Annotated in this window: 83 protein-coding genes; 41 read left to right on the top strand and 42 right to left on the bottom strand. The window is 74.3% G+C overall.

Annotated elements, in window-relative coordinates:
* Window positions 1–443: 443 nt before the first annotated feature.
* Window positions 444–2,408: an endo-1,3-alpha-glucanase family glycosylhydrolase gene (locus tag ACIBQ8_RS49330; RefSeq protein ID WP_397195676.1), complete on the bottom strand. Its 1,965-nt coding sequence runs from the start codon at window positions 2,406–2,408 to the stop codon at window positions 444–446.
* A gap of 314 nt (window positions 2,409–2,722) precedes the next feature.
* On the opposite strand from ACIBQ8_RS49330, the gene ACIBQ8_RS49325 reads away from it, so the two are divergent.
* Window positions 2,723–3,142, top strand: a complete 420-nt coding sequence (locus ACIBQ8_RS49325) for an ATP-binding protein (RefSeq protein ID WP_397195675.1) — start codon at window positions 2,723–2,725, stop codon at window positions 3,140–3,142.
* 97 nt (window positions 3,143–3,239) lie between these two features.
* On the opposite strand, the gene ACIBQ8_RS49320 is transcribed toward ACIBQ8_RS49325, so the two are convergent.
* The gene (locus ACIBQ8_RS49320) at window positions 3,240–3,761 is read right to left on the bottom strand and encodes a hypothetical protein (RefSeq protein WP_397195674.1); all 522 of its coding nucleotides are present in this window, start codon (window positions 3,759–3,761) and stop codon (window positions 3,240–3,242) included.
* 40 nt (window positions 3,762–3,801) lie between these two features.
* On the opposite strand from ACIBQ8_RS49320, the gene ACIBQ8_RS49315 reads away from it, so the two are divergent.
* Window positions 3,802–4,794 carry a YbgA family protein gene (locus ACIBQ8_RS49315; RefSeq protein WP_397195673.1) on the top strand — a complete coding sequence of 331 codons (993 nt, stop codon included), beginning with the start codon at window positions 3,802–3,804 and terminating at the stop codon, window positions 4,792–4,794.
* A 39-nt stretch (window positions 4,795–4,833) separates the two neighbouring features.
* Here ACIBQ8_RS49315 and ACIBQ8_RS49310 read toward each other — a convergent pair whose 3' ends face one another.
* The 4 genes from ACIBQ8_RS49310 to ACIBQ8_RS49295 all read right to left on the bottom strand — a co-directional run bounded on the left by ACIBQ8_RS49310 (window position 4,834) and on the right by ACIBQ8_RS49295 (window position 9,310).
* Window positions 4,834–7,008: a SulP family inorganic anion transporter gene (locus tag ACIBQ8_RS49310; protein ID WP_397195672.1), complete on the bottom strand. Its 2,175-nt coding sequence runs from the start codon at window positions 7,006–7,008 to the stop codon at window positions 4,834–4,836.
* A 144-nt stretch (window positions 7,009–7,152) separates the two neighbouring features.
* Entirely contained in the window at window positions 7,153–7,512 is a 360-nt protein-coding gene (locus ACIBQ8_RS49305) for a hypothetical protein (protein ID WP_397195671.1), read from the bottom strand.
* 74 nt (window positions 7,513–7,586) lie between these two features.
* Window positions 7,587–8,060, bottom strand: a complete 474-nt coding sequence (locus ACIBQ8_RS49300) for a hemerythrin domain-containing protein (protein WP_397195670.1) — start codon at window positions 8,058–8,060, stop codon at window positions 7,587–7,589.
* Window positions 8,061–8,161: 101 nt separating this feature from the next.
* Entirely contained in the window at window positions 8,162–9,310 is a 1,149-nt protein-coding gene (locus ACIBQ8_RS49295; protein WP_397179129.1) for an AI-2E family transporter, read from the bottom strand.
* 258 nt (window positions 9,311–9,568) lie between these two features.
* Between ACIBQ8_RS49295 and ACIBQ8_RS49290 the strand changes: the two genes are divergently transcribed.
* The 3 genes from ACIBQ8_RS49290 to ACIBQ8_RS49280 all read left to right on the top strand — a co-directional run bounded on the left by ACIBQ8_RS49290 (window position 9,569) and on the right by ACIBQ8_RS49280 (window position 11,052).
* Window positions 9,569–9,883: a hypothetical protein gene (locus ACIBQ8_RS49290; RefSeq protein WP_397179128.1), complete on the top strand. Its 315-nt coding sequence runs from the start codon at window positions 9,569–9,571 to the stop codon at window positions 9,881–9,883.
* A 129-nt stretch (window positions 9,884–10,012) separates the two neighbouring features.
* A complete protein-coding gene (locus tag ACIBQ8_RS49285) occupies window positions 10,013–10,561 on the top strand; it encodes a copper chaperone PCu(A)C (RefSeq protein ID WP_397179127.1) in 549 nt (182 codons plus the stop codon).
* Between the two features lie 77 nt (window positions 10,562–10,638).
* On the top strand, window positions 10,639–11,052 hold the full coding sequence (locus tag ACIBQ8_RS49280; protein WP_397179126.1) for a VOC family protein: 414 nt from the start codon (window positions 10,639–10,641) through the stop codon (window positions 11,050–11,052).
* Window positions 11,053–11,086: 34 nt separating this feature from the next.
* Here ACIBQ8_RS49280 and ACIBQ8_RS49275 read toward each other — a convergent pair whose 3' ends face one another.
* The 3 genes from ACIBQ8_RS49275 to ACIBQ8_RS49265 form a co-directional block, all read right to left on the bottom strand.
* Window positions 11,087–11,917 carry a sugar nucleotide-binding protein gene (locus ACIBQ8_RS49275; protein WP_397195669.1) on the bottom strand — a complete coding sequence of 277 codons (831 nt, stop codon included), beginning with the start codon at window positions 11,915–11,917 and terminating at the stop codon, window positions 11,087–11,089.
* Window positions 11,914–14,301 (bottom strand): ATP-binding cassette domain-containing protein, encoded by a 2,388-nt coding sequence (locus ACIBQ8_RS49270; RefSeq protein WP_397195668.1) that lies wholly within the window; start codon window positions 14,299–14,301, stop codon window positions 11,914–11,916. The genes ACIBQ8_RS49275 and ACIBQ8_RS49270 overlap by 4 nt, the downstream gene beginning before the upstream one ends.
* A gap of 147 nt (window positions 14,302–14,448) precedes the next feature.
* Window positions 14,449–15,066, bottom strand: coding sequence for a TetR/AcrR family transcriptional regulator (locus tag ACIBQ8_RS49265; protein ID WP_397179123.1), 618 nt, complete (start codon window positions 15,064–15,066; stop codon window positions 14,449–14,451).
* A 47-nt stretch (window positions 15,067–15,113) separates the two neighbouring features.
* Between ACIBQ8_RS49265 and ACIBQ8_RS49260 the strand changes: the two genes are divergently transcribed.
* A complete protein-coding gene (locus ACIBQ8_RS49260; RefSeq protein WP_397179122.1) occupies window positions 15,114–16,604 on the top strand; it encodes an FAD-dependent oxidoreductase in 1,491 nt (496 codons plus the stop codon).
* Between the two features lie 7 nt (window positions 16,605–16,611).
* Here ACIBQ8_RS49260 and ACIBQ8_RS49255 read toward each other — a convergent pair whose 3' ends face one another.
* From ACIBQ8_RS49255 to ACIBQ8_RS49225, 7 genes are all read right to left on the bottom strand, one after another.
* Window positions 16,612–17,355, bottom strand: a complete 744-nt coding sequence (locus ACIBQ8_RS49255; RefSeq protein WP_397179121.1) for an SDR family oxidoreductase — start codon at window positions 17,353–17,355, stop codon at window positions 16,612–16,614.
* 304 nt (window positions 17,356–17,659) lie between these two features.
* Window positions 17,660–18,331 carry a response regulator gene (locus tag ACIBQ8_RS49250; RefSeq protein ID WP_397179120.1) on the bottom strand — a complete coding sequence of 224 codons (672 nt, stop codon included), beginning with the start codon at window positions 18,329–18,331 and terminating at the stop codon, window positions 17,660–17,662.
* A complete protein-coding gene (locus tag ACIBQ8_RS49245; RefSeq protein ID WP_397195667.1) occupies window positions 18,328–19,629 on the bottom strand; it encodes a sensor histidine kinase in 1,302 nt (433 codons plus the stop codon). The genes ACIBQ8_RS49250 and ACIBQ8_RS49245 overlap by 4 nt, the downstream gene beginning before the upstream one ends.
* Complete coding sequence (locus ACIBQ8_RS49240) at window positions 19,626–20,585, bottom strand: alpha/beta hydrolase (RefSeq protein ID WP_397195666.1); 960 nt, start codon at window positions 20,583–20,585, stop codon at window positions 19,626–19,628. The genes ACIBQ8_RS49245 and ACIBQ8_RS49240 overlap by 4 nt, the downstream gene beginning before the upstream one ends.
* Before the next feature lie 115 nt (window positions 20,586–20,700).
* Window positions 20,701–22,377 carry an ABC-F family ATP-binding cassette domain-containing protein gene (locus tag ACIBQ8_RS49235; protein ID WP_397195665.1) on the bottom strand — a complete coding sequence of 559 codons (1,677 nt, stop codon included), beginning with the start codon at window positions 22,375–22,377 and terminating at the stop codon, window positions 20,701–20,703.
* Between the two features lie 201 nt (window positions 22,378–22,578).
* Window positions 22,579–22,866, bottom strand: coding sequence for a hypothetical protein (locus ACIBQ8_RS49230; RefSeq protein ID WP_397195664.1), 288 nt, complete (start codon window positions 22,864–22,866; stop codon window positions 22,579–22,581).
* 28 nt (window positions 22,867–22,894) lie between these two features.
* Window positions 22,895–23,812, bottom strand: a complete 918-nt coding sequence (locus tag ACIBQ8_RS49225; RefSeq protein WP_397195663.1) for an NADP-dependent oxidoreductase — start codon at window positions 23,810–23,812, stop codon at window positions 22,895–22,897.
* Between the two features lie 157 nt (window positions 23,813–23,969).
* On the opposite strand from ACIBQ8_RS49225, the gene ACIBQ8_RS49220 reads away from it, so the two are divergent.
* Window positions 23,970–24,740, top strand: a complete 771-nt coding sequence (locus tag ACIBQ8_RS49220) for a methyltransferase domain-containing protein (protein ID WP_397179114.1) — start codon at window positions 23,970–23,972, stop codon at window positions 24,738–24,740.
* A gap of 22 nt (window positions 24,741–24,762) precedes the next feature.
* On the opposite strand, the gene ACIBQ8_RS49215 is transcribed toward ACIBQ8_RS49220, so the two are convergent.
* The gene (locus ACIBQ8_RS49215; protein WP_397195662.1) at window positions 24,763–25,911 is read right to left on the bottom strand and encodes an FAD-dependent oxidoreductase; all 1,149 of its coding nucleotides are present in this window, start codon (window positions 25,909–25,911) and stop codon (window positions 24,763–24,765) included.
* Between the two features lie 129 nt (window positions 25,912–26,040).
* On the opposite strand from ACIBQ8_RS49215, the gene ACIBQ8_RS49210 reads away from it, so the two are divergent.
* Entirely contained in the window at window positions 26,041–26,622 is a 582-nt protein-coding gene (locus ACIBQ8_RS49210) for a TetR/AcrR family transcriptional regulator (RefSeq protein ID WP_397195661.1), read from the top strand.
* 22 nt (window positions 26,623–26,644) lie between these two features.
* On the opposite strand, the gene ACIBQ8_RS49205 is transcribed toward ACIBQ8_RS49210, so the two are convergent.
* Entirely contained in the window at window positions 26,645–27,034 is a 390-nt protein-coding gene (locus ACIBQ8_RS49205) for a PPOX class F420-dependent oxidoreductase (protein ID WP_397179111.1), read from the bottom strand.
* A 66-nt stretch (window positions 27,035–27,100) separates the two neighbouring features.
* Here ACIBQ8_RS49205 and ACIBQ8_RS49200 point away from each other — a divergent pair, with 66 nt between their 5' ends.
* Window positions 27,101–27,916, top strand: coding sequence for a M20/M25/M40 family metallo-hydrolase (locus ACIBQ8_RS49200; protein WP_397179110.1), 816 nt, complete (start codon window positions 27,101–27,103; stop codon window positions 27,914–27,916).
* Window positions 27,917–27,988: 72 nt separating this feature from the next.
* Here the strand turns inward: ACIBQ8_RS49200 and ACIBQ8_RS49195 are convergent, their stop codons facing one another.
* Window positions 27,989–29,788 (bottom strand): CocE/NonD family hydrolase, encoded by a 1,800-nt coding sequence (locus ACIBQ8_RS49195; protein ID WP_397195660.1) that lies wholly within the window; start codon window positions 29,786–29,788, stop codon window positions 27,989–27,991.
* 108 nt (window positions 29,789–29,896) lie between these two features.
* Window positions 29,897–31,180: a cytochrome P450 gene (locus ACIBQ8_RS49190; protein WP_397195659.1), complete on the bottom strand. Its 1,284-nt coding sequence runs from the start codon at window positions 31,178–31,180 to the stop codon at window positions 29,897–29,899.
* 136 nt (window positions 31,181–31,316) lie between these two features.
* Between ACIBQ8_RS49190 and ACIBQ8_RS49185 the strand changes: the two genes are divergently transcribed.
* A complete protein-coding gene (locus ACIBQ8_RS49185; RefSeq protein ID WP_397195658.1) occupies window positions 31,317–32,213 on the top strand; it encodes a sigma-70 family RNA polymerase sigma factor in 897 nt (298 codons plus the stop codon).
* A gap of 92 nt (window positions 32,214–32,305) precedes the next feature.
* The gene (locus ACIBQ8_RS49180) at window positions 32,306–33,202 is read left to right on the top strand and encodes a polysaccharide deacetylase family protein (protein ID WP_397179106.1); all 897 of its coding nucleotides are present in this window, start codon (window positions 32,306–32,308) and stop codon (window positions 33,200–33,202) included.
* Between the two features lie 36 nt (window positions 33,203–33,238).
* Here ACIBQ8_RS49180 and ACIBQ8_RS49175 read toward each other — a convergent pair whose 3' ends face one another.
* Window positions 33,239–34,570, bottom strand: a complete 1,332-nt coding sequence (locus ACIBQ8_RS49175) for an FtsX-like permease family protein (RefSeq protein ID WP_397195657.1) — start codon at window positions 34,568–34,570, stop codon at window positions 33,239–33,241.
* Window positions 34,567–35,346 (bottom strand): ABC transporter ATP-binding protein, encoded by a 780-nt coding sequence (locus tag ACIBQ8_RS49170; protein ID WP_397195656.1) that lies wholly within the window; start codon window positions 35,344–35,346, stop codon window positions 34,567–34,569. Before ACIBQ8_RS49170 ends, ACIBQ8_RS49175 begins: the two co-directional genes overlap by 4 nt.
* Window positions 35,347–35,441: 95 nt before the next feature.
* Here ACIBQ8_RS49170 and ACIBQ8_RS49165 point away from each other — a divergent pair, with 95 nt between their 5' ends.
* Window positions 35,442–36,311 carry a TetR/AcrR family transcriptional regulator gene (locus ACIBQ8_RS49165; protein WP_397195655.1) on the top strand — a complete coding sequence of 290 codons (870 nt, stop codon included), beginning with the start codon at window positions 35,442–35,444 and terminating at the stop codon, window positions 36,309–36,311.
* On the opposite strand, the gene ACIBQ8_RS49160 is transcribed toward ACIBQ8_RS49165, so the two are convergent.
* From ACIBQ8_RS49160 to ACIBQ8_RS49150, 3 genes are read right to left on the bottom strand one after another with little or no spacing between them, the layout of a single operon-like run.
* Window positions 36,284–36,811, bottom strand: a complete 528-nt coding sequence (locus ACIBQ8_RS49160; RefSeq protein ID WP_397179102.1) for a GNAT family N-acetyltransferase — start codon at window positions 36,809–36,811, stop codon at window positions 36,284–36,286. The genes ACIBQ8_RS49165 and ACIBQ8_RS49160 overlap by 28 nt on opposite strands.
* 25 nt (window positions 36,812–36,836) lie before the next feature.
* The gene (locus tag ACIBQ8_RS49155; RefSeq protein WP_397195654.1) at window positions 36,837–37,433 is read right to left on the bottom strand and encodes a TetR/AcrR family transcriptional regulator; all 597 of its coding nucleotides are present in this window, start codon (window positions 37,431–37,433) and stop codon (window positions 36,837–36,839) included.
* Window position 37,434: 1 nt separating this feature from the next.
* Entirely contained in the window at window positions 37,435–37,824 is a 390-nt protein-coding gene (locus tag ACIBQ8_RS49150) for a hypothetical protein (RefSeq protein ID WP_352330754.1), read from the bottom strand.
* Between the two features lie 88 nt (window positions 37,825–37,912).
* Here ACIBQ8_RS49150 and ACIBQ8_RS49145 point away from each other — a divergent pair, with 88 nt between their 5' ends.
* Entirely contained in the window at window positions 37,913–38,701 is a 789-nt protein-coding gene (locus ACIBQ8_RS49145) for a class I SAM-dependent methyltransferase (protein WP_397179100.1), read from the top strand.
* 7 nt (window positions 38,702–38,708) lie between these two features.
* Here ACIBQ8_RS49145 and ACIBQ8_RS49140 read toward each other — a convergent pair whose 3' ends face one another.
* Window positions 38,709–39,473: an NAD(P)-binding domain-containing protein gene (locus tag ACIBQ8_RS49140; protein WP_397195653.1), complete on the bottom strand. Its 765-nt coding sequence runs from the start codon at window positions 39,471–39,473 to the stop codon at window positions 38,709–38,711.
* Window positions 39,474–39,580: 107 nt separating this feature from the next.
* On the opposite strand from ACIBQ8_RS49140, the gene ACIBQ8_RS49135 reads away from it, so the two are divergent.
* Genes ACIBQ8_RS49135 through ACIBQ8_RS49115 form a run of 5 tightly spaced genes read left to right on the top strand, consistent with a single transcriptional unit; the run spans window position 39,581 to window position 44,837 of the window.
* Window positions 39,581–39,835 (top strand): hypothetical protein, encoded by a 255-nt coding sequence (locus tag ACIBQ8_RS49135; protein WP_397195652.1) that lies wholly within the window; start codon window positions 39,581–39,583, stop codon window positions 39,833–39,835.
* Window positions 39,836–39,855: 20 nt separating this feature from the next.
* Window positions 39,856–40,581 (top strand): ABC transporter ATP-binding protein, encoded by a 726-nt coding sequence (locus tag ACIBQ8_RS49130; protein WP_352363770.1) that lies wholly within the window; start codon window positions 39,856–39,858, stop codon window positions 40,579–40,581.
* Window positions 40,578–42,977 (top strand): FtsX-like permease family protein, encoded by a 2,400-nt coding sequence (locus tag ACIBQ8_RS49125; protein ID WP_397195651.1) that lies wholly within the window; start codon window positions 40,578–40,580, stop codon window positions 42,975–42,977. The genes ACIBQ8_RS49130 and ACIBQ8_RS49125 overlap by 4 nt, the downstream gene beginning before the upstream one ends.
* 40 nt (window positions 42,978–43,017) lie before the next feature.
* Window positions 43,018–44,208 carry a sensor domain-containing protein gene (locus ACIBQ8_RS49120; RefSeq protein WP_397195650.1) on the top strand — a complete coding sequence of 397 codons (1,191 nt, stop codon included), beginning with the start codon at window positions 43,018–43,020 and terminating at the stop codon, window positions 44,206–44,208.
* The gene (locus ACIBQ8_RS49115; protein WP_397195649.1) at window positions 44,196–44,837 is read left to right on the top strand and encodes a response regulator; all 642 of its coding nucleotides are present in this window, start codon (window positions 44,196–44,198) and stop codon (window positions 44,835–44,837) included. The genes ACIBQ8_RS49120 and ACIBQ8_RS49115 overlap by 13 nt, the downstream gene beginning before the upstream one ends.
* Here the strand turns inward: ACIBQ8_RS49115 and ACIBQ8_RS49110 are convergent.
* Window positions 44,815–45,750 carry an aldo/keto reductase gene (locus ACIBQ8_RS49110; RefSeq protein ID WP_397195648.1) on the bottom strand — a complete coding sequence of 312 codons (936 nt, stop codon included), beginning with the start codon at window positions 45,748–45,750 and terminating at the stop codon, window positions 44,815–44,817. The two genes, ACIBQ8_RS49115 and ACIBQ8_RS49110, sit on opposite strands and share 23 nt — an antisense overlap.
* A 1-nt stretch (window position 45,751) precedes the next feature.
* On the bottom strand, window positions 45,752–46,777 hold the full coding sequence (locus tag ACIBQ8_RS49105; RefSeq protein WP_397179093.1) for a hypothetical protein: 1,026 nt from the start codon (window positions 46,775–46,777) through the stop codon (window positions 45,752–45,754).
* 85 nt (window positions 46,778–46,862) lie between these two features.
* Between ACIBQ8_RS49105 and ACIBQ8_RS49100 the strand changes: the two genes are divergently transcribed.
* Entirely contained in the window at window positions 46,863–47,459 is a 597-nt protein-coding gene (locus tag ACIBQ8_RS49100; RefSeq protein ID WP_397179092.1) for a TetR/AcrR family transcriptional regulator, read from the top strand.
* A 7-nt stretch (window positions 47,460–47,466) separates the two neighbouring features.
* Here the strand turns inward: ACIBQ8_RS49100 and ACIBQ8_RS49095 are convergent, their stop codons facing one another.
* Together ACIBQ8_RS49095 and ACIBQ8_RS49090 are read right to left on the bottom strand one after the other, a co-directional pair.
* Window positions 47,467–48,048, bottom strand: coding sequence for a GNAT family N-acetyltransferase (locus ACIBQ8_RS49095; protein ID WP_397195647.1), 582 nt, complete (start codon window positions 48,046–48,048; stop codon window positions 47,467–47,469).
* Between the two features lie 68 nt (window positions 48,049–48,116).
* On the bottom strand, window positions 48,117–49,325 hold the full coding sequence (locus ACIBQ8_RS49090; protein ID WP_397179090.1) for an aromatic acid exporter family protein: 1,209 nt from the start codon (window positions 49,323–49,325) through the stop codon (window positions 48,117–48,119).
* A gap of 88 nt (window positions 49,326–49,413) precedes the next feature.
* Here ACIBQ8_RS49090 and ACIBQ8_RS49085 point away from each other — a divergent pair, with 88 nt between their 5' ends.
* Window positions 49,414–49,743 carry a cupin domain-containing protein gene (locus ACIBQ8_RS49085; protein ID WP_397179089.1) on the top strand — a complete coding sequence of 110 codons (330 nt, stop codon included), beginning with the start codon at window positions 49,414–49,416 and terminating at the stop codon, window positions 49,741–49,743.
* Window positions 49,744–49,889: 146 nt separating this feature from the next.
* Window positions 49,890–50,366 carry a hypothetical protein gene (locus ACIBQ8_RS49080; RefSeq protein WP_352363651.1) on the top strand — a complete coding sequence of 159 codons (477 nt, stop codon included), beginning with the start codon at window positions 49,890–49,892 and terminating at the stop codon, window positions 50,364–50,366.
* Here ACIBQ8_RS49080 and ACIBQ8_RS49075 read toward each other — a convergent pair.
* Together ACIBQ8_RS49075 and ACIBQ8_RS49070 are read right to left on the bottom strand one after the other, a co-directional pair.
* Complete coding sequence (locus ACIBQ8_RS49075) at window positions 50,332–52,128, bottom strand: glycoside hydrolase family 15 protein (RefSeq protein ID WP_397195646.1); 1,797 nt, start codon at window positions 52,126–52,128, stop codon at window positions 50,332–50,334. The two genes, ACIBQ8_RS49080 and ACIBQ8_RS49075, sit on opposite strands and share 35 nt — an antisense overlap.
* An 18-nt stretch (window positions 52,129–52,146) precedes the next feature.
* Window positions 52,147–53,244: an enolase C-terminal domain-like protein gene (locus ACIBQ8_RS49070; protein WP_397195645.1), complete on the bottom strand. Its 1,098-nt coding sequence runs from the start codon at window positions 53,242–53,244 to the stop codon at window positions 52,147–52,149.
* Window positions 53,245–53,346: 102 nt separating this feature from the next.
* Between ACIBQ8_RS49070 and ACIBQ8_RS49065 the strand changes: the two genes are divergently transcribed.
* The 3 genes from ACIBQ8_RS49065 (at window position 53,347) to ACIBQ8_RS49055 (ending at window position 54,939) form a co-directional block, all read left to right on the top strand.
* A complete protein-coding gene (locus ACIBQ8_RS49065; RefSeq protein ID WP_352324434.1) occupies window positions 53,347–53,562 on the top strand; it encodes a hypothetical protein in 216 nt (71 codons plus the stop codon).
* Window positions 53,559–54,023, top strand: coding sequence for a Clp protease N-terminal domain-containing protein (locus ACIBQ8_RS49060; RefSeq protein ID WP_397195644.1), 465 nt, complete (start codon window positions 53,559–53,561; stop codon window positions 54,021–54,023). The genes ACIBQ8_RS49065 and ACIBQ8_RS49060 overlap by 4 nt, the downstream gene beginning before the upstream one ends.
* 79 nt (window positions 54,024–54,102) lie before the next feature.
* Window positions 54,103–54,939, top strand: a complete 837-nt coding sequence (locus ACIBQ8_RS49055) for an SMP-30/gluconolactonase/LRE family protein (protein WP_397195643.1) — start codon at window positions 54,103–54,105, stop codon at window positions 54,937–54,939.
* A gap of 51 nt (window positions 54,940–54,990) precedes the next feature.
* On the opposite strand, the gene ACIBQ8_RS49050 is transcribed toward ACIBQ8_RS49055, so the two are convergent.
* Both ACIBQ8_RS49050 and ACIBQ8_RS49045 read right to left on the bottom strand, forming a co-directional pair.
* Window positions 54,991–55,992, bottom strand: a complete 1,002-nt coding sequence (locus ACIBQ8_RS49050; RefSeq protein WP_397195642.1) for a serine hydrolase domain-containing protein — start codon at window positions 55,990–55,992, stop codon at window positions 54,991–54,993.
* Window positions 55,993–56,183: 191 nt separating this feature from the next.
* On the bottom strand, window positions 56,184–56,636 hold the full coding sequence (locus ACIBQ8_RS49045) for a MarR family winged helix-turn-helix transcriptional regulator (RefSeq protein WP_397179083.1): 453 nt from the start codon (window positions 56,634–56,636) through the stop codon (window positions 56,184–56,186).
* A 114-nt stretch (window positions 56,637–56,750) separates the two neighbouring features.
* Here ACIBQ8_RS49045 and ACIBQ8_RS49040 point away from each other — a divergent pair, with 114 nt between their 5' ends.
* A complete protein-coding gene (locus tag ACIBQ8_RS49040; RefSeq protein WP_189650423.1) occupies window positions 56,751–56,927 on the top strand; it encodes a hypothetical protein in 177 nt (58 codons plus the stop codon).
* A 220-nt stretch (window positions 56,928–57,147) separates the two neighbouring features.
* Here ACIBQ8_RS49040 and ACIBQ8_RS49035 read toward each other — a convergent pair whose 3' ends face one another.
* Window positions 57,148–57,567 carry a MarR family winged helix-turn-helix transcriptional regulator gene (locus ACIBQ8_RS49035; RefSeq protein WP_397195641.1) on the bottom strand — a complete coding sequence of 140 codons (420 nt, stop codon included), beginning with the start codon at window positions 57,565–57,567 and terminating at the stop codon, window positions 57,148–57,150.
* Window positions 57,568–57,665: 98 nt separating this feature from the next.
* On the opposite strand from ACIBQ8_RS49035, the gene ACIBQ8_RS49030 reads away from it, so the two are divergent.
* Window positions 57,666–59,129 carry an MFS transporter gene (locus ACIBQ8_RS49030; RefSeq protein ID WP_397195640.1) on the top strand — a complete coding sequence of 488 codons (1,464 nt, stop codon included), beginning with the start codon at window positions 57,666–57,668 and terminating at the stop codon, window positions 59,127–59,129.
* A gap of 80 nt (window positions 59,130–59,209) precedes the next feature.
* Window positions 59,210–60,160 (top strand): sulfotransferase family protein, encoded by a 951-nt coding sequence (locus tag ACIBQ8_RS49025; protein WP_397179081.1) that lies wholly within the window; start codon window positions 59,210–59,212, stop codon window positions 60,158–60,160.
* A gap of 128 nt (window positions 60,161–60,288) precedes the next feature.
* On the opposite strand, the gene ACIBQ8_RS49020 is transcribed toward ACIBQ8_RS49025, so the two are convergent.
* Window positions 60,289–61,194 (bottom strand): hypothetical protein, encoded by a 906-nt coding sequence (locus ACIBQ8_RS49020; RefSeq protein ID WP_397179080.1) that lies wholly within the window; start codon window positions 61,192–61,194, stop codon window positions 60,289–60,291.
* A 197-nt stretch (window positions 61,195–61,391) separates the two neighbouring features.
* Between ACIBQ8_RS49020 and ACIBQ8_RS49015 the strand changes: the two genes are divergently transcribed.
* The 5 genes from ACIBQ8_RS49015 to ACIBQ8_RS48995 all read left to right on the top strand — a co-directional run bounded on the left by ACIBQ8_RS49015 (window position 61,392) and on the right by ACIBQ8_RS48995 (window position 65,669).
* Window positions 61,392–61,868 carry an NUDIX hydrolase gene (locus ACIBQ8_RS49015; protein ID WP_397195639.1) on the top strand — a complete coding sequence of 159 codons (477 nt, stop codon included), beginning with the start codon at window positions 61,392–61,394 and terminating at the stop codon, window positions 61,866–61,868.
* A gap of 117 nt (window positions 61,869–61,985) precedes the next feature.
* On the top strand, window positions 61,986–62,807 hold the full coding sequence (locus ACIBQ8_RS49010; RefSeq protein WP_397195638.1) for an SDR family NAD(P)-dependent oxidoreductase: 822 nt from the start codon (window positions 61,986–61,988) through the stop codon (window positions 62,805–62,807).
* 93 nt (window positions 62,808–62,900) lie between these two features.
* The gene (locus ACIBQ8_RS49005; protein WP_397195637.1) at window positions 62,901–64,052 is read left to right on the top strand and encodes a sensor histidine kinase; all 1,152 of its coding nucleotides are present in this window, start codon (window positions 62,901–62,903) and stop codon (window positions 64,050–64,052) included.
* Entirely contained in the window at window positions 64,049–64,705 is a 657-nt protein-coding gene (locus ACIBQ8_RS49000) for a response regulator transcription factor (protein WP_397179076.1), read from the top strand. Before ACIBQ8_RS49005 ends, ACIBQ8_RS49000 begins: the two co-directional genes overlap by 4 nt.
* A 175-nt stretch (window positions 64,706–64,880) precedes the next feature.
* Window positions 64,881–65,669, top strand: a complete 789-nt coding sequence (locus tag ACIBQ8_RS48995) for an alpha/beta fold hydrolase (RefSeq protein ID WP_397195636.1) — start codon at window positions 64,881–64,883, stop codon at window positions 65,667–65,669.
* 11 nt (window positions 65,670–65,680) lie between these two features.
* Here the strand turns inward: ACIBQ8_RS48995 and ACIBQ8_RS48990 are convergent, their stop codons facing one another.
* Window positions 65,681–66,064 carry a VOC family protein gene (locus ACIBQ8_RS48990; protein ID WP_397195635.1) on the bottom strand — a complete coding sequence of 128 codons (384 nt, stop codon included), beginning with the start codon at window positions 66,062–66,064 and terminating at the stop codon, window positions 65,681–65,683.
* A gap of 477 nt (window positions 66,065–66,541) precedes the next feature.
* On the opposite strand from ACIBQ8_RS48990, the gene ACIBQ8_RS48985 reads away from it, so the two are divergent.
* On the top strand, window positions 66,542–67,186 hold the full coding sequence (locus tag ACIBQ8_RS48985; protein WP_397195634.1) for a TetR/AcrR family transcriptional regulator: 645 nt from the start codon (window positions 66,542–66,544) through the stop codon (window positions 67,184–67,186).
* A gap of 141 nt (window positions 67,187–67,327) precedes the next feature.
* Here ACIBQ8_RS48985 and ACIBQ8_RS48980 read toward each other — a convergent pair whose 3' ends face one another.
* Both ACIBQ8_RS48980 and ACIBQ8_RS48975 read right to left on the bottom strand, forming a co-directional pair.
* Window positions 67,328–68,380 carry a Glu/Leu/Phe/Val dehydrogenase dimerization domain-containing protein gene (locus ACIBQ8_RS48980; protein ID WP_397195633.1) on the bottom strand — a complete coding sequence of 351 codons (1,053 nt, stop codon included), beginning with the start codon at window positions 68,378–68,380 and terminating at the stop codon, window positions 67,328–67,330.
* Between the two features lie 344 nt (window positions 68,381–68,724).
* The gene (locus ACIBQ8_RS48975; RefSeq protein ID WP_397195632.1) at window positions 68,725–70,602 is read right to left on the bottom strand and encodes a trypsin-like serine peptidase; all 1,878 of its coding nucleotides are present in this window, start codon (window positions 70,600–70,602) and stop codon (window positions 68,725–68,727) included.
* Between the two features lie 344 nt (window positions 70,603–70,946).
* Here ACIBQ8_RS48975 and ACIBQ8_RS48970 point away from each other — a divergent pair, with 344 nt between their 5' ends.
* On the top strand, window positions 70,947–71,918 hold the full coding sequence (locus ACIBQ8_RS48970; protein WP_397195631.1) for an NAD(P)-dependent alcohol dehydrogenase: 972 nt from the start codon (window positions 70,947–70,949) through the stop codon (window positions 71,916–71,918).
* Between the two features lies 1 nt (window position 71,919).
* Here ACIBQ8_RS48970 and ACIBQ8_RS48965 read toward each other — a convergent pair whose 3' ends face one another.
* Entirely contained in the window at window positions 71,920–72,648 is a 729-nt protein-coding gene (locus ACIBQ8_RS48965) for a ThuA domain-containing protein (protein WP_397179069.1), read from the bottom strand.
* A 144-nt stretch (window positions 72,649–72,792) separates the two neighbouring features.
* Here ACIBQ8_RS48965 and ACIBQ8_RS48960 point away from each other — a divergent pair, with 144 nt between their 5' ends.
* The 3 genes from ACIBQ8_RS48960 to ACIBQ8_RS48950 all read left to right on the top strand — a co-directional run bounded on the left by ACIBQ8_RS48960 (window position 72,793) and on the right by ACIBQ8_RS48950 (window position 75,886).
* Window positions 72,793–73,863 carry a hypothetical protein gene (locus ACIBQ8_RS48960; RefSeq protein WP_397195630.1) on the top strand — a complete coding sequence of 357 codons (1,071 nt, stop codon included), beginning with the start codon at window positions 72,793–72,795 and terminating at the stop codon, window positions 73,861–73,863.
* Between the two features lie 161 nt (window positions 73,864–74,024).
* Window positions 74,025–75,206: a mannose-6-phosphate isomerase, class I gene (manA, locus tag ACIBQ8_RS48955; RefSeq protein WP_397195629.1), complete on the top strand. Its 1,182-nt coding sequence runs from the start codon at window positions 74,025–74,027 to the stop codon at window positions 75,204–75,206.
* A gap of 59 nt (window positions 75,207–75,265) precedes the next feature.
* Entirely contained in the window at window positions 75,266–75,886 is a 621-nt protein-coding gene (locus ACIBQ8_RS48950; protein ID WP_397179066.1) for a flavin reductase family protein, read from the top strand.
* A 13-nt stretch (window positions 75,887–75,899) separates the two neighbouring features.
* Here ACIBQ8_RS48950 and ACIBQ8_RS48945 read toward each other — a convergent pair whose 3' ends face one another.
* Window positions 75,900–76,595 carry a hypothetical protein gene (locus tag ACIBQ8_RS48945; RefSeq protein WP_397179065.1) on the bottom strand — a complete coding sequence of 232 codons (696 nt, stop codon included), beginning with the start codon at window positions 76,593–76,595 and terminating at the stop codon, window positions 75,900–75,902.
* A gap of 248 nt (window positions 76,596–76,843) precedes the next feature.
* Here ACIBQ8_RS48945 and ACIBQ8_RS48940 point away from each other — a divergent pair, with 248 nt between their 5' ends.
* The 4 genes from ACIBQ8_RS48940 to ACIBQ8_RS48925 all read left to right on the top strand — a co-directional run bounded on the left by ACIBQ8_RS48940 (window position 76,844) and on the right by ACIBQ8_RS48925 (window position 80,184).
* Window positions 76,844–77,353 carry a GNAT family N-acetyltransferase gene (locus tag ACIBQ8_RS48940; RefSeq protein ID WP_397195628.1) on the top strand — a complete coding sequence of 170 codons (510 nt, stop codon included), beginning with the start codon at window positions 76,844–76,846 and terminating at the stop codon, window positions 77,351–77,353.
* A 171-nt stretch (window positions 77,354–77,524) separates the two neighbouring features.
* On the top strand, window positions 77,525–78,421 hold the full coding sequence (locus ACIBQ8_RS48935; protein WP_352363708.1) for an alpha/beta hydrolase: 897 nt from the start codon (window positions 77,525–77,527) through the stop codon (window positions 78,419–78,421).
* A gap of 69 nt (window positions 78,422–78,490) precedes the next feature.
* Complete coding sequence (locus tag ACIBQ8_RS48930; RefSeq protein WP_397195627.1) at window positions 78,491–78,952, top strand: nuclear transport factor 2 family protein; 462 nt, start codon at window positions 78,491–78,493, stop codon at window positions 78,950–78,952.
* Between the two features lie 146 nt (window positions 78,953–79,098).
* Entirely contained in the window at window positions 79,099–80,184 is a 1,086-nt protein-coding gene (locus tag ACIBQ8_RS48925) for a hypothetical protein (RefSeq protein WP_397179062.1), read from the top strand.
* A 51-nt stretch (window positions 80,185–80,235) separates the two neighbouring features.
* On the opposite strand, the gene ACIBQ8_RS48920 is transcribed toward ACIBQ8_RS48925, so the two are convergent.
* Window positions 80,236–81,379 (bottom strand): MFS transporter (locus ACIBQ8_RS48920; protein ID WP_397195626.1); only part of this gene is annotated, 1,144 nt, incomplete at its 5' end.

Genomic DNA, 81,379 nt, shown 5'->3' with positions numbered 1-81,379 from the left:
TTCCACTTCTCGTTGCCCAGCAACCAGTCGAACGACTCGGTCTGCAGAGCGAGAAGATCAGGAACTTCGAGGGGCTCCTGGATGCGCGCGAAAGACACGCGATGAGGACCAGCGGGAACGACGGCGGGAACACTCTGCGAGGCTGCCAACAGTTGACCTTCCGGAGGGCACGGATGGAATCGAACTGCGCGCACGCCAAACGCCCGGACCGGAATCCGGGGCGTCGAAGGGCGGCGCGAGGCAGCAGCATAACTCAACTGAGAAACGAATGTCCACACTTACTATAAGTGTCAACCTCGGTGCCGCCTTCAGCTTTTCACGCCAGGGCGCATGTGTCAACTCCTCCGCCATGAGACGTCCGACCGGCCATGGAGAGTTCCACGCGGCCGAGGCGGCGGACGTGGCCGGGCCCGCGCGGTCGGCGCGGGCCCGGTCCCGGACGGTCAGCGTTCGCTGGAGGCCGCGCGGTAGTGCAGGTCCTGCACGTACGGCGTCGCGGTGATCGAGTACGGCGAGACCACCTTGGCCGCCGTCGCCGACCCCCTGGTGACGGTCGCCGACGCGGTGCCCGTCTTCAGCGGGAACGTCCTGGCCGACACGCCGGCGGGCGCGTCGTAGCTCTGCGTCGTGCCGCCGACGGTCACCGACACCTTGGCCGCCGCCGTCAGCATGGTGAGCACCTCGACCGTGTCCCGCGCGGCCGTGCTGCCGCCGCGCAGCTTCATGAGCTTGGTCTGCGCGAAGGAGGGCTGGGCCGCGACCGGCTGCACCCGGTGGGTCAGGTACGCCGCGTCGTTCGTGATCTTCGGGCAGCCGAGCTTGTGGCAGGTCAGGTAGTAGGCGTTGATGTCCAGGTACGTCCAGCCGGCGTTCCTGGACGGCGCGAACTGGGTGTTCTCGGAGTAGTCGTTCCAGGTGGTGAGCTGGACCCAGTCGGCCTCGCCGTCGATCGCGCCCTTCCATGTCGCCCGCAGGTTCTCGGTGTTGCCCGCCTCGTCGAAGACGCCCTGGTTGGGGCGTTCGTCCTGGACCGACACCGGCTGCATCCAGATCTTGCCCATGCCGTGCGCGCGGTCGATGTTGCCGCCCAGGGAGGCGTTGGCGGCGGGGTTGCGGTTGCCCCAGTTGGAGAAGCCGTAGCTGATCGAGGCGAAGGCGTCCCGGTACTTGTTGAAGTCGAGGAAGCAGGGCACCAGCGCCACCTTGACGCCGTGCTCGGTCTCCATCGTCTTCATCCAGGCCGCCCACCAGGCGGGGGTGCGTCCCTCGGCCTTGAACGGCGCCACCACCAGGCGGTCGTCGGCGAGCCGGTAGACCGACTTCGAGGCGGCCAGCTTCGCCATCGCGGTGGCGAACGCGGCGCTGTCCACCGAGGCCAGGCCGTTCGTGTCCGGCATCAGCACGATCTTGAAGCCCGGGTCCACGGCCTCGGCGGCCTTGATCAGGTTCTGCACCCGCGTCCAGTGGGCGCTGGTGATCGACAGGATGTCGACGGTGAAACCGTCCAGGCCGGCCGCGATGGCCTGCTTGACCTCGGTCTTGAAGTCGGCCAGCGCGTAGTCGCCGCTGATGGGGTCGCGCCCCGTCGGCCGGTCGCGCAGCAGCCCGCCGTAGGCGGCGTGCTTGCCGCTCTCGCCGTCCGGCTTGAGGTAGTTCCTGGCGTAGTAGTCATTGGCCGGGGCCTGGTTGTCCAGCGACACCGGATACGGCGTGAAGTAGTGCGCGAACACCTTCTTGGCCGACCCGCGCAGGGCCGCCTTCCCCGGCAGCACGAACGGCAGCGGCCCGTCGGTCTGGCCGCCGGCCTCGGTGTAGGTGACCGTGAGCTTCGGGCCGCGGTTCCCGGTCTCGCGCGAGGACATCAGCACGGTGGCGGTGGCGTCGCCGCCGGTGAGGGCGAAGGCGTACGTGCCGTCGCCCTTGACGGCGGCGGACACGTCCAGCTTGACCGTCGTCCCGGCGGTGAAACCGGTGTGCGAGGCCACGGCCGCGGCGCCGAACTCGGGGCGGGTGTTCCAGGTGGTGGCCGCCTCGGTCCAGGAGCCGGTCACGGGACGGACCGACACGGTGGTGTCCGTCGTCCTGGCCGGGACGACGTCCAGGGTGACCTTGACGTCCTCGGCGTCCTGCGGGATCCCGGCGACCTTGAAGCGGGTCAGGCCGACCCGCTGGCCCGCGACGGCGCTGCCGCACGCGGCGCCGCAGACGCTCATCCAGGTCGCGGTCGCGAAGCTCTTCGCCGGCTCGGCCTGGCTGATGAACACGTCCTCCGTGGCGGCGAACGTCACGGTGAGGGGTGCGACGGCGGACGCCTGCGCGGGCGTGGCGGCGCCGGCCGGCGCGGCCAAGCCCGCCAGCGCGGTGAGCATCGCCACCGCGACCGGCAGGGCCCGATATCGGTTGAGCATGGAACTCCCTTGGCTTTCGGTGCGCCTCCGCGGCAGCGGAGCCGCGTTGCATCGCCAACGATGGAGCAAGATCGAGTTCCCGGCCAGGAGTTCCGGATAAATCCCCCATTTGGAACGTTGCTATTTTTCGTACCCTCGGTACGTCATTGCGGTCAGGCGGCCCGCCGCCGGGAGGCTCCCTGGTGGGGCATGGCGCGGAAGCCGCAACTCGGGCAAGATGGACCAGCCCTTCTCTGTCTCCGCTTGGCCTGCGCGCACGACCGAGTCAGTGTCATCATGGGCACACGGTGTGTGATTTCGGGTAGGAGGGACCGATGTCCGAGCCTTCCCCCGGCGCTGCCGCAAGCTGGCCGATCAGCCGAGACCTCGCGGGGCTGCGGGAGCTCGTCCGCCGTCACGCGCTCCAGGCCGGGCTCGCCTCCCAGCGCGGCGACGACCTCGCGCTCGCCGCCAACGAGGCCGTCACGAACGTCCTCGACCACGCGGGCGGGGCCGGCTGGGTGCACATCTGGACCGACGACGACTTCCTCACCGTCGACGTCGACGACCACGCGGGCCGCCTGCGTCCCGACGCCTGCCCCGAGGCCCGTCCCCAGATCGGGCCGGGCGGTTACGGCCTGTGGGTGATGCGCCGCCTCTGCGACGAGTTCGTCATCACCCAGAGCGGCGCCTCGTCCCAGGTCCGCCTGCGCATGGCCCGCAGCCGCCCGGCCGGCGCCCCCCACCACCCCTGACCCGCCCCGGCGCCCGAGCGCCCGCGGCTCGGCGGCTGATCATGATGAGTGCCGTACGCCCTCCCGCCGGCGGGACGGGAGGCGGGGTGAGCGGCGGTCAGGCGGTCTCGCCCACGCTGCGCCGGTGCCATTCGGCCAGCTCGACGAGCAGCCCGTCGGCCGCGCCGCCGAACATCGCGGCCAGCTCCTCCGCGTCGTCCACCACCACCACGTGGTCCAGCAGGTCCGCGCGCAGCCGGGCCGCCCTCGGGTCGCCGGCGCCGTCCGGGTCGAAGGCGGTGGCGGCCAGGAACAGGCCGCCGACGCCGGCCAGCGCCGCGGTCTGCCGGGCCTGCGTGCCGAGCACCGTCGCCGCGTCGGCCGGTACGGCGGGCAGCGCCGGCCGCCCGTCGCGCAGCAGCAACGTCAGCGGACGGGCGGGCACCTGCTCCCCCACCTCGCCCGCCGGCACGTGGGCGCTCCCGTCGGCGTGCCGGGCCGCGTGCCGGGGACGCCCCCAGGGCACGCCGTGGGCCTCGTCCTGCGCACTCGCGCGCGTGAACAGGCCGCCGTCGGCGTCGACGACGAGATCCCCAGGCTGCCACTGCTCGCCATCAAGTGGAATGTGCGCATTCGTCATGCCTGAACGCTACGCCCTGGTTGCGACAAATCTTCGTGGCGTGCGGAGGCGCGAGCTGGGCATCTGTCAGGACATGGCGCAGGCGCAGGATTGGGGCAGGCCGCGGGTGGCGGTGTCGAGCTGTCTGCTCGGCGAGCCGGTACGGCACAACGGCGGGCACAGCCGCGCCCGTTTCCTGACGCAGGAGCTGGCGCCGTTCGTGGACTGGATACCCATCTGCCCCGAGATGGAGATCGGCCTCGGCGCGCCCCGCGAGACGCTGCGCCTGGAGCGGTCGCCCGCCGGGCCCCGCCTGATGACCCGGCAGAGCCGCCGCGACCTCACCGCCGCCATGGACGAGCTGGCCGCCGAACGTTCCCCGAGCCTGGCGGCCGACGGCTACGTGTTCAAGGCCAAGAGCCCGAGCTGCGGCATCCACGGCATCCCGCTCTACGCCGGCGACCACGCGGTGACCCGCGACAACCGGGGCCTGTTCGCCGACGCGGTGATCGAGGGCCACCCGCTGCTGCCCGTCGAGGACGAGGGGCGGCTCAACGACGCCGTCCTGCGGGAGGCGTTCGTCGAGCGGATCTTCGCCCACGCGCGGCTGCGCGAGCTGCTGGAGAGCGACTGGCGGCCGCGCGACCTGGTCGCCTTCCAGGCCCGGCACAAGATGCAGCTGCTGGCCCACTCCACCGAGGGCTACCGCGAGACCGGCCGCCTGGTCGCCGCCGCGGGCATCCGGCCGCGCGAGGAGCTGGCCGCGGAGTACGGCACGGCGTTCCGGCGGGCGATGGCGGTCAAGGCGTCGATCGGGCGCAATGTCAACGTGCTGCAGCACTGCCTCGGCATGCTCGGCGACGAGCTCGACCCGGTGCGCCGCGCCGACCTGGTCGAGGTCATCGGCTCGTACGCGGCGCACCGGGTGGCGCTGAGCGTCCCGCTGACGTTGCTGCGCCACCACGCCCGCGGCGAGGCGGCCACCTACGTCCAGGACCAGACGTACTTCTCCCCCTACCCGGAGGAGCTGGGCCTGCGCAACCACGTGGTGTGACCCCGCCGCGCCGGGCGGACCGGCGCGGCGGGGCGGCGGCTACGCGGGGCTGGGCCCGGCCGGCAGCGAGCCGTCCGACTCCGGAGCGGCCGGCGCGCGCGGCGGCACATGGTGCACCCGCGCCGAGCCGATCTCGAAGTACAGCCCCACCAGCGTCAGTCGCCCGGCCCTGACCTGCTCGTCGACCTTGCGGTAGGTCCGCAGGTTCTCCAGCTGCTGCTGGATGTTGAGCCGGCACAGCGCGTCGAGGGCGGCGTCCTCGGCGGCGGCGTCGTGGCCGCCCTCGCCGAGCCGGTCGAGGCTGGGGTGGCCGTGCCGGAGCCAGCGGCTGAGCTGCGGCAGGCCCTCGGTGGTCGCCGGGCCCTTCAGCAGCGCCGCCATCGCGCCGCAGCCGGAGTGGCCGCAGACGGTGATGGTGTGCACGCTCAGCACGCCGGTGGCGTACTCGATGGCGGCGGCCACCGAGTCGTCGTGCGGCTCGGAGCCTGCGCACGGCACGAGGTTGCCGATGTTGCGGACCGTGAACAGGTCGCCGGGCCCGCTGGAGGTGATCAGGCTGGGCACGACCCGCGAGTCTGCGCAGGTGATGAACAGGTGCGAGGGTCGCTGCTGGGTGGCGAGCTGGGTGAAGATGGGCCGCAGCAGCGGGGCCGTGCGCTTGTGGAACTCGTCCGCGCCCTGGGCCAGGCGGCACTCGATCGCCGCCGTGGCCGACAGCGGACGGCCGCGGTGGGTCCACGGCAGCCACCAGCGGCCGGGCGCCTTGGGCGGGCTCTTGGCCGGGAACATGCGCCCGCCGCTGGCCGCCATCGTGTACCACTCGTCGTGCAGCTCGTCGATCGTGACGGTGCCGCCCAGGCGCTCGTGGTCCAGCCGCCAGGAGTGGATCGCGTCGAAGGCGGCGTTGTCCATGAAGTCGATGTTCAGGTCGAGGTCGACGGCGACGCCCGGCGGGATGGCGCGCAGCTCCTGGGTCAGCCGGGGCACGCCCAGGAAGGTGAGCGAGCCGGAGACCGTCGCGTGCAGGACCCCGCCGGGTTCCTGCCGTTTGTCCACGGTCACCCGGGTCAGCCGCCGCAGCGCCAGCAGCGCGGCCAGCGCCAGCCCGGCCAGGACGCCCTCGGCCAGCCCGACCAGGATCACGCCTGACATGGTCATGACGTAGACGGGCACCTCGTTGTGGCCGTGGACCTTCCTGAGGTGGCCGAGGCTGATGGTCTTGATGCCGATGAAGACCAGCAGCGCGGCCAGCGCCTCCATCGGGATCAGCTTGATCGTCCAGCCCAGGCAGAGGGCGAACAGCAGCACCCAGACGCCGTGCAGGATCGCCGACCAGCGGGTGCGGGCGCCCGCCTGGATGTTGGTGGTGCTGCGCACGATCACCCCGGCGACCGGCAGCCCGCCGAGCACGCCGCTCACCATGTTGGCCACGCCCTGGCCGGTCAGCTCGCGGTCGAGGTCGGAGCGGGGGCCGGTGTGCATGCTGTCGGTGGCCACGCAGCACAGCAGCGACTCCGCCCCGGCCACCAGCGCCACCAGCAGCACGCCCATGGCGATGTGCTGCCAGTCGCCGGCCGGCAGCACCGGAGGCGCCCACGCGGTGATCGCGCCGGACAGGTCGATGCGGGTGACGTTCCAGCCGAACACCGCGGCGGTGACGGCGGCGGCGAGCAGCGCGGCCAGCGGCGCGGGGATCGCCCGGACGTGCTTGGGCATCCGGCTCCAGGCCAGCAGGACCGTGATGGTGAGGATGCCGACCATGACCTTGTGTCCGTGCAGGTCCATGATCTGGCTGGGCAGCTCGGCCAGGTTGGCCCACGGCGACTGCTCGGGGCTGCCGCCGAGGACGACGTGCAGCTGGGCGAGCGCGATGATGATGCCGACGCCGGCCAGCATGCCGTGGACGACCGCGGGCGAGACCGCGAGGGCGGCCCGAGCCGCCTTGAACGCGCCGAGCAGCACCTGAAGCCCGCCGGCCATGATCGTGATCAGGCAGGTGGCGCGCCAGCCGTAGGTCTGCACCAGACCGGCGATCACCACCGTCAGGCTCGCGGTCGGGCCGCTGACCTGCACCACCGAGCCGCCCAGCCGCCCGGCGACGATGCCGCCGACCGCGGCGGCGACGAGCCCGGCGGCCAGCGGCGCCCCCGCGGCCAGGGCGACGCCGAGCGAGAGTGGCACCGCGACGAGGAACACCACCAGCGATGCCGGCACATCGTGTCTGAGAGTACGCATGATGCTACTCTCCGTAGTTATATTCATGCGGCACACCTTAGTGCCAGATCAACCCCACGTCGGACGACGGTAAAACGCGCCGGACATGTCCTTGCTGTCCGGCGCGTCGCCTGCCGCTCCGCCCTACTGCGCGGCGTCCTCGCAACTCACGGTGACCAGGGCGAAGAACACGTGGGTGCGGACGTCCTGGGAGACCACCGACTCGAACACGGCGCAGTCCGTGAACCCGTGGCCCAGCGCGTTGCGGCGGGCGTCGGACTCGGCGGCGGCGAGCGCGACGTTCTCGGCGAGGTCACGGCCGAAGCCGTCGAACAGCGTGCCCGTCCGGGCGGCGGCGCTGGTGGCGGCGGTGGTGGCAGCGGTGGTCGCGGCGGTGGTGGCGGCCGCGGCGGGCGTGGCGGCGCCCGCCAGGACGGCGGCCCCGGAGCCGGCCAGGACCGCCGCGCCCAGCGCCGCCGACAGCTTCCTTCTCAGGTACGTCATGGTCTCCCCCTGGGTCGGGATGGGTGGGCCTGCACCCGTTGGGGCGTTCCAAGCCGTTCCATCCCGCGCCGTGGCTAGGAGGAGGCGCTGGGGATCTTCAGGGGGTCACGCGAGGCCTCGGCCTTGGCCTTGGCCATCTCCTCGCCCAGCTCCTGCAGCCGGTTGCGTCCCATGGACTCGCGCACCTGCGGGAACCACTCCTTCTCCTCCTCCTCGACGTGGTGGCGGACGTTCTCCATGAGCACCGTCATCTTGGCGTCGTAGCGCTCGTCGGCCGGGTCGAGGTCCTTCAGCTCCGACAGCATCCAGACGACGACGTGGTGCTCCTCGACGCTCTCCAGGATGTGGTCGGTGGTGTCGGGGGTGCCCGAGCGGGCGGCCGGGTAGAAGATCTTCTCCTCGATGTAGGTGTGCGCGGTCAGCTCCTCGATGACCTGCGCGACGATCTTCTGCTTGGTCTTGTGGGCGTCCGGGCCCGCCTTCTCGAACTCCTTGAACAGCTTCTCCACGGTCTTGTGGTCCTCTTTGAGCAGCACGATCGCGTCCATGGACGGCCTCCCTGGGGTCGGGACGCCCGGCGGGGTCGAGGGATGCCGGGCGTCGGGTCCGCCCCAGATACCCCGAGGTCAGGCGCTCACACCCGGCGCCCTCAGTGACGTTCCTGACGCGGCAGCACCACGTGGTTGACGATCACCTGGATGGCGGCCGCGACCGGGATGGCCAGCAGGGCGCCCACCACGCCGAGCAGGGCGCCGCCGATGAGGGCGGCCACGATCGTGGCGGCGGCCGGCACGTCCACGGACGACTTCATCACCTTGGGCGCGATCAGGTAGTTCTCGATCTGCTGGTAGACGACGAAGAAGATCAGGGTGGCGATGGCGACCGGGAGCGAGGCGAACAGCGCGACCAGGGTGGCGATGCCCGCGCCGATGAAAGCGCCGATGAGCGGGATGAGGTCGGTGAGGGCCACGATGATCGACAGGGCCAGCGCGTACGGCACGCCCGCGATCGACAGGAAGACGAACGTGGTCACGCCCGCGATCAGCGAGATGATCAGGTTGCCGGCCACGTAGCCGCCGACCCGGTTGAGGATCTCGTCGCCGAGCAGCCGGGCCCGGTCCCTGCGGCTGCGCGGGATCAGCCGGTAGCCGGTGCGCGTGATGGAGCGCAGCGCGCCCAGGAAGTACAGGGTGAGGATGAGCACGGTCAGCGTGGAGAACACGGCGCTGACCACGATCGAGGCGATGCCGAGCAGCCCGCCGAACACCTGCCGGCCCAGGTCGCCGCTGGTCAGGTACGTCTGCAGCCGCTCCAGGAGCTGGTAGCGCTGGTCCAGGTCGCGGATCTGCGGGTTGTTCTGCAACTGCTGGATGTAGGTGGGCAACTGCTCGGCGAACTGTCCCGCCTGCTCCGACAGCGCCGGGATGACCGCCATGGCGAACCCGGCGAACAGCACGATCACCGCCGTGAACACCGCGGTGATCGCCGCCCAGCGCGGCAGGCCGTGCTCCTCCAGCCAGCGCACGGCCGGATCCAGGCCGACGGCCAGGAACAACGACACGACGATCAGCAGGAGCATCGAGGCGCTGGCGGTGAGCGCCTGGACCAGCATCCAGGCGGTCAGCACGCCGAGCGCGGCGGTGAACCCGAAGACGAAGGGCGTGCTGCCGAACGGCCGTCCGGGCCGGCCGAAGGGCAGCGCCGTCGCCTCCGGACGGGGGACGGAGGCGCGGCCGTCACGGACGGCCGCGCCGGGTTCGCCCGGCGGGGCGGAGGGAGTGAACTGATCACCAGACATGGGGGCTCCTGAACCTGAGAAACCCCCTTCTCTGCCCGGCCGCGGCCAGGTCTATCGTCACCGCCGTCGCCGCTGCCGCCCCTCGCGGCCCGGACGGCTCCGCCGGGACGGCCCGGCCCGGCGATCAGGGCGCTGACCTGCGCCGTTTCGCCGTGCCGGGCAGAGGGTAGGCCGCTCATCCCGGGGGCGGCGGGCTCGCCGGCCGGCCGGTGTCCCCGTCGCGGGGGCCGGGCAGGACACGAGCCAAGGAAGAACGGCATGGGGGAACCGCAGCAGGTGCAGGTCGAGATCCTCGACCAGGCCGCCATCGAGGACCTGATCGGGAAGGTGGAGGACGTCGCCAGGCAGCCGGGCGCGGCCGACCGGGTGGCCCGGTGGCGGGCCGAGCACGGCGCCGAGCACGCCACGCCGAAGGCCCGCTCGTTCGTCGTCGTGGGCCCGACGCTGATGTTCCTGCACCCGTGCCCGGACGGCGTCGTCCTGCCGTTCGCCGCGTACCCGGACGGGACGGTGAAGGTCTACACCGATCCCGAGCACGCCGGTCTGAGCTTCTACCGCGACTCCGGCGGGTAGGCGCGTCCGGCATGGGGCCCGGTCAAGGGGGTACATCGTGGTTGCGGTCACCCCCCGCAGGCGGCGCCCGTGCGAGCGGGCCCGCGCTGTGGCCTCGTCACCGGCCTCACACCACACGAAGGCGCGAACATGAGGACATCACCACGGGGCCCGCGAGCGATGCTGCTGCCCTTCCTGTCGGCCCTGTGCGTGCTGGCGCTGCTGCCGGCCTGCAACCCGGGGCAGCGGGAGTCGCCCCTTCCGCAGGGCACGGCCCGGGAGGGGCTGGTCGACGGGCAGGTGGGGGCGATGCGGCTGCTGCACGTCCACATCCTGGCCCCGGCCATGGACCAGCAGAAGGCGGGCGACGACCTCGGCCTCTACCTGACGCTGGTCAACGAGAGCGACCAGCCGCAGAAGCTCGACGGCGTCAGCACCGTGCACGCCAGGAAGGTCGTCTACCGGGCGGGGCCGGGGGCGGCGCAGGAGGAGGTCAACGTGACCGTCCCGGCCCGCTCGACCGTCTCGCTCCAGGAGGGGCAGAGCCGCCCGCACCTGGAGATCCTCGACATCGACCGCCCGCTCGGGGCCACGCCGATCGACGTCACCTTCCGCCTGACCACCGGCACGACCACGCTGCGCATCCCGGTGCTGCCGCTGGAGCGGGGGGCCGGCACGCCCGCGCCGGGCCACAGCTGAGGCCGCCGGAAGCGCGGACGGACGGCGGTCAGGAATCGAGAAGCGTCGCCCGGGTCGGCGGAACTAGCGTGACCGGCATGGACATCACCATCCACTCCAGCTACCTCCCCCACGACGACCCGGACGCCTCCCTCGCCTTCTACCGCGACGCCCTCGGCTTCGAGGTGCGCGCCGACGTCGGCTACGACGGGAAACGCTGGATCACGGTCGGCCCCGCGGGCCAGCCCGGCACGTCGATCGTGCTGCAGCCGCCGGTCCCCGACGGCTGCGGCATCACCGAGGACGAGCGCCGCACCATCGTCGAGATGATGGCCAAGGGCACCTTCGCCGGCATCAACCTGTCGACCGACGACCTCGACGCCGTCTTCGACCGGCTGGCGGCGAACGGCGCGGAGATCGTCCAGGAGCCGGCCGAGCAGCCGTACGGGGTGCGCGACTGCGCCGTGCGGGACCCGGCGGGCAACCTGATCCGCATCAACCAGCGTCCCTGACGCGAACCCTGCGGCAGGCTCTCAGGCGGCGGGGTCAGGGGCGGGCCGGGTCGAGGAACCGGCGCGCGCCGCGCAGCCTGGTCCGCAGCAGCCGCTGGGTGGCGGCGCAGTCGAGGCGCACGTCGAGCGGGCCGGGCACGCCCGAGTCCGCGCGCCGGCCCGCCGGGAGCCGGGCCGGGTCGAGCCCGTCGCGGCGGGCGACGAGCAGGCCCAGCTCGTACCGGCTCACCGCGTCGGCCCCGGCGACGTGGCGGACGCCCGGCGGGCCGGCGGCGGCCAGCTCCAGCAGGGCCGCGGCGAGGTCGGCGACGTGCACCGGGCATCGCACGTCGTCGGTGAACAGCACGCCCTGCGTCGCGCCGGTGGCCAGGGCGTGCACCAGCGCCTCGTGCGACGAGCCGCCGTCGCCGAGGATCAGCGACGTCCTGGCGATCACCGCGTCCGGCGCGACCGCGGCCACGACGGTCTCGGCGGCCGCCTTGGCCGCGCCGTACGGGATGATCGGGTCGGGCAGGCACGTCTCGTCGTAGCGGACCGCCGCGCCGGAGAAGACGGTGTCGCTGGAGACGTGCACCAGGCGGCTGCCCGCCGCGGCGGCGGCCACGGCGACGTTCGCCGCCCCGGTGGCCGTGGTGGCCCAGTCGCGCTGCCGGAAGGCGGCGTTGACGACCGCCGCCGGCCGGACCGCGGCGACCAGCGCCTCGACGTCGGCGCGCCGGCGCACGTCGAGCGGCGCCCAGGCGACGCCGGCCGCCTGGCCAGGACGGGTGTGGCAGGTCGCGGTCACCTCGTGCCCGGCCGCCGCGCCCTGCCGGACGAGCTCGGCGCCCAGGAAGCCGCTGCCGCCGACGACGAGCAGCCTCATGCGGACGTCGCGCCGACGTAGGCGGCCAGGTGCTCGCCGGTCAGGGTGGAGCGGGCGGCGACGAGGTCGGCGGGGGTGCCCTCGAAGACGACCCGGCCGCCGTCGTGACCGGCTCCCGGGCCCAGGTCGACGATCCAGTCGGCGTGCGCCATGACCGCCTGGTGGTGCTCGATGACGATCACCGACTTGCCGCCGTCGACGAGCCGGTCGAGCAGGCCGAGCAGCTGCTCGACGTCGGCGAGGTGCAGGCCGGTGGTGGGCTCGTCGAGCACGTAGACGTCGCCGCCCTTCTCGGCCATCTGGGTGGCCAGCTTGAGCCGCTGCCGCTCGCCGCCGGACAGCGTGGTGAGCGGCTGGCCGAGGCTGAGGTAGCCGAGCCCGACGTCGGCGAGCCGGCCGAGGACGGCGTGCGCGGCCGGGGTGCGCGCCTCGCCCGCGCCGAAGAACTCCTCGGCCTCGGTCACCGGCATCGCCAGCACCTCGCTGATGTTCCGGCCGCCGAGCCGGTACTCCAGCACCTCGGCCTGGAAGCGCCTGCCCTCGCACTCGTCGCAGACGGTGGCGACGCCGGCCATCACGCCGAGGTCGGTGTAGAGGACGCCGGCGCCGTTGCAGTTGGGGCAGGCGCCCTCGGAGTTGGCGCTGAACAGGGCCGGCTTGACGCCGTTGGCCTTGGCGAACGCCTTGCGGATCGGGTCGAGCAGGCCGGTGTAGGTCGCCGGGTTGCTCCGCCGCGAGCCGCGGATGGGGCTCTGGTCGATCGACACCACGCCCGCGCCGGCCGGGACGGACCCGTGCACGAGCGAGCTCTTGCCGGAGCCGGCCACGCCGGTGACGACGACCAGCACCCCGAGCGGGATGTCGACGTCGACGTCGCGCAGGTTGTGCTTGTTCGCCCCGCGGATCTCCAGGGCGCCGGTGGGCTTGCGCACCTCGTCCTTCAGCCGGGCCCGGTCGTCGAGGTGGCGGCCGGTGACGGTGCCGCTGGCCCGCAGCCCCTCGACGGTGCCCTCGAAGCAGACGGTGCCGCCCTCCGTGCCGGCGCCGGGGCCGAGGTCGACGACGTGGTCGGCGATGGCGATGGCCTCCGGCTTGTGCTCGACGACGAGCACGGTGTTGCCCTTGTCGCGCAGCCTGACCAGCAGGCCGTTCATGCGCTGGATGTCGTGGGGGTGCAGGCCGATGGTGGGCTCGTCGAAGACGTAGGTGGTGTCGGTGAGGGAGGAGCCGAGGTGGCGGATCATCTTGACGCGCTGCGCCTCGCCGCCCGACAGCGTGCCGGCCGGCCGGTCGAGCGAGAGGTAGCCGAGCCCGATCTCGACGAAGGAGTCGAGCGTCCGGCCCAGCGTGGCCAGCAGCGGCGCCACGGACGGCTGGTCGAGGCCGCGGATCCACTCGGCCAGGTCGGTGATCTGCATCCGGCACGCGTCGGCGATGCTGACGCCGTCGATCTTCGAGGACCGGGCCTGCGGGCTGAGCCGGGTGCCGTCGCACTCGGGGCAGGTGGTGAAGGTGACGGCCCGCTCGACGAAGGCGCGGATGTGCGGCTGCATGCCCTCCTTGTCCTTCGACAGGAACGTCTTCTGGATCTTCGGGATCAGGCCCTCGTAGGTGAGGTTGACGCCCTCGACCTTGACCTTGGTCGGCTCCCGGTGGAGGAAGTCGCGCATCTCCTGCTCGGTGAAGTCGCGGATCGGCTTGTGGGGGTCGAGCAGCCCCGACTCGGCGTAGACGCGCACGGTCCAGAAGCTGTCGGACTTCCAGCCGGGGATGGTGAAGGCGCCGCCGGCCAGCGACTTGGAGTCGTCGTAGAGCTGGGTGAGGTCGATGTCGGAGACCGTGCCGCGGCCCTCGCACCTGGGGCACATGCCGCCCAGGCGGGTGAAGCTCTGCCGGACCGTCTTGCTGGAGCCGCGCTCGACGGTGATCGCGCCGCTCGCGCGGACCGAGGGCACGTTGAAGGAGTAGGCGTTGGGCGAGCCGATGTGCGGCCGGCCGAGCCGGCTGAACAGGATGCGCAGCATGGCGTTGGCGTCGGTGGCGGTGCCGACGGTGGAGCGGGGGTCGGCGCCCATCCGCTGCTGGTCGACGATGATCGCGGTGGTCAGGCCCTCCAGGACGTCGACCTCGGGCCGGGCCAGCGTCGGCATGAATCCCTGGACGAACGTGCTGTAGGTCTCGTTGATCAGCCGCTGCGACTCGGCGGCGATGGTGGCGAACACCAGCGAGCTCTTGCCCGATCCGGACACGCCGGTGAACACCGTCAGCCGGCGCTTGGGGATCTCGACGCTGATGTCCTTGAGGTTGTTCTCGCGCGCGCCGTGGACGCGGATCAGATCGTGGCTGTCGGCGATCTGCCGCTCGGGCGGCGTGTGCGTGCTCATCGTCTCTCCATCTTTCGCGCGGGCCCCGCAGGCGTCGCCCGGCCGCATCCGGCCGGCTACGAGGGTACGGCCTCACGTTAACGCGGGTCGCGGGGCGGGCGCTTCTCCGATCCTGACCGGTGGGCCCGCCCTGCCGCGCGGACGGGTTCAGGGACGGGCCAGCCCCCGCGCCAGCACGTCGAACGCCAGATCGACGGCCGCGACGTGGTCGGCGAGCACGTCGGCGGCGCGTTCCCCGGCCAGCTGCCGGGCCGCGGTGGCCAGGAAGGCCGAGCGGAAGGCGCCGACGATCAGCGCCGCGGTCAACCGGCCGGGCAGCTCCTCGCCGGACTCCTCGATCAGGGCGGCGAGCACGGCCTCCAGCTCGTCGGCGATCTCCCTGGCGCGCGCCCGCAGCGCCGCGGAGCCGGCCACCACCCGGAAGAAGTGCACGAACCGGTCGTCGACCCCGCCGAGCGGGTGGCCCTCGCGCGCGTGCCGGACGAGCATGTCCCGCAGCGCGGACAGCACCGGCTCGCCCGCCCGGCGGCCCCTGACGGTGCCGGTGACCAGCTCGACCAGCTCGGGGACGCGGTCGAAGAAGATGTCCTCCTTGCGCGGGAAGTAGTTGAACACCGTCACCTTGGAGACGTCCGCCGCCTCGGCGATCTCGCCGATGGTCACCTCGTCGAAGCCGCGTTCGTAGAACAACATCGAGCCGTGGTCGGAGATGCGCCTGCGGGTCTCGGCCTTCTTGCGTTCGCGGAGCGATGGAGTCTCATTCACGAAAAAAGTGTATCGCACTTAAAATTTAGTCGGGTATAGTTTTCGCCATGGACTACGACGTGATCATTTCTGGTGGCGGCCCCGTCGGCCTGATGCTCGCCTGCGAGCTGCGGCTGCACGACGTGCGCGTGGCGGTGCTGGAGCGGCTGACCGACATCGACCAGACGGTCAAGGCCGGCTCGATCAACACGCCCACCGCCGAGGCCCTCTACCGGCGCGGGCTGCTCCCGGTGCTGGAGGAGGCCCAGGCCGAGACCATGAAGGCCATCCAGGCGTTCATGGCCCAGCGGGGCGGCGCGGCGGCGGCCGGGCAGCCCAAGGTGTCGGCCTTCGCCGGGCACTTCGCCGGGCTGTGGCTGCTGACCGACCTGGTGGACCAGAGCGACCCCGACTTCGCCGACCGCGGGCCGGCCGCCCGCCTCAGCGGCATCCGGCAGCAGGACATCGAGCGGGTGCTCGGCGAGCGGGCCGCCGAGCTCGGCGCGGACGTGCTGCGCGGCGTGGAGCTGACCGGCTTCGAGCACTCCGCCGACGGGGTCGTCGTGCGGGCGGGCGGGCGGGAGTTCCGCTGCGGGTGGCTGGTGGGCTGCGACGGCGGCCGCAGCACCGTGCGCCGCCTGGCCGGCTTCGACTTCCCCGGCACTCCCCCGCAGATCACCGGCCATCAGGCCGTCGTGACGATGGAGGGCGCCGAGGAGCTCGGCACCGGCTGGACGCACACCGACACCGGCACCTACGCCAACGGCCCGACCCCCGGCCGCATCCTCACCGTGGAGTTCGACGGCCCGCCCGAGGACCGCACCACGCCGGTCACCGCCGAGGAGCTGCAGGCCAGCCTGCGGGCCGTCTCCGGCGTGGACGTCACCGTCACCGGCGTCAGGACGGCCACCCGCTTCACCGACAACGCCCGCCAGGCCACCACCTACCGGCTCGGCCGGGTCCTGCTGGCCGGGGACGCGGCGCACGTCCACTCGCCCTTCGGCGGCCAGGGGCTCAACCTGGGCATCGGCGACGCCGTCAACCTGGGCTGGAAGCTGGCCGCCGTCGTCCGGGGGCGCTCGCCCGAGGCGCTGCTGGACAGCTACACCGCCGAGCGCCACCCCATCGGCGCGTGGGTGCTCGACTGGACCCGCGCCCAGGTGCAGCTCATGCGGCCCGAGGCCCACTCCCGGGCGCTGCGGGCCGTCGTGTCCGACCTGATCGGCACCACCGCGGGCACCACGTACTTCGTCAAGCGGCTCTCCGGCGTCTGGCACCGCTACGAGCTGCCCGGCGACCACCCGCTGGTCGGCCGGAGCGTCCCCGACCTGGAGCTGGCCGACGGCACCCGGGTCGGCGACCACCTGCACGAGGGGCGCGGGCTGCTGCTGGACCTCGGGGCCGGTCTGGCGGCCGACCCGCGGGTGCCGGTGCTGGCCGCCAAGCCGGTGGACGCCCGCGACTTCGGCGGCCTGCTGGTCCGGCCGGACGGCGTCGTCGCCTGGGCGGGCGACGCGCCGGACGCCGCGCTGGAGGAGGCCCTGGCCGCCTGGTTCTGACGGCGTCCTACTCGCCGGCCGCCCAGTCCCGGTACGTGGTCCGGCCCAGCGCGGCGCCGTCGTCGGGCACCAGCGAGCGCTCGGTCAGCTCGCTGCCGAAGTAGCGGGCGTGCTCGTCGGTGACCACCTCGCGCGGGTCGCCGAGGCCGGCCAGCGCGTCGCGGAAGAACTCGTCCATCCGGAACTGCTCGGGGCCGGCGACCTCGGTCCGGCCGTTCAGGGGCGCCCCGAGCGCGACCCGGGCGAGCGCCGCCGCGACGTCGTCACCCGCCACGGGCCGGAACAGCACCGGCGCGATGCGCACCGCGCCGCCGGCGGCCGACTCGTCGGCGATGCCCCGCACGAACTCGAAGAACTGCGTCGCGTGCACCAGCGAGTACGGCAGGCCCGACTTCTCGATCAGCCGCTCCTGGGCGATCTTCGCGGCGAAGTAGCCGTTGTCGGGCATGCGCTCGGTGCCCACGACCGACAGCGCGACGTGGTGGCCGACGCCCGCCGCCGCCCCGGCGGCCAGCAGGTTGCGGGTGGAGGTCTCGAAGAACTCCAGCACCGCGCTCGGCTCGAACGACGGCGAGTTGGAGACGTCCACCACGACCCGCGCCCCCTCCAGGGCCTCGGCCAGCCCCTCCCCCGTGAGGGTGTCGACGCCGGTCCTCGGGGACGCGGCGACCGCCTCGTGCCCCTGCCCGGCCAGCCTGCGCACGAGCTTCGACCCGATCAGGCCGGTCCCGCCGATCACGACAACCTTCATGACGACCTCCCTCATCGCCCGGGGCACCTCGTGTGCCGTCCGGTCGCCGGCTGATGTCATGTCCAGCCGGCGGCCCCGCGGCACCCGTCGTGACGCCTCCATTACCCGGCGATGTCCTGTCATGTCCGTACGGCGGGGGGCGGCCGGGAGGGCGGCCCTCAGGAGTTCGTCCGGCGGGTGCACAAGGTGGCCGAGGCGTTCGCCGCGTCGCCGGCCGCGCTCGGCTCCGCCGACGTCGACGTGGCCTTCGACGAGCGCGAGGCCCGAGCCGCGCGAGATCGTCCGGCTGGTCGCCGCCTGAAGGTCAGTAGCCCGAGGGCCGGACCAGGCCCGTCTCGTAGGCGAAGACCGCCGCCTGGGTGCGGTCGCGCAGCCCGAGCTTGACCAGGATCCGGCTCACGTGGGTCTTGACCGTCTGCTCGGCGATCACCAGGCGCTCGGCGATCTCGGCGTTCGACAGGCCCTGCGCGATCAGCGCCAGCACCTCGGTCTCGCGCTCGGTCAGGTCGCCCACGCGCTCCTTCAGCGGCGCCCGCGGCGCGCGGCTCACCCGGGCGAACTCGGCGATCAGGCGCTTGGTGACGTTCGGGGCCAGCAGCGCGTCGCCGGTCGCCACCACCCGCACCGCGTGGGCCAGCTCGGCCGCCGAGGCGTCCTTGAGCAGGAAGCCGGACGCCCCGGCGCGCAGCGCCTCGTAGACGTAGTCGTCGAGGTCGAACGTGGTCAGGACGAGCACCTTCGCCGACGCGTCCGGACGGGCGGCGATCCGGCGGGTGGCCTCGATGCCGCCGAGCTCGGGCATGCGCACGTCCATGAGGACGACGTCGGGGTCCAGCTCGGCGACCTTGGCGACGGCGTCGAGCCCGTTGACCGCCTGGCCCACGACCTCGATGCCGGGCTCGGCGTCGAGCAGCACGGTGAAGCCCTGCCGGACCATGACCTGGTCGTCGGCGATGAGCACGCGGATGCTCGTCATGAGGTGGCCTGGACGCCTTTCTGCGAGTCGACCGGCAGGAACACGCTGACCTCGTAGCCGCCGTCCGGCGTGGGCCCGGCGACGAGGTCGCCGCCCAGCATGGCGGCGCGCTCGCGCATGCCGGGCAGCCCGTGCCCGGCGCCGGGGACGGGCGGCGCCGGCCTGGCGGGCGGCTCGTTGACGACCCGGATCGCCAGGGCGCCGGGCCGGTACGTCAGCCGGACCGCCACCGCCGCGCCGGGGGCGTGCCGCATGGCGTTGCTGAGCGCCTCCTGCACGATCCGGTACGCCGACAGCTCCACGCCCGGCGACAGCGGGCGCGCCTGCCCGGCGATCTCGGCGGTGAGCGTGACGCCCGCGCCGCGCACGTTGGCCAGCAGCTCCTCCAGCCGGTCGAGCGTGGGCTGCGGCGCGTCGGCCGGCTGGTCGTGGGCGCGCAGCACGCCCAGGACCCGGCGCAGCTCGGTCAGCGCCCCGACGGCGTTCTCCCGGATGCCGGCCAGGTTCTCCCTCAGCTCCTGCGGCGGGTCGTCCACCAGGTGCGGCGCGACCTGGGCCTGGATGGAGATCACCGACATGTGGTGGGCGACGACGTCGTGCAGCTCGCGGGCGATCCTGCTGCGCTCCTCCAGCAGCGTGCGGCGGGCCCGTTCCTCGGCCGTCAGCTCCTCCTGGGCCTCCAGCCGGGTACGGGTCGTCCTGAGCTGGCGAACCCCGGCCCCGACGGCGACCGCGACCGCGTCGACCGGCAGGGCGATCACTGCCGCCCCGTTGGCCTCCGGCATGAGCACCACGACGGCCGCCACGGTCAGCGTGGTGATCGCCAGCGCCTTGACGGCGACGCCGGGGCGTACCCGCAGCGCCAGCAGGAACAGCACCCCGGCCTGAAGGGCGACGCCCGAGCCCGTCCATGGGAAGGCGGTCGGGTCGGTGTGCGGGAAGGGCAGCCGCGCGTACGTCTCGGGGTGCACGGTCCAGGGGAAGCTCAGGTGCTCCGAGACGTACACCATGCCCGACCGCGCCCCGGCGACGATGAGGGCGATCGTCGCCCACCAGGCGGCCAGCGGGCGCCACATCGCCAGCACCATGGCCGCCGCCATGGCCATGGCCAGCAGCGGGACGGTCGGGTCGATGCCCTCTCCGCCCGGGTACAGGCCCATGGCCAGCGCGTACAGGGCGACGGCGACGTGCGGGAGCCGGGACAGGGCGCGCGGGCCGCCCATGCGGGGCAGGGGGTCGGGGGCCATGGTCCCCAGGTCCGCGCCCAGCGTGGCGAGGGCCTTGCGCAGCCTGCTCATCCGCCCTCGCCCACGTTCGTTCTGTCCTGGCTTGCACCCTTGGTCCAGCTTACGGGTGAGCCGGTCACGATCCGCGCGAGGTTCGCCAGCGCCGTAGATCCGGCCGCCAGGTAGTCGCTGTGGCCGCCGCCGCCCGCGTCGAACACCCGCGCCCCGAACCCGGGCGCGACCGGGTCCCCGCCCAGGCCCAGGGTGCCGGACGGCAGCTCGACGGACACGTGCGGCAGCCGGCCGACCCAGTCCCCGGCCGTGCGCCCGGCCCACACCGGCGTCCGGGTGCGCAGCGCCGCGGCGTCGGCCACGCCCGCCCCTGGGCTGCCGAACAGGACGAGGGCGGCCACGTCCAGCCCCGGCGCGGCCCGGCCGCACACCGCCGAGCCGTAGGAGTGGCACAACAGCGAGACGCGCGCGCCGGGCCGCAGGGCGCGCAGCTCGTCCAGGAAGGCGCGCAGGGCGGGGGCGGCCCGGTCGGCGCGGCCGAGGGTCAGCGCCTGGAGGCTCACGCTGCTCGGGGTGGCGTACCCGAGCCAGGCGATCACGGCCGACCGGTCGCCCAGCGCGTTCCGCAGGCGCATCGAGCCGCCGCGCAGCAGGCCGTACTTGTCGAGGGCGATGCCCGCGCCCGGGACCAGCACGGCGATCCGGGCGGCGGTGGCCAGGTCGCCGAACACCTCGACGGCCCGGCCGGCGTCGCGGCCGTCGAAGGACAGGAACCGGCGGGCGGGATCGGCCATCTCGCGCAGCGCGGCGGCCCGCCGCCGGTGGCCGTGCCGGACGGCGTCGCGCCCGGCCGCCAGGATCGCCGCGCGCCCGGCGGCGTACCGCCCGGCTAGCCCGGACGGCGGCGCGACCCCGGGGACGGGCGCCGGCACCTCCCCCGACACGCACGCCGCCGGGCCCGCCACCGAGGCGGCGACGAGCGTGGCGAGCAGGAGGCGGCTGCCGCGGTTGCCCATGGGAACCCTTCCGACGGGGGGACGGTTCCCCCGACGCTACGGACCGCCCCCGCCCGCGCGCCTCCCGCTGCGGAGCTCACTTCCCGCGTAGCTCCCAGGTACTACGGGACGTACGTCAGCCCTTCCCCGGCAGGTGCAGACGGCGGCCCCGCCAGCGGGCGCGCAGCCAGCGGTCGTGACTGGCCACCACGACCGCGCCGGGGCCGTCCGCGGCCATGGCGGCCTCCAGCTCGTCGGCCAGGCCCGGCGACAGGTGGTTGGTGGGCTCGTCGAGCAGCAGCACGTCGGGCGGGTCGGCGATCAGCAGCGCCAGCGCGAGCCGGCGGCGCTGGCCGGCGGACAGCTCCCCCACCCGCAGGTTCGCGTCGCGGGCGCGGATCAGGCCGAGCGAGCGCAGCGGCACGGCCTCGGCGCGCTCCGGCCCGAGGGCCTGCTCGTAGGTCTCCCGCACCGTGCGGCCGGGGTGCTCGAACGTCGTGTCCTGGGGCAGCAGGCCGACGGTCAGCCCCGGCCGCCGCCGTACCGGCCCGGCCGGTTCCAGGTCGCCGGACAGGACCGCGAGAAGGGTGGACTTGCCCGCGCCGTTCGGGCCGGTGACCAGCAGCCGGTCCCCCTCCCGCAGGTCGAGCCGGTCGAGCGCGAGCCGTCCCGCCACCCGGAGATCCCGCGCCGACAGCAACGGCCCGCTACCCGGGCCGGCCGCGTCGCCGTGGTGTTCCTCCGGACCTGCGGGGGCAGGGAGGGTGGCGGTGAGGCGGGGGCGCAGGCGCAGCGGGGGCGGCGGGGCGGGGACCTGGTCGCGTTCCAGCTCGGCGAGCCGGCGCGCGGCCTCGCGCACCCGCCGGGAGATCTGCTGCTGCACCCGCCCGGCCCGGTGCCCGTAGCCCATCTTCTCGTTGTCGCGGCGCAACCCGTCCTGCGCCACCCGCCGCGCGGTCACCGCGACGGCGCGGCGCAGCTCGTCCAGTTCCTCCTGCTCGGCCGCGTGCCGGCGCTCCCAGCGTGCGCGCTCGGCGCGTTTGCCGGTCAGGTACGCGCTGTAGCCGCCGCCGTACCGGACGGGGCCGTCCACGGCGGGGTCGAGGTCGAGCAGGTCCGTGCAGACCGCGTCGAGGAAGGCCCGGTCGTGGCTGGCCACGACGACCACGCCGGTCATGCCGCGCAGTTCCTCCTCCACGAAGACGGCGGCGTCGTCGTCGAGGTGGTTGGTGGGCTCGTCGAGCAGGAGCGCGGCGGGCCGCCTGATCAGCAGCGCCGCCAGGGCGAGCCGGCCGCGCTGCCCGCCGGACAACGACCCGAGCGCCCGCGTCCCCGGCACGCCGCCCAGGCCCAGCCGGTCGAGGACGATCTCCGCCCGCCGGTCGGCGTCCCAGGACTCGCGCTGCTGCGCCTGGTCGAGCCGGGCCCCGTACGCTTCGAGCAGCGCGGCGTCGTCCGGCGACCCGGCCAGCTCGCGGGTGAGCCGGTCGAGCTCGGCCAGGTCCGTGCGCGCCTCGCGCAGGGCGTCGTCGAGCACGTCGGCGAGCGTGTCCCCGGCCGCGAACGGCAGCTCCTGGTGCAGGAAGCCCAGGTCGGCGGGCCGGACGACGGTGCCGGAGTCGGGCTCGTCCACGCCGGCCAGCAGGCGCAGCAGCGTGGACTTACCCGCGCCGTTCTCGCCGATGAGCCCGATCCGGCGGCCGGGGGCGGCGGTGAGCGAGAGGCCGTCGAGCACGCGCCGCGTGCCCAGCGTCCGGACGAGATCGTGGGCCAGCAGCGCGTCGCCGGCCGGCGGGCAGGGGTTGGAGAGCATGTGAACCTCGGAGGAGGACGCGGGCGCGCCGAAGCCGCCCGGTGAAGGGGACAGGGTTTCGGGGAACGACGAGAAGGCCCACGTCGGCGGCGCTCACGCGCGCCCGCCGGGGCCGATCACCCTCCGGTCTCACCCGGAGATGTCGTCGTCACCTGCCATGTCGGTCTCCTGGCCGTAGATCACAAACGTTCCCACCGTAGCCTATGCGCCGCGCCCCGCGGACGGGCCCAGGACGGCCCGGACGCCCGGGGTCCCCGCCGCGCGGAAGGCGGCGTCGAGCTCGGCGGGCGAGGCGGCGGTGGCGCCGTCCAGCCAGGCCCGCATCAGCCCCATGAACGCCCCCACCACGCACACCACCAGCAGGTCGAGCCCGTCCTGCGCCCGCCCGGCCGCCGCCACCAGGTCGGCGACCACCTGCTCGGCACGCTGATCCCGGCCGCGGGGTTCCGGGTGGAGGCCGAGGGCGACCTGCCGCCCGCGCCGTTCCACGTCCGCGCGACCCGGCCGCGGGACGCCGCTACGGCCTGAGCACGATCTTGCCGTGGGCGTGCCGCCGTTCCAGCTCGCCGAACGCGTCCCGGACCTGCTCCAGCGGGTAGACGCGGGCGATCGGCACCTCCAGCTCCCCCCGCGCGGCGAGCCGGGCCAGCTCCCCGACGACGACCGCGCAGGCGGCCGCCCCTTCCCCGTACGTCCGCGCGCCGACCCTGGCCGCGCCCGCCCAGTCGCAGATCGTGTCGATCCGCTCGGGCCGCACGCCGAGCTCGACCGCCAGATCGACGTAGCCGTCCCCGTAGGTGTCGATGAACGCGTGCACCTGCCCGCCGGTGGCCGACCGGATCCGCTCGGCCACGCCCTCCCCGTACGCGACCGGCACGACGCCGTGCCCCCGCAGCCAGGCGTGGTTGGCCTGGCTCGCCAGCCCGATCACCGTCGCGCCCCGCCGCCGCGCGAGCTGGACGGCGACGGACCCGACGCCGCCCGCCGCCCCGGACACCACCACCGTCTCCCCCGGCCCAGGATCGACCGCGAACACGGTGGCGTACGCCGTCGTGCCGGCCACGTACAGCGACCCGGCCACCTCCCAGGGCAGCCCCGCGGGCCGCAGGGTCAGCGCCACGTCGTCGGCCACGACGTACTCGGCGTGGCTCGCCCGGCGATGGGTGAAGCCGAGCACCTCGTCGCCCACCGCGAACCCGCGCACCTCCGGACCGGCCGCCACCACCACGCCGGCCAGATCGCTGCCCTGCCCGGACGGGAACGTCGCCGGCCACCGCCCGTGCCGCGCCCCCTGGCGGATCATCGTCTCGCCGGGCTGGATCCCGGCCGCCCGCACCTCGACCAGCACCTGACCGGGGCCCGGCGCCGGACGCTCGACCTCCTCCACCCGCAGGACGTCGATCCCGCCGTACTCGTGGAACCGCACAGCCTTCATCGCGTGATCATCCTCCTCGTCCGGACCGGCCCTTCGCGCGGCCGCAGCCCACCCTGCCCTCCGCGCGCCGGCGGCGGAACGGACCGCTCTTCCCAGGACCGCCGATCCCAGGCAGCGGCTTGACTTCAAGCGCACTTGAAGCCGCAGGATCGCGCCCATGACCAAGAACCAGACGACAGGCCGTACCGGCGAGGAGACCGACGCGCTCATCGCCCTGCTCGACCTCGCGGACCACCTGCCGGGGGCGGCCGAGCTGCGGGCGCGTTCCTACGAGCTGCTCGGCCTCGCGCCGCGGGCGGCGGTGGCCGACGTCGGCTGCGGATCCGGCCGCGCGGCGGCGGAGATGGCCGGGCTGGGCGCGCGGGCGATCGGCGTCGACCCCGACGAGCGGATGATCGGCGTGGCGGCCGGGCGGTGGCCCGCCGCCGAGTTCCGGGTGGCGGAGGCGTACGCGCTGCCGTTCGCCGACGGCGAGCTGCGCGGCTACCGGGCCGAGAAGGTGTACCACGTCCTGGACGACCCGGCACGCGCCGTGGCCGAGGCGCGGCGGGTGCTCGCGCCCGGCGGGCGGATCGTGCTGCTCGGGCAGGACTGGGACACCTTCGTCATCGACTCCGGCGACGCCGCGCTCACCCGCCGGATCGTGCACGCCCGCGCCGACCTCGTCAGGTCGCCCCGCGTCGTCCGCCGCGCCCGCAACCTGCTGCTGGACGCCGGCTTCACCGACGTCACCGTCGAGGTGCACACCAGCGTCGTCACCGACGCGACGATGGTGCCCGTCCTGGCCGACCTGGCGGGGAAGGCGCGGGCGGCCGGGGTGATCGACGCGGCGGAGGCCGAGGGCTGGCTCGCCGAGCAGCGGGAGCGGGGGCGGGCCGGGCGGCTGTTCCTCGCCCTGCCGCTGTTCGTGACCGCGGCCACGCGTTAGGCGTCCGGGTGGCAGGGCCGGGTCAGCGGCGGGGCGGGGCGGGGGCGGCGAGCTCGCCGCTCTCGTGCGGTTCGAGCAGGGCCTCGGCGCCGTGCTCAAGGGCGCGGGCGACATCCGCCGAGCGCGGGAGCATCGTGCTCTCGTACGCGGCCACGGCCTCGGCCACCGTGGCGCAGCCGGCCAGCGCGAGGGCGAGCTCGCAGGCGTCGAGCATGGCCAGGTTGGCGCCGGCGCCGAGCGGCGGCATGAGGTGGGCCGCGTCGCCGAGCAGGGTCACGCTGGACGAGCGCGGCCACGCGTGCGGCACGGGCAGCGCGAACAGCGGGCGATCGACGTACGGCCCGTCGTTGCCGGTGATCATCCGGAGCAGGTCCGGCGACCAGCCGGCGAACGCGTCGAGCAGCCGGGCGCGGATCCCGGCGGTGTCGCCGGCGCTCAGGCCGCTCGCGGTGATCCAGCCGGCGGGCAGGCGCTGGATGACGTAGACGCGGATGTGGTCGCCGCCGTTGCGCTGGGCGAACAGGGCGCGGTCGCCGTCGGCCGCGGTGGCGGCGCCCTGGCCGACGAGCGCGGCCAGGCCGGGGTGGGCGTTCTCGACGTCGTGGAACCACGCCTCCAGGAAGGTGACCCCGGTGTAGCGCGGCGCCGCGGCCGAGACCGCCGGCCGTACCCGGGAGAACGCGCCGTCGGCCCCGATGACCAGGTCGGCCTCGACGGACGTGCCGTCGCGGAAGCGCACCCGGCGCGGGCCGCCGGGCGGGCCGGTGACCTGCTCGACGGCCGAGCCCCACCGCACGGTCCCGGGCTCCAGCGAGCCGAGCAGCAGGTCGCGCAGCACCCCGCGGTCGATCTCGGGCTTGAAGAGCTCGCCCTCGGCCGGGACGTGGTGGTCGAGGAGCCGTCCGGACGGGTCGAGCAGCCGCATCTCCTGCCCTTCCGGACGGGCCAGCCGGAGGAAGTCGTCGAGCAGGCCGGCCTCGCGCAGGGCGACCTGCCCGCCGTCGGCGTGCAGGTCGAGGGTGCCGCCCTGGTCGCGGGCGCGCGGGTGGGCGTCGCGGTCGTGGACGGTCACCGGGATGCCGTGCCGTTGCAGGACGCGGGCGCAGGTGAGCCCGCCGGGACCGGCTCCGACGACGTGGATGCGCGCGGTGGCGGGTGCGGGTGAGCGCATGGCTGGACCTCTCGTTCGTGATCAGGGGTGGGTACGGCGAGCGCCGCCGTTCCAGAGAAGCAGAACGAGTGCAAAAGTGCAACCGGTCAACTAATTCACTCATGCCACCTTTTTGGTAGGGTGGACGGCATGGACACGCCACCCGTCATCGGCCGCCGCGAACGCAAGAAGGCCGCCACCCGCCGAGCCATCGCCGACGCCGCCCTGCGCCTGTTCCTGGAGCACGGCTACGACCGGGTGAGCGTCAGGGACGTCGCCGAGGCGGCCGACGTGTCCACCACCACGCTGTTCAAGCACTTCCCGAGCAAGGAGGCGCTGGTCTTCGACGAGGAGGCCGACCGGGAGGCGGAGCTGGTCGCGGCGGTGCGCGGGCGCCGGGAGGGGCAGAGCGTCGTCGAGGCGCTGCGCGGGCACGTGCTGGCGTCCTGGCCGCCGGTCGCCGCCCATCCGCTGCGGGCCGGGTTCACCGAGCTGGTGGAGTCCACGCCGGCGCTGCTGGAGTACTACGAACGCATGTGGACCCGGCACGCCGCCGCCCTCGGCGCGGCCATCGCCGAGGACGCGGGCGTGGCCCCCGACGACGTCGCCTGCCAGGCGCTCGCCCGGTTCGTCCTGCAGACGCCGGCGATCACGCGCGGGCGGCAGGACCTTCGCGGGGCCGTCGAGCAGGTCTTCGACCTCCTCGCGCACGGCTGGCGCCCGCCGCGCTAGCGACCGGCGCCGGCCCGCGTCCTCAGACGGTCCGCGACGATCGCCCGCCGTCGATCCCCCACGACACGATCCTGACGGGGGTGATCACGATGACCTCCCGCGAGAAGTACGGCACCGGCGGCTCGTGGTCGGCCAGGGCCGCCGCCGTGCCCCGGATCTCGATGCCGCGCACCACCCACGGATCGACCGAGGCCAGGTCGTCCACGACGAGGGCGACGGTGCTGCCCCGCTGGACGTTCCGGAACTTCCTGGAGGCGCCCATCGCGTGCCCGCCGATGGTGATCGTGCCCGTGGCGGCGTCCACGAAGAAGCCGACGGGGTTGTTCTGCACGTCCCCGGAGGGGGACACGGTGGCCAGCCGGCCGAGGCGCTGTCCGGCCAGGTAGTCGAGCTCTGTCTGCGTGAAGATCATGCGGGGAAGTATGCAGCCTTGACACCGGCGTCACCCCAAATCACCGGATGATCAGCCGCGGTCGCCGTGCCCGGCGGCGCGGATCACCTGTGCGGGCACGACGTGCACACCGCGATCGGCGTGGGCGTCGCGCGGGCCCTGGCCCGCGAGCGGCCCCGGGGCCGGACGGTCTTCTTCTTCCAGCCCGCCGAGGAGACCTGCGAGGGCGCCCGCGCCATGATCGCCGACGGGGCCATGGACCCGGTCCCGCCGCGCGAGGTGTACGCCCTGCACTGCGCGCCCCTGCCCACCGGCAGGTTCGCGGTGGCCCCGGGGTTCGGGCACCCCGGCCAGGACGTCTTCCGCATCGAGGGCCTGTCGCCGGAGGAGGCCAGGCGGTTCGAGGCGCTGGTGGAGGGCCTGTCCACGGTGACGCCGCCGGCCACCCCGGAGGAGATGGCCCGGCTGGAGGCCGACCTGCAACTCCCCGGCGGCCCCCTGACGTCCTTCGTGTACGCCCAGGTCCACCGCGAGCCGGACGCCGTGCAGGGGTGGGTCCGGGCCTGGCCGGACAGCCGGTACGCCGGCATCCGCTCGTCGCTGCGCGCCGAGGCCGGGTCGCGCCTGCGGTTCCTCGCCCATCACCCGTCGTCGGTCAACTCGCCGGAGCACGCGCGGGCCGGCGCGCGGCACCTGGACGCCCTGCTGCTGCACGCGTCCTATCCGTTCAACGGGGAGGATTTCGGGCTGTTCCTGGAGCGGGCGCCGGGCGCGATGTTCTTCTTCGGCGTGGGCGAGCGGGGCGTGCCGCACGACCCGGACTTCGTGCCCGACGAGCGCGCGATCGCCCTCGGCGCCGAGGCGATGGCCGGGTTCCTGCGCGCCCGCGGCGAGGCGCCCTGACGTTCCCGGCCCGTCTCCCGGCCCGTCTCCGGGTGCTCCGGATCGGTTGTGGGGACGGGCCGGGTCGGGCGGTCAGCGGCGGGAGAGCCGCAGCGGGAAGGTGCCGGGGCCGACGCCGCCGAGGGTGGTGGTGTAGGCCGCGAGGTACCGGTCCAGGTACGGCGACCGGTCGCCCTGGGTGGGCACGTCGTGCCGGGTGGACAGCAGGTCCAGGCTCAGCCGCGCGCCGGAGACCTTGATCGTGTTGCCCGACGGCACGTCCAGCCAGCCGTTGGACTCGATGGTGCCGATCTGCACGCCCAGCCGGTGGCCCGGCTCGAAGGTCCAGTCAGCCGACTTCAGGTCGAACGCGATCGGGCCGCGGCGCTCCAGCAACGCCACGTTCTCGTCGAACATGGTCGCCCTGCCGTCGGGGGCGACGTCCCACAGGCGGACCATGACGTTGCCGTTCGTGCTCGCGTCGAGCCTGATCCGCGGCGTGCCGGTGAACCTGAGCCGCTCGGCGGCGGGCGTGGACCAGGTCCAGAAGCTGCCCGGGGCGGCCGCGCTCTGCCTGGCCGAGCTCTTCTCGGCGGTGGAGAGCGGTTCGAGCGGCGGCGCGTGCTCCATGTCCCAGCGGCCGGAGGGGGCGGTGGTGGCCGTCGCCGCGGCGCCGCCGCCGTCGTCCAGGTACGCCCCGCTCGACAGCCGGGCCTCGTACGACGTGGTGACCACCGGCCAGGCCGGCTGGGCGCGCCACCCGCCGAGGCTGTCCTCGATCGCGTACGCCGGGTCGCTCACCGAGGGCCGCACGCCGCGCAGGTACTGGTCGTAGAAGCGCATCACCTCGTCGAACCAGCCGGCCCGCCCCTGCAGCAGCCGGCCCTGGGCGTCGGTGTCGTTGCCGCGCACGTGCTCCCACTGGCCGAGCCAGCCGCGTTCGCGCCCGCGGTGGTTGTCCAGGTAGACCTCCATGTCCTCGGGCTTGGTGTTGGGCTCGATGAAGCCCTGGGTGACCAGCAGCGGCGTGCCGGTGCCGGCCGCCCGGTCGGCCAGGTTGCGCGCCCGCCAGTACGCCGAGCGCAGGTCGGGATTGTTGTTGTTGGTGATGTTGTCGGACAGGCAGGCGGGGTGGGTGGCCTCGTACTGGGCGTTCGCCTTGTACCGGTCGCTGTCGCCGGCCATCGGCGCCATCGTCGCGATCGAGTTGTACGCCTCCGGCGTGCCCGTGACGTTGGGCCGCGGCACCTTGTTGCTGAACAGGTAGTTGTACATGTTCCAGACCGGTTCCTGGGCGACGACCGCCTTCAGGCTCGGCAGCCTGAGGTTGTTGCCGACCAGGCCGGTGACCGCGTCGTACGACTTGCCGTACATGCCGACCTTGCCGGTCGACCAGGGCTGGGCCGCCGACCACTCGACGGCGGCCCGCACGTCGGCCTGCTCGCCCGGCCCGACCCAGTCGAGGCAGCCGGTGCTGCCGCCGAAGCCGCGCAGGTCGACCATCACGAAGGTGTAGCCGCGGCCCATCAGCCCGGCGCCGTCGACGAAGTCGCGGAAGCGCGCCGACGGCCCGACCTGGTCCCATCCCTCCGGGCCGGTCTGCCCGGCGTGGGCGAAGTAGGGGCCGACCGAGACGATCACCGGCGTCCGCGCGCCGGCCGGCAGGTGCGCCGGGCGCAGCACGTCGGCGTGCAGCTCGACGCCGCTGCCGTCGGAGGAGGGGAAGTACGCCTCCGTCCACGCGGCGCCCGCGGGGACCCGGGGGTTCTCCTCGTGCGTCACCCCCGGGGCCGTGGTCCTGGCCGAGGCGGGCGGGCCGCCCGCGGCGAGGGTGGTGATCGTGACCAGGACGCCGGCCGCCACAGCGGCCGTCGCCTTCCCGCGGATGTTCATCGACTCTCCCCGTGCATGCCGGTGGCGTCCGAACGAGCGTGCATCACTCATATGCCAGCGGGCACGCCGAGGCAAGCCCCGCCACACCCGTCCGGCGAGGACGGCGGCTCAGCCGGGACGGCGGGTCAGCCGCATCCGGATGTCGTGCTCGGCCCACAGCACGAACCGTTCGACGGGCGTCACCGGATGGTCCTCGACCGGCTCGAAGGCGAACCTCCTGAGCAGCACGGCGAGCACCAGCTCGGCCTCCACCATGGCCAGGCTCGCGCCCTCGCAGCCGCGCGGCCCGAGGCCGAAGGGCAGGTAGGCGTAGCGGTGGCGGGCGGCCTGCTCCTCGGGGGTGAAGCGGGCGGGCCGGAAGGCGTGCGGGTCCGGCCAGTGGCGGGGGTCGAGGTGCACGGCCCAGAAGGGATAGAAGATCGTGGTGCCCGCCGGGACGTGGTGGCCGTCCAGGGTGAGGTCCTCGGTGGTCTCGCGGGCGCCGTACGGACCGGGCGGGTAGAGCCGCATCGACTCCTTGAGCGCCATCTCCAGGTACGGCAGGCGCCGCAGGTCGGCGTAGCCGGGGGCGGCGCGCCCGCCCAGCACGTCGTCCAGCTCGGCGGCCACGCGCGCGGCCGGACCGGGGTGGCGGGCGAGCAGGTGCAGGGTCCAGGAGACGGCCACGCCGGTGGTGTGGTGGGCGGCGAGCATGATCATGAGCACGGTGTCCCTGATCCGGGCGGGCGACATGTCCGCCCGTGCCAGGGCGGTGACCAGCTCGCTGCCGCCGCGGGCCAGCACGCCGTCCACGACCTCGCGCAGGTGGGCCAGCGCCCGGTCGGCGCGCGCGAGGTCGTCGTCGCGCTCGTACAGGCGGCCGAGGTGGACGGTCAGCACGGTCTCGAACGCGCTCACCACCCGCGCCGGGTCGGCCAGGCCGCCGCCCAGGGCGTACTGGGCGATCATGCGCAGGGACAGCTCGCTCAGGTCCTGCTGGAGCGCCACCGGGCCGTCGGCGGCGCGGCGCTCCCAGCGGTCGGCCAGCTCGGTGGCCAGGGTGACGAAGCCGGCGAAGTGCGCCTCGTGCGAGCGGCGGCCGGCGAGCACCGACAGCAGCACCCGGCGGAAGGGGCCGTGCTCGGCGGCGGGCAGCGTCTGCAGGTTGCCGGCCTCGCAGAGGGGGGCCAGGAACTCGAAGAGCTTGCCGGGGCGTTCGTCGATCGCGGCCGTGGCCTCCAGCAGCACGGGGTCGGCCACCGAGATCGCGGCCGGCGCGCCGGGGAGCTGGAAGCGCACCAGCGGGCCGTACCGCTCGTGCAGCCGTAGCTGGTAGGTGTGCAGGCCGCCGGCGGCCGCGATGGCGCTCAGCCCGCCGTCCGCCGCGGGAGGAGGGCCGGGGATGTCACGCATCCGGCCACCGTCTCGCGGACGCGCGCGCCCGGCAAGGGTCCGGGCCGTGATCACCTTTGTCCGGGGCCGCGGTCACCTTTGTCCGGTCCGGTGCGTCAGCAGAATGAGCATGTCACCCTTGAGAGGAAATATCGCCATGACTGCCCATGACCTGCTGGCCGACCGGTTCGAGGGGCATCGTCCCCGGCTGAAGGCGGTCGCCTACCGCATGCTCGGCTCGCTGACCGAGGCCGAGGACGCGGTCCAGGAGGCGTGGCTGCGGCTGGCGCGCTCGGACTCGGGCGACATCGCCAACCTGGGCGCCTGGCTGACCACCGTGGTGAGCCGGGTCTGCCTGGACCTCCTGCGCGCCCGCAAGGCCCTGCGGGAGGAGCCGCTGGAGGCGCGGCTGCCGGACCCGGTGGTCGGACGCGCCGAGGCCGCCGACCCGGCCGCGGGCCCCGAGCAGGAGGCGCTGATGGCCGACTCGGTGGGCCTGGCGCTGCTGGTCGTGCTGGAGTCGCTGTCGCCGGCCGAGCGGCTGGCGTTCGTGCTGCACGACCTGTTCGGCCTGCCGTTCGAGCAGATCGCGCCCATCGTGGAGCGCACGCCGGCGACGGCCAAGAAGCTGGCCAGCCGGGCGCGTCAGCGGGTGCGCGGCGCGGCCCCGGCCCCCGATCCCGACCTCGCCGGTCAGCGCCGGGTGGTGGAGGCGTTCCTGGCCGCGGCCCGCGAGGGCGACTTCGACGCGCTGCTGGCCGTCCTCGATCCGGACGTGGTGCTGCGCGCCGACGGCGGCCTGCTCACCGGCGGCATGAGGGTCGTCCGCGGCGCCGCGGAGGTGGCCGGGCAGGCCGCCGCCTTCCGCCGTTCGATCGGGGTGGTCGCCCGCCCGGCGCTCGTCAACGGCCTGGCGGGGCTGGTCAACACCGTCGAAGGCAGGCTGTACTCGGTCATGAGCTTCACCGTCAGCGACGGCCGGATCGCCGCGATCGACATCCTGGCCGACCCCGACCGGCTGGCCGCGCTCGACCTCACGTCCTTCGGGCTCTGATCGCCGGACGGTGATTGACGAAGGTCGGCGCGGTGCTGCACGATCGGTCGCGCGGGGTCGTCCACCGGCCGCCACCTACGAAGGGTTCGCTGATGACGCTCGCCTCCCGGCTCGGCCACGCCCCCGACGACCGGCTGCTCATCGTCAACGCCGACGACTACGGCATGAGCCGGTCGGCCAACCTCGGCGTCACCTCCCTCCTGCGGGCGGGGGCGATCAGCTCGGCCACGGTGATGACGCCCTGCCCGTGGGCGCCGCAGGCCGCCGCGCAGGCCGCGGGCTTCGACGTCGGGGTGCACCTGACGCTGACCAGCGAGTGGGAGGGCTACCGCTGGGGGCCGGTCACCCGCGACCGGCCCGTCCCCACGCTGGTGGACGAGGCCGGCTACTTCTTCCGCGACTGCGCCTCCTTCGAGCGGTCCGCCGACCCCGGCGAGGTCCGCGTCGAGATCGTCAACCAGATCCGCAAGGCCGTCGCGCTCGGCCTGGACCCCTCGCACGCCGACAACCACATGGGCAGCCTGTACGGCCTGGCCACCGGCCGCCACTTCCTGGACGTCGTCCTGCCGGTGTGCGCCGAGTTCGGCCTGCCCTTCCGCCTGCCCCGCTCGCTGGCCGGCACCGGCGCGCCGGAGGAGCTGGAGCCCGTGGCCCGGGCCCTGGCCGCGATGGCCGACGAGGCCGGGGTGGTCATCCTCGACCACCTGTGGTCGCTGCCCTTCCACCAGGCCGAGGGCGAGGACTACGACTCGCTCAAGAAGGACATGATCGGGCTGCTGCGCTCGCTGCGGCCGGGCGTGACGGAGATCTACATCCATCCCTTCGAGGACACCGACGAGCTGCGCGCCATCATGCCGGGTGCGGCCAAGCGCGGCTGGGAGCTCGCCCTGTTCACCGACCCCGACGTCCGCGAGGTCCTGGACGGCGAGGACGTCAAGCTGATCGGCTGGCTGGACCTGCGGGCCGTCCAGCGCGGGCAGCGCCCCTGACCCCGGCCGCCGGTCGCACGCCGTCCCGCACGCGGGTCAGGGGGCGGACAGCGCGTCCACCGGACGGACGCGCAGCGCTCCCGCGGCCGTCGGGATCGAGGCCGCCAGGACGAGCAGCAGCGCCCCGCCCGCGACGGCCGCGTACGTCCACCACGGCCCGGACGGCAGCGGCGAGCCGGTCTTGACCAGGCTGTAGGGGACGGTGGTCGCCGCGGCGGCGACCGTGCCGAGCACGACGGCCACGACCGCCGTCACCGTGCCCTCGGCCACGACCGTGGCCATGACCTGCCCGCGCGTGGCGGCCGACAGCCGCAGCAGCCCGAACTCCCGGCCGCGCCGCCGGGTGGCCGCGATCAGCGTGTTGACCACGACGATCGCGGTGAACGTGATGATCATGGCGACGACCAGGTAGTTGACCGGGGCGAGGCGGCCGCTGACGTCGGCCGCGGTCCGGTGGAGGCTGTCCTCGGTGCTCTGCATGTAGAGCGTCCCGGCGGCGATGCCGACCAGGAGGATCAGCGGCCCGGCCACGCCGCCGGCGTGCCGGGCGCGGGCGTGCAGGTTGCGGGCGGCCAGCCGCCCGGCCGCGCCGAGCCGGGCCCGGGAGAGCCATCCCACCGGCGCGACGAACAGCGGGCTGAGCAGGGCCAGGCCGACCGCGACGGCGACCCCGGCCGGGCCGGCGGTGCTGGACAGGAGCGGGCCGTCGTCCATGAACAGGGTCGTCACGGACAGGCTCAGCCCCACCGCCAGCAGCGCGCCGCCGCCGATCACGCGCCCCCGCCCGAGAGCGCCGCCGACCGTGCCGCCGGGTGCGGCGGCCAGCGCTCGCACCGGCGGGACGGACGCGGCGCGCCTGCTGGAGATCAGCGCGGCGGCCAGGGCCGCGGCCAGGGACGTGCCCGCGCCGATCGCGGCGCTCGCCCATCCGGCCACCAGCCCGGTGCCGCCCTCCACGAGCCCGCCGTCCACCAGCCTGCCGAGCACGACCGCGCCGAGCCCGGCGCCCGGCAGCAGCCCGGCGAGGATCGCGGGGACGGCCACCGCGACCGTCTCCAGCACGACGTCCTGCCGGATCTGGCGCGGGGTGGCCGCGATGGACCGCAGCAGGGCCAGCTCCCGCTCGCGATGGCCGATGGTGAGCGAGACGGTGGACACGACGCCGAAGGCCACGATCGCCACGGTCCAGCCGCCCAGGATGGCCGGCAGCATGACCAGGAACCCGGGGTCGCGGCCCGTGGCCAGGCCGGTCTCCAGCAGGCTCGCGAACGCCGTGAGCAGCGCGGTCCCGGCGGCCATGACGGCGGCCGAGGCCAGGTGGGACGCCCGGTGGGCGCGGATCGTGCCGAGGGCCAGCCGCCACCTCATCGCACGCCCCCCGCGTGGACGGGCGCTGACAGGCGGGCCATCCGGGCCGCGACCGTGGCGGCGTCGGGGCGCGGCAGGTGGTCGGCGATCCGCCCGTCGGCGAAGAACACCACGGCGTCGGCGTAGGAGGCGGCCACCGGGTCGTGGGTGACCATCACGATCGTCTGCCCGTCCTGGGCGGACGCCTGGCGCAGGAGGCTCAGCACCTCGCGGGCCGCCTGCGTGTCGAGGGCGCCGGTGGGCTCGTCGGCGAACAGGACGGCCGGGCGGCCGAAGATCGCGCGGGCGATCGCCACCCGCTGCTGCTGGCCGCCGGACAGCTCGCCGGGCCGGTGTCCCGTCCGCTCCCCCAGGCCCAGCCGGGTGAGCAGGGCGCGGACCCGGCGCCCGTCGGCGCGGCGGCCGGCGAACTCCATGGGCAGGGTCACGTTCTGCGCCACGGTCAGGGTGGGCACCAGGTTGAAGGACTGGAAGACGAACCCCATCCGCTCGCGGCGCAACCGGGTCAGCGCCGCCTCGCCCAGGCCGTCCAGGCGGTGGCCGTCCAGGACGACCGAGCCGGAGTCGGGGCGGTCCAGGCCCGCGGCGCAGTGCAGCAGGGTGCTCTTGCCCGAGCCGGAGGGGCCCATCACGGCGGTGAAGGCGCCGGCGGGGATCGCCAGGGACACGTCGTCGAGCGCCGTCACGGCCGTCGGGCCCTGGCCGTGGCGTTTCGTCACATGGTGCAGTTCAAGAGCTATTTTCGTCACAGAAGTGTCGTACGATGCACGAGTCATAAATACACCGTACTGCAATTTCCGATTAGTGCGACGTAAAAGGCATGGAGTATAATTTCGTCACACAAATTGCTTGTGACGAAAAAGGGGGCGGCGTGGCGGCGTGCGAGGTGTGCGGGCGGGAGCTGCGGGCGGCCGAGCGGGGGCGGCCCCGGCGCTACTGCTCGCGCGCCTGCCGCACCAGGGCCTACCGGGCGCGGCTCGCCGAGCCGCCGCCCGCCGACGACCCCGCGGTGCCGGCGGGATCGATGCCCGCAGGGCGGGCGGCCGAGGCGGCGCTCGACCAGGACCGGGTCGTGCGGGCCGCGATCGCGCTCGCCGACCGGGAGGGCGTCGCCGCCGTGTCGATGCGGCGGATCGCGACCGTCCTCGGCGTGGGCGTCATGTCCCTCTACCGGTACGTCCCGAGCCGCGAGGAGCTCAACGACCTCATGGTCGACGCCGTCTTCGCCGCCCGCCCGCTGCCCGAGCCGGGGCCCGACGGCTGGCGGGCCAGGCTGGAGCTCTCGGCCCGGCAGGAGTGGGAGCTCTACCGGCGGCACCCCTGGGTGTCGCACCTGGTGGCGGTGACCACCCGGCCGCCGGTCGCGCCCGCGCTGATGGCCTACACCGACTGGCGCATGCGCGCCCTCGACGGCCACGGGCTCGACTTCGCCACGCTCGTCCAGGTCGCCATCATGATCGGTACGTACGTGCAGAGCGCCGCCGTGCCGCTCGCCCACGAGGCGCAGGCCGCCCGTACCAGCCGCCACAGCCGCCGGGAGTGGGCGCGGGCGCGCAAGGAGGCGTTCGCGCGCAGCATCGGGGCGGCGCGGCTGCCGATGGTGTCGGAGTTCGGGGACGAGGCGTTCGAGGCGTCGGAGCCGGAGAACATCTTCGAATTCGGCATCCACCGCCTGCTCGACGGCATCGAGCTGCTGCTGCGCGAGGACCGCGGCTATCCGGGCCCGGTGGGCACCAGGTAGCGGCGTTTGCGTTCGGTGAGGTCGAGCAGCCGCCCGCCGTTGGCCTCGATGACCTTGCGTGAGGCCGTGTTGGCCAGGTCGCACATGACCAGCGCGCGCTCGATGCCCAATCGCCGGGCGATCGGCAGCGCCGCGGCCAGCATCGCCGTCGCGTGGCCCCGGCGGCGGGCGCCTGGGCGCACGTCGTAGCCGATGTGGCCGCCGAGCCGCGCCAGCTCCGGGGTGAGCCGGTGGCGGACGGCCAGCCGGCCGAGGAACCGGTCGCCGTCGGCCCACCACAGCGTGGTCATCGGCACGAACCCCTCGCGCACGCCCGCCTGGGCGCGCTCGCCCAGCACCCGCCGGACGTAGGCCGCGAAGGCCACCGGATCGGTCAGCGCCGCGGGATCGACGTCCTGGACGAACCACGGGACCGGGAAGTCGCGGTCGGCCCGGAACTCGGCCACCGCCTCCAGGAACGATGCCCGCAACCCGGGCGTGGGATCGACGAGGGCCGGCATGCCGACCATCATGCCCGACGGCCGGTCAGAACGGGCGGGGCGTTCTCGCGGTGGCGCGGTCGAAGAGGTCGGCGAGCTCGTCGGCGCAGTGGTCGGGGTCGAGGCCGCCGGCGAGCCGGTCGGCCACCGCGTCGATGGCGGCGCGCAGGGACGTGGCCATCAGGACGCTGTCGAACGGCCGGAACGCGCCGCTGCGCTGCCCGCCGTCGAACAGGGCCACCAGCCGGGCGATGGCGGCGTCCCGCTCGCCGCCCCCCACGGGCGCGCGGTTGAACGCGATCTGCTGGACCGCGCGCACGTGGGCCGGATGGGCGGCGATGAAGGCGACGTTCGCCCTGATGAACGCCTCCAGCTGGGCACGGGCTCCGGACGCGGCCTCGATGGCCGGCCGCATGAAGGCGGCCGCGTCGGAGACGACCTGCCGGACGACGGCCTCGAAGAGCTGCTCCTTGGTGGAGAAGTGGTAGGAGATCAGCCTCTTGCTGCTGAGCCCGGCATGGTGGCAGATGGCCTCGAACGTGGTCTCCGGGTAACCCCGCTCGGCGAGCACGGCGATCGCGGCCGAGGCGATCTGGGCCTTGCGTGCCTCGGTGGCCGCCTGTCGGGTTCCGGAGCTCTCCATGTCAGCCCAGCTTGCCACGCTTCGGGAACGCCGCACGCACGGCACGGCGGTTGACGACGACCGCGACGGCGGCGACCAGGACGCCGACCACGGCCTGCTCGGCCTTCATCCACAGCGGGTAGCCGCTGTCCGGCGCGAGGAGGATGAGCACCACGCCGATGGGCGCGGCGACGGAGACGAAGCGGATGCGCACGTAGGCGGCCCGTCTGCCGCGGGCGGCCTGCCCGGCGAGTGAGACGAGCCAGGCGGAGGCGGCGGCGACGGCGGCGGCGCGCAGCCACACCACCCAGTTGCCGCCGACGACGGCGGCCACGCCGAGCGTGGCGATCGACAGGAGCAGCACGGCGGCGAAGAGGATCCGGACGAGCCGCCAGACCTGATTGTTATCCATAAGGGTAAATTTACACGCTCGGATAACGAAGTGCGCGGCGCGGGGAAAACTCGTTGCCTCCGGCCCGGCGGGGCGGCCACGATCGATCATGACCGTGACCCGCGAGGTACTCGCCTACTACGCCCAGGACCTGGAGCACGACCGGCTGCGCGAGGGCCGCGGCCGCCTGGAGTTCTGGCGCACCCAGGACGTGCTGCGCCGCACGCTGCCGCCGGCCCCCGCCCGGGTGCTCGACGTGGGCGGCGGCACCGGCGTGCACGCCGAATGGCTGCTGGCCGACGGCTACGAGGTGGAACTGCTGGACCCGGTGCCGCTGCACGTGGAACGGGCGGCGAGGGTGCCGGGGCTGCGCGCCCGGGTCGGCGACGCGCGGCGGCTCCCCGTGCCCGACGGCGGGGCGGACGCCGTCCTGCTGCTGGGCCCGCTCTACCACCTGGCCGACCGGGCCGACCGGCTGCGGGCCCTGGGCGAGGCCCGGCGCGCCGTACGGCCCGGCGGGGTGGTGGCCGCGGCCACCATCAACCGGTACGCGGCCGTGCTCGACACCGTCAACCTCGGCACCTACCTGGAGGAACGGCAGCGGGAGGCGGCCCGCGCCGCCGCGGCGGACGGCGTCATGCTCTCCCCCAGGCGCGGCTTCTCCGCCTACTTCCACCATCCGGACGAGGTGGCCGCCGAGTTCGCCGAGGCCGGGCTGCCCGGCGCCGCCCGCCACGGCCTGGAGGGCACCTTCTGGCTGCACGGCGACGTCGACGACTGGCTCGACGACCCGGACCGCCGGGCCCTGCTGCTGGACGCCCAGCGCTCGATGGAGTCGGAGCCCTCGCTCCTGGGCGCCAGCGGCCACCTGCTGACCGTCGCCCGCCGGCCCGGCTGAGCCCCGGTCAGGTGAGGCGGTCGAGCAGGTCGTCGAGCGTGTCGGCCAGGGCCTGCGACCTGGCCGGGGTGAACCAGGTGGTGCGGACGCGTTCGTTGCTGCCGTTCGGGGTCTCGTGGTCGGCCGCCAGCCGCGCCAGCGGGCGGCTGTCGTCGCCCAGGGCCCGGCCGAGCCCCTGGAACAGGCCGCGGACGTAGCCCTCGGCCACCTCGGGCGGCACGCCGTGCCCGGCGGCCCACGTGCTGAGCGTGGCCAGGTAGGACAGGTGGGTGGTGAGCGAGGCGGTCAGCGCGGAGAAGACGTTGAAGGCCGCCTCGTCCTCGGCTGCGAGCACGCCGCCCAGCCGTTCGAACAGGGCGTCGGTCACCGGGTGCGACGGCCAGGTCACCGTGACGGAGCCGCGGTCGCGGACGGCGGGCAGGGGGATCGCGCGTACCAGGGCGGCGCGGGTGTCCAGGAGCTTGCGCAGCTCCTCGGCGGCGACGCCGGCCATCACGTTGACCACGATCGTGTCGTCGTCCACGCGCAGGCCGGCCAGCGCGTCGTGCCGGTCCGGCGGGCGCACGGCGATGACGACCAGGTCGGCGCGGTCCGCCACCTCCTGGTTGGAGGCGCACACGTGCACGCCGGCGTGGCGCTGCGCCAGCTCCGCCGCCGCGCGCGCACCCCTCGGGGAGAGGAACACCTCGGGACGCTCGCCGGGACCCTCGCACAGGCCCGTCACGAGGGCCCGGCCGATCTCGCCCACCCCGATGACCCCGATCCGCTGCACCGTGTCTTCCTCCCGATCCGTGGTCGTACGTACTACAGCAGTCTGTACCGTTACTTCGGTTGCTGGCGGGATTCAGCGCGGGGACCTGCGTCCATAGCGTTGTCCTCATGAGCGATCCGTACAGAATTGACACATATGAGCAGCCGGCGCGCAGCCCGCGTACCCGGCCGCGGCGACCGGTGCTGCGTTCCCTGCTGTGGATCATGGCGGTGTGCGGGGCCTCGGTGAACGTGGCGGCCAACATCGTCACGCGGGGCGATCTGAACCCCGTCGGGCTGGCGTCGGGCGTGGTGGGCGTGGTGGGCATCGCCGGGCTGCTGATCCTGCGCTTCGCCGGCGGCCGGTCGGGAGCGCGGCCGTGAGCGCGTTCGTGAGGCCCGTCATGGAGGCGGTCGTCACGCTGGAGCGGGTGAGCAAGACCTACGGTGACGTGGTCGCCCTCGACGACGTCTCGCTGGCCTTCCCGCGCGGCCGGTTCGTGGCCGTGATGGGGCCGTCGGGCTCGGGCAAGAGCACCCTGCTGCAGGCCGCCGCGGCCCTGGAGCCGCCGACGTCCGGCGAGATCACCATCTGCGGCGTCGAGGTCACCCGCATGTCGGAGACCCGGCGCACGGAGTGGCGCAGGAAGCACCTGGGCTACGTGTTCCAGTCCTACAACCTGCTGCCCACCGTGACCGTCGAGGACAACGTCACGTTGCCGTTGCGGATGGCCGGGGTGCGCCCGGACCGGGCCTGGCTCGGCGAGCTGGTCGACCGGATGGGCCTGCGCGACCGCATGCGGCACCTGCCCACGGAGCTGTCGGGCGGCCAGCAGCAGCGGGCGGCGATCGTCCGGGCCCTGGCCGCGCGCCCGGACGTGGTGTTCGCCGACGAGCCCACCGGCGCCCTCGACCTGCGCAGCGCCGCCCACGTGCTGGACCTGCTGCGCGAGCTGGTCGACGACCTGGGCCAGACCGTCGTCATGGTCACCCACGACCCGGCCGCCGCGGCCCGCGCGCACGACACCGTGGTCATGGCCGACGGGCGGGTGCTCGACGTCCTGCCCGCCCCGACCGCCGAGGACCTGGCCGTACGGCTGGCGCGGCTGAGCGGGGAGCGGGTCGCGTGATCAGGCTCGCGCTGGCGCTCGCCAAGGCGGGCGGGCTGGTCGTGGTGTTCGCGGCGGTGCTGGGCGGGATGGCGCTGGTGACCGGGACCGGCGTGCTGGTGGACTCGGCCTTCCGCGCGCAGCCGCCCCTGCGGCTGTCGGGCGCGGACGTGCTGGTCTCGGCCCGGCAGGCGATCCCGCTGAAGGAGGAGCCGGACATCGCGCTGCCCGAACGCGCCAGGATCCCCGGCTCGCTGGTCGCCGCGGCGTCCGGGGTGCCCGGCGTGGCGGCCGTGGCCGGCGACCTCGCCTTTCCCGCCGCCGTCGGGTCCGGGACGGCCGGGCGGACCGCCGACCCGGCCACTGCCGGGCACGGCTGGTCGTCCCTCGCGCTGAGCGGCCGGATCACCGCCGGACGGGCGCCGCGCGCCGCCGACGAGATCGCGGTCAGCGGCGCGCGGGTCGGCGACCGGCTGCGGCTGACGGCGGCCGGCACGCCGGGCACCTACCGGGTGAGCGCCGTGGTGGACGCCCCCGGCGTGTACTTCACCGACGCCGTCGCCGCCGACCTGGCCGCCAGGACGGCGGGCCGGGCGGGGACGGTGGACCTCGTCGCGGTCCGCGCGGCGCCCGGCGTCTCCCCCGAGACGCTGGCCGCCCGGCTGAAGGCCGGCCTGGGCGACGGCTACGCCTACGCCACGGGCCGGGACCGGGCCGACGTGGAGTCGCCGGCCGCGGCGGCCGGTCGCGGGCTGCTGCTGATCCTGCCCTCCTCGATCGGCGGGATCAGCCTGCTGGTGGTCGGGTTCGTGGTGGGCGGCGGCCTGGCGCTGTCGGTCAACCGGCAGCGCCGCGACCTCGCCCTGCTGCGCGCGGCCGGCGCGACGCCGCGTCAGGTGCGCAGGCTGGTGGCCGTCCAGGCCGCGGCGGCGGCGCTGCCGGCCGTGCCGTTCGGGGCCGCGCTCGGCTACTTCCTGGCCGCCCGCTTCGGCGAGCTGCTGGCCGGGATCGGGCTGGTGCGCCCGGACCAGCCGCTGGTGTACGGGCCGCTGCCGGCCGTGGCCGCGACGCTGCTGCTGCTCGGCGTCACGCGGGTGGCGGCGTGGGCGGGGTCGCTGCGGGTCTCGCGCATGCCGGTGGTCTCCGGGCTGCCCGAGCCGCGCACGCCGTCGCCCGCGCGGACCCGGGCGGGGCTGCTGCTCATGCTCGGCGCGCTGGCGCTGTCCGTGACGCCGCTGTTCATGCGGGGCGAGGCGGGCATGATCGGTCCGGGCATCGCGTCGATCGTCGCGGTGATCGGCCTGGCGCTGGCCGGTCCGCGGCTGGTGCAGGGGGTGGCCGGGGCGGTGGCCGGGTCGCGGCTCATGGCGCGGCTGCCCGGCCCGCTGTGGCTGGCGGTGCACAACTCCAACGGTTACGCGCTGCGCACCGCCGGGGCCGTGGCCGCCCTCGGCATGGTCGTCACGCTCGGCCTCAGCGTGGTGCTCTCCCAGACCACGATGGAGCGGGCGCGCGCCGACGAGGTCGCCCTGGGCCTGCGCGGTCTCGTCACGATCACCGCTCCGGAGCTCGGCGGCGTCCCCCGCGACCTGCTGGACGACGTGCGGTCGCGGACGAAGGCGGCGGGCATGGCGATGACGACCGTGGTGACCGAGCCGCTGCTGACCGGCGACAGCCCCGCCCTGATGGCCAGGCCCGCCATGGCGCTCGGCCCGGACGCCGAGGGCCTGGTCGACCTGGACGTCGCCGACGGCGGCCTGTCCGGCCTCAAGGGCGCGGCCGTCGCCGTGGAAGCGGGCCTGGGCCAGGTGGGCCAGAGCATGGACGTGATCATGGGCGACGGCGCGCGGGTGCGGGCGCGGGTGGCCGCCACCTACCGGCGCGGCCTCGGGTTCGGCCCGATCGTGGTCTCCCGCGACCTGGCCGCCGCGCACACCACGAGCGGCCTGGACAGCGCGGTGCTGGCCCGTCCTGCCGACTTCGGCGACCTCGCGCGCCGCCCCGGGCTGCGCTTCGACGGCGACGCCGAGGGACCGCAGGCCGCCATGGCCTCGGCCCAGACGCTGGTGAACGTGGCCGTGCTCGCCGTGCTGCTGGGCTACGTGCTGGTGTCGGTGGCCAACCGGCTGGTGGCGACGACGACCGCGCGCCGGGAGGAGTTCGCCGGGCTGCGCGCGATCGGGCTGACCCGGCGTCAGCTCAGGCGGGTGGTGCGGTGGGAGGCGCTGCTCGTCGGCGCGGGGGCGTCGGTGTCGGGGCTGGTGCTGTCGGCGGTGCCGCTGGTGCTGCTGAGCGTGGGCTTCCTGGCCCGTCCGCTGCCCGCCGGGCCGTTGTGGCTGGTACCGGCCTCTATCCTGGCAGTGATGACGATTGTGTCCCTCGCCATGGAGCTACCCGCCCGGAAGATCATGACGTGACGTGAAAGCTCTGTGGCGGTTCGTTCGGTATCACTTGATCGTGTTCGCGTCGGCCCTGGCGGCGATGGTCTGGCTGGCGGTGCTCGTCGCGGGCGTCCTGCTCGTCCCGGTGGGCGGGGCGGGGCTCGTGCTGGTGCCGCGCATGATGGCGGTGCTCCACCGGTGGACCGAGTGGCAGCGCGCGCAGGCCGGCGCGGTGCTGGGGGTCGCCGTGCCGGCGCGCCCGGCGCCGCCCGCCGGGACCGGGGTGCGCGACCGGTGGCGGGAGCTCCTCACCGGGACGCGGGCCAGGCGCGACCTGCGCTGGACGGCGCTGCACGTCGTCGTCGGCCTGCCCGCCGCGCTGGCCGCGCTCGGGGTGGCCGGGCTGCTGGTGAACCCCGTGCTGGAGGCCCCGCTGTGGTGGCTGTTCCCCGCCGACGAGCCGTTGCGGCTGCTGGTGGCCTTCCCGGTCACCGGGTGGCAGCAGGCGATCGGCATGGGCGTCGCGCAGGTCGTCCTGGCCGCGCCGCTGGCCTGGTGGGCGCTGCCGCGGCTGGCCCGGGTGCACGCCCGCACCTGCCTGGCCGCGCTCGCCCCCTCGCAGGCCGACCGGCTGGCCGAGCGGGTCGGCGAGCTGACCGAGAGCAGGTCGAACGTCCTCGACGCGCACGCCGCCGAGCTGCGCCGCATCGAGCGCGACCTGCACGACGGCACCCAGGCCCGGCTGGTCGCCATCGCGATGCGGCTGGCCATGGCCCGCGAGGCGCTCGACGACGACGGCGGGCCCGTCGGCCGGCTGCTGCAGGACGCGCACGAGGGCACCGAGGAGGCGATGACCGAGTTGCGGCAGGTGATCCGCACGATGTACCCGCCCGTCCTGGCCGACAGGGGGCTGGCCGGCGCGGTGGCCGCCGTGACGGCCAAGGCCGGCCTGCCCGTCGAGACGGACGTCAGCGGCCTCGGCGCCGTGCCCGCCGCGGTCGAGACGGCGGCCTACTTCATCGTGGCCGAGGCGGTCACGAACGCCACCAAGCACAGCGGCGCCGGCCACGTCACCGTACGGCTGGCGTCCGGCCGCGTGCTGCGCATCGAGGTCTGCGACGACGGCAAGGGCGGCGTGGACGAGAGCCGCGGCACCGGCGTCACCGGCATCCGCAGGAGGGCCGCCGCGCTCGACGGTACCTTGTCCATCGACAGCCCTCCCGGAGGGCCCACCCGTCTCGTCGTGGAGCTGCCGTGCGCGTCGTGATCGCCGAGGACAACGTCCTGCTGTCCACGGGGCTGGAACTGCTCCTGAACAGCAAGGACATCGAGGTGGCCGCGGTCGTGCCGGACGCCGCCGGCCTGCTGGACGCCGTCACCGAGCACCGGCCCGACCTGGTGATCGCCGACGTGCGGCTGCCGCCGTCGTTCCGCGACGAGGGCATCAAGGCCGCCGTCGCCCTCCGGCGCGCCGACCCCGCCCTGCCCATCCTGGTCCTGTCCCAGTACGTCGAGCGCATCTACGCCCGCGAGCTGCTGGCCCACGGCTCCGGCGGCGTCGGTTACCTGCTGAAGGACCGGGTCAGCCGGGTGAGCCAGTTCGTCGAGGACGTCCGCCGGGTGGCCGCGGGCGGCACGGTCATGGACCCCGAGGTCATCGCCCAGCTCATGGTCGGGCGGGGCCACGGCCTGGACAGCCTCACCGGCCGGGAGCGGGAGGTGTTGTCGTGGATGGCCCAGGGCCTGAGCAACACCGAGATCGGCGAGCGGCTGACGATCACCGACAACGCGGTGCACAAGCACATCGGCAGCATCTTCGCCAAGCTCGGCCTGGCCGTCTCGGACGGCGGCCACCGCCGGGTGCTGGCCGTCCTCACCTTCCTCGACGACCAGTGACCCGCCTCCGCTGGGCCGGGCCCAGGCGGGCGCGGACGGCCGCGTCCACGTCGGGCGGCAGCGGCCCCTTGCGGGCGGCGGCGACGTTGGCCCGCAGGTGCTCCGGCCGGGCCGAGCCGACGATCACCGAGTGCAGCTCCGGATGTCCGAGGATGAACCGGAGCAGCAGTTCGGTCACCGGCGCGCCGTCCGCCAGCTCCTCCAGGCGGGCGGCGGCGAGCCGGGCGTGGCGTTCGGCCAGCGGCCGGCGCACCGGCTCGGGCACGGCCGCGGGCGGCGGCGCGAGCGAGCGGGCCACCGCCCCGCGGGCGACCGTGCCCGCCCCGCTCGCCGCGGCGGCCCCGACGAGCCCTTCGTGGGAGCGGTCGAGCGCCGAGTAGGGCAGCAGGAACACGTCGAACGCGCCCGTCGCGACGTGATCGGGAAGGTGCGGCAGCTCCCCCGACATTCCGGTGAAGCGGATCAGGCCCTCGTCCTTCAGTGCCAGCATCCCGGCGATGGTGTCCTCGGCCTCCATCACGGCGAGGCTCGGGCTGAGGTGCACCATCAGGACGTCGAGATGGCCGGTGCGCATCCGGCGCAGGCTCCGCTCGACGCCCGCGCGGACGTTCGCCCTCGTGTAGTCGTGCGCGGGGTCGCCGTCGGCGAGGGAGCAGCCGCACTTGCCCGCCAGGACGAACTCGTCGCGGCGGTGGGCGATCCAGCGGCCGATGTGCTCCTCGGCGTCGCCGTAGTCGGGTGCGGTGTCGATGAGGTTCACCCCGGCGTCGAGGGCCTCGTTCAGCACGGCGCGGGCCGCGTCGTCGGACACCGGCGGGCCCCAGGCGCGGGGGCCGCGCAGCTCCATGGCGCCGTAGCCGAGGCGGCTCACGCGCAGGCCGGTGCGGCCGAGTGTGGTGGCGGGGAGCGTCACGTCAGTGCTTGGCGTAGTGGCCCGCGACGGCGGCGAAGGCGGCCTTGGGGTCCCAGGGCAGGCCGGGGTAGGCGGTGCCGGCGCGGTCCTCGTAGACCTTGACGACGCCGTAGCTGGCCAGGTCCAGGTCGTCGCGGGGGTCGCCGTCGGGGCGGTGCGGGTGGTCGCGCAGCGCGAAGGTGAACACGAAGGTGCTGTCCACGCCGGCGGCGTCGAAGAGCTCCAGCAGCTCGCGCACGTACGCGGCCTGGCCCTCCTCGTCGCGGGCGTGCTCGCCGGTCAGCCGGAGGGGCTCGCGGGTGCCCGGGGCGTACTCGACGATCTCCAGGCCGAGCGCGCCCCGGTCGCCGGCGCCGCGGTAGGTCGCCGAGCCGAACTCGGTGATCGCGACCGGCCTGCCCTGGGCGACGAGGTCGCGCACGCCCTGCTCGAACACGTCCACGATCTCGGCCGAGCGGTAGAGGTCCACGGAGACGAGGTCGAACGGCGTCCAGTCGACGCCTTCGAGCGGCACGGAGGCGTAGGTCACCCGGCCGCCGAACCGCTCGCGCACGACGGCCACCGCCCGCCGCAGGAAGTCGTTGACCCCCGCGCGGACGCCGCCGACCAGCTCGCGGACCTGGTCGGGACGGCTCAGCAGGGCGACCCGCTCGTCGATGTCGTCACCGGGCAGGAAGCCCTTGCTCATCAGGCACAGCTCGGCGCCGGTGACGAAGACCACCTCGGCGCCGCGCCGCCTGAGCCGTTCGGCGCGCTCGGCGCAGTCGGCGAACAGCGCCAGCATCTCCTCCTCGGTCATCTCCAGCGGGTAGGGCGAGAACCAGACCTCCAGGCCGAGGTCGGCGGCGTGCCCGGCGGCGATCTCCAGGCGTTCGGGGTCGCCGCCCATGACGCGGACGGCCGTGCAGTGCAGGTCGTCCCGGATGACGCGCATCTCGCGCGCCACCACGTCGGGGTCGAATCCCGGGTGGCCGATCGTCCCGTTGACGACGAAGCCGGTGTCGTAGCTGATGCCTTTGGCACGCATGGGTGGTCCTCTCACATTTACGGTACTGCCCGTACCTTAACCCATTTGAGGTACGGTCGGTACCCTCAGACCGAGGAGGGTGGCGATGGCCGGGGCAGGCGGGCGGACACGGCGGCGCGGGGCCGCGCTGGAGGAGGCGATCCTGAGCGCGGCGGCCGACGAGCTCACCGAGTCGGGGTTCGCCGCGCTGACCATGGACAAGGTCGCCGCCCGCGCCGGCACCAACAAGAACGCCATCTACCGCCGCTGGCCGGGCCGCCTGGCGCTCGGCGTCGCCGCCTACAAGCGGCTGGCCAGGACGGTCTCGCCGCCCGACACCGGCGAGCTGCGCGGCGACGCCCTGGAGCTGCTGCGCCGGGCCAACCGCTACTGGAGCTCGCCGCTCGGCGCGATCCTGCGCGACCTGATCGCCGCCGCGGGCGGCGCCGCCGAGCTGCTGGCCGAGCTCCAGGAGCAGTCGGACGACGCGGTGGCCGCGCCCTGGCTGGCCGTCCTGGAACGGGCGGTGGCCCGCGGGGAGGCCGCCCCCGGGTCGCTGCGCCCGCGGGTCGCCACGGTGGCCATCGTGCTGCTGCGCAACGAGTTCGTGGTGCGGGGGGCGCCCAGCGCGCCCGACGACGTCCTGGTGGAGATCGTGGACGAGGTCTTCCTGCCGCTGGTCCGGCGCGGCCGGGACGCCTGAGGCGGGCTCACCAGAGCCGGTCGATCTCCCCCGGGTGGAGCTCGACGCGCGCGTGGTGGAACGACAGCCGGTGCGCCCGGCCGTGAGGCGAGGGGAAGTCGCCCATCGTGACCTTGTCGAACCCGGGCAGGTCGCTGGGGAAGGGCGCCTGCGGGGTGCCGCCGACCAGCACCGCGCCGGGGATCATCGACCAGCCGGCGCTCTCGTAGAAGCCCTGGAGCGGCCGGTCGCAGGTGAACAGGGCGACGTCGAAGCCCGCCTCGGCGATGGCCGCGCGCGCGGCGCTCACCAGGCGGCGGCCGTGCCCACGGCCGCGGGCCGCCTTCCTGGTCACGACGGTGCTCAGGCCCGCGGCGCGGAACCGGTGGCCGGCGTGGCCGAGGGTCTTGGACAGGATGTCCAGGGCCGCCACGACCGTGCCCTCGTCGAGCAGGAGCATGGTGCGGGGGGCGAGGGCGGGGTCGTGCGCGGGGCCGCCGCCGTCGGGCGCGGGGAAGTCGTGGCCGGGCCAGGCCTCCCGTTGCAGGTCGCGCACCTGGGCCAGCAGGTCCGTGGGAACGTCCGGCTCGGGGAACGACCTGATGGGCATGGCTCCCGAGTGTGCCGTGCGACGGTTCCCCGGGCAAACCGGTTTCCGCGAGCGCGGGGCCGGGCGGGTCAGGGACGGGTGGCGGGCGAGGAGGGGCGGTTGTCGTCGTCCTGGCCGCCGGGGGTGGCCGCCGAGATGTCGGTCAGGACCGCCAGGATGCGTTCGGCGTCGGTGAGCAGGCTGCCGCTCAGCGCCCAGCCGGCCGGGTGGGCGACCTCGCCGTTCTGGATCTCCGTCGTCATCTGGTCGTGGATGCGGCTCGCCTGCGCCTCCGCCCGGCCGAGCAGGGTGCGGGCCCTTGCGAGGTCCGGGTCGCGCCGCACGGTGGCGGTCAGGGCGTCGCCCAGCAGGTCCAGGAGGTCGGCGTAGTCGCGGGCGTAGTCGGGGCTGACGTCGGTCGTGGGCCCGTCGTGGTGTTCCAGGTGGGCCAGGGCGTGCACGATCGTGTGCACGTGCGCGGCCAGCGTGGTCAGCCGGCGCAGCACCTCCTCGTGGTCGTGCGCGGTCGTGACCGGGTGGAGGCTGTGGCGCAGGTTGTAGCGGCGGCTCTCCGCGCCGTCGGCCACGGCGGCGGCCGCGTCGGCCAGGTGCTCGTCCAGCCGGACGGCCTGGCGTTCCCAGTCGGGCAGCGCCGAGAGGTTCCACTCGTCCCGTAAGCCCTCGGCGACGGAGGTCAGCAGCGCGGCCGTCTCGCGGGCCAGGCGGCGGACGGCCGCGTCGGGCCGGTCGCGGTACAGCGGCGGCCACAGCACGCTGTTGACCAGCGCCCCGCTCAGCGCGCCGATGGCCGTGGCCAGCACGTACGCCAGCAGGTAGCGCTCCTGGGAGGCGGCGGCGAAGGACAGCAGCAGCACGGCGGTGGTGGCGACGTCGGAGCCGTGGTTGCCCATGCGGTGCCAGCGGGCGGCCACCAGCGCGGGCGGCACGACCAGGACCAGGCTGAGCACGCCCAGGCCGAGCAGGTGCCCGATGCTGCCGGCCAGGATGACCCCGGCGCCGACCGCGGCGACCCGGCGCAGGCCGTTGGTGAGCGTGCGGTACACGGTGGCGTGCACCATGATCACCGCGGTGGCGGGGGCGATCCAGGTGGCGCCGAGCGCCAGCAGCCGGCTGGCCGTCAGCCAGGCCAGCACCGCCGCCAGCGTCGCCTTGGCGATCTGCAGCGCCTGCAACCGCTGGTACGACCCCCGCTTGGCCAGCCCGGCGGCCTGCCCGCGCACGTACGACAGCTCCCGCCTGACAGCCGCGGACAGCCGGCCACTCCAGTCACGCCACATGACGTGACATTTGATCACATTTAGGGCAAGCCGCAAGCATCTCCCCACCGGCGGGCCCGCCCGCGCCGGCATGAGAGGATCACCGGCCATGGAGATCATCGACAGCGGCAGGTTCGAGCCCGCCCCGGACGGTTCCGCCAACTTCGCCGAGCACCTGAGCGTGCCCGCGCTCAGCTTCGGCACGTACTCCATCCCGGCCGGCGCCGTGGACGGCCAGTCCCCGCACGCCGAGGACGAGATCTACGTCGTGACCAGCGGGCGCGCCTCCTTCACCGCGGGCGGCGTCACCGTCGAGGTCGGCCCCGGCACCACCCTCTTCGTCCCGGCCCGCGAGGAGCACCGCTTCCACGACGTCACCGAGGACCTGGTGACGCTGGTGTTCTTCGGGCCCGCCTACAGCGGCGTCCCGGCGTCCTGACGCCCGCGCGCGAACTCGTGGGCCGCGACCGCGCCACGAGCGCGCCCGGCTGAGGAGACTGGAGGGCGGGAGCGGCCGGCCGGCCGTTCCCCGCGCGTGACCGTCGCCCACCGTTGCCGCCCGGCCCTGACGAGATGAGAGCCCTCATGACTGTCACCCCCGCCCAGCTGCGCGACCTCGCGCGCCGCGCCCAGGACCTCGCCGCCGAGGTGCGCTCGCTGTGCGACACCGAGCCCGCCGGATCCCCCGAGGGCGACCAGCTCCGGGCCGCGCGGCACGCCGCCGACTGGCTGGACCGGGGCGGCGAGGACCTGCAGCGGGCGGCCGGCGACCTGGCCAGGCTGCGGGCCCAGCGCGAGCAGGTCTGCGGCATGCCGTGGGGCGTCTGCCCCGAGCACGGCAACACCCTGTCCTACCGGGCCAACATCACCGAGTGCCGGGTCTGCCACCGCACCTGGCCGCAGGACCGGGCCGGCCGGCCCTGCCAGGAGCTGGTCCGGTGGAAGGTGACCGACCAGGCCGGTACGGTGACCAGGATGTGCGACGGGCACGTGCTCGGCGCCCGCGCCGTGCTGCACGGGGCCACCTTCACCCGGCTTGATGCCGAGGGCGCCCAGGCCTGAACCTGCCCGACAGGACGGTCGCGGTGTTGATCACCGAGACGTGGCTGTAGGCCTGCGGGAAGTTGCCGACCTGCCGGCGGTGCACGGTGTCGTACTCCTCCGACAGCAGGCCGACGTCGTTGCGCAGGCCGAGCAGCCGTTCGAACAGCTCGCCGGCCCGGCGCCGGCGGCCGGTCGCGGCCAGGGCGTCGGCCAGCCAGAAGGAGCAGGCCAGGAAGGTGCCCTCGCCGCCGGGCAGGCCGTCGACGTCCTCCTCCTCGGCCCGGTAGCGCAGGACGAGACCGTCGTGGACGAGGTCGCGGGCGATGGCGTCCACGGTGCCGACGACGCGCGGGTCGTCGGGCGGCAGGAAGCCGAGGCGCGGGATGAGCAGCAGGGCCGCGTCCAGGCCGGTCGAGCCGTAGTACTGGGTGAAGGTGTTGCGTTCGGCGTCGTAGCCGTGGGCGCAGACGTCCTGGTGGATGCGTTCGCGCAGGGCGCGCCAGCGGTCGACCGGGCCGTCGCGGCCGAACGCCTCGACGGCCTGGATCATGCGGTCGGCCGCGACCCAGGCCAGCACCTTGGAGTGCACGAACGGGCGGCGCGGCCCCCGGGTCTCCCACAGCCCGTTGTCGGGCTGGTCCCAGATGCCTTCGAGGTAGTTCATCAGGGCGTTCTGGAGGTCCCAGGCCTCGTCGTCGATGGCCAGGCCGGACCGGCGGGCCAGGTGCAGGCAGTCGAGGGTCTCGCCGTAGACGTCGAGCTGGAGCTGGCCGGAGGCGGCGTTGCCGATGCGTACCGGCTGGGACGCCTCGTAGCCCGACAGCCAGTCGGCGGTCCATTCCGGGATGCGCCGGCCGCCCTCGACGGTGTACATGATCTGCAGGTCGGCGGGGTGCCCGGCGACGGCCCGCAGCAGCCATTCGCGCCAGGCGCGGGCCTCGGCGTCGTAGCCCGCGGTCATCATGGCCTGGAGGGTGAAGCTGGCGTCGCGCAGCCAGCAGTAGCGGTAGTCCCAGTTGCGCGCGCCGCCCAGCCGCTCGGGCAGCGAGGTGGTGGCGGCGGCGACGAGCCCGCCGGTGGGGGCGTAGGTGAGGGCCTTGAGGGTGAGCAGGCTCGTGCGGACGGCTTCGTCGTAGTCCCCCTGGTAGCCGCACCGGCGGGCCCACTCGCGCCACAGCCGTTCGGTGTCGGCCAGGGCCTCGGGCGGGTCGACCGGTTCGGGGCGCGGCAGCCACGACTGCTGCCAGGTCAGCGCGAACGGCACCCGCTGCCCCTCCTCCACGGTGAAGGAGGCGGTGGTGCGGTGCCGGTCGGCGTCCGGGCACAGCTCGACGGGGGTGCGCAGCCAGGTGGCGTCGCCGCCGGCGACCGCGGCCAGCACGCCGGCCTCGTAGCGCAGCCAGGGGACGTCGCGGCCGTAGTCGAAGCGCAGCACCAGTTCCATGGTCATCTCGACCCGGCCGCGCACGCCCTCGACGATCCGCACGACGTCGGGGGCCTCGCCGCGGGGCGGCATGAAGTCCACCACCCGGACGCCGCCGCCGGGGCCGTCCCAGGTGGTCTCCAGGATGAGGGTGCCTTCGCGGTAGCGGCGGGAGGTGGCCCGGCCGCCGCCGGCGGGGGCCAGCAGCCAGCGTCCGGCGGACGGGCCGTCGAGCAGCGCGGCGAAGCAGGCGGGCGAGTCGAAGCGGGGCAGGCACAGCCAGTCGATCGAGCCGTCGCGGCCGACGAGCGCGGCGGTGTGCATGTCGCCGATCAGGGCGTAGTCCTCGATCCGCATCGGCGCCCGCTCCTTCCCTCAGGTCACGCGGTGGGGTTCGGCGGCGGCGGCGCGCAGCTCCAGCCCGTGGCCGGGGGCGTCGGGCCGGGGGCGGGCCAGGCCGCCGGAGGGGTCGGCGGCGCCGTCGAACAGCTCCGCCTCGATGCGCTGGTGGTCGTGGAACCATTCGACGTGGCGCAGGTTGGCGGTGCCCGCGGCGGCCGGGAGGTGCAGGTTGGGCGCGCAGTGGGCGGACACCTGGAGGTTGTGGCCCGCGGCGATCGCGGCGGCGGCGAACCAGCCGGTGTAGCCGCCGCAGCGGGTGGCGTCGACCTGGAGGCAGTCGACGGCCTGGGCCTGGCACATGCGGGTGAAGTAGGCGGGGTCGCAGCCGTACTCGCCGGCGGTGACGTCGGGGGCGGCCCGCTCGCGGACCAGCCGCAGTCCGGGCAGGTCGTCGGAGGAGACGGGCTCCTCGAACCAGGTCACGTCGTGCTCGCGCATGCGCTCGGCCAGGCGGACGGCCTGTTTGGCGGTGTAGCCGCCGTTGGCGTCGACGTACAGCTCGGCCCGGTCGCCGATGACGCGGCGGGCCAGGGCGACGCGGTGCAGGTCGCGGTCGGGGCGGGTGCCGGACGACTCGCCGATCTTGATCTTGACGCGGCCGATGCCCTGCTCGTGGACCCAGCGGGCGAGCTGGGCGGTGGTGGCCTCGTCGTCGTAGGTGGTGAAGCCGCCCGAGCCGTACAGCGGGACCTCGGGCCGCGCGGCGCCGAACAGGCGGGTCAGCGGCAGGCCGAGCAGGCGCGCCTTGAGGTCCCACAGCGCCACGTCGGCGGCCGAGACGGCGTAGCCGGCGACGCCGGGACGGCCCGCGTTGCGCACCTGCCGGACCATCGCGGCGTGCAGGGCGGGGATGTCGGCGGCGTCCGCGCCGGTCAGGACGCCGGCCAGCAGCTCGGTGACGACCGAGGCGGCGGCGGCCGGGGCGTAGGTCCAGCCGGTGCCGGTGACGCCCGCGGCGGTCAGCGTGACGACGACCATGGTGGTGGACCGCCAGGCCAGCGTGCCGTCGCCTTCCGGCTGGTCGGTGGGGATGCGGTAGGCGGCGGCCCCGGCGTTCTCGATCGTGCTCATGACATCCCTGGCCCTACCCGGTGGCTCCCGGTATGACGCATCGGCCCCTGTCCAAGCAACCTGGATTGCCTGTTCCGGGAGCGGACGCCTAGGGTGGCTGGAATGTCAGTCAAGGAGCCCGCGGACGCGCTCGCGGCCGTGGTCGCGCTGCGCCGCCTGGCCGACCAGCTCGAGGACGCCGCCGTGGAGCAGGCGATGCGGGCCGGCTGGAGCTGGCCGCAGGTGGCCGAGGCGCTCGGCGTCACCCGCCAGGCGGTCCACAAGAAGCACGCCAAGCGGCTCATCGCGGCCGGGGTCGAGCTGAGGAGGCGGGCATGAGCGGCGCCTTCGACCGCTACCTGCACGACGTGCTGATCCGGGGGGAGGCCGAGGCGCGCGCGGAGAGCTCCCCCACGATCGAGGCCCACCACGTGCTGCTGGCCATGACGGCGCCGCAGGACACCGCGGCGCGGGCGATCCTGGCCGAGGCCGGGCTCGACCAGGCGGGGGTGCGGACGGCGCTGCGGCGGGAGTTCGAGCACAGCCTGGCCGCGGCCGGGGTGTCGGCGGACGCCTTCGACCTGCGTTCGACGCCCGACCCCGAGCGGCGGCCGCAGCTCGGGGCGTCGGTCAAGCTGGCGGTCGAGCGGCTGGCCGCCACCCACCGCAAGAAGGACCTGCGGCCGGTCCACGTGCTGCTCGGCGTCCTGCAGGCCGAGGTGGGCACGGTCCCGCGGGCGCTGGCCCTGGCCGGGGTCGACCGCGCCGCGCTGGCCGAGCGCGCCCGCGCCGCCCTGTAGATCCGGGCGAGATTCCTTCCCGGCGATGTCGATACGGCCCCCCGCCCTTCGTGTAGAGGGCAGAAGGAGGCATGACGACATGACCGAGACGAAGACATTGGTGACCGGATTGTGCGTGGGCGAGTCGCCGCGCTGGCACGAGGGCAGGCTGTGGTTCTCCCACTGGGGGGTGCAGGAGATCGTCGCCGTCACCCCCGACGGCGAGCGCGAGGTGGTCGCCAGCGGCCCCAAACCCGCCGGGTTCTGCCTCGACTGGCTGCCCGACGGCCGCCTGCTGGTGACCGGCGAGCGCGAGCTGCTGCGCGTGGAGCCGGACGGCACCACGTCCGTCCACGCCGACCTGGGCGGGCTGCCGCCCGGGCCGAACGAGGTCGTCGTCGACGGCCGCGGCCGGATCTACGTGAACTGCGTCGGCTTCGACTTCGGCCCGGCCGACTTCGCGCCCGGCGTGATCGCCCTGGTCGGCCCCGGCGGCGAGGCCCGGGTGGTCGCCGAGGACCTGCACTTCCCCAACGGGATGGTGGTGACCCCGGACGGCTCCACGCTGGTCGTCGCCGAGTCCTGGACGCGGCGGCTGACGGCCTTCGACATCGGCGCGGACGGCGGGCTGTCCGGCCGGCGGGTGTGGGCGCCCGTCGGCGGCGACGGCATCTGCATGGACGCCGAGGGCGCGATCTGGACCCAGGTGGACGACGAGCGGGGGTCCGCCTGCGTCCGGGTGCGCGAGGGCGGCGAGGTGACCGACCGGATCGAGCTCGACCGGGCCTGCTTCGCCTCCGCGCTCGGCGGCCCGGACGGCCGGACGTTGTTCATGACGGTCGCGGTGTTCCCGGGCGTCGAGCGGATGGCGGAGATGTTCGCCGGCCGGACGGGCGAGGTCAGGACGGCCGACGTGGCCGTCCCTGGGCTCGTCTGAGCCGGTGGGGGCCGCGCCCTGGGCTCGTGTGAGCCGGTGGAGGCCGCGCCGTCAGCCGAATTCGGCCTGGAACAGGTCGGCGCAGGTTCCCAGGAAGTCCCCCCAGTCGCCGTTCACGTTGCCGACCAGGGTGTGGGTGCCCTGGCGGTCGCCCATCGCGTACGTCATCGACCCCTGGATGTAACCGCCCCCGCCCCAGAGCGTGCCCCCGGACGGGAAGCGCTGGGAGTAGACGCCGAGCCCGTAGCGGGCGCCGGGCACCCAGCCGGCGCCCTCGGTGGGCACGGTGGTGAACATCTCCTCCTGCTGCGCGGGCGGGAGCAGGCGGCCGCCCAGCAGCGCGGCCAGGAAGCGGTGGAGGTCGGCGGTGGTCGAGACCATGCCGCCGGCGGCCCAGGCCCAGGACAGGTCGGCGTCGGTCACGTCGTGGCGGACGGTCTGCCGGCCGGTCTCGTCCTGGTCGGAGTAGTGGCGGGCGTGCGGGTCGCGCAGCCCTTCGCCGGCCGCGGGCAGGTACGTCCCGGTCAGCCCCAGGGGGGCCGCGACGCGGCGGTCGATCTGCTCGGCGAGCGTCGAGCCGGACACCGCCTCGACGATCATCCCGGCGAGGTTGTAGTTGACCTTGGAGTAGACGAACCGCCCGCCCGGCTCCCCGGCGGGCGGGGTCTCCTGGCCGGGGATCGCGTCCGGCAGGCCGCTGGTGTGGTTGAGCAGCAGCCGCGGGGTGATGCGGGCGGCGTCGGCGCCGGGGAAGTACTCCTCGACGACGCCGGGCAGCCAGGTGGTCACGGGGGCGTCCAGGGCCAGGTCGCCGTCGGCCGCCAGGCCCAGCACGACGGTCCCGACGAACGCCTTGGTGAAGCTGCCGACGCGGAAGTGCTCCCCGGGCCCGCGGGGGCGGCCGGTCTCCAGGTCGGCCACGCCCGCGGCGCCGAACCACGGCGGGTCGTCGCCGTCCCGGACCTCGGCCACGACGCCGGGCCCGCGGTCGCCGGCCACCAACTGGTCGAGCACCTGCCGCAACCTCGGACGATCGGCCTGAACCATGGACATGCTGCCTCCAGCGACACGAATGGGACCCGCGAACGCGAGCAACCGTAGTTGACTATCCGATTCACAGTCAACTGCGGTTGCTTATCGGCGCCGCGCGGATGGCGGCGCACCGCGGGCGCGGTCAGGTGTCGCGGCGGGTCCGGGGGCGCGACCGGTCAGGCGTCGCGGCCGGGTCAGGCGTCGCGGCGCGGTCAGGTGTCGCGGCGGGCCGAGGCGATCAGGCGCATCAGCGCGGCGTGCAGGTCCTGGAGCTCGTCGAGGTCCATGCCGAGCCGGGCGACGATGGCCGGCGGGATCTTCTCCGCCTCGGCCCTGAGCTGCCGGCCCGCGGGCGTCAGCGTGACGGCCAGGGCGCGCTCGTCCTTGCTGTTGCGCTCACGGTGGACGTAGCCCAGCGCCTCCAGCCGCTTGAGCAGCGGGGACAACGTGCCGGGGTCGAGCTGCAGGAGCTCGCCCAGCTCCTTGACCGACAGCGGCTCGTGCTGCCAGAGGGCCAGCATCACCAGGTACTGGGGGTGGGTCAGCCCGAAGGGTTGCAGCAGCGGCCGGTAGAGGCCGATCACGCTGCGCGAGGCGATGCTGAGGGCGAAGCACACCTGCCGGTCGAGCGCCAGCAGGTCTGTCGCCTCTGTCACAGGCTCCATGCGTGTACGCCTCCGATGCCGTCTGGTAACTTACTTTGTGTACAAACTAATAGCCTGCAAATCGATGCCACACAAATCGTACCCGTGGCCGGGCCGCCGAAAGAGGGACACCTCATGTTTCACCGCAAGCCGCTGGAGGAGCGCATCGCCGAGCGCCAGGCCAAACTGCCTCCGCTGAAGGAGGGCAAGCACTTCGAGCACGGCCCGGCCAAGTTCGTGTTCGTCACGCTGCTGGTCGTGGTGGTGGTCACGCACCTGGTCGGCCTGGCCATCGTCATGCACTTCGCCTGATCTGCCGGGAACATCCCGGAGGCGGCCGCCGTTACATCCCTCGTGGCCGGTGTGCCCAGTGTCCCCGGGCCTCACCTATCGCCTTCGCGGACTACCGTTCGGCTGGAGCCGCGTTGTGCCCCTCGCCGAGAGGCGACACGCACACCGGTACGCACGCGTTGAGGGCCCCCGCCCGTCCCGGCGGGGGCCCTCACGCGTGTCAGGGCTCGGACGGCCCGGCTCAGGCGCGCGGCCAGGGGCGGCCGGCCAGACGTTCTATGTCGGTGTTGAAGCGCCGCAGGTAGGCGGCGAAGGCGGCGACGTCCTCGGGCGACCAGTCGGCCATCACCTTCTCCAGGCCGCGCACGTTCCGCTCGCGCTCCTCGGCCAGGCTGCGCTCGCCCTCCGCGGTGAGGCGGAACTTGCGGGCGATGCCGCCCTCGGGGTCGGGGATGCGTTCGACCAGGCCGGCGCGCAGGAGGGCCGAGGTGTGCCGGTTGAGGGTGGACACGTCCAGGCCGAAGGCGTCGCTGAGCTGCCCGATGGACATCGGGCCCGAGCCGTGCAGCCGCCGCAGCAGCAGGTGGGCACTACGGTCGTAGTGCCGGTGCCGGCCGAGCAACATCGTCTCGAACTCGATGAGATGTGTGGGCTTTTCCATCCCAATCCCCCCTTTCGCGAGATATGTGCACCTTACATGAATTGTGTACGTAACACATGATGTGTAGCGTGCACATCCTTCGACGACGGGAGAACAACGTGGGGGGCTCCACATCCACCGCCCGCCCCGGCGGCATCGTCAGCGTGATGGCGGTGGCCGGCATCGTCGCCTCGCTCACGCAGACCCTGGTCGTGCCGCTGATCGGCGAGCTGCCGCGGCTCCTGCACAGCACCGCCTCCGACGCCTCCTGGGTGATCACCGCCACCCTGCTGGCCGGCGCGGTCGCCACGCCGGTCACCGGACGCCTCGGCGACCTGTACGGCAAGCGCCGCATGATGCTCGTCTGCACCGCGCCGCTGATCGCCGGGTCGGTGATCTGCTCGCTGGCCGGCTCGCTCGCCCCCATGATCGTCGGGCGCGGGTTACAGGGCATGGGCATGGGCCTGATCCCGCTCGGCATCAGCGCCCTGCGCGACCTGCTGCCGCCCGACCGGCTCGGCCCCTCGATCGCGCTGATGAGCTCGTCCATGGGCATCGGCGGGGCGCTCGGCCTGCCGGTCTCGGCCGCGGTCGCCGAGTACGCGAGCTGGCGGGCGCTGTTCTGGGGCTCGGCCGCGCTGAGCGTGCTCATCGCGGTGCTGATCCGGGTGCTGGTGCCGCCCACTCCCCCGCTGCCGCGCGCGGGCGCGGCGGGCGGGGCCGGGCGGCTGGACGTGCCGGGCGCGCTCGGCCTCGGCGCGGGGCTGGTGTGCCTGCTGCTCGGGGTCTCCAAGGGCGCCGACTGGGGCTGGACGGGCGGCGCCACGCTCGGACTGCTCGGCGCGGCCGCACTGGTCCTGCCGGCATGGGCCTGGTGGGAGCTGCGGGCCGCGGAGCCCCTGGTGGACCTGCGGGTGACCGCCCGGCGGCAGGTGCTGCTGACCAACCTCGCCTCCATCCTGGTCGGCTTCTCGATGTACGCCCAGGCGCTGATCGTCATGCAGATCCTCCAGCTTCCGGCGGCCACCGGGTACGGGCTGGGCCAGTCGATGCTGGCCGCCGGACTGTGGATGGCCCCCTCCGGCCTGGTGATGATGGCGGTCTCGCCGCTCGGCGCCCGGCTGTCGGCCGCCCGCGGCCCGAAGGTCACCCTGATCGCCGGGAGCCTGGTCATGGCGCTCGGCTACGGCTCCTCGACGGGCCTGCTGGGCTCGGCCTGGGGCATGCTGGTCGTCACCTGCGTGTGCAGCCTCGGCGTCGGCCTGGCCTACGGGGCGATGCCCGCCCTCATCATGGGCGCGGTGCCCCGGTCGGAGACGGCCGCGGCCAACAGCTTCAACACCCTGATGCGCTCGATCGGTACGACGGTCTCGGCCGCGGTCGTCGGCGTGATCCTGTCGCAGCTGACGATCAGGCTGGGCGCGCACACGCTGCCGTCGGAGGCCGGCTTCCGCACCGGGATGCTGGTCGGCTGCGGGGCGGCGCTGGCCGCGGCGGCCGTCACCATGGCGCTGCCCGGCCGTCGCGGCGGCCGGACGTCCGGGGACGAGAGCGCCGCGTCCGTCTCGCCCGCCCGCCGGTGACGTCGCGGGAGCCTCTTGGCTTCCTACACTTTTGGTAGGAAAATCAGGCAATATCGGTTCTCGTCACTGGGAGGACGACGGTGCCCTTGCCTGATTTCCTGATCGCGGGAGTGCCCAAAGCGGGGACGACGGCGCTGCACACCGCGCTGCACCCGCACCCCGACCTGTTCCTGTCGCCCATCAAGGAGCCGAAGTTCTTCCTCACCGACGGGCCACCGCCCGGACGTGGCGGACCGGGCGACGCCGAGACCTACCGGGAACACGTCTGGCGGCGCGCGGACTACGAGGCGCTGTTCGCCGCCGCTCCCCCCGGCACCCTCGCCGGCGAGTCCACCCCCTTCTACCTGTACGACCTGGACGCCCAACGCCGCATCCGGGAGACGATCCCGCACGTCCGGCTCATCGTGAGCCTGCGCGACCCGGTCGAGCGGGCCCACTCCAACTGGACCCACCTGTGGTCGGCCGGGCTGGAGCCGATCGGCGACCTCGTCCGCGCCTGCGAGGCCGAGCCGGAGCGCATCGCGGCCGGATGGGCGCACTTCTGGCACTACACCGCCCTCGGCCGGTACGGCGGGCAGCTCGCCCACCTGTTCACCCTGTTCCCCCGCGACCAGGTGCTGATCTTCCGCTACCGGGACATCGTGGACCGTCCGGCCGAGACCCTGGACCGCATCTGCGGCTTCCTCGGCGTGCGGCAGGGGCTGCTCACCGGCGTCCCGAGGGAGAACGTGACCGCGCACCCCGACCCCGGCGCGCTGCACGCGCTGCTGTCCACCCTGCGCCGCACCCTTCCCGCGTCCCTGTCCGGGCCGCTGGAGCGGCTGCTCCAGCGGCGCGGCCGGGCCCGACGGCCGCTGGAGTGGGCCCAGCGGCAGCGGCTGATCCCCTACTTCGCGGCGGACGTCGAGCTGCTCCAGCAGGTCACCGGCGAGGACTTCAGCGACTGGCTGCGGCCGCGGGAACGTTCGGGCGGGCTGGTCGGCAGCCGGCCGCCCGGCCAGCGCCAGGCCAGAAACGGCCGCGCCCCCTGACCCCGCGCCCCGACCGCGGCCCCTCTGACCGCGGCCCCTGACCGCGACGCCGCCCCGGGACCGGGCCGGGACCGATCCGGTTCCGATCCGGTTCCGGGCCGCGAGCGGGCCAGCCGGTCCTGGGCCGGTCAGCGGGGCGGGCGGAGTTCCGTGCGCAGGTCGTGGGCTCCGTCGGCGCGGGTGTACTCGTAGTAGAGCCGGAGGGCGCCGTCCGGCAGGTCGACGAAGGTGAGGTAGCGCAGGCCGCCGCCGTGGTGCGGCGACATCGCGGCGGGCCGGTCGCCCAGGGCGGCCAGCGCGTCGGGTTCGGCGCCCACGGCCACGCCCGTACGCTCCTCGTAGTTCTCCTCCGCGCTGCCGCGGCCGTCGTAGAAGGCCACGACCCGGTCGCCGTCGAAACGCACGGCGCTGATCCGGACGCCGCGGGCGTCCCACAGGCCGGTGCGGCCGGTCAGGGCGGTGCCGTGCCAGGTCCAGTCCAGGCCGTCGGCGCTGGTGGCGTAGTCGGTCACCATGCGGTCGGCCTCGTCGGGGTCGGCCAGCGGGTGGCAGGAGGCCCACAGGTGCCACACGTCGCCGCGCCGTACGATCACGGTGTCCTTGACCCCGGTCTTGGGGTCGCCGGGCAGCACCGTGGTGCGGGTGCGCGGGTCGAACGCGGCGGGGTCGGCGGCCTCGACGACCTCCACCCGCCAGTGCTTGGTGCCGGGCGTGGCGCAGCTCAGGTACAGCCGCCAGCGTCCCTGCGGGGTGCGGACCAGGGCGGGCCGCTCCAGCGACTCGGCGTCCATCTCCTCGCGGGTGATCGTGGTCAGCGGCTCGAAACGCTCGCCGTCGGACGAGCGCGCGACCACGACCGCGTACCCGCGGCCCTCGCCGACCGGACGGCGCAGGCGGTAGGCGAGGTAGATCAGCCCGTCCGCGGCGACGGCGCTCGGCGCCCCGGCCCAGTGGCCGTGCGCCGGGACCGGCGGCTCGACCGCCACGACGGCGCGGCCGGGATCGGGCAGCAGGGCGTTCTCGTCGATCGACATGGAACCGAGGCTAGGCCAGGACGTGAAGCCGGACATGGCTGCTTACCTCTCCTTGGGATTATCCTTATTACCTATAGACTTTATGGGTTATGGTCGTCCGCCGCATGCCCGGCACGCCGGAAACGTCGTTCCGCGTCCCGGGGCGGGCGGTGCGCAGCGGCCTCCGGCGGCCGGCGTCCGGTGCTTATGCTGGGCGGATGCCAACCCCTGAGTTCGTCCTCGCGCTGCGCGAGAAGATCGGCACCGAGCCGCTGTGGCTGTCCGGGGTGACCGCGGTCGTGCTGCACGAGGACCAGGTGCTGCTGGTCCGCCGGAGCGACACCGGCGCCTGGACGCCCGTGACCGGCATCATCGACCCGGGCGAGCAGCCCGCCGACGCCGCGTTGCGCGAGGTGGCCGAGGAGACCGGCGTACGGGCCGTCGCGGAACGGCTGGCCCTGGTGCACGTCACGCGCGAGGTCACCTACCCCAACGGCGACCGGGCCCGCTATCTGGACCTGGTGTTCCGCTGCCGCTGGCGGTCCGGCGACCCTTACCCGGCCGACGGCGAGAACAGCGAGGCCCGCTGGTTCCCCCTGGGAGCGCTGCCGACCCTGAGCCCCGACATGCAGGCCCGCCTCGACGCCGCCCTCGACGACGCCCCAGCCGCCCGCTTCCTCACCACGGACCGCTGACCGCGCGCCCTCACCGCGCCATCCGCTGACCGCGTGCCTTCCACCGCGGGCCGCCCGGCGTGGCGGGGCGGCGCTTCGCGATCTATGGTGGGGGCCGGATGCGGAAGGATGGGGCCCATGGCGGGAAAGACCATCGTCCTGACCGGCGCCAGCGACGGCATCGGCCGCGCCGCGGCACGCGTCCTGCGGCAGCGGGGCGACGAGGTCGTCCTCGTCGGCCGGTCGGCCGGCAAGACCGCGGCGCTGGCGAAGGAGCTGGCGGCCGACCACCACGTGGCCGACTTCGCGCGCCTGTCAGAGGTACGCGACCTGGCGGCCACCCTGCTCGACCGCCACCCGGCCATCGACGTGCTGGTCAACAACGCCGGGGCCATCATGGGCTCGCGCACCACCACGCCCGACGGCCACGAGGCGACCTTCCAGGTCAACCATCTGGCGCCGTTCCTGCTGACCACCCTGCTGCTGCCCCGGCTGCTGGCCGCCGGCGGCACGGTCGTCACGACGTCCAGCCTGCTCAACACCCGCGCCCGGCTCGACCTCGACGACCTCGACGCGGTGCGCCGCTACTCGGGCAGCCGGGCGTACGCCAACTCCAAGCTGGCCAACATCCTGTTCACCCGCGAGCTCCAGCGCCGCCACGGCCCGGACGGCCTGGCCGCGGCCTCCTTCCATCCCGGCGTGGTGGCCACCAACTTCTCCGGCGGCGGCGACAGCGCGGCCCGGCTGCTCTACCACACGCCGCTGAAGCGGTTCCTGCTCACGCCCGAGCAGGGCGCCGACACCCTGGTCTGGCTGGCCACCTCGCGGCCGGGCGCCGACTGGGCCCCGGGCGGCCACTACGAGAGGCGCCGCCCCTCGGCCGTCCACCGCCTGGCGGACGACCCCGACCTGGCCCGCCGCCTGTGGGACCGCAGCCAGGAGCTCGTCGAGCCCGCCTGACCGGTCCCGCGGCCGCGGGTGTGAGCGGGGGCCGACCCCGTCATGCCGGTGTTAGGTCGGTGGCGGCATCCTGGAGTCCCCGGAAGGAGACAGATGCCGCCACGTCCCAGGCTGCCCGCACGTACGGTGCGGCTGCGCTTCACCCTCCTGTACGGCGGGCTGTTCCTCGCCTCAGGCGCGGGCCTGCTGGTCCTGGTCAACCTCGTCGGCACGCCGCTGTCGCGGACCCAGCCGGTGCCGGGCGGGCCCGGCGGCCGGCCGGCCCCGGCCGCCGCCGCGGAGCACATCGCCCTGCTCCAGGCCCAGCTCGCCGACGTGCACGCCACGCAGTCGCGTCAGCTCCTGGCGGGGTCGGTGCTCGCGCTGGCCGTCATGGCCGTGGTGTCGATCGTGCTCGGCCGGGTGGTCGCGGGCCGGGTGCTGCGCCCGCTGCGTACGATCACCGCCGCCACCCGCCGCATCTCCGCCGACAACCTGCACGAACGCCTGGCCGTCCCGGGCCCGGCCGACGAGGTCAAGGACCTGGCCGACACCATCGACGGGCTGCTCGCCCGGCTGGAGGGCGCCTTCGCCGCGCAGCGCCGGTTCGTCGCCGACGCCTCGCACGAGCTGCGCACCCCGCTGGCCACCATGCGGGCGCGGCTGGACGTGACCGTCGCCAAGCCGGACCCCGTACCGACGCAGACGCTGGCGCTGGCCGACCGGCTGCGCACCGACCTCGACCAGGTCGACCGGCTCCTGGAGGGCCTGCTCGCGCTGGCCCGCGCCCAGCACGGCAGCCTGCCCGACGCCGCGGCGATCATCCTCGACGACCTGGTGCGGCACACCCTGGACGCCCGCGCCGCCGACCTCGCGGCCCGCCGCCTCACCCTGGACGACGAGGGCGTCGCGGAGGGCGTGCGGACGCGGGGCAGCGTCGCGCTGGTCACGCGGATGGTGCACAACCTCGTCGACAACGCGATCGTCCACAACCAGGAGGGCGGCTGGATCAGGGTCGAGGCCGCGGCCGACGGGCGGTGGGCACGCCTGGTCGTGGAGTCCGGCGGGGACCGGCTCGACCCCGGGCAGGTGGCGCGGCTCGGACGGCCGTTCCAGCGGCTCGGCGCGGACCGCACCGGGTCGGGGGACGGCTCGGGGCTCGGCCTGTCGATCGTCGCGGCCGTCGCGCAGGCGCACGGCGGCGGCCTCGACCTCGCGGCGCGCCCCGAGGGCGGGCTGCGCGCCACGGTTCGGCTGCCGGCATGAGGGTGCTGGTGGTGGAGGACGCGCGGGCGCTGGCCGCCGTGCTCGCCGAGGGCCTGCGCGACCAGGGCATGGCCGTGGACGTCGCCCACGACGGGCTGGAGGCGGCGGCCAAGCTCGACCTCGCCCCCTACGACGTGGTGCTGCTCGACCGCGACCTGCCGGGCATCCACGGCGACACCCTCTGCCAGATGCTCACCGACCAGGACGAACGCCCCATGGTCCTGATGCTGACCGCGGCCGGCTCGCCCGGCGACCGGGTGAGCGGGCTGACCCTGGGCGCCGACGACTACCTGGCCAAGCCCTTCCACTTCCCTGAGCTGGTGCTGCGGGTGAGGGCGCTGGCGCGCCGCCGTCCCGGCGCCCGGCCGCGCACGTTGCGCGGGGCCGGGATCGAGCTCGACCCGCAGCGGCACACCGTCACCCGGGACGGACGTCCGGTGGAGCTGTCGGTCAAGGAGTTCGCCGTGCTGGAGGCGCTGCTGCGCGCGTCGCCCGGCTTCCTGAGCACCGAGGCCCTGCTCGAACAGGTCTGGGACGAGCACGCCGACCCGTTCACCAACACCGTGACCGTCACCGTCGGCCGCCTGCGCCGCAAGCTGGGCGACCCGCCGGTGATCAGCACCCGGCCGGGCGTGGGGTACCGGATCGGGTAGCGGGGCCGTCCGCGCTCTGCCCGACGGGGGCGGTGGGTGGTGCGCAAGGTCAGACCACGGGCTGATGCGCGGCGGGGTTCCGTCTGCGATCGTGAGGACCGCCGGGGGCACCCCGGCGTTGATCGTCCGCGAGACGGGGCCGGTCCGCCCCTGGTGACAGACAGGAGGAGACGCCGTGATCAGATTCGGCTATGCCGACACCCCGTTCGGCCAGATCCACCACGCCACGTGCGGCACGGGCGAGCCGGTGCTCCTGCTGCACCAGACCCCCCGCTCATGGGACGAATACCGCGAGGTGCTCCCCCTGCTCGGCCGCACCCGGCGGGCCATCGCCATGGACACGCTCGGCTTCGGCAACTCCGCCCGCCCGCCCGAGCACTCGATCGAGACCTACGCCGCCGGCGTGTTGGCCCTGATGGACGCCCTCGACCTGCCGCGAGCCGCCGTGGCCGGGCACCACACGGGCGGCGTCGTCGCGGTCGAGACGGCGGCGCGCGCGCCCGACCGCGTCACCGCCCTGGTGCTGTCGTCCACGCCGATGGTCGACCCGGAGGGGCGTCGGCGTCGGGCGGGCCATCCCTCCATCGACGCCGTGCGCGAGCAGTCCGACGGCTCCCATCTGGGCGAGTTGTGGAGCCGACGGGCCCCCTACTACCCGTGGCCGCTGCTGACCCGTTTCGTCCGCGACGCGCTGACGGTCCTGCCGGAGGTGGAGCGCGGGCACGAGGCGGTGGCCGCGTACCGGATGGAGGAGCGGGTCGGGCTGGTCCGCTGCCCGGTGCTGCTCGTCGGCGCCACCGACGACCCCTTCGCCTTCCCCGAGCTGGAACGCCTGGCCGCCGCCCTTCCCCACAGCACCCAGGCCGTGGTCAAGGGCGGCGTGATCCCGCTGGAGCACCAGGCGGCGGAGTTCGCGGCGCTCGTGGCGGACTTCCTCGACGGCCAGGCCCGCGAGACCGGCTGAGGCGGCCCCGGTCAGGCGGGAGCCACCCACTCGACGAACTGGATGATGATGCCGTTGGGGTCGGTCACCTGGAACAGGCGCTCGCCCCAGGGCTCCTCGCGCAGCGGCATGGTGATCTCGACGCCCGCGTCACGCAGCAGCTTCTCCTGCCCGTCCAGGCCGCCGTCCAGGGTGAAGGCCAGGATGAGGCCGGAGGCGTGCTGGTCGCGCTGCTCCGGCGGCAGGACCTCGATGCCGCGGGCGAGCAGCACGATGTCCATCGCGTCGGCGCGGGTGAGCGAGGCGAACCCGTCCGCTGCGACCCGGACGGTGTAGTCCAGGTGCTCGGTGAGGAACGCCTGGGAGGCGGCGACGTCGGCGACGGTGAGCGAGACGGTGGACGTGGTGATCTGCAAGAAGGTCTCCATGAGGGATGAGAACGGCTGAGCGAAACACGATCCGCCGGTTCGAACGGCCCCCGCCGTGGACGTGCCGGGCGGGGAGGCGGCGGACGGGGTCAGCGGTGACCGGGGTCAGGGGTCAGCGGTGACCGTGGTCAGGGACGAGGGGCGGTCGTTGCGGGGAGGCGGGGGATCAGTGAGCGCGGCGGCGGGGGAGGTTGCGGGTCACTTGCGGGTCCTGCCATCCGCGTGCGCCATGGTCGGCGGACGGTCGGCGGAGTCCCCCGCCGGGGAGGGAAGAGCGCTGCGACTTGCGGTCGCGGCCCTCCGACGCCCCAAGGTCGATCTTGAAAGCCGCAGGCGGGAAGAGCTTGAGTTCCAACCAGGTTTCTCCTTTTTCGTTCGTCGGTCGCAAACTTACGACGGACGTAAATATAGCCCGAGTAGCTGAGGTGTGTCAACGTAAAAATACGACGAGGGTAAGATTGCTTCATGGCTCACGAGACCTCGCCCGCACCCGGCCTCCGCGAATCCAAGAAGCAGGAGACCCGGCAGCTCATCTCCGACCACGCCACCAGGCTGTTCATCACCCAGGGGTTCGAGCAGACCACCATCGCCGAGATCGCCACCGCCGCCCGCATCGCCAAGAAGACGGTCACCAACTACTTCCCGCGCAAGGAGGACCTGGCCTTCGACCATCAGGAGGCGTTCACGTCCGCCCTGGCCGACGCCGTCGCCACCCGCGGTCCCGGCGAGTCGGCCCTGTCCGCTCTACGACGTGCCTTCCTGGCCTCGGTCGCGGCCCAGGACCCGGTGGCCGGGTTCTCCGGACCGGAGTTCGCCCGCATGATCGCCGACAGCCCCACCCTGACGTCCTGCCTGCGCGGCCTGCACGACCAGCGCGAACAGCACCTCGCCCAGGCCCTCGCCGACGCCACGGGAGCCGCGGTCGGCGACATCACCGTCCAGACCGCCGCCGGGCTGCTGGGGACCGTGCACCGGGTGCTGTTCCAGCGCATCCACGAGCTCACTTTGGCGGGCCTGCCCAACGACCGCATCGCCGGCACGATCGCCACCGACGCCACCCGCGCCTTCGACCTCCTCGAACCCGCCCTCTCCACCTACGCCCCCGCCTGAGGTCCGGCCTGCGCGCCAGAAGACCGCCTCCCCAGGCCCGGGGACCGCCGATGGGCTCAGGAGCCGTCACCTATTCAGGAGCCCCCCGCTCAGGGCCGTCACCCGCCCAGAGGCCGCCGCCCGCCCGGGGGCGTTCCCGTGTCAGGGGTCCTCTGGGTCGGGGGCCAAGGGTGGGGTGGGTGGGGGTTGCCAGGTTGTGAGAAAGGCTTGGGCCAGGGTGCAGGCGCCGGTGTACGGGCCCTCGGCGTGGGACAGGGCGGCGGCGGTGATCTCCGCGACGCGGTTCTCGACCAGGTGGCCGACCTCGTCCGCGGTGGAGACCGTGCCCGCCCGTTCGGCGAGGTAGCCGATCGTGGCCCCCGCGCCGCAGACGAAGTCCGCCAGCGCCACCACGCCCCGCTCCCCCAGCGTCCGCAGCCCCCGGGCGGTGTAGGGGACGTTCGCGGCCGGTGCGACCAGGGCGGCCCCCACCGTCGCCGCCCGCCGCGCCGACAGGGCGCCGGTTCGCGCCCCGGGGACCAGCACGTCGGCGGCCACCTCGTACAACGCCTCCGGGGGCAGCACGGGCAGGCCGAGCCGGGTCACGCACGCGTCGCCGTGCTCGGCGCGCAGTTCTTCCAGGGCCGCGACGTCCAGCCCGGCGGGGTCGATGACGCACCCGTGCAGGGTGGACAGGGCGACCAGGCGCGCGCCGCGCCGCGCCGCCTCCCGGACGACGGCGCTGCCCACCTTGCCGAAGCCCTCCACGGCCAACGTCCGACCGTCCAGGCCGCCGAGGGCCGTTCCGGCGGCCACGACCACGCCCAGCCCGGTCACGACGGTGTCCACCAGCTCGCCGCCGTCCTCCCCGTGCATGATCGAGTCGGGCCGGTACCCGGGCAGCGGCGCGAAGTCCTGCGTCCGCGTGCCGAGGTCCGAGGAGGTGAGGAAGGTACCCTTCTCGACCAGCGGCGCGATCTCCCGGCAGAAGCGCGCCACCGTGCCCGCCCGGTCGGCCGGCGAGGCCCGCAGCACCGCCTTGGCGCCGCCGATCCGCTCGCCGAGCACGGCCAGCTTGTACGTCATCGCCCGCGCCAGCAGCCCCGCCTCCTCACGGGTGACGTCCGGCGCCAGCCGGGTGCCGCCCGCGCTGACCGGGCAGTCCAGGTCGAAGGCGATGCAGCCGTCCACCGAGACGAGTTCCATGATCCTCATCCGCGCTCCCGCGTCCGTGCGAACCGTGCCTCCCGCCCAATCTCGACGCCACCCGCCCGCCTGTCCATGGGTCGGCATCGCCCGGAACGCCCTCCGACGCCCGGACGCCTGCCCATCGGACAGCGCCGACCGAAACAGCCGCCCCGAACGACCTCCAGCGCCCGGACGCCAACCCGCCGGACAGCGCCGACCGAAACAGCCGCCCCGAACGCGCTCCAAGGCCCCGACATCCCGGTCATGGTCGGCCCTGACCGGGATGTCCGGGCGCCTGTTCGTGGATCAGGGAGCGTTGTAGCCCGAGGCCGGGGAGGGTCATGGCGGCGTTCCAGCCGTCTGTTCGTGGGTCAGGGAGCGTTGTAGCCCAAGGTGTACGGACCTGTGCCGGAGTAGGAGTGCACCCGGTAGCGGTAGTAGCCGGCCGCCCCGGTGTAGGTGAGCGTCTCGTCGGCTCCCGACCCGGCGCTCTGCGCGACCGTCGCCCACGTGGACCCGTTCCAGCGTTGCAGGTACAGGTCGAAGTCGGCGCCGGACGGGCCGTCTAGGCACGCCTGGTGCGGGCCGGTGACGGTGGTCTGCAGATACCCGCCGTCCGGCTGGTACTGCTCCGCCCCGGAGGCCAGCGTCCCGGACTTGGTGGTCTCGTAGCCGGAGCAGCCGCCCGCGACGGCCACGGACAGGACAAACGCGGCCGTGTGGGTGGCGGCCGGGCCGATGCCGGTGACCGTGATCGTGTAGACGCCGCCGGGCGTCTGCGCGGAGGTGGAGACCGTCATGACGGACGTGCCGCCCGACTGGACGGTGGGCGGCGCGAACGTCACGGCGGCCCCCGCCGGCAGCCCGGAGGCCGCGAACTGCATCTGCTGCGGCCCGCCGCGCGTGACGGACGTGGAGATCGTGCTCGTGGTCGACCCGCCCGGCGTGACGCCGCCGCTCGCGGGCGACAGCGACATCGCGAAGTCGTCGCCGCCGCCGTTGGGCGGGGTGTTGTCGATCAGGCCGGAGATCTCGTTGTAGACCTCGGTGATCCGGGTCCCCCAGTTGGGGCAGCCGCCGAGGTGGTGCAGCGCGATCACCTTGTGGCTGGAGGCGGCGATCACCGGGGAGCCGGAGTTCCCGCCGGAGGTGTCACAGCGGTAGCCGGTGTTGACGCCCGACGACACCACGTCGATCTTGCAGGCCGCGCCGCCCTGCGTGTCCTCGTACAGGGACAGGCGCTTGGGGAGGGTGTCGCCGTGGCCGGGGATGTATATGCGCTCGCCCGCCACCGGGGGACGCGGATCGAGGTACAGGGTGCCGAACTGCTGGATCGCGGCGAAGTCGGCGACGCTGAAGAGCGTGTAGTCGAGCGCTTCGAGCGCGCTGGTCTTCAGGAACTGGCCGCCGCCGACCTTCGTCCCGGCGCCCGGGTCGTTGCCGCCGCAGGTGGCGCAGTCGTAGTCGAACTGGAACTCGCTGGCGCTCAGGTCGGCGGCGCTCTCCATGCAGTGGTGGTTGGTCAGCATGCGGTTGGTGTTGCCGACCCGCCAGGCCGTGCAGTAGCCGAGGCCGTTGAGGAGCTGGCGGGCCACGGCGCGGCTGCGGGCGTACTCGGTGGGGTTGCTGTCCTTGTAGCAGACGACGTCCCGCCGCGCGTCGGTGCCGCAGACGCTGAACGTCCGCGGTGTCAGGGCCGCGGCCTCCGCGGTGGTGTAGCCGCGGAAGTACCGGTCGATGCGCACGCCGAAGCCCTGCCGGGCCAGCCGGACGGCGTTGCGCGGCCCGGACGCGTGCAGGGTGACCACCGCCGTGTCGCCGTCCACGGAGAGCGCGGCGAAGCCGGGGACGCCGTGCAGCGTGTACCCGGAGCCGGCCGGATAGCGTCCGCGGGTGGGGTCGCCGTAGTAGGTGTGGGTCTCGCGGCCGTCCGGCGAGGCGACGGTGACGTAGTCGCCGGGCACGAGGGTGAGCGCGGCGAAGTGCACCTTGACGTAGCGGGAGCCGGGCCGGGTGACGCGCGCGCTCCAGCTCCGTCCGGCGGCGCCGTAGGGCAGGGTCAGGTCGGCGAGGACCTCCTCGCCGGCCGGGGAGACCCGGCTGTCGATGTGCGCGCGCAGGGGTGCGGCGGCGGGGGCCTGTGCGAGGGCGGGGGTCTGGGCGAGGGCGGGGGCCGGGGTCGCCGGCGCGACGACGGCCAGCGCGGCGATCAACGCCGTGGCCGCCGCTCTCCATCGGGAAGGACTCATGCGGGGGACACCTCCACGTGAGGGGTGACCGAAGCAGGCCGCCGGTCGCCGGGAGCCGGGACCGGTCCGGGCGCGGATCCAGGGTGCGGAGGCCGCGCCGGCCTGAGGCCGGCGGAGCCGGCGAACAGGCGGCCCGCCGTGGTGGGGGGTGGGCAGAGGGTAACTCCGCCTCCCATCCGTACCGTTATCGGTAGCGATACCGATATTTCGGGTTATCGGGTGGAAGGCTCCGGCGTGTCACATCAGGCAGCCCCTCCGAGCCGAGAGATGTACAAAATCATTGACACGATGTCCGCCTTCTTTTACGTTCATCATGTCTACTTTCTTTGACATGGAGACCTGCCTTGAAGGCCATCACCCGGCACGTCTACGGCCCCCCGGCCCTCACCGACCTCGACCGTCCCGCCCCCGGCCCCGGCGAAGCGCTCCTGCGCGTGCACGCCGCCTGCCTCGACCACGGCGTCTGGCACCTCGGCGCCGGGCTGCCCTACCCCGTCCGCCTCGCCACCGGGCTGCGCCGCCCCCGCTCACCCCTCCTCGGCCGCGACGTCGCCGGGACCGTCGAGGCCGTCGGCCCGGGGGTCACCGGCCTGGCGGCCGGCGACGAGGTCTTCGGCGTCTGCGACGGCGCGCTCGCCGAGCACGCCGTCGCCCGCGCGGACCGGCTCGTCCCGAGGCCGGCCGGCCTGTCGGCCGAGGCCGCCGCCGTCCCCACCGGCGGCCTGACCGCGCTCCAGGCGCTGCGCGACCACGCCCGCCTGCGCCCGGGGCAGCGCGTGCTGGTCATCGGCGCGGGCGGCGGGGTGGGGACGTTCGCCGTCCAGCTCGCCAAGGCGCAGGGCGCGCACGTCACCGGCGTCTGCGGCCCCGGCAAGGGCGACCTCATCCGCTCACTCGGCGCGGACGAGGTCGTCGACTACACCCGCCAGGACCCGGCCGCCGGCCCCGGCCGCTACGACGTCGTCCTCGACACCGCGGGCAACCGCCGGCTGCGGGACCTGCGGCGGCTGCTCACCCGCCGGGGCACGCTCGTGATCGTCGGCGGCGAGAACGCCTCCGGCCGCTGGCTGCACGGCACCGGCCGCCAGCTCCGGGCGACGGCGCTGTCGCCGTTCGTCCGGCACACCCTGCGCGCCCCGATCACCAGGACCGACCCGGCGGACCTGCGCCACCTGGCCGGCCTCGCCGCCACAGGGGAGCTCACCCCCGTGGTCGGCAGGACGTTCCCGCTGGCCGGCTTCTCCGACGCGATGGACCACCTGCGGTCCGGCCACGTGACCGGCAAGGTCGTCATCGTCATGCCCGGCCGAAGGTAGGTCACCAGTCGCCCACGGCGACGCGGGTGTTGCGCAGCGGTTCGCCCGCGCCCTCGGCCGGTGCCGCCCACACCACCGCGTTGGCCAGGATCCGCCGCACGCCCGGCTGGTGGAAGACCGGGTAGTTCTGGTCGCCGGGGCTGAAGTAGAAGACGCGTCCCTTGCCGCGCCGGTAGCAGCAGCCGCTGCGGAACACCTCGCCGCCGGAGAAGGAGCTGACGAACACCAGCTCGTCGGGCGCCGGGACGCCGAACGGCTCGCCGTAGGTCTCCTGCTCGGGGATGACCAGCGGCTGGGGCACGCCCGCGGCGATCGGGTGGGCCGGCTCGACCGTCCAGACCAGCTCGCGGTCGGCGCTGTCGCGCCAGTTGACCGTGCAGGTGGTGCCCATGAGGGCGCGGAAGACCTTGGAGTAATGGCCCGAGTGCAGCACCAGCAGGCCCATCCCGGCCCAGACGCGCTCGCACACCCGCGCCACGACCTCGTCGTCCACCTCCTCGTGCGCCGCGTGCCCCCACCAGGTGAGCACGTCGGTGCCGGCCAGCGTCGCGGCGTCGAGGCCGTGCTCGGGGTCCTGCAAGGTCGCGGTGCGCACGCGCACCCGCTCCCCCAGGTGCTCGCGCAGGCCGGCGGCGACCGCGCCGTGCATGCCCTCGGGGTAGCGGCGGCGCACCTCCTCCTCCCGCTGCTCGTGTACGTTCTCGCCCCAGACGGTCACGTTGATGCTCACGCGCGATGCTCTCCCTCCGGACTGCCGCACCTACCGTCCGGTCCTTACCCGTCCGCCCGCCGGTTCCGCCGCCAGGGGGCGGACGGAAAATGTCTCGCGGGAGGAAGGGCGGTTTGGGTAGGTTCGCCAGTGACCATGGAAGTCATGCGGAGCCGCGCGCCGGACGGCCAGCCCGTCGAGATCGCCTGCGACGAGTCCGGCGCGGAGGGCGAGAAGCTCGTCGGCGGCAACACCGACGTGTTCGCCCACGCCGGCGTCTCCCTCGACGTGACCGCCGCGGCCGAGTGCGTACGCGAGCTGCGCCTCAGGGCGCCCTCCCCGGTCACCGAGTACAAGGCCGGGCACGTGCTGCGCGAGAAGAACCGGGCCACCCTGGTCTGGCTGCTCGGCCCGTCCGGCCCCATCCTCGGACGGGCCCGCGTCCACCTGACCGACAAGGCGTACTTCGCCGTGAGCAAGGTGACCGACCTGCTCACCGGCCACCACTCCAGCCTCGGCCTCGACCAAAACGAACGCTCGGCCGCCCTGGCCGTCACCCTCTACCAGGAGGGCCGCCGCGCCTTCGGCCCCGCCCGCTGGACGGCCTTCCTCGACGCCTTCAACCACCTGCTGCGGGCCAGGAACGGCCGCGGCCCCGAGATCTCCGCCGAGTCGGTCTTCGAGCTGGTCGCCGACCTGCGCACCACCCCCGGCCCGGCCGGCGAGATCATGGACGCTCTGTGGGCCGCCCGGCCGCTCGTGGACGCCTTCACCGCGCGCCTGCTCGACGACCCGCACGTCTTCCCCGCGCTCGACCCGCTGATCCCGGCCATCGCGCACGCGGTCGCCCACTGGGGCGCGGGCGGCCGTCCCGTCTCGGTGGTGCACGACCGGCAGACGACGCTGACCGAGGAGCGCATCGAGCGGCTGCGGCTGCTGCTGGCCCGTCCGGACGGCCCCGCCGGCCCGCTGGTGCTGACCAGCCTGACGCTGGTCGCCTCGCACCTGGACCCCCGCGTCCAGGTGGCCGACATCGTCGCCGGGGTGGCGCGCAAGATCGCATCCGAGGAGCTCAACGGCCGCGGCGACCCCGAGCTGACCGGCCTGCTGCGCCCGTACGTCGACCTCGCGTCGGTCTGGCCGGACGAGCGCAGCCGGGCCGCGCTGATCGCGGGTCAGCCGAGCCAGGCGCGCGCCTCGGCGGCGGCCTCCGGGCCGAGCACCGGCTGGGAGTAGACCTCGATCAGCGTGCGCATCAGCAGGCGCCCGCCCTCCGGCGCGGACAGGCCGAGCGAGCCCCCCGCCGACTCGGCGATGTCGCGGATCGTGGCCCGCTCGAACGGTGCTCCCGGCCCCGGCCGCGCGGGAGCGGCCGCCGGCGACTACGCTCCTGCCCTGTGCCGACGTTCGAACTGCCCCTGCGCCTGGACACCACGATCCGGCCCTACGACTGGGGTTCCGTCACCGCCATGCCCGAGCTGTTCGGCACCGAGCCGACCGGCCGCCCGCAGGCCGAGCTCTGGATGGGCGCCCATCCCGCCGACCCGTCGATCGCCGGCGGCGTGCCCCTCGACCGGCTCATCGCCGGCGACCCCGTCGCCGCACTCGGCGCGCCGGCGGTGGCGAGGTTCGGGCCCGCGCTGCCGTACCTGCTGAAGGTGCTCGCGGTGGCCCGGCCGCTGTCGCTCCAGGTCCACCCCACGATCGCGCAGGCCGAGGCCGGGTTCGCCGCCGAGGAGGCGCGCGGCGTGCCGATCGGCGACCCGGCCCGCACCTACAAGGACCGCTCGCACAAGCCCGAGATGGTCTGCGCGGTCACGCCCTTCCACGGGCTGTGCGGCTTCCGCTCCCCCGTCGTCACCGCCGGGCTGCTCGCCCGGCTCGGCGTGCCGGGCCTGCAGCCCTGGATCGACGCGCTCGCCGTCCGGCCCGCCGGTGAGGCCCTGCGCGCGGTGTTCGCGCAGATGCTCGACGACGCCTCCGCGCCGCTGCGCGCCCAGGTCGAGGACGCCCTCAGTGATAGCTCCGACCCCGATCTGGCGCCGTACGCCGACCTCGCCGCGGCCTGCCCCGGCGACCCGGGAGTCGTGGCCGCGCTGCTGCTCAACCACGTCGACCTGCGGCCCGGCCAGGCCCTCTACCTCGGCGCCGGCGTGCCGCACGCCTACCTGGGCGGCGTCGGCGTGGAGATCATGGCCAGCTCCGACAACGTCCTGCGCTGCGGGCTGACCACCAAGCACGTCGACGCGCCCGAGCTGATGCGGGTGGTCGACTTCACGCCCGCCGAGCCGCACCTGGTCGAGCCCGAGCGTCCGGCCGGCGGCGAGTGGCGCTACGTCCCGCCCGCCCCCGAGTTCGCCCTCACGCGCTACGACCTGGCCGAGGCCGCCCCCTTCGAGCTGCCCGCCGGGCTGCCCCGGATCGTGTTGTGCCTGGAGGGCGAGGCCCGCCTGATCCCGGATCGGGGCGAGCTGACGCTGCGGCCGGGCGAGTCGGCGTTCGTCCCGGCCGTCGCGGGCGCCGGCCTGTCCGGCAAGGGCGTGGCGTACGTGGCCCAGCCGGGCGCCTTTACGATGTAGATCAGAACGACGGAGACATTTCGGCCGGCGGTTGAACGTCGCGTTCCTAGGCTCCTGCCATGAACACGGCAACCCTCGGCCACGTCGCCATCGAGCCCAGCATCCTCTACTTCGGCACCCCGGTCGTGCTGCTGAGCACGGAGAACCCCGACGGCTCGGCCAACCTGGCCCCGATGTCGTCGGCCTGGGCGCTCGGCCGGACCGTCGTGCTCGGGCTCGGCGCCGACGGGCAGACCGCGCGCAACCTGGCCGACCGGCCAGAACTGGTCGTCAACCTGCCGGCGCCGCACCTGTGGCCGCAGGTGGAACGGCTCGCGCCGCTCACCGGCCGCGACCCGGTGCCCGACACCAAGGCGGCCGGCTGCCGCTTCGAGCCCGACAAGTTCGGCGCGGCGGGCCTGCGCCCCGAGCCCTCGCAGACCGTGCGGCCGCCGCGCGTGGCCGAGTGCCCCCTCCAGCTCGAGGCGGCCGCGGTGCGGATCTCGCCGAACGAGTCCGCGGACTTCGTCATCGTCGAGGCCGTCGTGCGCAGGGTGCACGCCGACCCGCGGATCGTCGTCCCCGGCACCCAGCACGTGGACCCGTCCGCGTGGAGCCCGCTGCTGTACAACTTCCGCCACTACTTCGGCCTCGGCGAGGAGCTCGGCCACTCCTACCGGTCGCAGACGCCGTCGGCCTGAGCCCCGCGGCGGGTCAGCCGGCCCGCGAGCCGCACCCGGCGTACGACCCGACCGGCGAGGAGACGGCAGGCCGGCCCGGCCCCAGCGCCGAGGCCAGCGCCGACGGCTCCTCCAGCCCGCGCGGCGGCGGCGTCGGACGGTCGGCCGCCACGGTCAGCACGAGCGGCCCGAACCGGCGCCACCACCCGTGCGCCACCCCGCGCCCGCCCGCGCGCACGGTCAGCGCGCTCCACCCGTCGCGGGGCCGCCCGCAGCCCAGCGACACCTCCAGCGCCCGGGGGTCGGCGCGGCGCAGCACCTCGGCCGCGCTCTCCTTGGCCGACCACAGCAGGCTGCCCAGCAGCGGGTCGTCGCCGGCGATCCGCTGCTCCTGGCGGGTGAACCGGTCGGCGACGAGCCCCGCGCCGCGCGGCTCGACCCGTTGCAGGTCGCAGCCGACGGCCCCCGGCTCCAGGCCGAGCAGGCACACCGCCCATCCGGCGCGGCTGGTGATCGAGATGCCCACCGGCAGCGGGCGGCCGTCCCGCCACGCCTGCGCCGCGCCGTCGGGGCGGCGCCGCACGTCGGGGTCACCGGCGGGGCCGGGACAGACCAGGTGCAGCGCCTGACTGACGGTCCAGCGGGCGAGCGGGTGCTCGGCGGGCCGCCCGTCGCCCGTCCGGTCCTCCCCCGCCGGGAGTTGCCCCTCCCCGCGAGCCAGCCACCTCATCGAGCCTCCATTCCGCGCTCCCGCGCTACGGATGACCTCCGGCCGCGGCACGGCGGCCGGGATCGCGTGATCGACCGACCCGGCCGCCACGCCCGGACGGCCGTCTCGCGCAGCTTCTCCGCCCGCACCTCCTCGAACGCCTCGTGCGGCGGCCGACGCGCCGAGCGCCGCCCCGCGTGCGTGCATACCCGTACGTGCCCGCGCTCCGCCGCCGGACACCCGCGGGACCTCTCGACTAGTGTGATCTTGTGACCGGAATTTTCACAGTGTTCCCAGCCTCGCCGGGCGACGGCGAGACGCTGGGAGAGATCCACGCCGAATCCTGGAAGGCCGCCTACGCCGGCTTCTTCTCCCCCGACTTCTTCGACCAGGCCGTGCGACACCGGCGCGGCAAATGGCACGACGTGCTCGCCGAGACCCCGGCGGGCCTGGTGCTGGCCGCGCTCGACGGGCGGCGGCTGGCCTTCTCCTGGTTCGGGCCCTCGCCGTCGCGGGCGCGCGCGGCGGAGATCCTCGGCTTCTACGGCCATCCCGACGGCTGGGGCACGGGCGTGGCCGCCGCCCTGATGACCGACACCCTGCGCCGCATCCGCGACGAGGGCTTCACCGGGGTGCACCTGTGGACGCTGCGCGACACGCCTCAGGCGCGCCGGTTCTACGCCAAGAGCGGCTTCACCGAGTCCGGCGCCGCCCGCACCCACGACTACGGCGACGGCAACCCGGTCGAGCAGGTCGAGTACGAGCTGTCCTTCCCCTGACCGCCGCCGCCTTCCACGCGTGCCGACTTGACAGAGTTCCCCGGCGTATTTCGCGGTGAATACCCCGGCGCGGGCTCTCTCGTTGACCGTCTCCATGGCCCATGGCAACCATTCTTGAGTATGGCCAAGCGGGCACGAGAAACGGTCGAGTGATCGCGTGAGAGGAATGGCATGAGCGCGAATGCTTTGTACGCCGGTCGAGACTGGAAACTCGACCACGACAAGCGAGTCAAGGTCAGCAACGCGGAACTTCGTTACACCGTCGTGGGGCGCGGCGAGCCCGTCCTGTGCATCCACTGCACCTCCATTTCGGACGGTCTCATCACGCCGCTCCTGAAGTACAACCCGGAGCTGCTGGACAAGTACCAGTTCATCAGCTATTACCGCGCCGGTTACAACGGCAGCACGCTGGAGAAGGACAGCCTCAGCATCGAGGAGGGCGCCGAGCACGCCAAGCAGCTCCTCGACCACCTCGGCATCGACAAGGCGCACGTCATGTCGTACTCCTTCGGCGGGGTGATCGGCTTCCAGTTCATGCTCTCCTACCCCGAGCGCACGCACTCGGCGGTGCTGCTGGAGCCGTACCTGCCGCGTGAGGGCGCCGAGGCCGAGAAGGCCAACAACGACGCCGTGATGACGGCCATCGAGCTGGTGCAGAAGGGCGACAAGCTCACCGCCGCCTGCGACTTCATGGCCGCCGTCTGCGGCCCGAGCTACCTCGGCTCGGTGGACATGACCTGCCCCCTCGACGTGTGGGAGCGGGTCGAGGAGTGCGCGGACGTCACGTTCAAGGTCGACTTCCCGGCGCTGGGCGGCTGGGGCTTCCGCATGTCCAAGGCCGACCAGCTCGTGCCGGACAAGCCGCGGATGCCGGTGCTGGCCGTGATGGGCCTGGACAGTGAGGCGGCCATGCCCGGCTTCCGGGAGGCCCAGCACTTCCTCATGAACTGGCTGCCCCAGGCCGAGCGCTGCGGCATCGTCGGCGCCACCCACGGCCTGCAGATCATGAACCCGAGGGCGGTCGGCGAAGGCGTCTCGGCCTTCCTCGCCAAGCACCCGATGCAGTAGCACCCGAGGCAGCACCCCCGAGGCAGCACCTCCCGACGCAGTACCCCCCGAGGCAGTGAGAGGAGAGCGATGTCGGATCTGACGGCTGAGCGACTGGCGGCGGCACACCAGGCGCTGCGGTCCGGCGACCGCGAGCGCGCGCTGGAGTACTGGCACCCCGACGTGCGGTTCCAGTCCCCCGGCAACCACCCGTACGCCGGATGGCACGACGGCCTGGACGCCTTCATGGGCTTCATCAAGACCTGGCAGCGGCTGGCCGGCGGCACCCTGCGCATGGAGCAGATCGCCTGCCTGGTCAACCCGGTGGACGGCTACACCATCGACGTCAACCGGTGCACCGCCGTGCGCAGGCGCACCGGCTCGGACGGCACCTCCTTCTACGAGCACCTGCAGATGGAGGGTGTGGACCTGATGCGGTGGGAGAACGGCCGCGTCGTGGAGGGCCGCGGCGGCATCTTCGGCGACGGGACCGCCAACTTCAGCTCGTTCTTCGGCCCGATCGGCCCCGACGGGGTCAGATCCGACGACTGAGCGGGCGGATCCCGGGCGGGCCGGTCGGTACCGGCCCGCTTTCTCGTGCCCGGAGCCCGTCCCGGCCGTCCTGCGTGCCCCCTTTCCCGCAGGAACGCGCCCGCACTCGTGCCCTTGTTCGCAGGAACGCGCCCACAGGAGAAGACATGACCCGTTTCCGTGGCGTCCTCCGCGCCTCCGCCGCCGCCCTGGCCGTCACCGCCGCGCTGGCGGCGGCGACCCCGGCCCAGGCGCTGCTTGCCCCGTCCTTCCGGGCCGTGGACCCGCCCGGCGACCCCACCACCCTCTGGAACGTCGACGTGCTGGACGCCGCCCACGCCTACGCCGTCGGCTGGCGCGGCTACGACGGCTCGCCGGACACCTCCGTGCTGCGCTGGGACGGCACGTCCTGGACCAGGCTGCCGCTCACCGCCGGCTACGACGTGCCCAGCCCGTGCTGCGTCGCGGCCGTCGCGCCGGACCAGGTGTACGTCACCGGCAGCAGGACCATCGCCGACGTCTCCTGGCCGCGCTCGGCGTACTGGAACGGCTCGGCCTGGTCGGAGATCCCGCCCCCGCCCGGCTGGACGCCCCCGCTGCCCGGCGACGAGTGGACCGGCCCGATCGCCGCCACCAAGGACGGCTCGCTCTGGTCGATCAGGTACAGGAACACCGGCGGCACCGACATCCTGCGCCTGCGCCAGGGCTCCTGGACGGTCTACCCGCGCACCGAGAACCTGGGCCTGCTGCGCGCCGTCGACGGCGGCGACCAGATCGTCTTCGCCGCCGAGAACGGCGTCGTCCTGTGGGACGGCACGGCCCTGCGCTCGCTGGGCAGGCCGGGCCTCAGCCCCCGGGGCGTGTACGTCGAGGGCCCCGACAGGATCTGGGTCAGCGGCTACCAGCCCCGTACCAACCGGCCCGCCACCCCGGCGATCGCCCGCTACGACGGCGCCCGCTGGACCGTCTCGGCGCTGCCCGGCGACCCGGGCAACGGCTCGGCGAGCCTCAGCGGCGACGGCGCGGGCCACCTGATCCTCCCGACCGGCGGCGGCACCACCGCACCCGCCTACCTGTACTTCGACGGCGCCTCGTGGACCCGGGTCAGCGGCCCGGCCCGCCCGTCTGCCGGGTACGCCGGCGCGTACGCGGTGGACCGCGTGCCCGGCACGTCCACGATCCTGTCGGTGGGCGGCGCCAACGTGACCAGCCTGACCGGGTTCGCGATCAGCGAGCTGATCGGCCCCCGCTGAGCGGGCGGCGCGGACCGCGCGGGCGGGGAGTGGCGGCCGGCCCCTCCCCGCTCACGCGCGCCCGCCGGCGCCGGTGACGCGACCGGCGCGGATCGCCGCGACGAGCGTGCCGGCCAGCAGCAGCGCCGAGGTGACCGTCAGGACCAAACCCAGCCGGTGCAGCCCCTCGTCGGTGGCGCGCTCGCCGTAGGTCACGCTGATGAGCAGCGCCGAGCAGATGGCCCCGGCGTACTGCGAGGTGCGCAGCAGGCCGGCGGCCATGCCGATCTGGCCGGGCGGCGCCTGGGCGTACATGGCGGCCTGGTTGCCGACGATGTTGAGCCCGTTCTGCACCCCGAAGACCATGCTGAGCAGACACAACGACAGGATGGACGCGCCGCCGTCGAGCGCCGGCAGCCAGGCGCAGCCCGCCAGCAGGGCCGCGGCGCCGGCCGGCAACATCCAGCGCGCCCTGACCGACGTGCCGTCGGCGCGCGCGGCCAGTCCCGAGACCACCGCGCCCACGGCCGAGGTGGGCGTCAGCAGCAGCCCGGCGACCGCCGCCGTCAAGCCTCTGCCCTGCTCCAGCCACTGCGTCCAGCCGTACAGGAAGCCGTAGGTGGCCATGAAGGTCACCGCGTTGCGCAGGTAGGTGACCAGCAGCGGCCGGTTGCCGGCCAGGTCGCGCAGGCTGCCGCCGCCGCCCGCGCCGGAGCGCTCGTACGGCTCGTCGCGCGGCAGCCACAGCAGCGCCGAGACCACCCCGGCCACGGCCATCGGCAGGTTGACCAGGAAGATCCAGCGCCAGCCGCCGAGCGCGTCGAGCAGCCCGCCGAGCGGCGGCCCGAGCACCATGCTGACCTGCCCGGCCATGGCCAGCGCGCCCATCACCGAGGCGGGCGCGGCGCCGCCGGACCGCTGCGACCTGCGGCGGACCATGCTCATGGCGGCCGGGTAGGCGGCCGAGGTGCCCAGGCCGATCACCACGCGGGCGGCCACGAGCAGGCCGAGGGTCGGCGCCCAGTAGCCGAGCAGCCCGCCGGCCGCGACCGTGACCAGCCCGGCCAGGTAGACGCGGCGCGGGCCGAGCCGGGGGGGGGGGCGGCGCCCCCCCCCCCCGCGCCCCGCGCGGGGGCGCGGGCCGCCCCCCCCCCCCCCCCCCCCCCCCCCGCCCCCCGCCGCGGGGGGCCGGACAACCGGCCGGGGTCGGTATAAG

This window comes from Nonomuraea sp. NPDC049646 (genome assembly GCF_044465525.1).
Classification (GTDB): Bacteria; Actinomycetota; Actinomycetes; order Streptosporangiales; family Streptosporangiaceae; genus Nonomuraea.
This window is presented reverse-complemented; position numbering and strand designations above follow the sequence as displayed.

Excerpts from the sequence above, each read along its gene's own strand:
- ACIBQ8_RS49330 (WP_397195676.1), bottom strand. The coding sequence starts at position 2,408 with ATGCTCAACCGATATCGGGCCCTGCCGGTCGCGGTGGCGATGCTCACC.
- ACIBQ8_RS49325 (WP_397195675.1), top strand. The coding sequence starts at position 2,723 with ATGTCCGAGCCTTCCCCCGGCGCTGCCGCAAGCTGGCCGATCAGCCGA.
- ACIBQ8_RS49320 (WP_397195674.1), bottom strand. The coding sequence starts at position 3,761 with ATGACGAATGCGCACATTCCACTTGATGGCGAGCAGTGGCAGCCTGGG.
- ACIBQ8_RS49305 (WP_397195671.1), bottom strand. The coding sequence starts at position 7,512 with ATGACGTACCTGAGAAGGAAGCTGTCGGCGGCGCTGGGCGCGGCGGTC.
- ACIBQ8_RS49300 (WP_397195670.1), bottom strand. The coding sequence starts at position 8,060 with ATGGACGCGATCGTGCTGCTCAAAGAGGACCACAAGACCGTGGAGAAG.
- ACIBQ8_RS49295 (WP_397179129.1), bottom strand. The coding sequence starts at position 9,310 with ATGTCTGGTGATCAGTTCACTCCCTCCGCCCCGCCGGGCGAACCCGGC.
- ACIBQ8_RS49290 (WP_397179128.1), top strand. The coding sequence starts at position 9,569 with ATGGGGGAACCGCAGCAGGTGCAGGTCGAGATCCTCGACCAGGCCGCC.
- ACIBQ8_RS49285 (WP_397179127.1), top strand. The coding sequence starts at position 10,013 with ATGAGGACATCACCACGGGGCCCGCGAGCGATGCTGCTGCCCTTCCTG.
- ACIBQ8_RS49280 (WP_397179126.1), top strand. The coding sequence starts at position 10,639 with ATGGACATCACCATCCACTCCAGCTACCTCCCCCACGACGACCCGGAC.
- ACIBQ8_RS49275 (WP_397195669.1), bottom strand. The coding sequence starts at position 11,917 with ATGAGGCTGCTCGTCGTCGGCGGCAGCGGCTTCCTGGGCGCCGAGCTC.
- ACIBQ8_RS49270 (WP_397195668.1), bottom strand. The coding sequence starts at position 14,301 with ATGAGCACGCACACGCCGCCCGAGCGGCAGATCGCCGACAGCCACGAT.
- ACIBQ8_RS49260 (WP_397179122.1), top strand. The coding sequence starts at position 15,114 with ATGGACTACGACGTGATCATTTCTGGTGGCGGCCCCGTCGGCCTGATG.
- ACIBQ8_RS49255 (WP_397179121.1), bottom strand. The coding sequence starts at position 17,355 with ATGAAGGTTGTCGTGATCGGCGGGACCGGCCTGATCGGGTCGAAGCTC.
- ACIBQ8_RS49250 (WP_397179120.1), bottom strand. The coding sequence starts at position 18,331 with ATGACGAGCATCCGCGTGCTCATCGCCGACGACCAGGTCATGGTCCGG.
- ACIBQ8_RS49245 (WP_397195667.1), bottom strand. The coding sequence starts at position 19,629 with ATGAGCAGGCTGCGCAAGGCCCTCGCCACGCTGGGCGCGGACCTGGGG.
- ACIBQ8_RS49240 (WP_397195666.1), bottom strand. The coding sequence starts at position 20,585 with ATGGGCAACCGCGGCAGCCGCCTCCTGCTCGCCACGCTCGTCGCCGCC.
- ACIBQ8_RS49235 (WP_397195665.1), bottom strand. The coding sequence starts at position 22,377 with ATGCTCTCCAACCCCTGCCCGCCGGCCGGCGACGCGCTGCTGGCCCAC.
- ACIBQ8_RS49225 (WP_397195663.1), bottom strand. The coding sequence starts at position 23,812 with ATGAAGGCTGTGCGGTTCCACGAGTACGGCGGGATCGACGTCCTGCGG.
- ACIBQ8_RS49220 (WP_397179114.1), top strand. The coding sequence starts at position 23,970 with ATGACCAAGAACCAGACGACAGGCCGTACCGGCGAGGAGACCGACGCG.
- ACIBQ8_RS49215 (WP_397195662.1), bottom strand. The coding sequence starts at position 25,911 with ATGCGCTCACCCGCACCCGCCACCGCGCGCATCCACGTCGTCGGAGCC.
- ACIBQ8_RS49210 (WP_397195661.1), top strand. The coding sequence starts at position 26,041 with ATGGACACGCCACCCGTCATCGGCCGCCGCGAACGCAAGAAGGCCGCC.
- ACIBQ8_RS49205 (WP_397179111.1), bottom strand. The coding sequence starts at position 27,034 with ATGATCTTCACGCAGACAGAGCTCGACTACCTGGCCGGACAGCGCCTC.
- ACIBQ8_RS49195 (WP_397195660.1), bottom strand. The coding sequence starts at position 29,788 with ATGAACATCCGCGGGAAGGCGACGGCCGCTGTGGCGGCCGGCGTCCTG.
- ACIBQ8_RS49190 (WP_397195659.1), bottom strand. The coding sequence starts at position 31,180 with ATGCGTGACATCCCCGGCCCTCCTCCCGCGGCGGACGGCGGGCTGAGC.
- ACIBQ8_RS49185 (WP_397195658.1), top strand. The coding sequence starts at position 31,317 with ATGACTGCCCATGACCTGCTGGCCGACCGGTTCGAGGGGCATCGTCCC.
- ACIBQ8_RS49180 (WP_397179106.1), top strand. The coding sequence starts at position 32,306 with ATGACGCTCGCCTCCCGGCTCGGCCACGCCCCCGACGACCGGCTGCTC.
- ACIBQ8_RS49175 (WP_397195657.1), bottom strand. The coding sequence starts at position 34,570 with ATGAGGTGGCGGCTGGCCCTCGGCACGATCCGCGCCCACCGGGCGTCC.
- ACIBQ8_RS49170 (WP_397195656.1), bottom strand. The coding sequence starts at position 35,346 with ATGACTCGTGCATCGTACGACACTTCTGTGACGAAAATAGCTCTTGAA.
- ACIBQ8_RS49160 (WP_397179102.1), bottom strand. The coding sequence starts at position 36,811 with ATGCCGGCCCTCGTCGATCCCACGCCCGGGTTGCGGGCATCGTTCCTG.
- ACIBQ8_RS49155 (WP_397195654.1), bottom strand. The coding sequence starts at position 37,433 with ATGGAGAGCTCCGGAACCCGACAGGCGGCCACCGAGGCACGCAAGGCC.
- ACIBQ8_RS49150 (WP_352330754.1), bottom strand. The coding sequence starts at position 37,824 with ATGGATAACAATCAGGTCTGGCGGCTCGTCCGGATCCTCTTCGCCGCC.
- ACIBQ8_RS49145 (WP_397179100.1), top strand. The coding sequence starts at position 37,913 with ATGACCGTGACCCGCGAGGTACTCGCCTACTACGCCCAGGACCTGGAG.
- ACIBQ8_RS49135 (WP_397195652.1), top strand. The coding sequence starts at position 39,581 with ATGAGCGATCCGTACAGAATTGACACATATGAGCAGCCGGCGCGCAGC.
- ACIBQ8_RS49130 (WP_352363770.1), top strand. The coding sequence starts at position 39,856 with ATGGAGGCGGTCGTCACGCTGGAGCGGGTGAGCAAGACCTACGGTGAC.
- ACIBQ8_RS49105 (WP_397179093.1), bottom strand. The coding sequence starts at position 46,777 with ATGCGTGCCAAAGGCATCAGCTACGACACCGGCTTCGTCGTCAACGGG.
- ACIBQ8_RS49100 (WP_397179092.1), top strand. The coding sequence starts at position 46,863 with ATGGCCGGGGCAGGCGGGCGGACACGGCGGCGCGGGGCCGCGCTGGAG.
- ACIBQ8_RS49095 (WP_397195647.1), bottom strand. The coding sequence starts at position 48,048 with ATGCCCATCAGGTCGTTCCCCGAGCCGGACGTTCCCACGGACCTGCTG.
- ACIBQ8_RS49090 (WP_397179090.1), bottom strand. The coding sequence starts at position 49,325 with ATGTGGCGTGACTGGAGTGGCCGGCTGTCCGCGGCTGTCAGGCGGGAG.
- ACIBQ8_RS49085 (WP_397179089.1), top strand. The coding sequence starts at position 49,414 with ATGGAGATCATCGACAGCGGCAGGTTCGAGCCCGCCCCGGACGGTTCC.
- ACIBQ8_RS49080 (WP_352363651.1), top strand. The coding sequence starts at position 49,890 with ATGACTGTCACCCCCGCCCAGCTGCGCGACCTCGCGCGCCGCGCCCAG.
- ACIBQ8_RS49075 (WP_397195646.1), bottom strand. The coding sequence starts at position 52,128 with ATGCGGATCGAGGACTACGCCCTGATCGGCGACATGCACACCGCCGCG.
- ACIBQ8_RS49070 (WP_397195645.1), bottom strand. The coding sequence starts at position 53,244 with ATGAGCACGATCGAGAACGCCGGGGCCGCCGCCTACCGCATCCCCACC.
- ACIBQ8_RS49065 (WP_352324434.1), top strand. The coding sequence starts at position 53,347 with ATGTCAGTCAAGGAGCCCGCGGACGCGCTCGCGGCCGTGGTCGCGCTG.
- ACIBQ8_RS49060 (WP_397195644.1), top strand. The coding sequence starts at position 53,559 with ATGAGCGGCGCCTTCGACCGCTACCTGCACGACGTGCTGATCCGGGGG.
- ACIBQ8_RS49055 (WP_397195643.1), top strand. The coding sequence starts at position 54,103 with ATGACCGAGACGAAGACATTGGTGACCGGATTGTGCGTGGGCGAGTCG.
- ACIBQ8_RS49050 (WP_397195642.1), bottom strand. The coding sequence starts at position 55,992 with ATGTCCATGGTTCAGGCCGATCGTCCGAGGTTGCGGCAGGTGCTCGAC.
- ACIBQ8_RS49045 (WP_397179083.1), bottom strand. The coding sequence starts at position 56,636 with ATGGAGCCTGTGACAGAGGCGACAGACCTGCTGGCGCTCGACCGGCAG.
- ACIBQ8_RS49040 (WP_189650423.1), top strand. The coding sequence starts at position 56,751 with ATGTTTCACCGCAAGCCGCTGGAGGAGCGCATCGCCGAGCGCCAGGCC.
- ACIBQ8_RS49035 (WP_397195641.1), bottom strand. The coding sequence starts at position 57,567 with ATGGAAAAGCCCACACATCTCATCGAGTTCGAGACGATGTTGCTCGGC.
- ACIBQ8_RS49020 (WP_397179080.1), bottom strand. The coding sequence starts at position 61,194 with ATGTCGATCGACGAGAACGCCCTGCTGCCCGATCCCGGCCGCGCCGTC.
- ACIBQ8_RS49015 (WP_397195639.1), top strand. The coding sequence starts at position 61,392 with ATGCCAACCCCTGAGTTCGTCCTCGCGCTGCGCGAGAAGATCGGCACC.
- ACIBQ8_RS49010 (WP_397195638.1), top strand. The coding sequence starts at position 61,986 with ATGGCGGGAAAGACCATCGTCCTGACCGGCGCCAGCGACGGCATCGGC.
- ACIBQ8_RS49005 (WP_397195637.1), top strand. The coding sequence starts at position 62,901 with ATGCCGCCACGTCCCAGGCTGCCCGCACGTACGGTGCGGCTGCGCTTC.
- ACIBQ8_RS49000 (WP_397179076.1), top strand. The coding sequence starts at position 64,049 with ATGAGGGTGCTGGTGGTGGAGGACGCGCGGGCGCTGGCCGCCGTGCTC.
- ACIBQ8_RS48985 (WP_397195634.1), top strand. The coding sequence starts at position 66,542 with ATGGCTCACGAGACCTCGCCCGCACCCGGCCTCCGCGAATCCAAGAAG.
- ACIBQ8_RS48980 (WP_397195633.1), bottom strand. The coding sequence starts at position 68,380 with ATGAGGATCATGGAACTCGTCTCGGTGGACGGCTGCATCGCCTTCGAC.
- ACIBQ8_RS48975 (WP_397195632.1), bottom strand. The coding sequence starts at position 70,602 with ATGAGTCCTTCCCGATGGAGAGCGGCGGCCACGGCGTTGATCGCCGCG.
- ACIBQ8_RS48960 (WP_397195630.1), top strand. The coding sequence starts at position 72,793 with ATGCGGAGCCGCGCGCCGGACGGCCAGCCCGTCGAGATCGCCTGCGAC.
- ACIBQ8_RS48950 (WP_397179066.1), top strand. The coding sequence starts at position 75,266 with ATGAACACGGCAACCCTCGGCCACGTCGCCATCGAGCCCAGCATCCTC.
- ACIBQ8_RS48945 (WP_397179065.1), bottom strand. The coding sequence starts at position 76,595 with ATGAGGTGGCTGGCTCGCGGGGAGGGGCAACTCCCGGCGGGGGAGGAC.
- ACIBQ8_RS48935 (WP_352363708.1), top strand. The coding sequence starts at position 77,525 with ATGAGCGCGAATGCTTTGTACGCCGGTCGAGACTGGAAACTCGACCAC.
- ACIBQ8_RS48930 (WP_397195627.1), top strand. The coding sequence starts at position 78,491 with ATGTCGGATCTGACGGCTGAGCGACTGGCGGCGGCACACCAGGCGCTG.
- ACIBQ8_RS48925 (WP_397179062.1), top strand. The coding sequence starts at position 79,099 with ATGACCCGTTTCCGTGGCGTCCTCCGCGCCTCCGCCGCCGCCCTGGCC.